Annotated in this window: 121 protein-coding genes and 1 riboswitch (2 of these 122 running past the window's edge); of the genes, 48 read left to right on the top strand and 73 right to left on the bottom strand. The window is 65.1% G+C overall.

The genetic code is table 11. The annotated features are described in order from the left end of the window. The 3 genes from AB0366_RS09870 to AB0366_RS09860 all read right to left on the bottom strand — a co-directional run. Positions 1 to 839, bottom strand: partial view of a histidine kinase gene (locus AB0366_RS09870; RefSeq protein ID WP_366243693.1) — the 5' portion only. Its footprint begins 307 nt before the window's first position; 839 of the gene's 1,146 nt are visible here — the first part of the coding sequence; the start codon lies at positions 837 to 839; the stop codon falls past the left edge of the window. 72 nt (positions 840 to 911) lie between these two features. Continuing rightward, positions 912 to 1,709: an ABC transporter permease gene (locus AB0366_RS09865; RefSeq protein WP_366243692.1), complete on the bottom strand. Its 798-nt coding sequence runs from the start codon at positions 1,707 to 1,709 to the stop codon at positions 912 to 914. Positions 1,710 to 1,718: 9 nt separating this feature from the next. Then, positions 1,719 to 2,666: an ABC transporter ATP-binding protein gene (locus tag AB0366_RS09860; RefSeq protein WP_366243690.1), complete on the bottom strand. Its 948-nt coding sequence runs from the start codon at positions 2,664 to 2,666 to the stop codon at positions 1,719 to 1,721. Positions 2,667 to 2,945: 279 nt separating this feature from the next. Between AB0366_RS09860 and AB0366_RS09855 the strand changes: the two genes are divergently transcribed. Next, the gene (locus AB0366_RS09855) at positions 2,946 to 3,461 is read left to right on the top strand and encodes a GNAT family N-acetyltransferase (RefSeq protein ID WP_366243689.1); all 516 of its coding nucleotides are present in this window, start codon (positions 2,946 to 2,948) and stop codon (positions 3,459 to 3,461) included. On the opposite strand, the gene AB0366_RS09850 is transcribed toward AB0366_RS09855, so the two are convergent. Both AB0366_RS09850 and AB0366_RS09845 read right to left on the bottom strand, forming a co-directional pair. After that, positions 3,458 to 3,844, bottom strand: coding sequence for a hypothetical protein (locus AB0366_RS09850; RefSeq protein ID WP_366243688.1), 387 nt, complete (start codon positions 3,842 to 3,844; stop codon positions 3,458 to 3,460). The two genes, AB0366_RS09855 and AB0366_RS09850, sit on opposite strands and share 4 nt — an antisense overlap. Before the next feature lie 29 nt (positions 3,845 to 3,873). Continuing rightward, the gene (locus tag AB0366_RS09845) at positions 3,874 to 4,434 is read right to left on the bottom strand and encodes a DUF3558 domain-containing protein (protein ID WP_366243686.1); all 561 of its coding nucleotides are present in this window, start codon (positions 4,432 to 4,434) and stop codon (positions 3,874 to 3,876) included. Positions 4,435 to 4,716: 282 nt separating this feature from the next. Here AB0366_RS09845 and AB0366_RS09840 point away from each other — a divergent pair, with 282 nt between their 5' ends. Together AB0366_RS09840 and AB0366_RS09835 are read left to right on the top strand one after the other, a co-directional pair. Next, on the top strand, positions 4,717 to 5,469 hold the full coding sequence (locus tag AB0366_RS09840) for an ABC transporter ATP-binding protein (protein ID WP_366243685.1): 753 nt from the start codon (positions 4,717 to 4,719) through the stop codon (positions 5,467 to 5,469). After that, positions 5,469 to 7,865, top strand: a complete 2,397-nt coding sequence (locus tag AB0366_RS09835) for an ABC transporter permease (RefSeq protein ID WP_366243684.1) — start codon at positions 5,469 to 5,471, stop codon at positions 7,863 to 7,865. Before AB0366_RS09840 ends, AB0366_RS09835 begins: the two co-directional genes overlap by 1 nt. 28 nt (positions 7,866 to 7,893) lie before the next feature. Here the strand turns inward: AB0366_RS09835 and AB0366_RS09830 are convergent, their stop codons facing one another. Together AB0366_RS09830 and AB0366_RS09825 are read right to left on the bottom strand one after the other, a co-directional pair. Next, positions 7,894 to 8,280, bottom strand: coding sequence for a hypothetical protein (locus AB0366_RS09830; protein ID WP_366243683.1), 387 nt, complete (start codon positions 8,278 to 8,280; stop codon positions 7,894 to 7,896). A 29-nt stretch (positions 8,281 to 8,309) separates the two neighbouring features. Next, positions 8,310 to 8,870, bottom strand: a complete 561-nt coding sequence (locus tag AB0366_RS09825; protein WP_366243682.1) for a DUF3558 family protein — start codon at positions 8,868 to 8,870, stop codon at positions 8,310 to 8,312. A gap of 112 nt (positions 8,871 to 8,982) precedes the next feature. On the opposite strand from AB0366_RS09825, the gene AB0366_RS09820 reads away from it, so the two are divergent. Beyond that, positions 8,983 to 9,561, top strand: coding sequence for a hypothetical protein (locus AB0366_RS09820; RefSeq protein WP_366243681.1), 579 nt, complete (start codon positions 8,983 to 8,985; stop codon positions 9,559 to 9,561). A 233-nt stretch (positions 9,562 to 9,794) separates the two neighbouring features. Beyond that, complete coding sequence (locus AB0366_RS09815) at positions 9,795 to 11,051, top strand: reverse transcriptase family protein (protein ID WP_366243680.1); 1,257 nt, start codon at positions 9,795 to 9,797, stop codon at positions 11,049 to 11,051. Between the two features lie 81 nt (positions 11,052 to 11,132). Here the strand turns inward: AB0366_RS09815 and AB0366_RS09810 are convergent, their stop codons facing one another. The 4 genes from AB0366_RS09810 to AB0366_RS09795 are packed head-to-tail and all read right to left on the bottom strand — an operon-like array spanning position 11,133 to position 16,444. Next, positions 11,133 to 13,265, bottom strand: a complete 2,133-nt coding sequence (locus AB0366_RS09810) for an alpha-galactosidase (protein WP_366243679.1) — start codon at positions 13,263 to 13,265, stop codon at positions 11,133 to 11,135. Continuing rightward, the gene (locus AB0366_RS09805; RefSeq protein ID WP_366243678.1) at positions 13,262 to 14,191 is read right to left on the bottom strand and encodes a carbohydrate ABC transporter permease; all 930 of its coding nucleotides are present in this window, start codon (positions 14,189 to 14,191) and stop codon (positions 13,262 to 13,264) included. The genes AB0366_RS09810 and AB0366_RS09805 overlap by 4 nt, the downstream gene beginning before the upstream one ends. Further along, on the bottom strand, positions 14,191 to 15,090 hold the full coding sequence (locus AB0366_RS09800) for a sugar ABC transporter permease (RefSeq protein ID WP_366243677.1): 900 nt from the start codon (positions 15,088 to 15,090) through the stop codon (positions 14,191 to 14,193). The genes AB0366_RS09805 and AB0366_RS09800 overlap by 1 nt, the downstream gene beginning before the upstream one ends. Positions 15,091 to 15,148: 58 nt before the next feature. Next, a complete protein-coding gene (locus tag AB0366_RS09795; RefSeq protein WP_366243676.1) occupies positions 15,149 to 16,444 on the bottom strand; it encodes an ABC transporter substrate-binding protein in 1,296 nt (431 codons plus the stop codon). 212 nt (positions 16,445 to 16,656) lie between these two features. Here AB0366_RS09795 and AB0366_RS09790 point away from each other — a divergent pair, with 212 nt between their 5' ends. Genes AB0366_RS09790 through ugpC form a run of 5 tightly spaced genes read left to right on the top strand, consistent with a single transcriptional unit; the run spans position 16,657 to position 22,916 of the window. Then, on the top strand, positions 16,657 to 18,690 hold the full coding sequence (locus tag AB0366_RS09790; protein ID WP_366243674.1) for a beta-galactosidase: 2,034 nt from the start codon (positions 16,657 to 16,659) through the stop codon (positions 18,688 to 18,690). Next, entirely contained in the window at positions 18,690 to 19,508 is an 819-nt protein-coding gene (locus tag AB0366_RS09785; protein WP_366243673.1) for a DeoR/GlpR family DNA-binding transcription regulator, read from the top strand. Before AB0366_RS09790 ends, AB0366_RS09785 begins: the two co-directional genes overlap by 1 nt. A 16-nt stretch (positions 19,509 to 19,524) precedes the next feature. Next, on the top strand, positions 19,525 to 20,640 hold the full coding sequence (gene galT / locus AB0366_RS09780) for a galactose-1-phosphate uridylyltransferase (protein WP_366243872.1): 1,116 nt from the start codon (positions 19,525 to 19,527) through the stop codon (positions 20,638 to 20,640). Continuing rightward, on the top strand, positions 20,637 to 21,803 hold the full coding sequence (gene galK, locus AB0366_RS09775) for a galactokinase (RefSeq protein WP_366243672.1): 1,167 nt from the start codon (positions 20,637 to 20,639) through the stop codon (positions 21,801 to 21,803). Before galT ends, galK begins: the two co-directional genes overlap by 4 nt. Positions 21,804 to 21,824: 21 nt before the next feature. Then, entirely contained in the window at positions 21,825 to 22,916 is a 1,092-nt protein-coding gene (gene ugpC, locus AB0366_RS09770; protein ID WP_366243671.1) for a sn-glycerol-3-phosphate ABC transporter ATP-binding protein UgpC, read from the top strand. 7 nt (positions 22,917 to 22,923) lie between these two features. On the opposite strand, the gene AB0366_RS09765 is transcribed toward ugpC, so the two are convergent. After that, positions 22,924 to 23,574, bottom strand: a complete 651-nt coding sequence (locus AB0366_RS09765) for a cutinase family protein (protein ID WP_366243670.1) — start codon at positions 23,572 to 23,574, stop codon at positions 22,924 to 22,926. A gap of 185 nt (positions 23,575 to 23,759) precedes the next feature. Here AB0366_RS09765 and AB0366_RS09760 point away from each other — a divergent pair, with 185 nt between their 5' ends. From AB0366_RS09760 to AB0366_RS09750, 3 genes are all read left to right on the top strand, one after another. Then, positions 23,760 to 24,884 (top strand): hypothetical protein, encoded by a 1,125-nt coding sequence (locus tag AB0366_RS09760; protein ID WP_366243669.1) that lies wholly within the window; start codon positions 23,760 to 23,762, stop codon positions 24,882 to 24,884. 203 nt (positions 24,885 to 25,087) lie between these two features. After that, positions 25,088 to 25,564, top strand: coding sequence for a GNAT family N-acetyltransferase (locus tag AB0366_RS09755; RefSeq protein ID WP_366243667.1), 477 nt, complete (start codon positions 25,088 to 25,090; stop codon positions 25,562 to 25,564). Between the two features lie 97 nt (positions 25,565 to 25,661). Beyond that, positions 25,662 to 26,492 carry a MerR family transcriptional regulator gene (locus AB0366_RS09750; protein ID WP_366243666.1) on the top strand — a complete coding sequence of 277 codons (831 nt, stop codon included), beginning with the start codon at positions 25,662 to 25,664 and terminating at the stop codon, positions 26,490 to 26,492. Here AB0366_RS09750 and AB0366_RS09745 read toward each other — a convergent pair. Together AB0366_RS09745 and AB0366_RS09740 are read right to left on the bottom strand one after the other, a co-directional pair. Further along, positions 26,480 to 26,662: a hypothetical protein gene (locus tag AB0366_RS09745; protein WP_032381941.1), complete on the bottom strand. Its 183-nt coding sequence runs from the start codon at positions 26,660 to 26,662 to the stop codon at positions 26,480 to 26,482. The two genes, AB0366_RS09750 and AB0366_RS09745, sit on opposite strands and share 13 nt — an antisense overlap. Before the next feature lie 39 nt (positions 26,663 to 26,701). Continuing rightward, positions 26,702 to 27,334, bottom strand: a complete 633-nt coding sequence (locus AB0366_RS09740) for a hypothetical protein (RefSeq protein ID WP_366243664.1) — start codon at positions 27,332 to 27,334, stop codon at positions 26,702 to 26,704. A gap of 135 nt (positions 27,335 to 27,469) precedes the next feature. On the opposite strand from AB0366_RS09740, the gene AB0366_RS09735 reads away from it, so the two are divergent. Genes AB0366_RS09735 through AB0366_RS09725 form a run of 3 tightly spaced genes read left to right on the top strand, consistent with a single transcriptional unit; the run spans position 27,470 to position 30,161 of the window. Beyond that, on the top strand, positions 27,470 to 28,744 hold the full coding sequence (locus AB0366_RS09735) for a histidine kinase (protein ID WP_366243663.1): 1,275 nt from the start codon (positions 27,470 to 27,472) through the stop codon (positions 28,742 to 28,744). Next, the gene (locus AB0366_RS09730; RefSeq protein WP_094611272.1) at positions 28,735 to 29,391 is read left to right on the top strand and encodes a response regulator transcription factor; all 657 of its coding nucleotides are present in this window, start codon (positions 28,735 to 28,737) and stop codon (positions 29,389 to 29,391) included. The genes AB0366_RS09735 and AB0366_RS09730 overlap by 10 nt, the downstream gene beginning before the upstream one ends. Next, positions 29,388 to 30,161, top strand: coding sequence for a DUF4097 family beta strand repeat-containing protein (locus AB0366_RS09725; protein ID WP_366243662.1), 774 nt, complete (start codon positions 29,388 to 29,390; stop codon positions 30,159 to 30,161). Before AB0366_RS09730 ends, AB0366_RS09725 begins: the two co-directional genes overlap by 4 nt. 20 nt (positions 30,162 to 30,181) lie before the next feature. Here the strand turns inward: AB0366_RS09725 and AB0366_RS09720 are convergent, their stop codons facing one another. Both AB0366_RS09720 and AB0366_RS09715 read right to left on the bottom strand, forming a co-directional pair. Then, positions 30,182 to 31,402 (bottom strand): FAD-binding domain-containing protein, encoded by a 1,221-nt coding sequence (locus AB0366_RS09720; RefSeq protein ID WP_366243661.1) that lies wholly within the window; start codon positions 31,400 to 31,402, stop codon positions 30,182 to 30,184. 44 nt (positions 31,403 to 31,446) lie between these two features. Then, positions 31,447 to 31,674, bottom strand: coding sequence for a zinc ribbon domain-containing protein (locus AB0366_RS09715; RefSeq protein ID WP_366243870.1), 228 nt, complete (start codon positions 31,672 to 31,674; stop codon positions 31,447 to 31,449). A gap of 200 nt (positions 31,675 to 31,874) precedes the next feature. Between AB0366_RS09715 and fmdA the strand changes: the two genes are divergently transcribed. Then, the gene (gene fmdA / locus AB0366_RS09710; protein WP_314140849.1) at positions 31,875 to 33,128 is read left to right on the top strand and encodes a formamidase; all 1,254 of its coding nucleotides are present in this window, start codon (positions 31,875 to 31,877) and stop codon (positions 33,126 to 33,128) included. Between the two features lie 15 nt (positions 33,129 to 33,143). Further along, entirely contained in the window at positions 33,144 to 33,638 is a 495-nt protein-coding gene (locus tag AB0366_RS09705) for a hypothetical protein (RefSeq protein WP_366243660.1), read from the top strand. 5 nt (positions 33,639 to 33,643) lie between these two features. Here AB0366_RS09705 and AB0366_RS09700 read toward each other — a convergent pair whose 3' ends face one another. Together AB0366_RS09700 and AB0366_RS09695 are read right to left on the bottom strand one after the other, a co-directional pair. Continuing rightward, on the bottom strand, positions 33,644 to 33,790 hold the full coding sequence (locus AB0366_RS09700) for a hypothetical protein (RefSeq protein WP_366243659.1): 147 nt from the start codon (positions 33,788 to 33,790) through the stop codon (positions 33,644 to 33,646). Positions 33,791 to 34,147: 357 nt separating this feature from the next. Further along, complete coding sequence (locus tag AB0366_RS09695) at positions 34,148 to 35,014, bottom strand: aldo/keto reductase (protein WP_366243658.1); 867 nt, start codon at positions 35,012 to 35,014, stop codon at positions 34,148 to 34,150. Between the two features lie 200 nt (positions 35,015 to 35,214). On the opposite strand from AB0366_RS09695, the gene AB0366_RS09690 reads away from it, so the two are divergent. Together AB0366_RS09690 and AB0366_RS09685 are read left to right on the top strand one after the other, a co-directional pair. Then, entirely contained in the window at positions 35,215 to 37,068 is a 1,854-nt protein-coding gene (locus tag AB0366_RS09690) for a DUF222 domain-containing protein (RefSeq protein ID WP_366243656.1), read from the top strand. Positions 37,069 to 37,185: 117 nt separating this feature from the next. Then, positions 37,186 to 37,542, top strand: a complete 357-nt coding sequence (locus tag AB0366_RS09685) for a hypothetical protein (RefSeq protein WP_366243655.1) — start codon at positions 37,186 to 37,188, stop codon at positions 37,540 to 37,542. Between the two features lie 190 nt (positions 37,543 to 37,732). Here the strand turns inward: AB0366_RS09685 and AB0366_RS09680 are convergent, their stop codons facing one another. Continuing rightward, a complete protein-coding gene (locus AB0366_RS09680) occupies positions 37,733 to 37,993 on the bottom strand; it encodes a hypothetical protein (RefSeq protein WP_366243654.1) in 261 nt (86 codons plus the stop codon). A 142-nt stretch (positions 37,994 to 38,135) separates the two neighbouring features. Here AB0366_RS09680 and AB0366_RS09675 point away from each other — a divergent pair, with 142 nt between their 5' ends. Together AB0366_RS09675 and AB0366_RS09670 are read left to right on the top strand one after the other, a co-directional pair. Next, the gene (locus AB0366_RS09675) at positions 38,136 to 38,672 is read left to right on the top strand and encodes a DinB family protein (RefSeq protein WP_366243653.1); all 537 of its coding nucleotides are present in this window, start codon (positions 38,136 to 38,138) and stop codon (positions 38,670 to 38,672) included. A gap of 89 nt (positions 38,673 to 38,761) precedes the next feature. Continuing rightward, positions 38,762 to 39,004: a PLDc N-terminal domain-containing protein gene (locus AB0366_RS09670; RefSeq protein WP_366243652.1), complete on the top strand. Its 243-nt coding sequence runs from the start codon at positions 38,762 to 38,764 to the stop codon at positions 39,002 to 39,004. Here AB0366_RS09670 and AB0366_RS09665 read toward each other — a convergent pair. Further along, complete coding sequence (locus AB0366_RS09665; protein WP_366243651.1) at positions 38,986 to 39,369, bottom strand: GNAT family N-acetyltransferase; 384 nt, start codon at positions 39,367 to 39,369, stop codon at positions 38,986 to 38,988. The two genes, AB0366_RS09670 and AB0366_RS09665, sit on opposite strands and share 19 nt — an antisense overlap. A gap of 55 nt (positions 39,370 to 39,424) precedes the next feature. Next, complete coding sequence (locus AB0366_RS09660; protein WP_366243650.1) at positions 39,425 to 40,399, bottom strand: aldo/keto reductase; 975 nt, start codon at positions 40,397 to 40,399, stop codon at positions 39,425 to 39,427. A 64-nt stretch (positions 40,400 to 40,463) separates the two neighbouring features. Here AB0366_RS09660 and AB0366_RS09655 point away from each other — a divergent pair, with 64 nt between their 5' ends. Continuing rightward, positions 40,464 to 41,375: an aminotransferase class IV gene (locus AB0366_RS09655; RefSeq protein ID WP_366243649.1), complete on the top strand. Its 912-nt coding sequence runs from the start codon at positions 40,464 to 40,466 to the stop codon at positions 41,373 to 41,375. 3 nt (positions 41,376 to 41,378) lie between these two features. Here the strand turns inward: AB0366_RS09655 and AB0366_RS09650 are convergent, their stop codons facing one another. The 5 genes from AB0366_RS09650 to AB0366_RS09630 all read right to left on the bottom strand — a co-directional run bounded on the left by AB0366_RS09650 (position 41,379) and on the right by AB0366_RS09630 (position 45,083). Continuing rightward, positions 41,379 to 42,527: a serine hydrolase domain-containing protein gene (locus AB0366_RS09650; protein ID WP_366243648.1), complete on the bottom strand. Its 1,149-nt coding sequence runs from the start codon at positions 42,525 to 42,527 to the stop codon at positions 41,379 to 41,381. Between the two features lie 39 nt (positions 42,528 to 42,566). Next, complete coding sequence (locus tag AB0366_RS09645; RefSeq protein ID WP_366243868.1) at positions 42,567 to 42,989, bottom strand: His/Gly/Thr/Pro-type tRNA ligase C-terminal domain-containing protein; 423 nt, start codon at positions 42,987 to 42,989, stop codon at positions 42,567 to 42,569. 51 nt (positions 42,990 to 43,040) lie between these two features. Continuing rightward, positions 43,041 to 43,790: an aminoacyl--tRNA ligase-related protein gene (locus AB0366_RS09640; protein WP_366243647.1), complete on the bottom strand. Its 750-nt coding sequence runs from the start codon at positions 43,788 to 43,790 to the stop codon at positions 43,041 to 43,043. Between the two features lie 361 nt (positions 43,791 to 44,151). Beyond that, positions 44,152 to 44,520 carry a glyoxalase superfamily protein gene (locus AB0366_RS09635; protein WP_366243646.1) on the bottom strand — a complete coding sequence of 123 codons (369 nt, stop codon included), beginning with the start codon at positions 44,518 to 44,520 and terminating at the stop codon, positions 44,152 to 44,154. Further along, positions 44,517 to 45,083, bottom strand: a complete 567-nt coding sequence (locus tag AB0366_RS09630) for a TetR/AcrR family transcriptional regulator (protein WP_366243645.1) — start codon at positions 45,081 to 45,083, stop codon at positions 44,517 to 44,519. Before AB0366_RS09630 ends, AB0366_RS09635 begins: the two co-directional genes overlap by 4 nt. Positions 45,084 to 45,188: 105 nt before the next feature. Here AB0366_RS09630 and AB0366_RS09625 point away from each other — a divergent pair, with 105 nt between their 5' ends. Further along, positions 45,189 to 46,028: an alpha/beta hydrolase gene (locus tag AB0366_RS09625; protein ID WP_366243644.1), complete on the top strand. Its 840-nt coding sequence runs from the start codon at positions 45,189 to 45,191 to the stop codon at positions 46,026 to 46,028. A gap of 40 nt (positions 46,029 to 46,068) precedes the next feature. Here the strand turns inward: AB0366_RS09625 and rraA are convergent, their stop codons facing one another. Together rraA and AB0366_RS09615 are read right to left on the bottom strand one after the other, a co-directional pair. After that, positions 46,069 to 46,554: a ribonuclease E activity regulator RraA gene (rraA, locus tag AB0366_RS09620; protein WP_366243643.1), complete on the bottom strand. Its 486-nt coding sequence runs from the start codon at positions 46,552 to 46,554 to the stop codon at positions 46,069 to 46,071. A gap of 24 nt (positions 46,555 to 46,578) precedes the next feature. Continuing rightward, positions 46,579 to 46,962, bottom strand: a complete 384-nt coding sequence (locus AB0366_RS09615; RefSeq protein WP_366243642.1) for a DUF5313 family protein — start codon at positions 46,960 to 46,962, stop codon at positions 46,579 to 46,581. A 106-nt stretch (positions 46,963 to 47,068) separates the two neighbouring features. On the opposite strand from AB0366_RS09615, the gene AB0366_RS09610 reads away from it, so the two are divergent. After that, on the top strand, positions 47,069 to 48,109 hold the full coding sequence (locus AB0366_RS09610) for an amidohydrolase family protein (RefSeq protein ID WP_366243641.1): 1,041 nt from the start codon (positions 47,069 to 47,071) through the stop codon (positions 48,107 to 48,109). 23 nt (positions 48,110 to 48,132) lie between these two features. Next, entirely contained in the window at positions 48,133 to 48,426 is a 294-nt protein-coding gene (locus tag AB0366_RS09605; protein WP_121871755.1) for a WhiB family transcriptional regulator, read from the top strand. On the opposite strand, the gene AB0366_RS09600 is transcribed toward AB0366_RS09605, so the two are convergent. Together AB0366_RS09600 and AB0366_RS09595 are read right to left on the bottom strand one after the other, a co-directional pair. Further along, complete coding sequence (locus AB0366_RS09600) at positions 48,395 to 49,147, bottom strand: MerR family transcriptional regulator (protein WP_366243866.1); 753 nt, start codon at positions 49,145 to 49,147, stop codon at positions 48,395 to 48,397. The genes AB0366_RS09605 and AB0366_RS09600 overlap by 32 nt on opposite strands. A 75-nt stretch (positions 49,148 to 49,222) precedes the next feature. Next, positions 49,223 to 50,428 (bottom strand): lipase family protein, encoded by a 1,206-nt coding sequence (locus tag AB0366_RS09595; protein WP_366243639.1) that lies wholly within the window; start codon positions 50,426 to 50,428, stop codon positions 49,223 to 49,225. A gap of 154 nt (positions 50,429 to 50,582) precedes the next feature. Here AB0366_RS09595 and AB0366_RS09590 point away from each other — a divergent pair, with 154 nt between their 5' ends. Then, a complete protein-coding gene (locus tag AB0366_RS09590) occupies positions 50,583 to 52,136 on the top strand; it encodes a succinic semialdehyde dehydrogenase (RefSeq protein WP_366243638.1) in 1,554 nt (517 codons plus the stop codon). Positions 52,137 to 52,162: 26 nt separating this feature from the next. Here the strand turns inward: AB0366_RS09590 and AB0366_RS09585 are convergent, their stop codons facing one another. The 6 genes from AB0366_RS09585 to AB0366_RS09560 all read right to left on the bottom strand — a co-directional run bounded on the left by AB0366_RS09585 (position 52,163) and on the right by AB0366_RS09560 (position 60,073). Continuing rightward, complete coding sequence (locus AB0366_RS09585) at positions 52,163 to 53,557, bottom strand: PQQ-binding-like beta-propeller repeat protein (RefSeq protein WP_366243637.1); 1,395 nt, start codon at positions 53,555 to 53,557, stop codon at positions 52,163 to 52,165. A gap of 119 nt (positions 53,558 to 53,676) precedes the next feature. Then, a complete protein-coding gene (locus tag AB0366_RS09580; protein WP_366243636.1) occupies positions 53,677 to 55,680 on the bottom strand; it encodes an MFS transporter in 2,004 nt (667 codons plus the stop codon). Positions 55,681 to 55,683: 3 nt separating this feature from the next. Next, positions 55,684 to 56,169, bottom strand: coding sequence for a MarR family transcriptional regulator (locus tag AB0366_RS09575; protein ID WP_366243635.1), 486 nt, complete (start codon positions 56,167 to 56,169; stop codon positions 55,684 to 55,686). Positions 56,170 to 56,387: 218 nt separating this feature from the next. Next, a complete protein-coding gene (locus tag AB0366_RS09570; RefSeq protein WP_366243633.1) occupies positions 56,388 to 57,404 on the bottom strand; it encodes an ABC transporter ATP-binding protein in 1,017 nt (338 codons plus the stop codon). Between the two features lie 25 nt (positions 57,405 to 57,429). Next, positions 57,430 to 59,046, bottom strand: coding sequence for an iron ABC transporter permease (locus tag AB0366_RS09565; protein WP_366243632.1), 1,617 nt, complete (start codon positions 59,044 to 59,046; stop codon positions 57,430 to 57,432). Continuing rightward, positions 59,039 to 60,073 (bottom strand): ABC transporter substrate-binding protein, encoded by a 1,035-nt coding sequence (locus AB0366_RS09560; RefSeq protein ID WP_366243864.1) that lies wholly within the window; start codon positions 60,071 to 60,073, stop codon positions 59,039 to 59,041. Before AB0366_RS09560 ends, AB0366_RS09565 begins: the two co-directional genes overlap by 8 nt. Before the next feature lie 163 nt (positions 60,074 to 60,236). Here AB0366_RS09560 and AB0366_RS09555 point away from each other — a divergent pair, with 163 nt between their 5' ends. Further along, on the top strand, positions 60,237 to 60,587 hold the full coding sequence (locus AB0366_RS09555) for a VOC family protein (protein WP_366243631.1): 351 nt from the start codon (positions 60,237 to 60,239) through the stop codon (positions 60,585 to 60,587). Here AB0366_RS09555 and AB0366_RS09550 read toward each other — a convergent pair. Together AB0366_RS09550 and AB0366_RS09545 are read right to left on the bottom strand one after the other, a co-directional pair. Next, positions 60,578 to 61,687, bottom strand: a complete 1,110-nt coding sequence (locus tag AB0366_RS09550) for a TDT family transporter (protein WP_366243630.1) — start codon at positions 61,685 to 61,687, stop codon at positions 60,578 to 60,580. The genes AB0366_RS09555 and AB0366_RS09550 overlap by 10 nt on opposite strands. Positions 61,688 to 61,761: 74 nt before the next feature. Then, positions 61,762 to 62,670: a LysR family transcriptional regulator gene (locus AB0366_RS09545; protein ID WP_366243629.1), complete on the bottom strand. Its 909-nt coding sequence runs from the start codon at positions 62,668 to 62,670 to the stop codon at positions 61,762 to 61,764. 425 nt (positions 62,671 to 63,095) lie between these two features. On the opposite strand from AB0366_RS09545, the gene AB0366_RS09540 reads away from it, so the two are divergent. Beyond that, positions 63,096 to 63,590: a TetR/AcrR family transcriptional regulator gene (locus AB0366_RS09540; protein ID WP_366243628.1), complete on the top strand. Its 495-nt coding sequence runs from the start codon at positions 63,096 to 63,098 to the stop codon at positions 63,588 to 63,590. On the opposite strand, the gene AB0366_RS09535 is transcribed toward AB0366_RS09540, so the two are convergent. The 7 genes from AB0366_RS09535 to AB0366_RS09505 are packed head-to-tail and all read right to left on the bottom strand — an operon-like array spanning position 63,583 to position 69,053. Further along, a complete protein-coding gene (locus AB0366_RS09535; protein WP_366243626.1) occupies positions 63,583 to 64,419 on the bottom strand; it encodes a GIY-YIG nuclease family protein in 837 nt (278 codons plus the stop codon). The genes AB0366_RS09540 and AB0366_RS09535 overlap by 8 nt on opposite strands. Then, complete coding sequence (locus AB0366_RS09530) at positions 64,403 to 65,587, bottom strand: DNA cytosine methyltransferase (RefSeq protein ID WP_366243625.1); 1,185 nt, start codon at positions 65,585 to 65,587, stop codon at positions 64,403 to 64,405. The genes AB0366_RS09535 and AB0366_RS09530 overlap by 17 nt, the downstream gene beginning before the upstream one ends. Before the next feature lie 48 nt (positions 65,588 to 65,635). After that, on the bottom strand, positions 65,636 to 66,580 hold the full coding sequence (locus AB0366_RS09525) for a CopD family protein (RefSeq protein ID WP_366243624.1): 945 nt from the start codon (positions 66,578 to 66,580) through the stop codon (positions 65,636 to 65,638). Between the two features lie 16 nt (positions 66,581 to 66,596). After that, complete coding sequence (locus AB0366_RS09520) at positions 66,597 to 67,103, bottom strand: copper resistance CopC family protein (RefSeq protein ID WP_366243862.1); 507 nt, start codon at positions 67,101 to 67,103, stop codon at positions 66,597 to 66,599. Between the two features lie 53 nt (positions 67,104 to 67,156). Further along, positions 67,157 to 67,819 (bottom strand): YcnI family protein, encoded by a 663-nt coding sequence (locus AB0366_RS09515; protein ID WP_366243622.1) that lies wholly within the window; start codon positions 67,817 to 67,819, stop codon positions 67,157 to 67,159. A gap of 46 nt (positions 67,820 to 67,865) precedes the next feature. After that, positions 67,866 to 68,387: a hypothetical protein gene (locus AB0366_RS09510; protein ID WP_366243621.1), complete on the bottom strand. Its 522-nt coding sequence runs from the start codon at positions 68,385 to 68,387 to the stop codon at positions 67,866 to 67,868. A 15-nt stretch (positions 68,388 to 68,402) separates the two neighbouring features. Beyond that, the gene (locus AB0366_RS09505) at positions 68,403 to 69,053 is read right to left on the bottom strand and encodes a DUF6474 family protein (RefSeq protein ID WP_121871768.1); all 651 of its coding nucleotides are present in this window, start codon (positions 69,051 to 69,053) and stop codon (positions 68,403 to 68,405) included. Between the two features lie 137 nt (positions 69,054 to 69,190). Here AB0366_RS09505 and AB0366_RS09500 point away from each other — a divergent pair, with 137 nt between their 5' ends. Further along, positions 69,191 to 70,759 carry a TM0106 family RecB-like putative nuclease gene (locus AB0366_RS09500; RefSeq protein ID WP_366243860.1) on the top strand — a complete coding sequence of 523 codons (1,569 nt, stop codon included), beginning with the start codon at positions 69,191 to 69,193 and terminating at the stop codon, positions 70,757 to 70,759. 40 nt (positions 70,760 to 70,799) lie between these two features. Here AB0366_RS09500 and AB0366_RS09495 read toward each other — a convergent pair whose 3' ends face one another. From AB0366_RS09495 to AB0366_RS09475, 5 genes are all read right to left on the bottom strand, one after another. Further along, positions 70,800 to 71,567, bottom strand: a complete 768-nt coding sequence (locus AB0366_RS09495; RefSeq protein WP_032397116.1) for an SDR family NAD(P)-dependent oxidoreductase — start codon at positions 71,565 to 71,567, stop codon at positions 70,800 to 70,802. A 115-nt stretch (positions 71,568 to 71,682) separates the two neighbouring features. Then, positions 71,683 to 72,699, bottom strand: a complete 1,017-nt coding sequence (locus tag AB0366_RS09490; RefSeq protein WP_366243620.1) for a hypothetical protein — start codon at positions 72,697 to 72,699, stop codon at positions 71,683 to 71,685. Further along, complete coding sequence (locus AB0366_RS09485; protein ID WP_366243619.1) at positions 72,696 to 73,880, bottom strand: ATP-binding protein; 1,185 nt, start codon at positions 73,878 to 73,880, stop codon at positions 72,696 to 72,698. The genes AB0366_RS09490 and AB0366_RS09485 overlap by 4 nt, the downstream gene beginning before the upstream one ends. Positions 73,881 to 73,913: 33 nt before the next feature. Beyond that, positions 73,914 to 74,618, bottom strand: a complete 705-nt coding sequence (locus tag AB0366_RS09480; RefSeq protein WP_366243617.1) for a TMEM165/GDT1 family protein — start codon at positions 74,616 to 74,618, stop codon at positions 73,914 to 73,916. A 207-nt stretch (positions 74,619 to 74,825) separates the two neighbouring features. Next, positions 74,826 to 75,353, bottom strand: a complete 528-nt coding sequence (locus AB0366_RS09475) for a peptidase (RefSeq protein ID WP_121871773.1) — start codon at positions 75,351 to 75,353, stop codon at positions 74,826 to 74,828. A gap of 158 nt (positions 75,354 to 75,511) precedes the next feature. Here AB0366_RS09475 and AB0366_RS09470 point away from each other — a divergent pair, with 158 nt between their 5' ends. Together AB0366_RS09470 and AB0366_RS09465 are read left to right on the top strand one after the other, a co-directional pair. Continuing rightward, entirely contained in the window at positions 75,512 to 76,459 is a 948-nt protein-coding gene (locus tag AB0366_RS09470; RefSeq protein ID WP_366243616.1) for an ABC transporter substrate-binding protein, read from the top strand. A 1-nt stretch (position 76,460) separates the two neighbouring features. Beyond that, positions 76,461 to 77,381: a sucrase ferredoxin gene (locus AB0366_RS09465; RefSeq protein WP_366243614.1), complete on the top strand. Its 921-nt coding sequence runs from the start codon at positions 76,461 to 76,463 to the stop codon at positions 77,379 to 77,381. Between the two features lie 79 nt (positions 77,382 to 77,460). On the opposite strand, the gene AB0366_RS09460 is transcribed toward AB0366_RS09465, so the two are convergent. Further along, complete coding sequence (locus AB0366_RS09460; protein WP_094614729.1) at positions 77,461 to 78,084, bottom strand: superoxide dismutase; 624 nt, start codon at positions 78,082 to 78,084, stop codon at positions 77,461 to 77,463. Between the two features lie 338 nt (positions 78,085 to 78,422). On the opposite strand from AB0366_RS09460, the gene AB0366_RS09455 reads away from it, so the two are divergent. Then, positions 78,423 to 79,484 carry an acyltransferase gene (locus AB0366_RS09455; RefSeq protein ID WP_121871776.1) on the top strand — a complete coding sequence of 354 codons (1,062 nt, stop codon included), beginning with the start codon at positions 78,423 to 78,425 and terminating at the stop codon, positions 79,482 to 79,484. Between the two features lie 93 nt (positions 79,485 to 79,577). Here AB0366_RS09455 and AB0366_RS09450 read toward each other — a convergent pair whose 3' ends face one another. Further along, positions 79,578 to 80,504, bottom strand: a complete 927-nt coding sequence (locus tag AB0366_RS09450) for an LLM class F420-dependent oxidoreductase (RefSeq protein ID WP_366243855.1) — start codon at positions 80,502 to 80,504, stop codon at positions 79,578 to 79,580. Positions 80,505 to 80,838: 334 nt separating this feature from the next. Here AB0366_RS09450 and AB0366_RS09445 point away from each other — a divergent pair, with 334 nt between their 5' ends. From AB0366_RS09445 to AB0366_RS09430, 4 genes are read left to right on the top strand one after another with little or no spacing between them, the layout of a single operon-like run. Beyond that, the gene (locus tag AB0366_RS09445) at positions 80,839 to 81,141 is read left to right on the top strand and encodes a rhodanese-like domain-containing protein (RefSeq protein WP_366243853.1); all 303 of its coding nucleotides are present in this window, start codon (positions 80,839 to 80,841) and stop codon (positions 81,139 to 81,141) included. Continuing rightward, positions 81,142 to 82,188 (top strand): DUF4328 domain-containing protein, encoded by a 1,047-nt coding sequence (locus tag AB0366_RS09440; protein ID WP_366243613.1) that lies wholly within the window; start codon positions 81,142 to 81,144, stop codon positions 82,186 to 82,188. Next, the gene (locus AB0366_RS09435) at positions 82,185 to 82,958 is read left to right on the top strand and encodes a glycerophosphodiester phosphodiesterase (RefSeq protein ID WP_121871780.1); all 774 of its coding nucleotides are present in this window, start codon (positions 82,185 to 82,187) and stop codon (positions 82,956 to 82,958) included. The genes AB0366_RS09440 and AB0366_RS09435 overlap by 4 nt, the downstream gene beginning before the upstream one ends. 10 nt (positions 82,959 to 82,968) lie before the next feature. Continuing rightward, a complete protein-coding gene (locus AB0366_RS09430; RefSeq protein ID WP_366243612.1) occupies positions 82,969 to 83,880 on the top strand; it encodes a DUF5926 family protein in 912 nt (303 codons plus the stop codon). Between the two features lie 102 nt (positions 83,881 to 83,982). On the opposite strand, the gene AB0366_RS09425 is transcribed toward AB0366_RS09430, so the two are convergent. From AB0366_RS09425 to AB0366_RS09405, 5 genes are all read right to left on the bottom strand, one after another. After that, positions 83,983 to 84,537 carry a ferritin gene (locus AB0366_RS09425; RefSeq protein WP_121871782.1) on the bottom strand — a complete coding sequence of 185 codons (555 nt, stop codon included), beginning with the start codon at positions 84,535 to 84,537 and terminating at the stop codon, positions 83,983 to 83,985. Between the two features lie 112 nt (positions 84,538 to 84,649). Continuing rightward, on the bottom strand, positions 84,650 to 85,210 hold the full coding sequence (locus AB0366_RS09420) for a ferritin (RefSeq protein WP_366243611.1): 561 nt from the start codon (positions 85,208 to 85,210) through the stop codon (positions 84,650 to 84,652). A gap of 30 nt (positions 85,211 to 85,240) precedes the next feature. Further along, positions 85,241 to 86,527, bottom strand: coding sequence for an LCP family protein (locus AB0366_RS09415; RefSeq protein ID WP_366243851.1), 1,287 nt, complete (start codon positions 86,525 to 86,527; stop codon positions 85,241 to 85,243). A gap of 358 nt (positions 86,528 to 86,885) precedes the next feature. Beyond that, the gene (locus tag AB0366_RS09410) at positions 86,886 to 87,674 is read right to left on the bottom strand and encodes a type II CAAX endopeptidase family protein (RefSeq protein ID WP_230596888.1); all 789 of its coding nucleotides are present in this window, start codon (positions 87,672 to 87,674) and stop codon (positions 86,886 to 86,888) included. A 55-nt stretch (positions 87,675 to 87,729) separates the two neighbouring features. Next, a complete protein-coding gene (locus AB0366_RS09405) occupies positions 87,730 to 88,500 on the bottom strand; it encodes a DUF2470 domain-containing protein (protein WP_366243610.1) in 771 nt (256 codons plus the stop codon). Between the two features lie 197 nt (positions 88,501 to 88,697). Between AB0366_RS09405 and AB0366_RS09400 the strand changes: the two genes are divergently transcribed. The 3 genes from AB0366_RS09400 to AB0366_RS09390 are packed head-to-tail and all read left to right on the top strand — an operon-like array spanning position 88,698 to position 91,024. Next, on the top strand, positions 88,698 to 89,420 hold the full coding sequence (locus AB0366_RS09400) for a hypothetical protein (RefSeq protein WP_366243609.1): 723 nt from the start codon (positions 88,698 to 88,700) through the stop codon (positions 89,418 to 89,420). 9 nt (positions 89,421 to 89,429) lie between these two features. After that, a complete protein-coding gene (gene pheA, locus AB0366_RS09395) occupies positions 89,430 to 90,362 on the top strand; it encodes a prephenate dehydratase (RefSeq protein ID WP_366243608.1) in 933 nt (310 codons plus the stop codon). Then, positions 90,359 to 91,024, top strand: a complete 666-nt coding sequence (locus tag AB0366_RS09390; RefSeq protein WP_366243607.1) for a histidine phosphatase family protein — start codon at positions 90,359 to 90,361, stop codon at positions 91,022 to 91,024. Before pheA ends, AB0366_RS09390 begins: the two co-directional genes overlap by 4 nt. Here the strand turns inward: AB0366_RS09390 and AB0366_RS09385 are convergent. The 4 genes from AB0366_RS09385 to AB0366_RS09370 all read right to left on the bottom strand — a co-directional run bounded on the left by AB0366_RS09385 (position 91,021) and on the right by AB0366_RS09370 (position 94,056). Beyond that, positions 91,021 to 91,845: an ESX secretion-associated protein EspG gene (locus tag AB0366_RS09385; protein WP_366243606.1), complete on the bottom strand. Its 825-nt coding sequence runs from the start codon at positions 91,843 to 91,845 to the stop codon at positions 91,021 to 91,023. The two genes, AB0366_RS09390 and AB0366_RS09385, sit on opposite strands and share 4 nt — an antisense overlap. Further along, positions 91,842 to 93,026, bottom strand: a complete 1,185-nt coding sequence (locus AB0366_RS09380) for a PPE domain-containing protein (protein ID WP_366243605.1) — start codon at positions 93,024 to 93,026, stop codon at positions 91,842 to 91,844. Before AB0366_RS09380 ends, AB0366_RS09385 begins: the two co-directional genes overlap by 4 nt. Before the next feature lie 63 nt (positions 93,027 to 93,089). After that, on the bottom strand, positions 93,090 to 93,401 hold the full coding sequence (locus AB0366_RS09375; RefSeq protein WP_037186570.1) for a PE family protein: 312 nt from the start codon (positions 93,399 to 93,401) through the stop codon (positions 93,090 to 93,092). Positions 93,402 to 93,489: 88 nt separating this feature from the next. Next, on the bottom strand, positions 93,490 to 94,056 hold the full coding sequence (locus tag AB0366_RS09370) for a histidine phosphatase family protein (protein ID WP_366243604.1): 567 nt from the start codon (positions 94,054 to 94,056) through the stop codon (positions 93,490 to 93,492). 100 nt (positions 94,057 to 94,156) lie between these two features. Next, positions 94,157 to 94,232: riboswitch (cobalamin riboswitch) on the top strand. Positions 94,233 to 94,301: 69 nt separating this feature from the next. On the opposite strand from AB0366_RS09370, the gene AB0366_RS09365 reads away from it, so the two are divergent. Both AB0366_RS09365 and AB0366_RS09360 read left to right on the top strand, forming a co-directional pair. Beyond that, on the top strand, positions 94,302 to 94,496 hold the full coding sequence (locus tag AB0366_RS09365; protein WP_032396459.1) for a CbtB domain-containing protein: 195 nt from the start codon (positions 94,302 to 94,304) through the stop codon (positions 94,494 to 94,496). Further along, positions 94,487 to 95,287, top strand: a complete 801-nt coding sequence (locus AB0366_RS09360; protein ID WP_366243603.1) for a CbtA family protein — start codon at positions 94,487 to 94,489, stop codon at positions 95,285 to 95,287. The genes AB0366_RS09365 and AB0366_RS09360 overlap by 10 nt, the downstream gene beginning before the upstream one ends. Positions 95,288 to 95,457: 170 nt before the next feature. Here AB0366_RS09360 and AB0366_RS09355 read toward each other — a convergent pair whose 3' ends face one another. Together AB0366_RS09355 and AB0366_RS09350 are read right to left on the bottom strand one after the other, a co-directional pair. Continuing rightward, complete coding sequence (locus AB0366_RS09355) at positions 95,458 to 95,790, bottom strand: metallopeptidase family protein (protein ID WP_082073870.1); 333 nt, start codon at positions 95,788 to 95,790, stop codon at positions 95,458 to 95,460. 13 nt (positions 95,791 to 95,803) lie between these two features. Next, positions 95,804 to 96,889 carry a septum formation family protein gene (locus AB0366_RS09350; RefSeq protein WP_366243602.1) on the bottom strand — a complete coding sequence of 362 codons (1,086 nt, stop codon included), beginning with the start codon at positions 96,887 to 96,889 and terminating at the stop codon, positions 95,804 to 95,806. A 34-nt stretch (positions 96,890 to 96,923) separates the two neighbouring features. Between AB0366_RS09350 and AB0366_RS09345 the strand changes: the two genes are divergently transcribed. Continuing rightward, the gene (locus AB0366_RS09345) at positions 96,924 to 97,316 is read left to right on the top strand and encodes an ankyrin repeat domain-containing protein (protein ID WP_121871792.1); all 393 of its coding nucleotides are present in this window, start codon (positions 96,924 to 96,926) and stop codon (positions 97,314 to 97,316) included. Between the two features lie 11 nt (positions 97,317 to 97,327). Continuing rightward, positions 97,328 to 98,581 (top strand): serine--tRNA ligase, encoded by a 1,254-nt coding sequence (gene serS, locus AB0366_RS09340; RefSeq protein ID WP_121871793.1) that lies wholly within the window; start codon positions 97,328 to 97,330, stop codon positions 98,579 to 98,581. Between the two features lie 10 nt (positions 98,582 to 98,591). On the opposite strand, the gene AB0366_RS09335 is transcribed toward serS, so the two are convergent. After that, positions 98,592 to 99,461: a hypothetical protein gene (locus AB0366_RS09335; RefSeq protein ID WP_366243601.1), complete on the bottom strand. Its 870-nt coding sequence runs from the start codon at positions 99,459 to 99,461 to the stop codon at positions 98,592 to 98,594. Between the two features lie 86 nt (positions 99,462 to 99,547). On the opposite strand from AB0366_RS09335, the gene AB0366_RS09330 reads away from it, so the two are divergent. Together AB0366_RS09330 and AB0366_RS09325 are read left to right on the top strand one after the other, a co-directional pair. Beyond that, positions 99,548 to 100,288, top strand: coding sequence for a lysophospholipid acyltransferase family protein (locus AB0366_RS09330; protein ID WP_366243600.1), 741 nt, complete (start codon positions 99,548 to 99,550; stop codon positions 100,286 to 100,288). A gap of 9 nt (positions 100,289 to 100,297) precedes the next feature. After that, a complete protein-coding gene (locus AB0366_RS09325; protein ID WP_366243599.1) occupies positions 100,298 to 100,783 on the top strand; it encodes a GNAT family protein in 486 nt (161 codons plus the stop codon). Here the strand turns inward: AB0366_RS09325 and AB0366_RS09320 are convergent, their stop codons facing one another. After that, positions 100,784 to 102,235, bottom strand: coding sequence for a HAMP domain-containing sensor histidine kinase (locus AB0366_RS09320; RefSeq protein WP_366243598.1), 1,452 nt, complete (start codon positions 102,233 to 102,235; stop codon positions 100,784 to 100,786). It lies immediately after the preceding gene. Then, positions 102,232 to 102,915, bottom strand: a complete 684-nt coding sequence (locus AB0366_RS09315; RefSeq protein ID WP_366243597.1) for a response regulator transcription factor — start codon at positions 102,913 to 102,915, stop codon at positions 102,232 to 102,234. Before AB0366_RS09315 ends, AB0366_RS09320 begins: the two co-directional genes overlap by 4 nt. 129 nt (positions 102,916 to 103,044) lie before the next feature. Here AB0366_RS09315 and AB0366_RS09310 point away from each other — a divergent pair, with 129 nt between their 5' ends. After that, the gene (locus tag AB0366_RS09310) at positions 103,045 to 103,623 is read left to right on the top strand and encodes a hypothetical protein (protein ID WP_366243596.1); all 579 of its coding nucleotides are present in this window, start codon (positions 103,045 to 103,047) and stop codon (positions 103,621 to 103,623) included. A gap of 57 nt (positions 103,624 to 103,680) precedes the next feature. On the opposite strand, the gene AB0366_RS09305 is transcribed toward AB0366_RS09310, so the two are convergent. The 6 genes from AB0366_RS09305 to AB0366_RS09280 form a co-directional block, all read right to left on the bottom strand. Then, entirely contained in the window at positions 103,681 to 105,000 is a 1,320-nt protein-coding gene (locus tag AB0366_RS09305) for a DUF222 domain-containing protein (RefSeq protein ID WP_366243594.1), read from the bottom strand. A gap of 369 nt (positions 105,001 to 105,369) precedes the next feature. Next, positions 105,370 to 105,945, bottom strand: coding sequence for a DinB family protein (locus tag AB0366_RS09300; RefSeq protein WP_366243592.1), 576 nt, complete (start codon positions 105,943 to 105,945; stop codon positions 105,370 to 105,372). A 5-nt stretch (positions 105,946 to 105,950) separates the two neighbouring features. After that, positions 105,951 to 106,694: a CPBP family intramembrane glutamic endopeptidase gene (locus AB0366_RS09295; RefSeq protein ID WP_366243591.1), complete on the bottom strand. Its 744-nt coding sequence runs from the start codon at positions 106,692 to 106,694 to the stop codon at positions 105,951 to 105,953. A gap of 19 nt (positions 106,695 to 106,713) precedes the next feature. After that, positions 106,714 to 107,985 carry a DUF3533 domain-containing protein gene (locus AB0366_RS09290; RefSeq protein WP_366243849.1) on the bottom strand — a complete coding sequence of 424 codons (1,272 nt, stop codon included), beginning with the start codon at positions 107,983 to 107,985 and terminating at the stop codon, positions 106,714 to 106,716. A gap of 130 nt (positions 107,986 to 108,115) precedes the next feature. After that, positions 108,116 to 108,628 carry a peptide-methionine (S)-S-oxide reductase MsrA gene (msrA, locus tag AB0366_RS09285; RefSeq protein ID WP_366243590.1) on the bottom strand — a complete coding sequence of 171 codons (513 nt, stop codon included), beginning with the start codon at positions 108,626 to 108,628 and terminating at the stop codon, positions 108,116 to 108,118. 57 nt (positions 108,629 to 108,685) lie between these two features. Next, a complete protein-coding gene (locus tag AB0366_RS09280; protein WP_366243589.1) occupies positions 108,686 to 109,717 on the bottom strand; it encodes an NADP-dependent oxidoreductase in 1,032 nt (343 codons plus the stop codon). A 75-nt stretch (positions 109,718 to 109,792) separates the two neighbouring features. On the opposite strand from AB0366_RS09280, the gene AB0366_RS09275 reads away from it, so the two are divergent. Next, positions 109,793 to 110,629 (top strand): HAD family hydrolase, encoded by an 837-nt coding sequence (locus AB0366_RS09275; protein ID WP_366243588.1) that lies wholly within the window; start codon positions 109,793 to 109,795, stop codon positions 110,627 to 110,629. Between the two features lie 74 nt (positions 110,630 to 110,703). Here the strand turns inward: AB0366_RS09275 and AB0366_RS09270 are convergent, their stop codons facing one another. Continuing rightward, a protein-coding gene (locus AB0366_RS09270) for an N-acetylmuramoyl-L-alanine amidase (protein ID WP_366243587.1) crosses the window boundary here: on the bottom strand, positions 110,704 to 111,513 show its final stretch. It continues 1,407 nt past the right edge of the window; only the last 810 of its 2,217 coding nucleotides appear in the window; its start codon lies beyond the right edge, outside the window; its stop codon occupies positions 110,704 to 110,706.

Below are 111,513 nucleotides of genomic sequence, written 5' to 3'. Positions count from 1 at the left end.
GCTTCCACCGAGGTGAGGCAGTCGATGCCCAGCCGGGCACACATCGCTTCGACGGCTGCCAGCTCCGACACGAAGTCGTCCAGAATGGGTCCGCTGGTAATCCTCCGCAGATCGGCCTGACCACTGTTGAGAACGTCGTGCACGTGCCCGAGCTGCTCGCGCGCCTTCTCCGGCTGGTTCTCGAACATCTGCAATGCGGCCTGGTTGCGTAGCTGCGCGGTCACGAGGGTCCGGCCGATTACATCGTGCAGATCCCGTGAAATGCGTTGTCGCTCAGCGTCTACAAGCAGTAAGGCAACCTGTTCACGAGACGCCCGCAATGCATCGAGTGCTCTTGCGAGCTCGGTGAGTGCCGTCAGCACCGCGGACACAGCGGTGGTGAACAATGTGATTTCGAACGCCTGTAGTGGATCGCCGCGGTCCACGCCGACCGTGACAGCCGTCGCAACGACGAACACACCGCCGACGACGGCTGGTGCCCAACGTCCACGTACCAAGGTCGACGAGATCGCCACCGACATCGCGCACATCTCCCACACCTCGGAGATCGGGACCACGACCATGCCCAACGGAATCGCAGTCCAGGCTGCGACAGTCAGCCGCGGATCGACGCGACCGTAAACGAACATCCGCTGCGCCAGGATCATGACCACCGCGACGAAAACGACGATCGCTGCCGACAGTGTGGCAAGACCGAACCCGATGATCTCCCGATGGTTGAACACGGTGGTGAGAGCGATGAATGTGAACAACGTGACGACGAACCAACTTGCAACGAACGCGACCAACGCGCTGGGGAACCGCTCGTCGCGTCGGGCATCGGTTTTCTGCGTTGTCACTGCGTCACTTTCTCCGGTGAGGAACCCACACTATGAACGACGCCCAGGCGCTGGGCAACCGTGACCTGTATGTCATTGGCGGCCGGTCGCCCCAGCGAATCGGCGGATCGCGGCGAAGGAGAATCCGGCGAACCAGGCTGCGACGTTGATGAGGGCACCTGCCAGTGAGGCGTGGGATCCGTCGAGGTTGTAGCCGTCGGTCAGTGCGTAGCGGGCGAGTGTCGCGACGCCGTACAGGGGAGTCACCTGTGCGACGGCGAGCATGCCGCCCGAGAGCGGGATGAAGATGTTGCCCAGGAAGGCAAGTCCGGTCATGACGACGCCGGGAACGTGGGTGACCACCTCGGGTGGAAGGAGCATCCCCAGGACAAGACCTAGCGCGGAGAAGATGGCCGACCCGAGCCAGGCCACGACGAGACCGGTGATCCAGACGGTTGCGTCGGCTCGGGCCCCGGTGAGTGCGCCGAGGATCCCGACGACGATGACCGGAATGGCTGCGTACACCTGGCACGCGATGATGCGCGATGCGACGTAGCCGCCGGCGCCCAAGGGCGACAGGCGAATTGTCCGCAGCCAGCCGTTGGCCTTCTCGTTCGAGATTCCCGCGGCCCGCGAGATGGTGCCGATGGACGCGCCGTAGACGGCGATGCCGATCATCATCCAGGCTTGAAAGTTGCCGTGCGGCAGGCCCACTCCCGCGCTGGGTTCGACGACGCGGAACAGGGCGAGGTAGAGCACGGCGGGAAGCGCGACGGTGAAGACGAGGTTCTGTGGAGTGATCTGTCGGCGGACGTCGTGCAGTACGAACGTGGGGTGCAGCCCGCGGCGGGGACGCAGGCTGGGGCTGACGGGTGTGGAGGTGGTGGTCATCGGATGTCCTCAGTTCTGGTCGGCGCGGTCGGTCAGCGCGGCGAAGGCTTCGTCGAGCGAGGCCGACACGATCGCGATGTCGGTGGCGGAGGTCGACGTGCTCAACGCGCGCACCACAGGATCGGTGTCGGTGCATACGAAGCGGAACCGGCCGTTGGCGAGTTCCTGTAGCCGCGAGCCGGTCTGTGCGGCAACGGCTTCGGCCTGAGCCCGCGGCAGGTTTGCGTCGACGGTTCGGTTGGAGACCGTTGCCTCGATCTGAGCAACCGTTCCGTCGGCGACGAGCGCTCCGTCGACGATGACGACGATGCGATCGGCGAAGTTCTGCGCCTCCTCGAGGTAGTGGGTCGCGAACATCACCGTGGTGCCGTTCGCTGCCTGGGCGCGCATCGCCTGCCAGAAATGCTTGCGGGCAGTGACATCCATGCCTGCAGTCGGCTCGTCGAGAAGCAGCAGTTCGGGGCTCGACAGGAGCGCGAGGGCGAAACGTACCTTCTGCTGTTCGCCGCCCGAGCACTTCGAGACGCGCCGATTCACCAGGTCTCCGAGCCCGGCGCGGGTGATCGCCGCAGCGGGGTCGGCACCGATGTACAGCGAGCCCATCATCTCGACGAGCGCACCGACAGTGACGTCGGGCAGGAGACCGCCGGACTGCAACACTGCTGCGCTGCGTCCCGTCGACGCTGCCGTGAGCGGATCGTTGCCGAGCACCTCGATGGTGCCGCCGTCCGGCTCGGTGAGTCCGAGGATCATGTCGATCGTCGTGCTCTTGCCTGCGCCGTTCGGGCCGAGGAATGCCACGATCTGCCCGCGGGGAATCGAGAGGTTCAACTCGCGAACCGCGCGGAACTTCGAACCCGTGGAGTCGCTGAACGACTTGTGGACACCGGTGGCGTGCACCGCTAGTGCTGTCTGTGTGCCCACCGCCTCGGCGCGAGTTGAACTCTGCGTGATCATCTGTGATTCCCTTCGCTCTTCGTCATCGGATCTTCAGCCGTGTTCCTCGGCGACACATCAGACTCTTCACCCGGGCAAAAGGCCAGGTCAACGCGAAACGGCACGTCGTTTCGGTCGTCACGACGAATTGTTGACAACTGTCATGTGCAACTACGGACCAGGTGTCACGTAAGTGCCCCGATGCAGGGACTCACGCCCCTCGTGGAGATCCACACCGCGTCGAGCGGGTGTGCATGACGACGGAGGGCGTGGATCGAGCGGTGGACCTATCGTGGCGGAATGGAAATCGGATTCGACGTGGGTTCGTATGCAGTCCGGGAGGTCGAGGGCAGCGATGATCCTGAGGACTTCCTGGCGGTGTTCAACAGCAACCCCGAGTTCCTCGACGCGAGTACGTTGCACACCGGTGTCACCGCATTCACCACGGAGGATGTCGAGAAGTTCTTGTGGCACAACACGGTCATGGAGAATTCGCATTGTTTGGCGATTCGTGTCGCAGAACAAATCGTGGGAGTGGTGACGTTGCTGGTTCCGCATCCCCGCGAAGGTCAACCGTGGGTGGGGAGTCTGATCGTCGACGGGGAACTCGAGCATGAGCGTGTGGCGAATCAGGTGCTGGCGGAGCTCGAGCGCATTCCTGCGGCACAGGGGTGGACCCATGTGTTCGTGGGTCCGATGGTCAGCATGGTCGAGAGCATCGGATGGTGGCGTTCATTCGGCTATCTGCCGGTCGAACGGCGTCTGGACAACGACAAACGCGAAGTCGAGGTCCATCGAAAACTGTTGCGGTGCTAGCTTCCCGGGGTGAGGGCGGTGACGTTCGCAGCTGTCTGGGTGTCGGTAGCCTCGGTCTCGTCGAAGTAGCGACGGAAGAGCATCCGCATGGATTCGATGACGTCGATGTGCTGCTGAAGAATGATGTCGAGAGAGCGATCGGTGCCGGTGGCTTTCGCGAGGAACTTGTCACGCAAAGCTTGTGCCGACGGTAAGTCGCCCCAATCTTTGGCTTCTGCCAACGCGAGCGCGTCGATCTGCATTTTCTCTAGGTGTGCGAGGTAAGTGACACATGCCGCGTCGCACTTGGCAGCGACGTCGGCGGGAATGGCCACGGTGCCTTCGTCGGCTTGGGCATTGAGGTCCCGCCAGTACGTGAGGAGGTCCGGTTGGGAATCGGCCACGAGTTCGACGCCTTTCGTATCGGTGCGGTCTAGGTGGGAAGTTCGGAATCGAGAGCGGCCACGACCGTGTTCAACTCGGTGCACGGGTCGTACGGCGGGTTGCCAACCTGTGTGCCCGTGATGATTGTCGCCATGACCAGTTCGGTCCCAGCAGTGAAGGCGACCCCGCAGTCGAGGGACGCGTCGGACGCGACCTGCTGAAATTGGGTAGCCGCACGTGCGCCTACCTGCACGGGTTCGAGCCGATCGAAACGACTCGTGTCGCTGATCCAGTCGATGGTGTGGAACCCCACGAAAATTCGCACGTAGTACTTGCTATCCGATGGCTGGCTCTCCCACCCACAGATCTTGAATCCGAATTGATCCCGCCCGAACACCCCCGATTCCTTGGTGTCCACGTTCAATCCTGCACGCTCGATGGCCTCGTCGCGGATGGTGCATGGGTCCCATGGCGTCGGTGCGGAGGCGGTCGTACTCATCGCCGCGCTCGACGTCGTTTCGGCAAGAGCGTCGCCGCCTGTTGTGTTCGCGCAGCCCGCGAGCAGCAGAAGTGTCGCGATCGTCGGGATCCATCGTCGTGCCCTGCCCATTGCTCTTGTCCGTTCCTCGACAACACCTAAGTCCTTGGACGCACGCCGGCGGTCATCGGTTCCCGTGACGGGCGAGGTGCCACTTACGCGCCTCGCGCTGGATTCGCGCCCTTCGTGGGGATCCACAGCCCGTCGACGGGGTGTTCTTGACGATCCTGGGCGTGGATCGCGGGGCCGGCCATCGTAGATACAGCGCACGCCGCAGTTGGTAGGGCTGACCCACGGATTTTTCGTAGTGCGTGCGTCACTGTGCTGCGTTGATGAAACCGATTCGATAAGAACATGATTCGACAGAATGAAGTTGCGGTTCGACTCGTCGGAGTTCGGAAGATTCATGGCGAGGGGCATCGTGCGGTTTCGGCTCTCGACGGCGTGTCGATGGACTTCGAGCGGGGGAGCTTCACTGCGATCATGGGGCCGTCGGGTTCCGGCAAGTCGACACTCCTACAGTGCGCAGCGGGCCTCGATCATCCAACCGAGGGCACCGTCACGATCGCAGGCTTCGACATCGCCGCCTTGGACGAGAAAGCGCGGACCGAGCTGCGGCGACGGCACGTGGGGTTCGTCTTCCAGGCGTTCAATCTCGTGGGCTCACTGACCGCGGCTCAAAACGTCGAGCTGCCGGTCCGATTCGCCGGTGATCGTGTTCCGCCGAACGAGGTGACGGCAGCACTGGCAGAAGTGGGGCTCGAAGATCGCACGTCGCATCGTCCTGCTGAGATGTCGGGCGGTCAGCAGCAACGGGTCGCCCTGGCGCGCGCTCTGATCACCCGTCCGGATGTGCTCTTCGCGGACGAACCGACCGGCGCATTGGACACTCGTACCTCGAAAGAGGTTCTGTCGTTGATGCGGAAGCTCGTCGACGATCGACACCAGACCACGGTGATGGTCACCCACGACCCGCTCGCCGCCTCGTACGCGGACAGGGTGATCTTCCTCGAGGACGGTCGCATCGTCGACTCGCTGCAGATCGGCCGCAGTCGCTCGGACAACGCTGCGGTGATCGCGGCTCGGATGGCTGGGTTGGAGAAGTGATGCTCGCTTGTGCCAACGTTCGCACGCACTGGCGAAGCTTTCTGGCCGCGTTGTTGGCCACGACATTCGGGGCAGCTTTGATCAGCGCCACACTCATCGTCTACGACTCCTCGCGCCCGGTAGTTCAGCCGCGATTGGAAGGCGCAGCCGTGCTGGCCTTGCCGGCACAGGCACAGAACGAGTTCGGTAGCAAAGCAGACTTCATTCCTTGGAGCGCAAGCCGAGCTGGGCAGATTGCCGACGATCTCAACTCGGTACCAGGAGCGGAAGCTGTGATCATCGACCGATCGTTCTATGCCCAGCCGTTCATCGACGGTGCGCCGATCGAGGACGAGGGAGCACAAGAAGCCGGACACGGCTGGTCCAGTGCGCAATTGAAGCCGTACCGGTTGATATCCGGTGTTGCACCGTCGAATTCCGCCGAGATTGTCGTCCCGAGTTCGGTGGGAGTTTCTCCTGGAGATCCGGTCTCGGTCAATCTCGCGTCGGGGATCGAGAGTTTCACGGTGTCCGGAACACTGGACGGCGAGGGGTTCTACTTTTCCGACAGCGTTGCAGCGCAACTCGATCCCGGAGTGCGCGCGATCGGGATCGTAGCGTCAACCGATTCGAGCATCGACGACATCGTGAGGGAGGCCGAGCAGCGACTGGGCGATCGAGGTCGGATTGCTACCGGCTCCGATCGCGCTGCTCTCGAGCCAGAGTTCGTTTCACACCGAAGAAACCTCGGCACTCAGCTGGTGACCGCGATGTCCGCATTGGGCTTGTTCGCGACCGTCTTCGTCGTCGGATCGACACTCGCTCTCGCCGTGTCCGGACGCCGGCGGGAGATCGGCCTGCTCAGGTCTGTCGGTGCGTCGCCGGGACAAGTCCGGCGCATGGTGCTCGGTGAGGCTGCGGCAATCGGCTTCGTCGGCGGTCTCGTCGGTGCCGCGTTCGGGGTTGCTGCAGCTCCGGCGCTTCGGATCCTGCTGTTGAACCTCGACGTCCAACCACCGGATTTCGAGCTGCGTATCTCGTTGTGGCCCTTGCTCCTGACCGTCGGGATTGGAGTCCTGGTTGCGGTGGTCGGTGCCTGGACAGTCGCTCGATCCGCTACCAGGGTTGATCCGATCGAGGCGCTGCTCGCCGCTGCAGTGGAACGACGTCCGATGACGAGGCCGCGGTGGGTCGCCGGACTTGTCGCGCTCATCGGCGGAGTGGGTGCGACAGTGTTGACAGCGACAACCGGATCCGACAGCAGAATCAACACCGCCATCGGTGCCGCCATGCTGTTGATCGTTGCTGCATCGCTGCTTGCACCGGTGGTGATCGGACCGATCGCACGCATCGTGACGTGGCCGCTCGAGCGCGGATCCCGTTCGGCAGCAATGATGCTCGTCAGAGCGGAACTGACCACGAGTACCCGACGGGCAGCTGCTACCGCTGCCCCTGTAATTGCTGCAGTCGGCTTTGCGGTGCTACTGAGCGGAATGGTGCAGACGATGGCCGCGGCATATCCGGCGGAACAGGCCGAGCAACTGCGTGGTCTGGCGCTCGTGACATCCGATGGAACAGCAGGGCTGAGTGATGAGGTCGTGGCCGAAACAGGTGCCGGCCCGGTCGGAACGCGAGCCGGTCTGCCGACTCGGGTGTTCGTTTCGAGAGCTGCGAACGACGTTGTGGTCATCGACGCAGTGGGCAGCCTCGACGAGCGGTATGCCGCCCCGGGACAGGCGGTGCTCGACGAGCCGACTGCGACGTTGCTCGGTGTCGAAGCCGGTGCGTCGCTGTCGGTGCAGTTCGTGGACGGGAACTACGAGAACGTTGTGGTGTCGCAGGTGCTTCCACTCGATCCGGCCCGCGGGTCGTTCGTGCTACCTCGTGACTTGGTGCGTAGTCATGATCCGTCAGCGTTGACCGATATCGTGTTCCTGCCGGAAGATCAGGCACCGACAGACCTGACCTCCGGTGCAAAGGTCGAGGACGCCTACAGTTTTGCGCTGCAGGACTACATGGTCGACGCGCGTCTCACCAGTTGGCTTGCGACGGTGTTGATGGCAATGACGGTGGGATACAGCGGGCTTGCGATTGCGAACAGTCTGGCAATGTCGGCGTATCGTCGCGGGCCCGATACTGCTGTTCTGAAAGCCTCCGGAGGCACTGCCCGCCAGCTGCTGTCGATGGCAGTCGGGGAGACCGTGATCGTCGTGGCGATCGGTTCCCTGCTGGGCGTACTCGTCACTGCGCCGCCGCTGTTCGGCATGGCGGCCGGCCTGTCGCAGGTGACGGGAACCGAGGTCGGTCTGCACGTCGATTGGCCGTCCGTGGTGTGGGTGGTCGCGGGATGTTCGGCTCTTGCGCTGGTGGCCACCGTGACAGTGACCCGACGGGTGCTTCGGGTGCGGGCGGGATAGCGGTGCCGGCGAAAGGTGCTGTGCGGCCTCAGTTCGGCGGTGTCAGAGCGGTGATGTTCGCAGCTGTCTGGGTGTCGGTAGCTTCGGTCTCGTCGAAGTAGCGACGAAAGAGCATCCGCATGGATTCGATGACGTCTATGTGCTGCTGAAGAATCTTGTCGAGAGAGCGATCGGTGCCGGTGGCTTTCCGGAGGAATCTATCGCGCAGGTCTTGGGCGGACTTCAAGTCGCCCCAGTCTTTGGCTTCTGCCAACGCGAGCGCGTCGATCTGCATCTTCTCGAGGTGCGCGAGGTAAGTGACACATGCCGCGTCGCACTTGGCAGCGACGTCGGCGGGAATGGCCACGGTGCCTTCGTCGGCTTGGGCATTGAGGTCCCGCCAGTACGTGAGCAGGTCCGGTTGGGAATCGGCCACGAGTTCGACGCCTTTCGTATCGGGGTGGTCTAGGTGGGAAGTTCGGAATCGAGAGCGGCCACGACCGTGTTCAACTCGGTGCACGGGTCGTACGGCGGGTTGCCAACCTGTGTGCCCGTGATGATTGTCGCTCTGATCAATTCAGCACCTGCGACGAAGGCGACACCGCAGTTCAGAGCTGCATCGGCCGCAAGTTGTTGGTACTGCGTGGCGTCGCGTGTGCCCACCCGGACAGGTTGAAGTCGATTGAAGTAGCTCGGATCGTCGACAAAGTCCAAGGTCTCGAAACCGACGAAAACACGCACGTAATATTTGCTACTCGGCGGCCGGCTTTCCCATCCGCAGATCTTGAATCCGTTCTGGTCCCGCCCAAACACCCCCGATTCCTTGGTGTCCACGTTCAATCCCGCACGCTCGATGGCCTCGTCGGGGATGGTGCACGGATCCCATGGCGTCGGCGCGGAGGTCGTCGTAGCAGCCGCCCCACTCGATGTCGCGTCGGCGACGGCGTCACCATCGGCGGTGCTCGAGCAGCCTGCGGCGATCAGCAGCACCGCCATCGCCGGTATCCATCGTCGTGCCCTGCGCATTGCCTCACCCATTTCTCACGAACGTCTACGTCCTTGGACGCAGCGCGACCCCTGTCGGTTCCCGAACCTGGGCCGATTCCAGACGATCAGGATCTATGACAGGGTGGCGCAGATGCAGGATTGCGACGATGACTCCGCGGACTTCACCGCTGCAGTGGTCGAGACAGGCATCTACGGGGAAGCGGACCTGACGTATCGGGACGAAAGAATCTGCGGTTCGTATCGCGAGGGTGTACCCATGACCGTCACGATTTCTCGCACGGGGCCTCGGACCTCGGACAAGGTGCCGATCGGAACGCGCACCGCCGCGAACCTGAGGGCCGGCATCGACGGCCGAGACATCGTTCTCGACCCCGGCCGCGCGAGGCTCTTCAAACGGTCCTACCGCGTCGGTATCCAGTACGGCGGGCGCACTCTGACGCTGCGGGCGAAGAACCTCGAAGACAGTGCGCTGCTGGACGGACCATCCGATCGGGGCGACAACGAGTTCGGGGTGTTGACGCGCGTTTTCGGTGGGGGCGTCGAGGTGTTGTGGTCGCTTCCGTTCACGATGGTGAACAGGACGATTGAACCGCCGACACCGTCACGTGAGGATGCTCTGATCGGCATCGTCGTCGCTGCGGCGTTCGGAACCGGCGGGCTGTCGTTGACGACGATCGTCATGGGCGCAGTCGAATCGATTCTTCCGTGACGGTCCTGCGGGCAACGCGCTGACAGATCTGCCTCCCTTTGGCATGGTGGAGGGATGCAGCGGCGCGTGGGCGAGAGTTGGTCCGCGGGACCGGTCTCAGGGGTAACCCCTGGGTACATCACGAGAATCGAGCACTGCGTCCGAAGCAGCTCTGCACGCTCCGCGTGCTTGCCCGCTCCGAGGACGAAAGATTTCGGTCGCCCCGCGCCGTTGCACCTGATCGGCAATCGCCCGTGACCGAGCGGGAGTTCACTCCGCGAGCAGCGGCGACTCTGGCGCGCCTGGCTGCCGACGCCGAATGGACGCGGTCCGGACTCGAGGAGGCGTTCGAGCCACTCGTCCCGGCCAAGGCGTCGTGGTTGGCGGATCGGGTCATCAATCTGTATCCGAGTCCGCCGTTCGACGAAGCATCGATTTTCGTTCTGCTGCGCGACCTTCCGTTCATTCCGGAGCCGTCGGTGTCGTCACAGAGACCGACGCGTCACAGTGACAAGCCCTGGCGATTCGAGGTACCGCGGTACGAGACCACCGGTCAGCTCGCACGGTCGCTGGATTTGACGATCTCGGAGATCGAATGGTTCGCCGATCTGCAGGGCAGGCTACGCACCGCACCGTTCCCGCTGCAGCACTATCGATCTGCACGGCTCGACAAGCGTCAGGGCATCCGATTGCTCGAGGTGCCGAAGCCACGTCTACGGGAGATTCAACGAAAGATACTGCGCCGCATACTCGATCGAATCCCCGCCCACCCAGCCGCGCACGGGTTTCGCAAGGCGCGAAGTCCCAGGACATTCGCAATGCCGCATTCCGAACGCGACGTGGTGGTCTCGACGGATCTCCGACGCTTCTTCCCGTCCATCGGTTTCGATCGAGTGGTCGCGATCTTCGAGGCCGTGGGCTATCCGCGAACGGTCGCAGCCACTCTCGCGGCACTGTGCACGACGGTCACCCCGGCGTCCGAATTGACCGGTATGGACCGGCCCACTGCGGCGAGGCTACGCACCACACATCTGCCGCAGGGTGCTCCCACATCGCCCGCCTTGGCGAATCTCGCGGCGCGACAACTGGATATCCGCGCCTCGGGCCTGGCGCGGTCGATGGGTGCCCGCTACAGCCGCTACGCGGACGATCTCGCGTTCTCCGGCGGCGCAGGTCTCGAAGTCGACACCCTCCTCTGGGTGGTCTCGCAGATCGCCCACGACGAGGGCTTCACGATTCATCCAGACAAGACTCGGATCAGGCGCGCTCATCAGCGACAACAGTTGACCGGGCTCGTCGTCAACTCGTGGCCGGCAGTGCCCCGAGAGGAGTACGACACCCTCAGGGCACTGCTGCACAATTGCATCGCCACGGGAGCAGCTGCTCAGAATCGTAACGATCACAATGACTTTCGAGCACACGTCTACGGACGCATCGCCCGAATCGGCGAGACGAACGAAACGCGTCGAGCAAAGCTACTGAACATGGCGTCCCGGGTGAATTGGGACTGAAGCGGCGAATTGGCTCCTCGGATTCGGATTCCATCCTCTGATCGCAGTCGGAAATCCAGAACTGAGGAGCCGATTCACAGTTCAGAGGGCCCGCACCCTGAGCAACACCCCGGTCTGTGGGAACAACACCGGTAGTGCCACGCCCGCCCGAGCCAACATCGAACCCGACAGCTCGACCACTCCGCCGTCGGCTATCCACGGCGGCAGTGCGATTCCGTTGCCCAGATCGCTGAGTTCCCGCACGAATTCGACCCGATACCGAACGGCCGGATCGAGACCGGGAAGCCGAACCCGATCGGTGCGATCCTCGGGCGAGGTGTCCATCCGCACCACCGCATACGCGGCCTCCGAGAAGTCCGCTGCCACGACGCCGTGCACCCAGACACTCGGGTCGGGATGGTCGGCGCGTATCACGTCGCCGGTGTGAAGCAGCTCGCGCAATTCCTTGTACAGCGAAGTCCACGACCGGAGGTACTCGTGATCATCCGCCGCCAGCTCGGTGACGTCCATCTCCAGTCCGGCATGACCGAACAGTGATGTCAAGCAACGGAACTGAAGAGTCGACCATCGACCGGACGTGTGCGCGATCTGCGGACCGACATGCGATCCGATCAGCTCCGGCGGCAGCAACTGCGTCGTCCATCGTTGCAGGCGTTGACGTTCGAGTGGATCGTTGGTGTCCGACGCCCACACCCGGTCGGTGTGTTCGAGAACCTCGAGGTCGATGCGGGCGCCGCCGGATGCGCAGGACTCGAATTCGATGCGGGGATGCCGGGAACGCAACGCGTCCAACAACCGATAGAACGCCGAGGTCTGGGCATGCACCGCCGCTCGCCCGTCGGAGTCGACCGCCAGCATCAAGTCCCGGTTGTGGTCCCACTTCACATAATCCGGTCGCTCGTTCGTCAGCACCGTATCGATCGCAGAGAGGAGGTACTGGAACACCTCCGGACGGGTCAGATCCAGCACGTGCTGATGACGCCATTCCAGCGGGATCCGCCCAGGTGCCGCGAGCAGCCAATCCGGATGGGCCCGAGCGATATCGGAATCCAGGTTGACCATCTCGGGTTCGAACCACAGACCTGGGCTCATACCGAGGGCGCGAACGTGATCGAACAGCGGGGCCAGACCGTCGGGCCAGACGCCCTCGTCCACCTGCCAGTCGCCGAGGCCGGCCCGGTCGTCGCGTCGGTGCCGGAACCAGCCGTCGTCGAGCACGAATCGTTCGACGCCCACGTGCGCGGCGACGTCGGCGATCCTGCGGAGTCGGGTGAGATCGTGATCGAAGTAGACGCCTTCCCAGACGTTCAACACAACTGGCCGTGGCGAGGTGGGATGCGTGGGTCGGGATCGCATCCACCGGTGCAACGATTGCGCAGAACCGTCCAGTCCAGCAGCGGAATAGACGAAATGCACCCACGGGGTCGTGTAGGTGTCGCCGCTCTGCAGTACCACCTCGCCGGGCGCGAGCAGCTCGCCGCCACCCAGAACCCCCGAGGCCTGTCCGGCCCGCTCGGGCAGACGCTCGGCCAGATGCAGGTGATCACCGCTCCAAGCGACATGCGCACCCCACACCTCGCCGTCGCGGAAGCCGAAGCCCTCGCTCCCGGCAGTGAGGACCAGGGTGGCGTCGTGCCCGGTTCTTCCGCGTCGTGAGGCACGCACGGTCGAGCCGTGATCGAACCGTCGCCGCTGCGGGGTACGTTCGCGGCAATGCCGTCCCGTCAGGTCGAGCAACTCGGTTGCACTGTCCGGCAACGGCATCAGTGTCACGACGCCGTCGACGGTCAACGGGCCGCCGGAGATGTTGCGCACGTTCTGACGCACACGGAGCGAACCGCCGACCTCGAGTGACAACTCGATCGACCACGCAATTCCCAACTCGGAGTCGGACGCCTCCACCGCACAATGGAATTCACCGGAACGAACGGTGACGTCGGCCCACCGCGGATATTGCACGGTGCCGGAGCGGTGCAATGCCAGAGCCGGTGTTCCCTGCCAGGCGTCGTCGCCGCCGGGTGCGAGAGTGAGCCACCGCGGAACGTCGACGCTCGAATGTGGGACAGCGGGGATCGCGGCCCTGCGCAGCTCGGTGAGGTCGTTCTCGGACAGCTCGCCCAGGTCGGTACCCCAGTGCAGCACAGCCGGAACGGCGGTGGACGACGGGCCGAGGATCACCATGACACCGTCACGGCGAAGGACGGAAAAACTCACTTGTTCGCACCCATCGTCAGACCGGACACGAAATGGCGTTGCAGCGCAACGAATACGAGCACTGTCGGTAGAGCCACCAGCACCGAGCCCGCGGCGAGCAGATTGGTGTCGGTGAAGAAGCTACCCTGCAGATTCTGCAGCGCCGTCGTCACCGGGAGCTTGTCTCCGCTGACCATCAGGGCCAGCGCCCAGAAGAAGTCGTTGTAGATCCACGTCACCATCAGCGTGGCGAGTGCAGCCAAGGCAGGCCGGCACAGTGGCATCACCACCTGCCAGTACTGACGGAACAGACTCGCTCCGTCGACGGTGGCGGCCTCGAGCAGTTCGTGCGGCACGGTTTTCATGTAATTGCTCAGCACGAACACGCAGAACCCGGTCTGGAACGCGACGTGCACGATGATCAGACCCCAGTAGCTGTCGTACAGCGATCCCGACGAACTCATCCAGTAGGGAACGGGAATTGCGTTGTACAGACGGAAGAGTGGCGTGAGCAGCGTCTGCTGGGGCAGCAGGTTGCCGGCGATGAACACCGCGAGCATGAAGATGTTGAACTTCCAGCTGAAGCGGGCCAGGATGAACGCCGCCATCGAGCCGAAGAACAGGATTAGCAGTACCGACGGCACGGTGATGATCAGCGAGTTGAAGAAGTAGTGCGGGATACCGCCGATCTGCCACGAGTCGATGTAGTTCCTGAACGTATAGCCGCCGACGGACAGGTATCCGTTGAGCAACACGTAGTCGTAGTCGCGGAACGAGTTGTAGACCGCCCACACGAGCGGGAACATCCAGACGAGCGCCATGACGGTCAGCAGCACGTACATCGCGATCTGGGCTGTGCCTGCGCGCCGACGGTTGGCGACGGCGGCGCGGTTGCGGGTCAGCGGATCGCGCTCGGGAGGCGCTGTGCGGGTGAGTGAAGTGGTCATCAGTCTTTGCTCCGAAGAACGATGGCGAGGTACAGGGCGATGAAGACGAGAGAGATGAGAAGCATGACGGTCGCTAGGGCCGAGCCGAAGCCGATGCGGCCTGCTTCACCGACGACGTTGGCGGTGACCAACGCCGATATCAGTTCCAATCCGTTTCTGCCCCTGTTGATCACCCAGACCAGGTCGAAGGCGCGCAGTGCCTCGATGACGGTGATGACGACGATGAGCAGATTGGTGTTCTTCATCAGCGGGAAGATGACGCTGAAGAACGTGCGGATCGGCCCCGCGCCGTCCATCACCGCGGCTTCGCGAACGGACGGATCGATGGCCTTGAGGCCGGCCAAGTACAACAGCATGATGTAGCCGGTATGACGCCACCCGGCCGCGACCATCACGGCCCAGATGTTGATGTCCGGGTCGCCGAGCCAGTCGACGTCGGTACCCAGCAGGCTGTTGAGGACGCCGCCCTCGGTGGAGTAGATGAGCTGCCAGATGAAGCCGATGAGGGCCATCGACAGCACCACGGGAATGTAGAAGATGCTCTGGTACAGCCGAGATCCCTTGAGGTTCTTGTCCAGAAGGATCGCCAGCAGGATACCGATGACGGTGGGGACGAGGAACAGGAAGACGAGCCAGAGCACGTTGTTGTGCAGGGCCTGTTGGAACGGCGGGTAGGCCTGCACCGCGTCGACGTAGTTCTGGGTGCCGATCCACTCGATGCTCGACGTGCCGCCGATGCCGTCCCAGCGGGCGAACGACAGGATCACCGTGAAGATCGTCGGAATCCAGACGAGGCCGATGACGATCAGCGCGGGAAGCCCGAGCATGAGAGCGATGGTCCACTTCTCGCGGACACTGCGCCGAACCTTCGGCGACTTGACCCGTTCGGGTGCGGTCATGGCATTACCTGATCTCGATGTCGAGTGGATGATGGGCGTCGAATCACACTGCGCACGATCATGTTCCGAACACCGCTGACTTCTGGCGTTCGATACTGCGTACCAGGCCGTCGACATCGTCGGGGTTACCGATGAACTGCTGCAGGGCCGGGATCATGACGATCGACGCGAAATCAGGACGGGTATCGCGATCGAAGAACTGGGTGATCTCCTCGGCGTTCTGCACCAGGTCCGCCGATTTGCGTACCAGCGCAGGGAAACTCGACAGGTCGGCATCACGATGAGCGGGAATGGCCTGCGGATCCTGCTTCGCGTAGGCGACGGCAGGGTCGGCGCCGGTCATGTAGGTGAGGAAGTCCTCGGCTCCGGGCCGGTTGCGCGGGTCGGTGCGCATCATGAACCCATCCATCGGTGCCTCGACCGTGGATGTTCCGACGGCGGAGTCGAGTTCAGGGAAGGTGAAGAAATCCAGATCGTCGCGCTCGGCACCGGCGGGGAAGCTCTGGGCGACGAACATGCCGGCGACGAGCGACCCGACGCTCTTGTTCAGCAGTGCCATCTGCGCGTCGGCGATTTTGCGGCCCAGTGGCTGTGGCTGGTGGAACGGCAGTAGTTCCCGCCAGGTATCGAACACGGAGCGCACGCGATTGTCGGTCCAGCTCACGTCGCCTGCGAGCAGGGTTCGGTGGAACTCGACGCCGTTGAGCCGCAGATTCAGATAGTCGAACGTTCCGAACGGTGGCCATCCGTCGCGGGCACCGAAGCCGATCGGGGTGAGGCCGTCGGCCTGCATCTGCTTGCTCAACGCCACCCACTGGTCGTACGTCGCCGGGGGCTCGTACCCACGCTCGGCCCACAGGCTCGGCCGGTAGAACACTGCCCACGGGTAGTAGAAGAACGGGATCAGGTACTGCTTGCCGTCCATGCCGGTCGAGTTCTCGCGGAAGCTCTCGTTGAAGCCGCCGCCGTGGTTCGCCCAGATCGGCGACAGGTCCTCCACCAGACCCTTCTCGGCGAAGTACTTCACCCGGTAACCACCCATCCAGGTGACGACATCGTCGGGCGTGCCCTGGAGGTAGTTGTTGACGTTTTCCTGGAACGACGTGGAGTCGACGGTGTTGACGGCGAGCTGCCGCCCGGTCTGCTGTCGGTACATCGCGACGAAGTCCTCGACACCCAGCTTGGAGTTGGGGTCGGACAAGCGTGACCCGAGCGTGGTGACATTCGGGTCGACGCTGTTCGAGCACGACGACAGTGCGCCACCGGCGGTGATCGCACCCGCGGCGACGAGCGCTGACCGCAGGAAGTCGCGTCGGGACGGCTGCCACGTGCGCGGCCACTCGTGTGGGTTCATGGAAGTCCTTCGACGAGAAGTATCGATAACGATCAGAAGTGAACATCTCCGCTGTGCGTTCCGCGGCGCTCGCCTGACCGTTCGGGGTGATGCAGGTTACAGAAACACGACGCTACGGCGTCTGTCAAGCTCTTCGAGGCCCGTTCACCTGCATCAGTACGAAAATGTTCATTCATGTTGACATCTGAGAATGCCTCGTTCATATTGTGAGCATGGACACAGCACGACGCAGCACCTGGCCGACCCAGGGAATCTCTTTCGGCGGCGACTACAACCCCGAGCAGTGGCCCGAGGACGTCTGGCGACGCGACGTCGAGCTGATGCACGAGGCCGGCGTCGACTTCGTGACCGTCGGAGTCTTCTCCTGGGCGCGCCTGCAGCCGACCGCGTCGACATGGGACTTCGAATGGCTCGATCGCGTCATGGATCTGATGCACGAGGGCGGCATTCGCGTCGACCTGGCCACGGCCACCGCGTCGCCCCCGCCGTGGTTGGCCACTGCGTACCCGCAGATGCGCCCGGTGGACGAGCGAGGCTACCGCTACGCCATCGGCAGTCGACAGACGTGGAGCCCCAGTTCTGCTGTGTATCGAGAACATTCACTCGTGCTGGTCGAGAAGATGGCGCTGCGCTACGGCGAGCATCCCGCGCTGGCCATGTGGCACGTGTCCAACGAACTCGGCTGTCACAACGCACTGTGCTACTCCGACGACAGCGCGCATGCCTTCCGAGAGTGGCTCAGCGCCAGGTACATCGACCTCGAGACCCTCAATACGGCCTGGGGCACGGACTTCTGGAGCCAGCGCTACAGCGACTGGGACGAGATCGTTCCGCCCTCGGTGAGCACCACGTTCGGCAACCCCACGCACCAGCTCGACTGGCGCCGATTCTGCTCCGACGCCCTCCTCGAGCAGTACCGCGCCGAGAAGGCCGTGCTGAACCGGATCACCCCGGACGTCCCGGTCACCACGAACTTCATGGTGGGCATGGGCCAGGGCCCCGCGCTCGCAGGCAACATGGACTACGCGTCCTGGGCCCCCGAGCAGGACATCGTCTCCACCGACCACTACCTCGTCGGCCCCGAAACAGGCGACGCCGCAGCGCATCACAAGCTCTCGTTCTCGGCCGACCTCACCCGTGGCGTTGCCGGCCGTCGACCCTGGTTGTTGATGGAGCATTCCACCAGCGCCGTCAATTGGCAGCACATCAACCGCGCCAAGGTCCCGGGCGAGATGATGCGAAACTCGCTGGCGCACATGGCTCGCGGAGCGGACGGCATCGCCTACTTCCAGTTCCGCGCATCCAAGGCCGGGGCAGAGAAGTTCCACTCCGCACTGGTACCGCACGCAGGCGAGGACTCCGCCCGCTGGCGTGAGGTCGTCGAGCTCGGCGCGGCTCTGCGGCGCATGGCTCCGGTGGCAGGAAGCACCGTCGATGCTCGGGTTGCCGTGCTCTTCGACTGGGCATCGCAGTGGGCGTGCGAGCAGGAGGGCCATCCGTCGATGGCCATGCAGCCCATGGAGATTGCCCGACGCGCCCATCACGGATTCACCTCCGCAGGCGTGACCTGCGACATCGTTCCATCGTCGACGGACCTCAGTGGCTACGACGTCGTCGTCGTGCCTGCTCTGTACCTGTGCAGCGACGAGACCGCCGCGCGGATAGCCGACACGGCCGATGCCGGCGCGCAGGTACTCGTCACCGCATTCTCCGGAATCGCCGACGAGGACGACCACGTGCGACTCGGCGGCTACCCGGGTGCATTTCGGGAGCTGCTCGGCGTCCGAGTGGAGGAGTTCTTCCCGCTCGCCGACGGCGAGACCCTGACTCTGGACGACGAGACCGTCGGCGAAATCTGGAGCGAATATCTCACCGCGGCGGAGGACGTCGACGTGCTGGCGCGGCACACCCGTGGCCATCTGCGGGGCGTCCCCGCATTGACCAAGCGCACCGTCGGCAGCGGGGCTGCCTGGTACGCGGCCACCGTTCCCGACGCGGCAGGCTGGGCCTCACTGACCGACAAGCTTTGCGCTGCAGCCGAAATCGACACCCGGCGCGACCTCGGATCGGACGTGGAAATCGTCCGACGGTCGGCAGGGGAGCAGTCCTGGCTCTTCGTGCTCAACCACGGAACCGACAAGGTCAGCGTGCCTGCCTCGGGTGTCGATCTGGTCGGCGGCGCACAGATCGACGGCGAACTCATCCTGGCCGCGGGCGGCAGTGCTGTGATCGCCGAGAACCGCTGATGCTCGCCCACCAGCGTCAGCAGAAGATCCTGGACCAGGTGACGGCCGAGGGTGCGGTCAAGGTCGCAGATCTCGGTGCTGCACTGTCGGTGTCGGACATGACCATTCGACGCGACGTCAACGAGCTCGTCGCCCGCGGTCTGGTCGAGCGGGTGCACGGCGGCGTGACGCTGCCGCGATCGGCCAGCGTGTTCGAGCCGGGGTTCTCGGCCAAGTCCGAACTCGATCGCGATGCCAAGGCCGCCATCGCCCGTGCCGCTGCACGATTCGTGCGGCCCGGGACATCCATCGGCATCTCCGGTGGCACCACGACGCACGCACTCGCGCAAGAACTGCTCGACGTCCCGGACATCACCGTCGTCACCAACTCCCTGCCCGTCGCCGATGTCTTCCACACCGGTGGCCGGTCGGATCAGACGGTGCTGCTCACCGGCGGACAGCGCACACCGTCCTACGCGCTGGTCGGACCGCTGACGGTCAGCGCCCTGCAGAGTATCCACCTGGACATGCTGTTTCTCGGAACACACGGTGTGGACATCGAATCCGGGCTCACCTGCCCCAATCTCATGGAAGCACAGACCAATCAGGCACTTGTCGCCTCGTCTCGACGCGTCATCGTGCTCGCCGACCACACCAAGTGGGGTGTTCGCGCGCTGGCCAACACCATCCCGCTCTCGCGCGTCGACGTATTCGTCACCGATGCCGGACTCGACCCCGGCGTCCACGAGGCGTTGTCCGAGACGGTCGACGACGTGGTGATCGCCGGAGAGCAATCCCCCGACACGAACGAGGAACGAGCACTCGATGACCGCGCATGACGCCACGACGCACTCGATGCGCAAGACGTCGACCACTCTGGCCGACGGCCGTGAGCTGATCTACTACGACGACACCGAGCCCTACGTCTCGGGCGGCGCCACCCGCGATCTGGTCGATACGCGAGCCCTCTCGCCGTCGATGTCGCAGTCGCAGATGCGATTCGACGTACTCACCGGTGAATGGATCGTCATCGCCGCACAGCGGATGGACCGCACGTTCCTGCCGCCGGCGGACGCGTCGCCGTTGGCACCGAGCCGACCGGACCGACCGGCCACCGAGATTCCGGCGGCCGACTACGACGTGGTGGTGTTCGAGAACCGCTTCCCGTCCCTGTCCGAAACCGCAGCGCAGCAATCGCTTCCGACCGAGGTGGACGGCGAAGCGCTGTGGCCGCTGGCCCCCGGCACCGGGCGGTGCGAGGTGATCTGCTTCGCCAGTGACCCCGATACATCCTTCGTGGCGCTGGAGCTCTCTCGCGTCCGCACCATCATCGACGTCTGGGCCGATCGCACCACTGCCCTGTCCGCTATCCCCGGCGTTGCCCAGGTCTTCTGCTTCGAGAACCGCGGCAAGGAAATCGGCGTCACCCTGACCCACCCGCACGGTCAGATCTACGCCTACCCCTACCTCCCGCCGCGCACCGATGCGCTGATTCGACAGTCTCGCACACACTTCGAGCGAACCGGCCGAGTCCTGCTGGCCGACGTGCTTGCCGCCGAGCTCCGTTCGGGTCGCCGCATCGTCGTCGATGCGGAGCACTGGGTTGCGTACGTGCCTGCAGCATCGCGGTGGCCGGTCGAGGTGCATCTCGCTCCGCGTCGCGACGTTGCAGATCTCGCCGAGTTGAGCGGTGCCGAGCGGGACGAGCTGGCCGTGGTCTATCGGGATCTGTTGCGCGGAGTCGACGCATTCTTCGAGGGCGTCGACGAGGTGCCGTACATCGCGGCGTGGCACCAGGCACCCGTCGGAGCAGATCGCGAACTGGGACGCCTGCATCTGCAACTGTTTTCGATGATGCGCTCACCCGGTCGGATGAAGTTCCTCGCCGGATCCGAATCGGCGATGGGGGCCTGGATCAACGACACCACGCCCGAGCGGATCGCCGATCGGCTGCGCGAGGTACTGGCGTGAACTGGCTCGATGTGATCGCCGAGGAGGATCTCGCCGACGGTACAGCCGAGTTGTTCCGCAGTGCATTCGGCGGTGATCCCGACGGCGTCTGGATCGCTCCGGGTCGAGTCAATCTCATCGGTGAACACATCGATTACGCAGGCGGACTGGTGTTGCCGTTCGCGCTGCCGTATGCGACTGCGGTCGCTGTGCGTCGCCGCGAGGACACGGGCATGCGGGCCGTATCGACGCACACCGACGAGTCGTGGACCGGTGAGCTCGGCGAGGTCGGTCCGGGTACCCCGTCGGGTTGGGCGGCCTACGTGGCCGGGGTGTCCTGGGCGCTCGGTGAGCATGGAGTCGGCGGAGTAGATGTGGCCGTGCACTCCTCGGTGCCGGTGGGTTCGGGGCTGTCGAGCTCGGCGGCCCTGGAATGCTCGTTCGCCCTCGCGCTCGATGACCTCTTCGATCTTCGGCTCGAACGAAAGATACTGATCGAGGCCTGTATTCGTGCCGAGAACGAGATCGCAGGCGCATCGACAGGCGGCATGGATCAGAACATCGCGATGTCGGCCGAGTCGGGGCACGCGTTGCTGCTGGACTGCCTCGACGGGTCGACGCGTCAGATTCCCCTCGATCTGGCCACGTCGGGAACTCGCTTGCTGGTGATCGACACCAATGCGCCGCACCGGCTGGTCGACGGTCAGTACGGAGCCCGCCGCGCTGCCCTGGATACGGCGTACGCCGAACTGGGGGTGGCGACCTTGCGCGGACTCGACCCCGAGCAGGCGACGGCTGCGCTCGACGACGAGACGCTGATCGCACGAGTTCGTCATGTCATCAGCGAGATTCGACGCGTCGAGGCGGCCGCGGCCCTCTTGGATCGCGGGGCCGCAGGTGCCGAGCTCGGTGCGCTGATGACGGCGTCGCACCTGTCGTTGCGAGACGACTACGAGGTCAGCTCACCTGAACTCGACAGCGCTGTCGACTCGGCCCTGCGGGCTGGCGCATACGGAGCGCGGATGACCGGCGGCGGTTTCGGCGGATCTGCCATCGCTCTGGTGCCGTCGGATCTCGTCGAGGCCGTAGCAGACGACATCGCCTCCAGTGCAGTGCGATCCGGGTTGCCGGAACCCACCTTCCTCACCGCCGAGCCTGCCGGCTCCGCACATCGATTCTTCTAACCCATACAAAGGAGCACTCCCATGGCACAGGTCACGTACGAAGGAGCCACCAAGCTCTACCCGGGATCGGACGTCGCGGCAGTCGAATCGTTGGACCTCGCCATCGAGGACGGCGAATTCCTGGTACTCGTCGGGCCTTCCGGCTGCGGCAAGTCCACCTCGCTGCGGATGCTCGCCGGTCTCGAGGACGTCGACTACGGTGCCATCAAGATCGGCGACCGGGATGTCACCTCACTGGCACCCAAGGAACGCGACATCGCGATGGTGTTTCAGAACTACGCGCTATACCCGCACATGACCGTCGCCAAGAACATGGGCTTCGCACTGCAGATCTCCGGAATGGACAAGGCCGAGGTGGGCCGACGCGTCGAGGAGGCCGCGAAGATCCTGGACCTCACCGACTATCTGGGCCGTAAACCCAAGGCGCTCTCGGGAGGTCAGCGTCAGCGCGTGGCGATGGGACGCGCCATCGTGCGAAACCCGCAGGTGTTCCTCATGGACGAGCCACTGTCCAACCTCGATGCCAAGCTCCGCGTGCAGACTCGCACGCAGATCTCGCTGCTCCAGCGCAGGCTCGGCACCACCACCGTCTACGTCACCCACGACCAGGTGGAGGCGATGACGATGGGGGATCGCGTGGCGATCATGAAAGCCGGTGTGCTGCAGCAGTGCGCGAGCCCCAAGGATCTGTACGAGCGCCCGGTCAACGCCTTCGTCGCAGGCTTCATCGGCTCACCGGCCATGAACCTGTTCGACGTGGACGTCGTGGCAGGCAATGCAAAACTCGGATCGCTGTCGGTGCCCATCGAGCGTTCGATCGCCGACCGTATCGACGGCAGCCGAGTGACGATGGGCGTGCGACCGGAAGCGTGGACGCTCTCCGATTCCGGTACCGACATCGTCGTCGACGTCGTCGAGGAACTCGGTGCGGACGCCTACATCTACGGCCGCACCGCCGAGGACGCGTCGAATCTGGGAACCGTCGGGGCGCAGATCATCGCTCGTATTCCTGATATCGCGACTCCGTCTCAGGGCGATGTCATCCGAATCGCCCCGCGCGCCGAGACCGTGCACTACTTCTCGACCACGACGGGATTGAACCTGCGCCCCTGAGATTCGGTCAGCTACGGACCTGCGTCGCGGCGAACTGGGCACCCTCGGTGGTGGACCCGTTGGTCCCGTACTGAACGTGCGCGAAAGCGTTGAAGCCGCCGATCTGGCACACCGGATCGCCGAAGTTGCAGAAGCTCCGGGTGCGCGGGCCGTACGTGGCGCTGGCCGTCTCGATCTTGCTGCCGCGGAGCCCGAGCGGGTTGCCGAACACCACTACTGCGTCGATGCGATCGGCGAGATCGGCCGGAATGACGGCTCCGGTGATGCTGCTGGTGGTTCGCACGCCCACAGCGTTGGTCACCACCGTGGCCCCTTGCGAGTAGCCCGCGATCACGAACGTCGTCGACGGGCACGACGCTGCGACGGACGTGAGGTGTGCGACGAGGTCACGTGATCCCGGGCCGGCGCTGGCCTGAGTGAAGTCGGCCGCGTAGTTCACCGCGTACGTACTGACCGAGCGGTCCGACAGCTCCGACTTCAGCCGATCGACGAACGGCCTGCCGGTGATACCGAGGCCGGGGAATTCCCCGGTTCCGCGGGCGAACGACACGTCGACGTCCGAGCAGGGGGCAGCGTTCGCGACACTGGAAGGTTGTGCCACGAAGAACGCGGAAACAGCCAGTGCTGCAACTGAATAAGAGGCCAGACGCTTGTTCATGGAACTACTCCTCGGTCGGTGACTGTGCAGGTCGAACCATAGCCGTGTCGTACCGACAGGTACGAGATTTCTGTCCGATGCGATCTCCCCAACTCTCGCTTCTCAACGCCTGTTGCGCTAGTCTCCTCGGCGGGGTGAGTCCGATCTGCACCAATTGCGGATCCATATTTTCCGGGGGATACGAAGTGTCGAAGAAGTGGTTGCGCGGCGTCGTGGTGTCTGCAGTGGCGGTCGCGTTGTGTCCGATTGCCACGGCCTCGGCGGATCCTGCGCCGAGCCCGGCACCCGCGACCATCATGGGGTCGATCGACGACGGGCCGGGTAGCTTCAGCGTCTTCCGTACCGTCGACAGCGGTCAGCGTCCCACCGCGGAGGACAACGCTGCGTGCAACGACTACTTCGGCTCCCCGCGTTCGTTGACCGTGGTCGAGCGTCTCGACGCGCGGATGTACACCTTCACCAACGACCCGTCGACGGGCTTCCTGCAGAACCCGACGGCTCAGAACGTCGGACCGATCTACGTGTGCGCCGGGCCGATCATCGACGGCCAGGCCTTCCTCGACCAGTGGGGCGCACTGACGGCTCCCGGTCTGGGCGAGCTCTCGATGAACGGGCCATGCGGTCTCGAGTTCATGATCGGCTCGCCCGGACGCGCGGCCGTCGATTGTGTTCTGCGAGTGAACCCCAACGATTCCGGGGTGATCGACGGTGTCGCGACCAGCAACTCGATCGCCAACCCGCTTCGCCTGCCGGACGGACGCACCGGCTCGCTGTGGACCCTCTACACACTCGGTGAAGGCACTGCTCCCGTGCCGGAACCCGTCGCAGGAACCCCGCAACCGACCGGTTCGGTGAAGTACAGCGTCGGGCGCGAGGTGAACTCGGTCTCGACCGGAAGCACTCCCGCGTGCCCGGGTGGCGTGCGCACCACCGAGATTCACGCCGTGTCCGTGGACGCCGCCACCGGCGCGGCATCGACCGAGCCCTCCGCGGACGTCGCGGCCACCGCGTCGATCTGCTACCAGAACCCGTCGTCCCCGGACTTCGGCGCATCGCTGAGCATCACGAGCTACGGCGTCACGCCGGCGCTCACAGCCACGTCCACCGGGCAGTGCCGTCGTATGGATCTGCCCATCGAGCCGGGCACCGTGCAGCAGTCCTGTGGATTCACCTTGCCGCCGCAGCCCGCTCTCGGCCTGACGGGCGGCCAGGTGACGCTCAACGGTCTGGTTCCGACGAACGATGCTGCAGGATCGGTCAATTCCGCCATCTGGACCACCTCGTTCCTCGGTTCCATCACCCCTCGATGAACGGACGTCGGATCGGGGTTCTCGTTCTGACGTCGATTGCAAGCTGCATCTCGGGCGCGGTCGTGACCGCGCCCGGGGCGGTGGCGGGGCAGCCGAGATCTGTTATCAGAATCCGAATTCGCCTCGAACTCGGTGTCGAAGAGACGGAATTACCGCTGCACTATCCGTTGGGAGTTGCCTGAGGCCGGTGCTACCGTCTGCCGGTGGACCTCGTCGTTCCCTCCGATGATCTCGTCGCTGCCTGGCGTGATGCGCACGCCGAGTGGGGGCCGGGGTTTCACGAGGACGGTTTCGGGTTGACGGCCGATGATGATGTCGAGTCCGCACAGGGCTTTTCGGACTGGGTCGAGCGGCTCCGGGACGACGTCGAGTGCACGTACCGCTGGATCATGGAGGGCGAACGAGTGTTGGGCGGCGTCGCACTCAGACACGACAGCCACGAGTTCTCCGCCCGTCTCGGGCACATCGGCTACGGGGTTCGTCCGTCCGAACGAGGTCGGGGAGTCGCATCTTGGGCCGTACGCGAGGTGCTGACGCTCGCCTCTTACATGGGCATGCCCCGGGTAACGGCAGTCTGCGAGGTGGAGAATGCGGCCTCGATAGCGACCCTGGCGAGAGTCGGAGGCGAGCAAGTCGGCCGTCTGGGGTCGGCGGTTCGCTTCAGGATTCCCGTGCCGTGAAGAATCGGGTGCAGTCGACCGCGCTCAGCGCGGTTCAGTGCACCCGATTTTCTGCGCTTGACCCTCACACTGTGTGAGACGAGAACCTCGGAGGGTCATGTTCAGCATTGGAGAGTTCGCATCGATCGGCCGGGTGTCGGTTCGCATGCTTCGGCATTACGACGAGATCGGGTTGTTGACGCCGGCACGGGTGGATCCGTTCACGGGCTATCGCTCATACGACGGTTCGCAGTTCGAGGTTCTGGGACGCATTCTCATGTTCAAGGACCTCGGGTTCAGGCTCGACGAGGTGACGCAGATCGTGCACGGCCAGGTCGATGGTGATCGGCTACGCGAGATGCTCGCCGCCAAGCGCACCGATGTCGCCCGTCGGCTCGATCTCGACGCCGCTCGTCTGCGTCGCATCGATGCGCGGCTCTCCCACACCGAAGGGATTTCGATGATCACCGTGGACACCAAATCGTTGCCACCCACCCGTATCGCTCTTGTCACCGAGACAGCCGCAGGGTTCGGGCCCGAGAACATCGGCCCGGTCATCGGCCCGATGTACGCCCGACTCGCCCAGACCCTCGCTGGGCACGGCGTGACGTTCGGGCCATCGTCCATTGCCATGTACGAGGCCGTCGACGACGGGGACGGCACCGGCATCACCGTGCACGCCGCATTCGAGGTGGGGCCCCAGGTCGTGGCCGGTGAGGGCTACGAGGTTCGCGAGCTACCGCCCGTCGAGCTCGCGGTGACGACAGTCCACCACGGTTCGATGGCAACGATCGGCGAGACCTGGGAGCAGTTCACGGCCTGGATCGAGGCCAACGGCTACGAACTCTCCGGCATCTGCCGTGAGTACTACCTGGTGTCGGAGCCGCAGCCGCAGGAGAATTGGGTGACCGAACTGCAGCAGCCGGTGATTCGACGTCAGGACGCCTGAGCAAGCTCCACGAGGGCGGTGCACTGGCAACCGCCGGTGACCTCTTCGCATTCGAGCACCAGGAAGTGGCGAACGTACTCGAGATCCACGCAGTCCGGCTCCGTGCACTCCGCACCGCCGACCGCGTGGATCACGAGTGTGCCGTTGCAGGTATCGAAGCGTGCGGACATGCGAATCCCTTTCTGTCGTCTCTCTCTACATCCTTGATATCACCGGGCTCCGACAAGTTCGGGAGAAGACGAGCGTGTTCGACGCCTGAGCTGGGTAGCGGCCATCACCGTCAGAGCCGGAATCCAGGCGTATCCCAGGGCGGTCCTGATGACTGTCCGGTCGCCCAGCCAGGCTCCGGCCGATACCAGTACACCTGCCCACACGACTGCAGCCAGCAGGCTGAGCATCGCGTACTCGCGCTGCCGTAGTGAGGAGGTCGCCACGAGTCGCGGCGTGATGGTGCGGATACCCCCGATGAGATGTCCGGCGGTGGCGACAGCGCGTGGTCGGGATCGTGCCTGTGTGGTCAGCCCGAGGACGACCCTCATCACCGCGGCGGGCACCGCCGACTCCGCTCGCCCGAGACCCAACACTGTGTCGGTGCGGCGACTGTGCCAGAACGCCCACTGCGCGCCCATGCTCGACGCCACCGCCGCGGTCACGATGGCAGGCAGCCACGGCACGACACCGATCGACGTCAGCACCCCGAGTGTGATCGGGACGCTGTTTCCCGGTGTGAAGAGACCCAGCAACGACGCGGACTCGAACGCCAGCAGTACGAAGACGACGGCGAAGACGACCCACAGGGGCACGGACGACAGCCGGTCCACATCGAGGATGTTCAGGTTCATACCTGTCGAATCTCGTCGTCCTGGCCGCGGAACACACCACGATCGACCCACGGATCGACGGTAGGGCTGGCCCTACCTCGGGCCGTGGGTTCACAGTGCGGACAAGCCGACGACACCCGACTTAGGCTGATCCGCATGAACGAGGCACTACCGATTCCCCTGAATCCGCTCAGGGCATGGATATCGCCGCACTGGTGGTTGGCGGTGGCGTCGTTGCTGGCGTCGACTCTTGCCGGGCTGGGCGGCTGGATGATCCTGGGGCTGCTGGTACTGGCGGTGTGCGCATTGCCGTTTGCGCTCAGCGGTGTGCTCGTCTTCGCGCTGACAATTGTGGCGCTGCGGTGGATGGACCGTGCAGCGCGTGCCGGAATCGGTTTCACCGGTGGAACTCCCATCGATGGCCCCGACGTGACCGTGTACCCGACCAGTTGGCGCAAGTTCGTCTGGTGCCTCCGCGACATCGGGTTGTGGAAGTCGTTGTGCTATTGGCTCGTTCGCATTCCGGTCTCGGCCGTGCTGCTGTTCTTACTGCCGGCTCTCTTCGTGGCCCTGCCGGTTCTGGCGGCGGCACCGGTCGCATGGATAGTGACGAACCCGGTCGGCAATCAGCTCGAAATCGGCGATCGGGTGGGCTATCCGTTCGTCGCGTTGGTCGGCTTCGCCTCGCTGGTGACCTTCGTTGCGGGTGTGCCACTGCTGCTGACGGCCCTGGCGCGACTCGACTGGTGGAGTGCCGCAGCCCTTCTCGGCCGATCCGAATCCAGTAGGAGAGTGGACGAATTGACGGTCAGTCGTGCTCGCGTCGTCGACGCTGCGGATGCCGAACGCCGTCGCATCGAACGCGATCTGCACGACGGGGCCCAGCAGCGCCTGGTATCGGTGGCAATGTCACTGGGGCAGGCGAAGTCGCGCGTCGCGGCGACCGACGATGCGGTCCTGAAAGAGTTGCTCGACGACGCCCACCGGGAGGCCAAGAATGCGATCGGCGAGATCCGCACCCTCACCCGCGGTCTGCATCCGCCGATCCTGACCGACCGTGGTCTCGACGCCGCACTGTCGTCCGTCGCGGCGTTGTGTGCGGTACCGGTGGCTGTTCGGATCGACCCCGCCCTCTCCGGTGATCGACGTCCGGACGCCACCGTCGAATCGACCGTTTACTTCGTCGTCTCGGAGGCGCTGACCAACGTGAGCAAGCATGCGAAGGCCGACCACGTCCGAGTCGATGTCTCGAGAATGGAGTCCGCAGTGCGCGTGACGGTGGTCGACGACGGTTGTGGTGGAGCGCATCCGGCACCGGGGGGCGGACTGGCCGGGCTCGAGGACAGGCTCAGCGGAATCGACGGAACCCTGCTCATCACGTCGCCGTCCGGCGGCCCGACGCGGCTCGAGGTGAGCATCCCGTGCGAGTGATCATCGCCGACGATTCGGTTCTGTTGCGAGAGGGCGTCGCTCGCCTGTTGATCGATACCGGAGCAGACGTGATCGGGAAGGTCGCCGATGCGTCGGAGCTGCTCGCGGCCATGAGCGCTGCCGATCCGCTTCCGGACGTCTGCGTGATCGACGTACGCATGCCGCCGACCTTCCTGGACGAAGGTCTGCGCGCAGCGCTGGTCATCCGCCAACGGTGGCCCGCCGTAGGTGTTCTCGTGCTCTCGCAGTACGTGGAGGAACGGTACGCAGCCGAGCTCATCCGGCAGAGCACGGACGGCGTGGGCTACCTGTTGAAAGACCGGGTGGCCGACGTGGACGAGTTCGCCGATGCCGTGCGGACCGTTGCCACCGGCGGAACCGTCATCGATCCCGAAGTGGTGCAGCAGATTCTGGCTCGGGCCCCACGATCGGATCCACTCGATTCGCTGACCCCGCGGGAGCGGGACGTGTTGACCGCCATGGCCGAAGGCAAGTCCAACGCCGGAATTGCCTCTGCATTGGTGGTCGGTCAAGCAGCCGTGGAGAAGCACATCGGAAACATCTTCGCCAAGCTCGGTCTACTCGGAGACAGTGCCGATCACCGCCGTGTCATGGCCGTCCTACGATATTTGGGAGCGATCCAATGAAGAAGTCGATGTGGCGCACTGTCGTTGCCGTTTCGATGGCTGCCGCGGTCATCGGCACCGCAGGAGCAGCCACGACGGCCACCCTCGCAGTCGGTTTCACCACACCGAAGATGCAGTCCTTCGACTACTCCGCCGATGCAGCGATCGTGGGGAAGAATCTCTCAGTCACAACCAGATTCGCCCATGTGTCGGTGTCCATGAGCGATGACTCGGAGCTGCACGTGCGGGCCGACGGTTCCTACCGGGGAGATACTCCGACGGTCGACATCAGTGACGACGGCTCGAAGATCGCTGTGGAATGTTCCTACCGAAAGCGTGGCAGCTGCGACATCGGTCTCGAACTACAGGTACCCGCCGGGTTGATGCTCGACATCGACGGTGCGGCGGCCGACGTCGTACTCACGGATGTGGACGCGCAGACATCGGTGTCCACTTCGGCGGGCTCCGTGATCGCCCGAGGACCTGCCGGAACTCTGGACATCACAACCAGATTCGGTGACATCGACATCACCGATGCGGCTGTGTCGGCAGTCGAGGTGGACACGACGTTCGGTCAGGTCGCACTGGATTCGAGAGTGCCACCGGATTCGGTACTCGTGCAGAACATGCAGGGCGACAGCATGATCGAACTCCCGGCGGCCGAGTTCTACGACGTCGAGGCGACGTCGGAGAAGGGAGACGTCGACATCGACGTTATCGACGATCCGAGTTCCCCGAGGTCGGTATCCGTCACCAGTGAAGAAGGCCAGATTTCGGTGCAGCGGAGATAGATCCGGTCAGTGACTGCTGTTCAATGACTCCGACGCCACGCGCTGAACGAACGGACCGAGGACGTGGTGGGACGCACCAGCCACGGCCACGGATGCAACTCGACCGGGGCTATGGCGTCGGCGATGCGGGAGAAGCCGGGAACGGGCGCCCAGGTGGTCGCCAAGGCGCGTCCGGAGAGTTCGTCGGGAACTCGCCCGCGGCGCACCTCCAACGGGCGGGTCGATGCGATCTCACCGAGCGTCTCGGCTAGAAAGACCAGCCTTTTGCCGGAGAGCCTCAGTTTGCGCAGGAGCGGCTCGTCGAAGACGAACACCGCGGGCCGGTCGGTCTCGGCGGCGAGTGCTGGGTCTGCGGTGCCGAGTGACTCTGCTGTGATCCACACCTGTTCTGCACCAGTGCCTTCCACGTGGGCTGGGCCGGCGGAAATCGGAGCCTTGTTCAGATCGGGACCGTCGACCGCTGGGCCGAGATCGTCGTCGGGCCAATTCTCGATGGGACACGCATCTTTCAGCGCGCAGTTGCGGCACAGGGACGGTGCCCGCTTGTTCACCTGCCACCGGCTGAATCCGTAGACCTTGCCGCTTCCGGTACCGACGGTCCACTGCCAGCCGAGGCGGTTGGCGGCGCGGGAGCCGTCGAGCAGATGGGCGAACATCTCGTCCTCGCCGTCGCGCCACGTCGCTCCGGCGCGGACTGCCCACTGGGAGGCGAGCCACATGCGAGTCTGGTTGACCAGCCAACCGTCCTCGTGCAATTCACCCACCACCGAGGACATGCAATTCATCTCCTCGGGCCACGGCTGCGCGGTCCAGCCCTGCGGTCGCGGCTGCTCACGGCGTAGCGAACGACCGAGATCCGATCCGGTGCGCGCATAGAGGTGGCGGGCGTACTCCTGCCACATCAGCTCGTCGCGATAGCGGGAACGGTCGCGTGGGGGAGCGTCGGATACCGCGTCCCAGACCTCTCGCAGCGTCAGCAGCCCGTGGCGGATGTACGGCGACATGCGGCTTGCGCCTCGGCGATTCACCGGAAGAACGGTGCTGCGATCGCGGGCATATCCGGTGATGTCGAGCCCGGCCAGCGCAGTATCGGCAGCGGACTGCCCGCCGCGAATGCCTCCCGCCGCGCTGCCATCCGGCCCCTCGCGCGTCAGATCGCCCAGATGCTCGGCAACCCAGTCGACGACGTCATCGGTGGTGGAGCCGTCGGCAATCGACGGGGGAGCTGGCAGCGTGGACATGCCGTCGGACTTCCCCGTCGGCACGAAAGGGAAACGCCGGGTCGTCAGGGGCGGGGCAGTCGGCGATGCAGTGGATTGGATGTGGTCCTTGTTGCCGATCTGCCGGCCGGTGGTAGGGACGAGACCACGGCAGGTGTGTCCGCGGTGGCGCGCGAGGCGTCGTGCGCCTTCATCGCAGCGCTGTTCCCACGTCCGAGAGCAGGCGAGGAAATCTGTCGTGGGGCCGCTTCTCCGCACTCCGGGCACGTCACCTCGGACGGCGCGTCGGCCATGGAGAATCTCTGCTCGACTGGGGTGCATCGTCGCGCGCAGCGAAAACTGTAGGTGGGCACGCATCCGAGGGTAGCCGGAGATGTCGTATCAGCAACGTTCCGGCACAACGTCATACAACTTTTACACGCCATATCCGACCGGATGGACCGCGACGGTGCAATGATCGAGGCAGGGGAATCCGCGCAACCGGAGGTGTCCAGTGCCCGAACTGCTGTTTCCGCTCGACTCGACGAAGAGTTTCACCGAGCAGGAGGTCGTCGGTCACAACCGATGGCATCCCGATATCCCGGCGGCGGTCACAGTCAAACCCGGCACGTCCTTCCGGGCCCACTGTCGCGAATGGTTCGACGGGGCCATCCACAACGACGATTCCGCCGAGGACATCCTGAATGCGCCGCTCAACAACGTGCACACGCTGTCCGGGCCTTTCCACATCGAGGGGGCCGAGCCAGGTGATCTGCTGATAGTCGACATCCTCGATGTCGGGCCGATACCGCAGGAGGATTCGGGTCCGCTGGCCGGTCAGGGTTGGGGCTACACGGGGATCTTCGCCAAGCAGAACGGCGGCGGGTTCCTCACCGATCGATTCCCCGACGCGTACAAGGCGATCTGGGATTTTTCCGGTCAGACCACCACATCTCGCCACGTGCCGCACGTGAAGTACACCGGTATCACCCATCCCGGGCTCATGGGGACCGCGCCCTCGGCAGAACTGTTGGCCAAGTGGAACGCCCGTGAAGGTGCGCTGATCGCCACCGATCCCAATCGGGTTCCGCCACTGGCTCTTGCACCCGAGCTCGACGGTGCGATCCTCGGTTCGTTGAGCGGTGACGAATTCAGCCGTGTCGCAGGCGAAGCCGCACGCACCGCACCGCCACGCGAGAACGGTGGCAACCAGGACATCAAGAACCTCACCAAGGGAACCCGCGTCTTCTACCCGGTGTTCGTCCCGGGCGCGAAGCTGTCCTTCGGTGATCTGCACTTCTCCCAGGGCGACGGGGAGATCACGTTCTGCGGTGCCATCGAAATGGGTGGCTTCATGGACCTGCACGTCGACCTGATCAAGGGCGGCATGGAAACGTACGGAGTGAGCGAAAACGCGATCTTCATGCCCGGCAACACCGCACCGCAGTACTCGGAATGGATTGCCTTCTCGGGTATTTCGGTGACCGTCGACGGCGAGCAGAAGTATCTGGACTCCGACCTGTCCTACCAGAACGCCTGCATGCATGCGATCGACTACCTCACCAAGTTCGGCTACAGCCCCGAGCAGGCGTACCTGCTACTGGGCTCGGCCCCGATCGAAGGACGCCTGTCCGGGGTGGTGGACATCCCGAACTCCTGTGCCACCGTGTACATCCCCACTGCGATCTTCGACTTCCCGATAGCGCCTTCTGCGAGCGGGCCGTTCCAAATCGACCCGGGAATGGGAGCGCCGAGGGCGCAGTTCTGACTGATTTCTCCTGATATGCCGCAACTGTGGATGCTCGAGGACATGGAGCCGTGGCCCGACGAACCTGCTGTAGGGGCGGTGTTCACACCGACGACGTACTGGGCGTCACCCGACCGCATGGACCTGCCCGCCGAGGTGTGCACCGACGTTCCCGCTCGGGTCGAGGCCGTGGATATCGATGGCAGAACGGAGTGGATCGCTCACCTCGGTGACGGCTTCACCACGATGATGTCCGGCAACATGGTCGGGGACGTGATGTTGCACGGCTGCTTGGTGTGGGACAGATACCTGTGGTTGGACTTCAGGACGAGACCGCGGGGAAGCGCTCGCGTGCTGGATCGCCCAGGATTCCTGGCACAGCACGAGGAACGAAGTCCGACGCCACACCCTGGCATGTTCAGCGTGACGCCGTACGGGCGGATGGAGTACTTCGAACACGGCGCATTACCAATGAGTTTCGGCGTGCAGTGGAAGGTACTTCTGGTCGAGACCGTTGCATCGAATGGTTGAGGATCTCAGTCGTTGTGCTGCCCGTAGTTCACGGTGATGATCTGGTCGACGCGAACCGGCGAGGATTCGATCTGGGTGAGCGCGAGAAGGTCCGCAACGGTATCCGTGCTGCCTCCGAGATATGCACACGGGAAGTCGAAGTGCTGAGCCACGCACCACGTGTGGTCGGCCGGCCACCACAGATTCGGCGAGAGTCCTCTGAGCGTGTCCGCTGCGCGTGAGACGGGACCTCTGAACAGGAAGTAGTTTTCGCCGGCGACAAGGGGTTCGGCGAGCCGTTACGAGCGGGATAATTGATGCGGGCATGGGCGTCGAACACAGTGGGGACCAGCTAGCCCACCGTGGTTTGGGCGACGACCTCGAGACTGTTGTTCACCCAGTGCGCCTCCGAGACATCCTGTTGCAGATCGTCGCCCGACCATTCCGCGCGATAAGAGCTCGACGCCACAGGCGTCAGACTACCGACATCCGGTGTGGCTGAGACAACCCGTTGTGCACGCGAGAAGCGGCTAGGGCACGATCTGTGAACCGGCATCCAATTGCTCGATTTCGGAGCTGTCGAGTACCAGCTGCGCCGCATCGATGTTCGCGCGCAGGTGGGAAATCGACGACGTCCCAGGTAGCGGAACAACAGTCGCCGCGGCGTCGTTGCCGCGATGATGAACCCAGGCCAACGCGATCTGACCGGTTGTCATACCTCTGTTCGACGCGATCCTCGCGAGACTATGGACAAGTGGCGTGTCGTCCGAGCCGGTCAGGCTGCCATGGCCGAGGGGGGAGTGCGCTATGAGTGCGATGTCGAGCTCTGCGAGAGTTGGCAGAAATGATTCTGCCTCTCGGTGGGCGAGCGACCACTGTTGTTGCACAACAGCAATGGGATGTATCGCGTGGGCGCGCCGGATGTCATCGACGGTGACGTTCGACAGACCCAGGTGGCGAATCTTGCCTGCCTGCTTCAGTTCTGCCATCGCAGCGACGGTCTCCTCTATCGGCGTCTCCTCGCTGCGATGATGCAGGTAGTAGACATCGAGGTGGTCGACGCCGAGTCGCTCCAGCGTGCCGTCGATTGCAGTGTGGACGGTGTGCGGATCTGCTCTCACCGACCAGCCGTCGAACCGACCCGACTCGCCCCAATAGACGCCGAACTTGCTGCACAGTGTCACCTGATCGCGATGCGAACCCAAGGCGCGCCCCACAAGTGCTTCGTTGCCATACATTTCGGCGGTATCGAGCAACGTCACTCCGGCGTCGACGGCAGTTCGGACCAAGACTGCAGGATCCCGGTCCGAATCTCCCCACCCATCGTCCTTCAGGCGCATCAATCCCAGACCCTGAATCGGTGGGATGTCCCTTGTCCACGGCGTCGCGTCGGTCATGAGCGATACCGTAGAACCTCGAGGGCAGTTGAGGTCAACTGATGTGCTCTTCGTCGGCGCACTCGGGCGCTCGCTACCGTCCGTAACTATCAAACACGCGTTCGAAAGTTTGTCGGTGGGTCGCGATAGATTCTGTTCATGCTTTCGGGGGACGGCGGATCAGGGGTGGACGGCATCGAGACGGTGCCGCCGCCCCTGAGGTGTCCGATCCCGACCTGTCTGTGCTGGTGGACGCGGTGGAATCCGCAGTCGCGGAGTTGGCCGATCAGGCGTCGGTGGCGTGGTCGAACGCGGACCGGCGTGCGGTGATCCAACGCATGGAAACGGCGACCAGGTCGCTGACCGCGTACTCGTACACCTGGCTCAACGAACTGATCACCCAACACGGCCTCGACATCTACCCGGGCTCGGTGCCGTCGTCGGTGGCATGGATGCTGCGGATCACCCCACGAACAGCAGGCGCACGAGTGCGTCTGGCTGCGGATTTGGGGGATCGCACCTCCTTCTCCGGTGAAGTACTGCCGCCGCTGCTGCCGCACACTGCCGAAGCACTGCGGGCCGGGTTGCTCGATGCCAAGCATGTCCAGATGATCCGCGAGTTCTTTCGGCACCTGCCCAAGGACGTCGATCCGCAGACCCGCGATCTCGCCGAACAGCAGTTGGTGGGCTTCGCATCGACCAGGCGGCCTGACGACTTCGCGCCGTTGGTGGCGAATCTGGACTCGATCCTCAACCCCGACGGCGACTACGACGAAGACGACCACGAGGACGAAGACGGGAAACCGCCGAAGCCGCCCAAGCGACGGGATGCGTTCTTCTACCTCGGCGAACAAGGTGCAGACGGCATGTCGGAAGGAGAATTCTGCGTCGACCCCGAGCTACGGGCCTACCTCGAAGCCTTGTTCTCCAAAGCCGCGAAACCGGGCATGTACAACCCCGCCGACGGAAAACCGATCGTCGACGACGAGAACGACAGCGACGAAGACGACCAGACCTCCGGCGACGATGCCGGCGCACGACCGGAGCCCGAGACCACGCCCCACGAAGCAGGGGCGAGCGATGCAGGATCGGGCAGTGACTCCCATTCCGAGACACCACCGCTACCAGAGCCGAAACACGGGTGGCGAGATGAAGCGGGACTCTGGGGCGACGGTCCATGTGACAGTGACGGCTCTTGCGGTGACGGCCAATGCGGTGACGGCCATTGCGGCGACGACGACTGCGGCGACGACTGCGGAGGTGGCCTCGAATGCGGTTGCGGCACAGGCTCTGACCACACCTCCTCGGACGGCCCTGCTGTCACTCGTACCGCTGGCGGGGATACCGCCGGGCAAGGTGAGAGTCGTGAGGCACGGGACGAGGCGGCGGCGCCCACGCGCGCGGCCGCAGCCCAGCGTGACATCCGCACCCAGAACGAACGCCGTCACGACGCCCTGAAACTGGCGCTCCGGCACACCCTCGCCTCCGGCACACTCGGCACCCACCGAGGCCTACCCGTCACCGCCATCGTCACCATGACCCTGCGCGATCTCGAAGCCGGCCGCGGATACGCCAAAACCGCCACCGGATCACGCATCTCCATCCGCGACGCCATCCGCATGGCCTCCCACGCCCACCACTACCTCACCCTCTTCGACGACCACGGCAGAGCCCTCTACCTCGGCCGATCCAAACGCATCGCCTCCGCCGACCAACGCATCGTGCTCATCGCCCGAGACCGCGGCTGCAGCTTCCCCTCCTGCACCCGCCCCGCAACCTGGTGCCAAGCCCACCACGTCACCGACTGGATCGACGGCGGAAACACCGACATCGACTCCCTCACCTTCGGCTGCGACATGCACCACGCACTCGTCGGCACCGGCCCCGGCAAATGGGCGACCACGAAAACCTCAGCAGGACATCGATACCCGGGCCGCACCCTCTGGCACCCACCCACCGGAATGGACCCACGCAGGCGTGGGCTGATCAATCACGCACACCACCCCGAAGAAGTGCTCTACCCACCCGACAACCCCGGAGATGCCGGGGACGAGGAACCACGACAACCCGCATGACGGCCCGAACCAGTTTCCGGGCACAGCTCTGTCTGTCGTCGGTACATGGCAGCCGCCGCACCGGGCGCGAGCGAAAACTAGTAGGCTCTCTAGTAGGCACCTGCGTACGGTAAGTGGATGATGGTTCTCGCGAGCAGGACGGCAGTACTGTCGCCGCCGGTCCGCTTCGTATGGAAGGCGCTCATGCGACCCGACGTGCATCCGTGCAATCGCGGGTTTGCCTGGCCGGTGATGTTCGAGGACGCGACGCTGCCACGGGTCGTCGAGAGCAGCGAGTTCGACCGTGTTGTGTGGAGTTCGCCGTGGCCAACGGTTCCGGATGTGCTGGTGCAGTTCGATCTACGACCGGAGACTCGTCTCCGATGGACGCTGCTGGCTCATGCACCGGCACCGAGTGAGCGGGCCATCGAATGGTTGCGCGAGCAGGTCAGCCATCTGGTGAACGTCGATCTGCGACAGGCGCTGGGCTACTAGCGTGAGAGCTATCTGTTGCCGCCGCTCGGTCCGTAGGGATAGCGCTTGCCGACTACGAACCACAGGATCGGCCCGATGATCGGCAGTATCACCACAACGATCGCCCATAAACAGCTTCGCCCAATAGCCCATGGTGCGGTCACAGGCGATCGACAGTAACGCCATCAATGACAGCAGAACGGTGACGGCATTACCGGCAGAAGCCATACCCGAGACGGTAGCTCAGCCAGCGCTGAGAACAATCTCGGTCCGTCTCGTCGCGCGACTGGCTCCGGTGATCGATCGGGATCTTGTCCCCGTTGATGGCGTGCACCCAGGACTCCGGATCCTCGACGAGCCATGCCGCGGAGTCCGTCACCGATCCCGTCCGAAACTGGACGCGGGGCAGGATGCGGCCGACAGTCTTGGCGGCATGCAATCCGGTGACGTCCGCACCGTTGATGTCCTGCAACGGTATTCGAAGCGGAGTGGAGTTGCCGATGCGACGGAACCACAGTTCGCTCTCGGTCAGGGCATCGGGGAATCGTAGCGAGCTGGGTTGGTAGTCACGTCCAAATCCGACAACTCTCGACAGAGGAATCTAGGGTGTACCGGTGACCGAACCTCCTGATCGACTGGACCTTCTCCGATGGCAGTTCGATCTGACGTGGTCTCTGTTCGAGCTTCATCTCGATCAGCTCACTTTCGAGTTGCTTGTGTGGGAGCCCGTCCCTGTGAACTGGAACGTGAGGCAGGACGCCGATCGAAGGTGGGTCCCGGACTGGGAGGACGAGGAGCTGGACCCGATCCCCGTTCCGACGATCGGTTGGATTACGTGGCACATCGGTTGGTGGTGGACGTCGGCGATAGACCAAGCGCACGGGCTGCGGCCGCGTGACCGCACCGACGTCGTATGGCCGGGGAGCCTTGATGAGGTCCTGGCTTGGCTACGTGGACTCCGATTGGAATGGATGTCAATCCTGAACGGCTACAAAGAGTCTGACCTGGACGCTTCCGCAACTTACCCGTGGGGCGATGATTCTGGAATGACCGTCGCCCACACCGTCGCGTGGGTGAACGCGGAGCTGATGAAGAACGTGTCCGAGATCGGTCAACTTCGACTGCTGTGGGCAGCTTCCCCGAACCGGTAGTGTTCCAGACCTGCTCGGTTCTGCTCGAATCCGAGCACACCGGTCGTCGGACAACGCTAGGCCGGCCTTGGAGGCGAAGGGAGTTGGCGATGAACAGTGACAGCAATCCCACTCTGCCGTTGGCGTTCGATCTCGCGTGGACGGCTGCGATCGTGGTGTGGCTGCTGCTCGTCGGTGTTGCGTGGGTATCGATCCTGCGTACTTCCCATCGCCGGCGCGGGGCCGCATTCTGGTGGTGCCTGCTCGTATTGCTCATGCCGATCACCGGTGCGCTGATCTGGTTCTTAGCTCGACCGAAAGCCGCTGTCCCCGATCAGCGGACGAGTTCGTAGCGGGCCAACCACAGCCCGGGCAGTACCTGTCGATCCTCGGTGTGCACGAAGCCGAAGGACTCGTACAACCTGCGTGCCGGTGTATTGTCTCGCCCGGTGGCCACGTGCACACGCTGTGCGACAATCGATTCCAACATCGCGTCGACCAATTCCCGTCCGATGCCTCGTCGATGAGCGTGTGGAGCCACCACCAGGCGGTCGATCTCCGCCTCGGACCACGCTGCAGCCCCGAGGATTTCGTCACCCTCCCGCGCGACGAGCCAGTGAACCTGTGCAGCACGCAGATCGTCCACCGACTCGTGCAGCAGCGGAATTCGGTCGTCGCCGATCAGTCTCGCTTCGACTGCATACGAACTCTTCTGCACCCCGAGGATCTGCTCGGCCAGGGGCCGATCTGCGACGGGGTCGACGCGAACGATCTCAATAACGGCCGCCAGCGGGAGCGGGCAGGGCGTCGAGTACAGCGAGGTGATCCGGACTCAAGGTGAGCGAGGCTGCACCCGCGTTCTCGTCCAGACGTGAGGTGCGTCGAGTACCCGGAATCGGCACCACGTGCTCACCCTGCGCCAACACCCAGGCCAAGGCCACCTGCGCCGGCGTCGCGCCGAGCTCGTCCGCCACACCCGCGATGGCGTCGACGATCACGAGGTTCGCATCGAGGTTGTCCTGACTGAAGCGTGGCAGGCGAGCGCGGAAATCGTCTGCGGCGGGTGCTGTTCCACGGAAGTTGCCGGTCAGGAAGCCGCGGCCCAATGGTGAGAACGGGACGAATGCCGCACCGTTGGCCTGCGTCCACTTCAGCGACGTAGAGAGGTGGTCGCGCGTCCACAGCGACAACTCCGACTGCACTGCCGAGATCGGATGCACCTGCTGGGCCCGATCCAGTTGCTCGACGCTGAACTCCGAGACGCCCAGTGCCCGAACCTTTCCCGCCTGCACGGCCTCGGCCATCGCGCCGATGCTGTCCTCCACGTTCACCTCGGGATCCGGGCGATGGAGGTAGTAGAGGTCGATATGGTCGACGCCCAATCGGCGCAGCGAATCGTCGATGGCCTGCCGAAGGTGATCGGGCTTGCCGTTGGGGCCCGAAATGACGGGTTCGCCGGCGTCGCCGATGTGAGAGACGAGACCGCCCTTGGTCGCGAGGATCACCTCGTCACGCCGGTTCCCGATGGCTTTGCCGACGACCTCTTCGTTGGTGAACGGGCCGTACACATCGGCCGTGTCGATGAAATTCACGCCCAGATCCAAGGCGTGCCCGATGACGCGATCGGGGCTCTCCGTCCTATCGTCGGCCTTGTACGCCCAGGTCATTCCCATGCAGCCCAGGCCTATGGCTCCGACTGTCGGGCCGTCGTTCCACAGGGTGCGGGTAGGTACGGCGCGTGTGGTCATGTACTCGACCATAGAGAAGTAAAAGCGTTGTCGCTCGGACTCACCGGGCGACTAGCATCGCCGAATGGCTCTTCCACACTCGAAGGTGTATTTCGGCGATCGTCTGGTCGAGGCGCAGGATGCGACGCTCGGAGTGGCAACTTCGGCCGTTCTGTACGGGCTCAGTGTCTACACGGTGTTCCCCGTGCAGGTGGACGGTGACCGGCGTACCGCGTTTCGGTTGCTCGATCACTACCAGCGGCTGGTCGAGTCGTGCAAGATCATCGGGATAGATACGTTCGCGTCGCAGTGGACGTTCGAGAGGTTCGTACAGGCAACGCGCGACGTCGTCGCCGCCAACGCTCCGACGACCGAGGTCTATGTTCGCGCCACTGTCCACGTGGACGAGTCGATCCCGGGAACTCGGGTACGTGGTCTGCACACCGCGGTCTCCATCTTCCTGTACGACGCGAACCCCATCGTTCCGCAGAACGGCATGCGTCTGAAAACGAGTGTGTGGCGGCGCATCCCGGACAATGCCATCCCCTCGCGTGCCAAGGTGAACGGAGCCTACGTCAATTCTGTTCTGGCCAAACAGGATGCGATCGACAGTGGCTTCGACGACTGCATCTTCCTCGACATCAACGGTCACGTCTGCGAACTCAGTGCCGCGAACATCTTTCTCGTCCGCAACGGCGTGCTCGTCACCCCTGACGTCACCAGCGACATTCTCGACGGCATCAACCGTCGGACCATTCTGACCCTGGCACGCGAAGAAGGGCTGACCGTCCAGGAGCGCACCGTCGATCTCACCGAGCTGTACATCGCCGACGAGGTCTTCGTCTGCGGCACCTCGGCGGGAGTTGCCCCGGTGTACGAAATCGACGGTCGCGCAATAGGAACGAAGGAGACCGGCCCGGTGACGCTCACCCTACGAAAGCGTCACCAGGCCGCGCTCACCAGCGACGAAGTGCATGGCTGGGTGAGCGTGCTGTGAGTGCTACGCCGGGCAGCTCGCTGCGAGTCCGGTGACCAGAGCATTTGTGGCGACCTGCTCGAGCGGATCCGCGGCTGGATTCGGCGCGGCGGTGGTCCAGGCCAGCGAGACCTGACGCTGTCCGTCCGGACTCGAGAATGCGAAGGTGCGGTAGCCGAAGCCGTTGCCGCGGTTGCCGAACACGAGCTCACCCGATCCCGGGTTGCACGCGTCCCCGCCCAGCAGCAGGCCGAGTCCGTACGTAGACGGCGTGACGACCTGCATCTCGTCGATCAGATTCTGCGGGATCAGCGTGCCGTCGAACAGTGCTCTGAAGAAGGCGTTCATGTCGCCGACGGTCGAGACCACTGCGGCTCCGGACGACCAGATGCTGGCGTCGTAATCGGTGACGTCGGTATAGGTTCCGTTCTCCAGGGTGTAGCCGTGCAAAGCGTCCTCGTCCAGAGTCGAATCGGTGGGGTACGTAGTGTCGCTCATCTCCAGCGGATCGAAGATCCTGTCCTGCAACGCTTGTCCGATGGACTTGCCGTCCAGTTCGGCGACGATCTGTCCGAGGAGGACGTAGTTGGTGTTCGCGTAGCTGAACTCCTGGCCCGGCTCGGTCGTCCAGGGCATGGCCAGGGCCTGAGAGATCAACTCGTCGTCGGTGACGGCATCGTTCGCACGGGCGGCAATCTGCTCCGCAGAGTCGAATCCGGTGAAGTAGTCCGGAACGCCACTGGTGTGATCGAGTAGTTGGCGAACGGTCACCGGCCTGGGCAGCAGGCCGGGAAGCAACTCGTCGACCTGCTGATCGAGCTCGAGCTTCCCCTCGTCCACGAGCTGCAGCACCACTGCAGCAACCATTGCCTTGGTGACGCTGGCGATACGGACCGGGTCGTCGGCGGACGCAGCCTCGGTGCCCCCGCGCTCGACGAGGCCTGCGGCTCCCGACCACGTATCGTCGCCGTCGCGTACCTGCGCGACAGCGGCCACGGACCCGGCGTCGACCATGGCGTCCAAGGCTGCCTGGACGTCGTCGGTCTTGATGCTCCCGCTCGAGGGCGCGGTGGTGGTCGGCTCGACGGCTGACGGCTCGTCCGTCGACGAGCACCCACTGACCAGCAGGGATGTCGACACTGTGAGGGCGGCGATGATTCGTAGCTTGCTCATGTCTTCGACGCTAACCCCGCCCTGCGAAGGATTTCAGTGTCAAATGTCAGTGATTTTCGATGAGGGGACGGTGGGAAGCGGAGCGCGAACGGCAATGTCGTGCTGCACCGCGGCGACGAACATGTCCACGTCGAGCGCGGCTCTCGAATTCAGCGCGGGGTAAGAGACCGCAACAGAATTGCTGTTGTGCTCTCGATCACCGATGACCGCGATGTACGAGTCGCGATGGATTCGAGCACTCCGAATCCGGGCACTGAGCGAACCTTCCTCGAGCACTTCGGCCCGAACCGATGCGCGGAGCAGTCGACCGGCCAGCGCCAGTGCTGACTGCGAGTGGGAAGCACCTACCGGAACTACGGCGACCTGCCGAGGGGCGAGCCACGGTGGCATTCGACCTTGGTGTTGCTCGATGAGCATTGCAGTCAATCGCTCCATGGAGCCGAGCACGCCGCGATGGATCATCACGGGGCGGTGCCTCTCTCCGTCGGACCCGGTGTACTCGAGCCCGAACCGTTACGGTTGGTTGAAGTCGATCTGAACAGTCGACACAGTGTCTGGAGAACCGATGACCTGCACATCGATCTTCGGACCGTAGAAGGCAGCATCACCTTCGCCGACGGTGAACTCACGACTACCCAGCGCGTCACGTAGCTGATGCTCGGCGGTATCCCATTGCACCGAGTCACCCAGATAGTGTCCGCTCCCGCCCCGAACCGACAGCCTGAACGACGCAACGAGTCCCAATACTCCATAACACCGTTCGATCGAGTCGAGGGCCCGTCCAACTTCTTCCCGGACTTGACCGGGGGTGCAGAACACATGTGCGTCGTCGAGTGAGATCTGCCGTACACGGGTCAATCCACCCAGCACACCCGACAGTTCGCTTCGGAACATCGACCCCAGCTCCGACACTCGGAATGGAAGCTCACGAAAGCTGCGCCCACGTGCAGCGAAGATCTGGGTGTGATGCGGGCAATTAGCAGGCCGCAGAACGTATTCCTCGCCCCCGATGCGCATCGGAGGAAACATATCGGCCGAGAACTTGTCCCAGTGCCCGGACCTCTCGAACAGAGAGCGCTTGGCCAGGACTGGAGTGTAGACGCCGAGACATCCCGATCGAGCCGATTCCTCGGCGGCCAGCTTCTCCAACTCCGCACGAATGATTGCGCCGTCGGGCAGCAACATCGGTAATCCGGCACCGATGGCCGGGCTGGTTGCAAACAGATCCAACTCGCGACCGAGTCGGTTGTGATCGGAATTCACGGGTACTCCACTTCTGTTGTGGCCCAGAAGAAGTGCCCAGATATGCAAGAACCCCGGGGCAACAACTCCCGGGGTTGGTCGATTCAGGTCGGTGCAGGCCTACATCGGACGCCGGAAGAAAACCGGCGTCGTCGTCAATGGCTGCGGGTGCATCATGGCATCGACGGTACAACGCTGGTGCGACGGCTGGCAAGAGATATCAGCGCCCGACTCCGGAGCCTGTTGCGTCGTCGCATGTTACGAGTTGCCTGCTCCGGGAAGTTCCGTCCGGAGGGGATGGGCGCACCGGATTGTTCAGAAGTGAGTCTGGGACGCGGAAAGCCGCGTGTCGCGCACGGTTGTGAACGGTGAGGTGCGCTGGTCAGCGATCGACCTGGCAGAAGCGGAGGTTGTTGGAGAACGGATCGGTGATCGTCATGGTCGGTCCGCCCGGTGCGTCGTGGTCGATTCCCGGTCGGCTGCGAGGGTTGTTCTTCTGCAGCAGTTCGGCATTGAAGGAAGTGACGTCCGGGATCGGTATCCACACCGATGTGCCCGGTGTGCCGTCGCCGTAGTGCTGGGAAAGATCCAGGACACACTTCCCGCGCGAAATACGCACGTACAGCGGCAGATCCGGCTCGAAGCGATGCTCCCACTCGACAGTGAATCCCAGGTAGTCCACGTAGAACGCACGCGCCTCGGCGTCGTCGAAGATGCGGAGAATCGGAACTGCCGGGCCGAATGCCTTCATGACGTCGAGTGTGGCATGCCCAGCAGAACTTTCACCGCAGCTTGTGCCGCAGCCGCAGATTCGGGTGACTCCGTGATGGCCGCGGTGGTTTGCGCACCTTCGGCGAGGAGGGCGATCTGCAGGCCGACGGTCGGCTCACATCCGGCCTCGACGGCCAATTCGGTGACGTAGTCGATGAAGTTCCTCTTGTGCTGCTGCGCGGCTTCGGCGACCTCGGGCATCGTGGCCCCCAGTTCGCCGAACGAGTTGATGAAGGCACAGCCGCGAAAGTTGTCCTCGCGGAACCAGTGATCCAGGAAGTCGAAGATGGACAACAGCTTCTCGCGCGGTGACTCGTACGCAGCCGCTTCGGCGTGGATGCCGTCGTTCCATTGCTGGGTGCGACCGCGAAGAACCTCGGCGACGATGGCGGTCTTCGACGGGAACAGTGAGTACATGCGTTTGAGGGAGATGCCTGCTGCTGTGCGTAGTTCGTCCATGCCGACGGCTTGAATCCCGCGCGCATAGAACAATTCGTCCGCGGCGTTCACTACCTGTGCCCGTCCGATTTCCGTACTGGTCATCGCCTACCCCTTGCCGAGAGAACCAACGTTCTCTACAGTAGTCCACACGCGGTGAGAACGACCGTTCTCCCGCGTCGGACTTCACTCACGAAGGAAGGCGACACCATGGCGTACATCAAGGTCGACACCGAGAACTCCACCCCCGTCGAGGTCTACTACGAGGATCACGGCACCGGGCAGCCGGTCGTGCTCATCCACGGCTACCCACTCGACGGCAACTCCTGGGAACGTCAGTCACGGGCGCTACTCGACGCCGGCTATCGCGTCATCACCTACGATCGTCGCGGATTCGGCCAGTCCAGCAAGCCGACCGTCGGATACGACTACGACACCTTCGCCTCGGACCTGGACAAGGTGCTGACCGAGCTGGACCTGCGCGATGTCATCCTGGTCGGATTCTCCATGGGCACAGGTGAACTCGCGCGGTATGCGGCGAAGTACGGCACGGATCGCGTCGCGAAGTTCGCGTTTCTGGCCTCGCTCGAGCCGTTCCTGCTGCAGACCGACGACAATCCAACCGGCGTCCCGCAGTCGGTGTTCGATGGCATCGACAGTGCCGCGCGGGAGGATCGCTTCGCCTGGTTCGAGAACTTCTACAAGGACTTCTACAACCTCGACGAGAACCTCGGAACCCGCATCAGCGAGGCCGCAGTACGTGCGAGCTGGAACACCGCGACCGGTAGCGCTCCCGTGGCCGCCTACGCCGTCGTGCCCACCTGGCTCGAAGATTTCCGCGGCGATGTGGAGAAGGTGCGCGAATCGGGCAAGCCCACGCTGATCCTGCACGGCACGGCCGACAACATCCTGCCGATCGATTCCACCGGCCGTCAGTTCCACAAGGTGTTCCCGGAGGCCACGTACGTCGAGGTCGAGGGCGCTCCCCACGGACTGCTGTGGACGCACTTCCAGGAAGTGAACGACGCGCTGCTCGCGTTCGTGAAGTAGTGAATCGGGGCGGCAGGCATCAGGCCTGCCGCCCTGGCCCCTACAGCTGGACCGCGACGACTCCGTCATGGTCGCTGTAGACGATCTCGCCCGGGTTGAACGTCACGCCACCGAAGCTGACCGGCACGTTCTTCTCACCCGATCCGGTCTGCGTGCTCTTGCGTGGGTTGGTGCCCAGTGCCTTGACGCCGATGTCGAGGGTGCGCAGGATCGCCGAGTCGCGCACCGCGCCGTTGACGATGACGCCGGCCCAACCGTTGGTGACGCCGCGGCCCGCGATGATGTCGCCGACGAGTGCGGTGTGAACACTGGCGTCGCCGTCGACCACCAGAACGCCACCGTTGCCTGGTTCGCTCAGAGTCTGCTTCACCAGCAGGTTGTCCTGGAAGCAGCGGATGGTGGTGATGGGGCCCGCGAATTCGGTGTGCTTGCCGTACTGGATGAACTGGGTGTCGCAGCTGCGGATGTCGGGACCGATCTCGTCGGCCAGATCAGCTGTTGCCTTGAATTCCACCGGTGAAGTCATGCGGCACAGACTATCGTCCGAGCATCAACCGCGGCCGTGACGGCGTTCGTAGTCATCGCGCGTGCGGTCGGCTCGACTCTGCGCCTTGGCGTTGATCAACTGCGGATCGAGGCCGTGGATCAGCAGACGATGCCGGCGATAGACGTTCATCAGTGCAATTGCGAAGTAGACCAATGGAATGAACAGCAAGGCCATCATCGCCAGTGACATCCACAGCGGCCCCGGGATCAGCAGGAACAACAACAGCAGCGGGATGACGGGCACCGTGAACCGTGCGAGGTAGCGGACCTGCGCGCCGTTGCCCACCAGATCTTCGCGAACCCAGTCCTGCATGGACTCGGGCAGCGTGCGACCGAACGAATAGCCCAGAAACTGCAGCGGGCTCGGCGTCGTGCGTTCGGTGGTCATCGCGCAATGCTAGTCCGATACTTCTTGGTAGATCTCACCGTTGACTGCGGATTGTTTCATATGTGACGATAGCGTCAGTTAAGGCGATGAGAGAAGGACTTCAACAGTGATCGATCGCAGAACCCTGCTCGGCGCTCTGGGTGCCGCGACGATCTCCGGGGTTGCCCTCTCGGCGTTGCCGTCTGCGACGGCATCGGCATCGCCCGCTCCGGGCACCGGCGGGGTCATCGACGTGCACTCGCACATGGTTCCGGACTTCTACCTGCGGGAAGCCCTCGCGTCGGGCATCGTCTTTCCCGACGGCATGCCGAAGTGGCCGTCCTGGTCGGTCGGTGAACACCTCGCGATGATGGACGGCTGTGGCATCGAGGGTGCGATCCTGTCCGTCTCGTCGCCCGGGGTGCATTTCGGACACGACGGCAAGGCTGCCGATCTCGCGCGACGCGTCAACGATTTCGGGGCCGGGGTGGTGGCGAACCAGCCTCGACTGGGATTCTTCGCGTCGCTACCGCTGCCGAACGTCGTCGACTCGACGGTCGAGGCCATCCGTGCGCTCGATCAGCTGGGGGCCGACGGCGTGACGGTGATGTCGAACGCCGGCGGTATGTACCTGGGCAACGCCGTACTGACACCACTGCTGGCCGCGCTGGACGCGCGATCGGCGGTCGTGTTCGTACATCCCACGTCACCGCCGAATTCGAGCGCAGTATCGCTGGGGCGTCCGGCACCGATGATCGAATTCCTCTTCGACACAGCACGAACCGTCGTCGATCTGATTCTCCTGGGCGTGGTCGACCGATTCCCGAACATCCGCTGGGTGTTCACTCACGGCGGTGGAGTACTACCACTGCTGGCGGACCGGGTCGATTTCTTCCGAACGCAGGTTGGCCTCGGGACCCCGGCAACGCCGGATGTGCTGCAGCGCTTGTGGTTCGACCTCGCCGGAACTCCCCTCCCGCGGCAGCTGCCCGCGTTGCTGTCCACCGTAGGCCCCGATCGTCTGGTGTACGGCAGCGACTACTGCTTCACGCCGATCGCCGCGGTGCAGGAGCAACTGCGATCACTCGACGCCGGTGCCGCGAACGGCGGACTCGAGAACTGGCGCGCGAGAACATCCGGCAACGCCCGCCGACTGCTCGATCTCTGATCCGAAAGAGGTGGATACTGCCGATGAAAGCACAAGCACTGCAACCGATCTCCGAGCACTGGGATTGGCAGATGAATGCCGCCTGCCGCTCGATGCCGGTCTCGATGTTCTACCCGCCCCTGGGGCTGCGGGGATACTCGCTGAGAAACCTCGAGCGACAGGCGAAGCTCGTGTGCGATCGATGCCCCGTGATCGCGCGCTGCCTGCAACACGCACTCGACTCGGACGAAAAGCACGGAGTCTGGGGTGGATCGACCGCACACGAGCGGTCCGCGATGACGCGGGTCAACCCTGACGAGCGGCGTTCGCGACAATGACATCGCGAAGGTACTGCGCCAAGCCGTCGGCAATATCGTTGTAGTGCTTGGCGAATCGCTCGTCGGCGATGTACATCTCCGCGAGGTTCACCTGCATCTCGTAGCCGCAGTCGTAGTACCGCTCGATCGATGCCCGGTGCCGCTCGGCCAGTTCCCCGGCCTCGGTGGAATCCGGTGACACACCCCGCTGCATCGCGGCAGCGAGATCCGCTTCCAGTAGGTCCGTCTCCACTTTGACGGCCTTCCAATCGTCCTTGGTGAACGACGCCGTCCGCTGCTGCGACTGCTTCCACTCGTCGGTCTCGCCCCAGCGTTGCTCGGCTTCCTCGGCGTACTCCTCGCCGGGCCAGTTGTCGCCGAAAATCTCGCGCTGCTCCTCGGGAGTCAGTTGCATACCCATCTTCTTCGCCTCCATCATCTTGTCCACGGCCGCAGCCATTGCGTGCAAGTGATCGATCCGCTCGTTCAACAACTCTCGCTGCCGACGCAGATGCGCCATGGCATCGACCGCCGGGTCGTCGAGCAACGCCGCAATGGCGTCGAGCGGGAACCCGAGTTCGCGGTAGGTCAGAACCTGATGCAGCCGTTCGACATCGGCGGACGAGTACGTCCGATAGCCCTTCGGCGTTCTGCCCGACGGCACCACCAACGCGATCTCGTCGTAGTGATGCAGCGTTCTGACGCTGACACCCACCAACTTCGAGACTGCGCCGACCTGCATGCCGGCCGAATCGTTCGCGGAAGAATCACTCACGAAAGACACTGTGCCGCCTCCCGTGACGTGAGGGTCAAGCGCTTACCGGATGACGCGTTCGCAACCGGAGGTGGATTCTCCGGCGAGTCGCTGCCCGAGCCAGTCGTACGCACCGGGACGGCCGTTGGTCTGCGCCAGTGAGTGATCCCCGGGAATCTCTTCGAGCCGGACCGACGCCCCGGCAGCGCACCACTGGTCCTGCACCGCCTCGGCACCCTCCTTGGGAATGAGGAAGTCCTGCAGGCCCTGGTAGATGTAGATCGGTGCGTCGGGCTTCGTCTGGCCCATGCGGTTTTCCTCGACGACGGCCTTGGTGACCGGGTGGTCGAAGACATCGGGCACGCTGGAGAGGTTTCGTTGGTCCAGCAGCAACAGTCCCGAATACGACAACACATCGACGCATTGATCCTTCTGCGCCAAAGCCAGTCGCTTTCCGTTGTCGTTGGCGAGCTCCCGCATCTCCGGGTACTCCCTGGACAACCCGATCGTCGCCGCAGTGAACAGGCCCGATCCGATCTGGCCGTTCAGCGAGGTCTGCAGAATCTTGTAGTCGGTGGGCGGGCCACCGAACGCGACGCCGGCAATGTTCAATTCAGGCGCGTACTCGGGAGCCAACTGCGCGGCCCAACCCGAGGCGATGGCACCGCCGGAGTAACCGGTGATGCCGATCGGTGCGTCCGCAGCCACCCCTGCACTCTGCGATGCGCGCACGCCGTCGAGCACGGTGTGTCCGGATACGAGACCGGCCGAATAGGCCTGCCGAGGACCCTGGTAGTCGGTGACGACCACCGTGTAGCCGCGGCCGAGCAGAATCCGGACCTGATCGATTTCCTTGTTGTTGCCCCGCGGCAGTGTGTACGACGGCGCGCACTGATTACCGAGCGAGTCCGTTGCCTCGTTGTACGCGACGACGGGACGATCCCCGGCTCCGGTCCACGGCGCGGTGGGCGTGAGGACGGTCGTCGCCGCTGCGATGGGTCGGTTCTTGGAGTCGGTCGAACGGAAGAGCAACTGAACGGACGTCGCCTCGGGCGTCACCGCGACATCCCGACGGTTCAGCACCGTGCCCGGCTGCAGGTTCTCGTACCCGGCCGGGGGATCGAACCACGGATCACCCAGGGAGGTCGGCAGGTAGGCGGCGGGGTCTGAAGGGGGAGCGACGAAGTCCTGAAGAGGATCGGCGTGAGCCGGCCCTGCCAACGACAGCATCAATGCTGCGGCTCCGGCCAGAACGAATGCCTTGCGCATGTATTTCCCACCCTGTAGCTCCGTACGCCCCGACGTCCGGTAGACCATGGACCATCGTGCCATACGGTGGCGCAATTTCGGGTCTGTGAACTGAGCCAGCAAGCGGGTAGGTTGTCTGTTACTCCGAACACTACTCACCAGTAGGGATCCGTCCATGCCAGCACCGTCAGCTGCGACCTTCACCCGGCTCGCCGATCTCATCGCCATCCCCGACGCCGAATCGCGGCCGACGAAAACCATCACCGAGGTGTTCACCGGCAAGGAGCTGGCGACCATCCCGGTCGGCACCGCCGCCGACGCGACCGCCGCGATCGCGCGTGTTCGCTCAGCTCAGGTGGCATGGGCCAAGCGCCCCGTGTCCGAGCGCGCCGAGATCTTCCACCGCTACCGCGACCTGGTGCTCGCCCACCGCGACGAGCTGATGGACATGGCGCAGGCCGAGACCGGCAAGTCCCGCGCCGCTGCCCTCGAAGAGGTTCTGGACATCTCGATGACCGCGCGGCACTACGCGCGCACCGCCGCGAAGCTGCTGGCTCCGAAGAAGGTCACCGGCATGCTGCCCGTGCTGACCAAGACTCGGGTCCGCTACCAGCCGAAGGGCGTCGTCGGAATCATCTCCCCGTGGAACTACCCGATGACCCTCGCGGTGTCCGACGCCATCCCGGCACTGCTGGCAGGCAACGGCGTCGTGCTCAAGCCCGACAGCCAGACGCCGTACTGTGCGCTCGCCTGCGTCGAACTGCTCTACAAGGCCGGTCTGCCCCGTGACCTGTTCGCCGTGGTTCCCGGCCCGGGTTCGGTGGTGGGAACCGCCATCGTCGAGAACACCGAGTACGTCATGTTCACCGGCTCCACCGCCACCGGCCAGCTCCTGGCCGAGCAGGCCGGGCGTCGACTCATCGGATTCTCGGCCGAGCTCGGTGGCAAGAACGCGATGATCGTCGCCAAGGGTGCCAACCTCAGGGAAGTGTCCGACGCGGCCGTGCGGGCCTGCTTCTCCAACTCCGGCCAGCTCTGCATCTCCATCGAACGCATCTACGTCGAGAAGTCGATCGCCGCGGAGTTCACCGAGAAGTTCGGTCAGCGGGTGCGCAACATGAGCCTCGGAGCCGACTACGAATTCGGCATCGAGATGGGCAGCCTCATCTCCGAGGACCAGATCAAGACCGTCTCGGCCCACGTCGACGACGCCAAGGTCAAGGGCGCGACCGTCGTCGCAGGCGGCAAGGCCCGCCCCGACATCGGCCCGCTGTTCTACGAGCCGACGCTGCTGACGAACGTCACCGAGGACATGGAATGCGCGGCAACCGAGACCTTCGGGCCGCTGGTGTCGATCTACCCCGTCGTCGACGTCGACGAGGCCATCGAGAAGGCCAACGACACCGAGTACGGACTCAACGCCAGCGTGTGGGCCAAGACCAAGGCACAGGGCGAAGCCATTGCGGCGCGGCTGCATTCGGGCACCGTCAACGTCGACGAGGGCTACGCACCGACGTGGGGCACCACAGGCGCTCCGATGGGCGGAATGGGCGTGTCCGGTGTGGGACGCAGGCACGGTACCGAGGGCCTGCTCAAGTACACGGAGTCGCAGACCATCGCGACGACGCGTCTGCTCAATCTCGGTGGGCCGCGCGGACTTCCGCCGAAGCTGTGGGCAAAGATCATGCCGCCCTTCGTCAAGGCGCTCAAGTACATTCCGGGTCGGTAGCACAGGGCTCAGCGACGAGGGACGGTCTAGGTCGCGCGTAGGACCGAGATGCTCAGGGCCCTGCTGTAGATCGAGTCGTTCTCGACTCGATCGAACATCGGCCATGACTGTCGATCGATTCCCTCGTCGTCGAACGTCGCCACGGGGATGTCCCACACTGTCGATCCGGTTCTGACGTCGATTCCACGCAGCACTTCCGGTCCGAACAGGGTGGCGACGTCACCGTCGAGCGCGCCGACCTCCGCGAAGGTTCCCGATTCGCGACTCCACAGCGTGTTCCCGGTGTCGAGGTCGAGTGCGGATTCGGTGGCGGTGTCGTTGTTGCGCAGCAGCGCAACCGAACCCGTGACGGCGTATGCCAGTCCGTTCGTGGACAGGAACGCCGCGGCGGGGCCGGTGATGTCCGGCGGAACAGCCCAGACCAGACTTTCGTCGGTCCATACGGGATCGGGATTCGACGGCCGATAGCCGCCCGTCCCGAGCAGTAGCGGGCTCTCCTCGGAGGGTGCGTCGAACGTCGGTTGCTGCAGGGTCACGGAATCCGTTGCAGCGAGCACGGTTCCGTCGGTGTCGACGATCTCCGAACCCACGATCGTATTGGGATCCGAGCAGTCGGTCCGCACCACCCGCACTGCGCCGTCGCGCGAGGCGATACCCGACCGTGCGCAGTCGGGAACCGTTCTGGACCACAGGTTGTCGCCGGTGTCGAGGTCGAAGGCGAACACTCCTCGGCCGTCGTCGAACAGCCCGATTCCGTGCTCGGTGTGCAGCGTGGACGCGAACTGTGCGTCCGGCGAGGACGTGGAATCGAACTGCACCGACCAGTCCGCGTCGAGGGCGTCCGCAGTGCCGCGAGACACCGTTGGCCTGGCACCTTCGCGCACCGCATGGGAGGCGTACACGTGGCCGTCTGCGGTGGTCAGACTCGTGATCGGAAAGGCTGCGTCCCGAGTGGTCGATTCCCCGGATTCGGCGTCGACAGTGACGATTTCGGATGTAGTGCCGGCGGTGCCGCGGTAGCAGACGACCTGCCCGTCGACGAATTCCTCACCGCAGCCCACGAAATTCTCCGCGGGGGTACGCCATCGCACCGAGCCGTCGGTGATGTCCAATCCCACCAGGGTGGCATCGACGAACTCTCTGCCGTCGAGACTGCCGGCGAGCGTGACGACCGTCGACCCGTCGGAGATCGAACCGGATTCCATCGAATCGGTGTCGCTACCCTGGACCGGATCGCGAAATTGACCGCCTTCGATACCCACATCAGACGGAGTGAGAGACCATCCCAGACCGGGAGCAGATCCTGTTGCACCGTCGACGGGGGTGCCGGCCGTCGGCTGCCGCTCCTCGGTTGCGCACGACGCGCAGACAAGCGCTGTTACCAGGACCGCCGCGGCGGAGGTCTGGAGACGACGTGTCATGAAAGATTCTCCCGACTGTGCAGAACCGAAAGAAGGTGGTCGGTCCGTTCTCCGAGCATAGAGAACGAAAATTCCCCGCACTCCCGGTGGGGGTGCGGGGAACTGCCGTGAGGCTGGACCTAGTTGACGCTGTGTCCGTTCAATCCGGCGTGTGCGTAGTGATTGTGACTATCGGGAATGTGGTTGTCTCCCAACACCCGAGCAATCTGCTGCTCACTGAGTCCGAGACGACGAAGCCTCTCGCACACTGCATCGAAATCGAGCATCTTCGCGTCGAGTTCCTGCTGCAGTGCAATCACTTCGGCGCGGATGGTCTCGGCCTCGTCCAGTGCGGCCAACGTGTCCTTAGGCTCGGGGAGCAGCAGGGCGAGCAGTCGATCACGTGCGTCGGTACTCAGACCCTCGAAGGGGCGCTGCCCCGGCTGAGCCTCGTGCCGGCCCTCGTTGCGTTGAGTATCGGCGCGACGATCGGTGTCGTACTCGGCGGAGACGTAATCCTGGGTGGCACCGAAGGACGGAATCTCGGCGAGCTGGTCCTGCGGCTCGTCCTTGGGTCCCTGCGCAGGGGCCGACGCGATGTCGATCGTCTGGCGCAGTGGACGATTCGGGATGAAGACGACTGCGATCAGCGTGACGATCGCGACGAAGCCGGCGATCATGAAGATGCGACCGGTCGCATCACCGTATGCGGTGCGGACGACTTCGAGGACGGGTGCGGGCAGTGACGTGAGATCGAGTGATCCACCGCCGCCCGACGAGCTGTCGACGCCGAGCTGGGCCAGGCCGGCTGCGGACTTGTCTGCCACCCGGGTGGCGAGCAGCGAACCGAGAACCGAGACGCCGATCGCGCCGCCGAAGGTACGGAAGAACGCAACCGTCGACGATGCCGCTCCGACGTTCTGCACACTGACCGTGTTCTGTACTGCGAGAACGAGATTCTGCATCAGCATGCCGGTACCGAGGCCGACGATGGTGATGAAGATGCCGACCGTCACCAGGCTGGTGGCGTGGTCGATGGTGCCCAGGAGCAGGAATCCGACGACCAGCAGGACGGAACCGGTGACGATGAACGGCTTCCACTTTCCGAACTTGGTGATGAGCTGACCCGAGCCGACGGAGGCGACGAGCATGCCGAACACCAGTGGGATGGAGAGCAATCCGGCTTCGGTGGGGGTGTAGCCGCGAGCGGTCTGGAAGTACTGGCCGAGGAAGGTGGTGGCTCCGAAGAGGCCGACGCCGACGGCGATCGACGCGATGATGGCGAGGCCGGTGGTGCGCTCGGTGACGATCTTGAGCGGGATGATCGGCGACTTGTGCCGTGCCTCGACGATGATCGTGAGGATCAGCAGCAGAACTCCGCCGCCCACCAGGTAGGCAGTCTCGCGGGAGATCCAGGCGTAGTAGTCGGCCTTGCCTGCGAACGACACCCACACCAGCAGAACGGAAACGCCTGCGGTGAGCAGGAGTGCGCCGAGCCAGTCGATGGAGACGTTGTCCTTGCGGACGGTCTTGATGTGCAGGGTCTTCTGCAGCAGTCCGAGAGCGACAACCGCCAGCGGCACGCAGACGAAGAAGCACCAGCGCCAACCGAGGGGGCTGTCGACGATGACACCACCGAGGATGGGGCCACCGGACATCGACACGGCCATGACGGCACCGGTGTAGCCGGAGTAGCGGCCGCGATCACGCGGCGAGACGATGGTGCCGATGATGGCGATGACGAGAGCCGTCAGGCCACCCATGCCGATGCCCTGCACCACGCGTGCGGCCAGCAGGACCGGCACGTTGTGTGCGAAGCCGGCGATCAGCGAGCCCGCGACGAAGATGACGATCGCGCTCTGGACCAGCACCTTCTTGTTGAACAGGTCGGCGAGCTTGCCCCAGATGGGAGTGGACGCGGCATTGGCCAGCAGGGCCGTGGTGATGACCCAGGCGTACGCGGTCTGCGAGCCTTTGAGGTCACCGATGATGGTGGGCAGTGCCGTCGAGACGATGGTGGTGCTCAGCAGCGCGGTGAACAGCGCAGCGAGCAGGCCGGTGAGGGCTTCGAGGATCTGGCGATGCGACATCGCGTCGGGATCGACGACTGCCTGATTGGGCGGAGTTTCCGCGGAAGTTGTCATGTCTTATCTCGCAATCGATTCAATGCGGACCACGTCCTGATGCTGGGCGTGGGCGTCTTCGGTGAAGGTGTCGTTCAGTTTGCGGATCGAGTCGAGTGCATCGAGTGCCTCGGACTCGCTCCAGCCGCTCAACATCTCGGCCAGGCGACGTGCGCGTCTGTCCCAAATTTGTTTCAGTCGAACCTGGCCCACGTCCGACACACAGACCCGAGACGCACGTCTGTCGTCGGGATCCGGATGCCGATCGATGTAGCCGAGGTCGACGAGGTCTGCGATCTGCCGGCTGAGGGCGGACTGACTGACGCAGAGCCTGCTGGCCAGGTCGGTCTGTCTGCATTCGCCCTCGGTCGCCAGGATGGACAGAACTCCGGTCAGGGCCTGCGGCAGGGGTGAATCCTCGACTCCGGTGGTCACGGCCCGCTTCAGCGTGCGCCCGAAGAGAAAGACCTCTTCGACCAACGACTCCGCTGTCGTGGATTGAACTGCCATGAGTGCTCCAACGTCGATTCCTATTTACTTGCTGTCTGCAACCATATATATACATACATGCGCTAAGCAAACATTATTCCTGTCTGGTGGGTCACAGGTTCGGTGCTGCTGGGGCCAGGGTGGATCCGTCTAGGGGATCGGCTCCCCGGATATGGATTCCTGCCTCCGATCGCAGTCGGAAATCCGAAACTGGGGAGCCGATCCGCGGCCGAGGGTGGCTAGCGAGGGTAGAAGAACGACCGCCGGACGCTCAGCGCAACGGTCTCGCCCACCTGCGGCCGCGGCCCGCGCACCGAGCATCGGAAGTCCACATCGCCGGAGCGAACCAGCACATCGCTGGCATCACGTCCGAACAGTGAGGAGGTCACGGTGCCGCTGACGTCGCCGTCGGGCACGATCTCGATGTCGGTCGGCAGGATTGCGAGCGTCCCGGGTCCGGAGCCCTCCGCGGCGAGTGTGAGGGAGCCGGAGGTGAAGGTGCCGTCTGCGACGGTCCCGTCCACGAGGGTGGCGTCGGAGAGGAATTTGGCGACGAACGCCGATGCCGGAGCGCGCACCACGTCCTCGGGCGTACCTGTCTGCGCGATGGCGCCCTGATCGAGGACGACCACCCGGTCGGCGAGGGCAAGGGCCTCGGTGCGGTCGTGGGTCACGTGCAGGACGGTCAGGTTCGCGGCCCGCGTCAGCGCGCGCAGTTCGAGACGAAGACGATCACGCAGGGGCTCGTCCAGCGCAGACAGCGCCTCGTCGAGCAGCAGCGCCCGCGGCGACGAGACGAGGGCGCGCGCGAGTGCGACGCGTTGTCGCTGGCCACCGGACAACGTCGACGGATCCCGCTTCTCGAGCCCGGGCAGCCCGACGAGTTCGAGCACGTCGGCGACCTTCTTCTCGCGTTCGGTCTTGGTGACCTTGGCCAGTTCGAGTGGGTACGAGACGTTCCGCCCGACGCTGCGGTGCGGCCACAGCGCGTGCTGCTGAAACACCATGCCGAGCTTGCGCGACTCGGGAGGCGTCGAGAGGTGCTCGCTTGCAACCACATCGGGGCCGATGGCGATCGAACCGGCGGTCGGCGTCAGGAAGCCGGCGACGGTACGCAGCAGTGTGGTCTTGCCGGAGCCCGACGGTCCGACGAGCGCAACGAACTCGCCGTCGGCGATCTCCAGGTCGATGCCCTCCAAACCGATTGTGCCGTCGGGGTATCGGAGGCCGAGCTGCTCGATCGTGATGGCGGACATCGATTCCTTCTTCTCGGCGTCGGAGCTACGTGCGTCCGGCTCGAGTGGATGCGACGAGGCCGAGGCCTGCGAATCCCACGAGCGCGACGAGTAGGGACAGGGCGGATGCGGCGTTGTAGTCGCCGGCTTGCTGCAGGTTGAAGATGGATACGCCGAGGGTCTGTGTGCCCGGGGCGACGAGGAGCACCGACATGGTCAGCTCGCGCACCGCAGTGAGGGCGACGAGTACCGCGCCGGTGATCGCAGCCGGGATGGCCATCTTCCACGGCACGTCCCACAGTGATCGAAGGTGCGACGCGCCGGAGGATCTGGCGACCTCTTCGAGGGCTGTCGGAGTGGAACTCAAGGGTGCGCGGACAGCTTGGACGACGATCGCAAGGAACGCCATCACGTAGGCGCACAGGATGACCCACTTCGTGTCGAACAGGCCGGTGTACCGGCCGATGATCAACCAGCCGACCGCGATGACGAGGCCGGGAATCGCCTGCGGCAGCATCGCTGCCAGATCCAGGCCGACGTTGTCGCGGGAACGAGTGCGGGTGGTGAGCACGCCGATGGCCAAGCCGAGGAATCCGCACACCACAGCGGCCCCGAGAGCCAGGGTCACCGAGTTCTGGATACCGACCAGCGTTCCCGGTGCGGTGACCGCGCTCTCGATGCTCTGCAGGGTCAGGTTGCTCCAGGTGAGTGGTACGCCGGGAGCCGGCAGCAACGCCTGCGTGGCCAACGCCAGGATCGGCAACACCGTCAGAGCCAGCCCGATGAGCCAGGCAACGATTCCTGCGGGAATTCGACTGCGACCCAGCGGAAGTAGCTGCGGGGCAGTGACCGCGCTGTCCAGTTGAATCGATCGGCGGCCGAGAATGCGATCGATCGCTACTGCGACCACGGCGAGTGCGAGGAGTCCGATGCCGATGGTCGAGACCACCTCGAGGGGGCGATCGACGGTGCCCGACTGAATGTATCGGTACACCATGGTCGAGAGCGTGACGTAGCGCTCGGGCAATCCGATCAGAGCCGGTATGCCGAAGTCTGCGAGATTGGATACGGCCGTCAACGTCAGTGACGCCAGCAGGGCCGGACGCAGCAGCGGCAGCGTCACGTCGCGCATGGCCCGGAACGGAGATGCTCCGGCAATGCGGGCCGCCTGTTCCAGGTCGCCCGGTACGCGTCGGAGCGCCGCCGAAATGATCAGGTACGCAAGCGGGTACGAGTGGACCGTGAGCAAGAAGATCACCCCGTCGCCGCCGTAGATGTTCCACAGCGGACCGCCGCCGAACGTCTCGTTCCAGAACGAGTTGATGATTCCGCTCGGGCCCAGCAGACCCGTCCAGGCGATTGCGCCGACGAACGGCGGAATAAGCAAGGGGCTGAGCAGAATCAGGCGCAGCACCGACCGGCCCGGCAGGTCGGTGCGATCGAGAACGAGGGCCATGACGGTCGAGATGGCCACCGCCGCGGCCGCGGACAGGCCTGCCGACACGATGCTGTTGGCCGCAGCCGACGCGATTCCGCCGTCGAGCAGCTCCTGTATGTGGTTGCCGCCCAATCCGATCGAGACCACGGCGGCCAGCGGTGCACCGATCAGGGCCAGTACGGCCGGCCACAGGCCCGCGCGTACCCAGGTGACGCGGTCAGCCAAGAAGATCGTTGAACGTGGCGACGGCATCGGGCTGTGAGGCAGTGATGGTGGCGAGATCCGGGTTCAGCAGTTCGATCTCGTCGAGCGGGGGTGTGCCCTCCGGCGTGCCGACATCGGACCGGACGGGCAGGTACTGCTGCTCCACAGCGATTTCCTGACCGCGCTTGCTGACCAGAAAGTCCACGTACTTCTGGGCCGCTCCGGGATTGGCGGAATCCGCGAAGATCCCGGCGGGCTGGGAGATGTACGGAACGCCGTCGGTGGGGTACGACGCGGCGATGGGCGAGCCCTTGTCGGCCAGCTCGCGCACCAGGTAGTCGACGACGATGCCGACGGGCTGAGTACCGGCGGCGACGGCCTGCGCGACGGGGCCGTTGCTCTCGGCGACCACGGGTTCGTTGGCGACGAGGTCGGTGAGCCACGGCAGGCCGAGGTCGTCCTGGCCCAGCCAGACGGCGGTGTTGAAGGCGGCCGCGCCGGACACATCGGGATTGGGCAGCGTGATCCGGCCCTTGTACTGGGGATCGGCCAGTTCCTTCCACGACGTCGGGGGCGCCGACACCGTGCCGGTGTTGTACGCGATGACCGTCGGGATGATGCGGGTACCGACGTAGTAGCCGTCGGGATCGACGACGTTGGGATCGAGCGCGTCGACGTCGGCAGGGGTGTACTGCAGGAGGAGGTCGTCGGCCTTGTACTTCTCGAACGTGGGGGCGTCCGCAGCGAGCAGAACGTCCGCACCGATGGAACCGGTCTGCCGCTCCGACGCGATGCGCGCGTTGAGATCGCCGGTGCCCGCGCGGAACACCTGTACGTCGATGCCGGGGTTCTCCGCGGTGAACTCGGCATTGAGAGCGTCGATCTTCGCCTGCGGCTCCGAGGTGTACACCGTGAGAGTGCCGCTGGCCCCGTCGCCGTTTCCACCGGCCTCGGGAGCCGCGGGCTCTGAGCAGGACGCAAGGGCGAGGGCGGCGAGACCGAGGATTCCACCGGTGGCAACGCGACGAACAGTGTTCACTTGGTACATCTCCTGGAGGCATCGAGCACGGAAGTTGCTCATGCTTCCGACCCGAATCGACCGGCAGGCAGGTGTTGCGGGAACTGCACATGTCGTCGGGGTGAACGACTCAGTCGGTCGGTGCGGAGAACGAACGTCCCCGCGGGGACGTTTTCGGCGATACAGTCCGGGCATGGACGTTGTGCGCGCGATGCCATTGCTCACGGTCACCGATCTCGATGCGGCGCTGGACAAGTACGTCCAGGTCACCGGCATGGAGGTGGTGATGAATCACGGTTGGATCGCCACGCTCGCGCCGTCGGGTGACAGTGCGGCGCAGCTCAGCCTGATCACCACCGATCCCACCGGACCGGTCAATCCATCCGCGTCGATCGAGGTGGACGACGTGGACGCGGCGTACCGGGCAGCGATGGACGCCGAACTCGAGATCGTCTACGAGATCACCAACGAAGAGTGGGGCGTGCGCCGATTCTTCTTTCGCGACTCCGGCGGCAACGTGGTGAACGTTCTTTCTCACCTGTGACCCGGATACAGCAACTCTCCGCGCCGGACGCCGCGAAGAGTGCGGGTGGCCACGGTGAACCAGGCGGCGAGCAGTAGGACGTACAGGGCAACGGCCAGAGCCTGCACCGCACCGAAGTTCAGTGCCTGCCCCAGCGCAGTCGCTCCGGTGACACAGGTGCCGACGGGAAAGGTGAACGACCACCACGTCAGCGAGAACCCCAGGTTCCTGCGCGCCGCGTGCACGGTGAGAGCCGTTGCGAGCGCGAACATCAACATTCCGAAGCCGCCCATGATCAACCCGTAGCCGATGCCGACAACGTGGAGTCCGACGGCGATCGACGACTGTGCACCGGTGAACACCATCGATGCATCGGTGCCGAGCAAGTTCGCCGCCGTGATCGACTGACCGATGAGTCCCAGCATGATCCACACGGTCGGAGCCGCGTCGACGGGCGGTAGACCGCCGTGCAGCAGACGCCCGTAGATCAGAGTCAGCGTGATCATCCCGACGATCAGCGACAGACCGAACATCGCGTAGCAGGCGCACAGCAACGCCAGCCGCCACTGGCCCTCGGGTAGGTGCGGAAGCAGCAAAGCCCCGGTCGAGGCCGAGACCATCGGCGGCACCACGGGCATCAGCCACGCGGGCAGAGCGGCAACCTCGCGATGATCGGACGCGGTGATCATTCGATACGGAACGACGACGCTGGTGAGCAGACCGGTGATCGTCCCGGTGATCCACAGGCCGGCGAACAGCGTTGTGGCCGCAGTGGATCCGAGCAGGTCCGCTCCGAGGAGACCTGCACCCGCGCCGACGGTGAGCATCGCCATGGGCGGAGCCCCGTAGAACTGCACCATCACCGGGTGCCGGGCATAGGCGACGGCTCGGTCGCGATGCCCGATCCAGTGCCGCGCGAAGGCCGCACCGATCACGATCAGCGCGGTAGCTGCGATCACCCACACCGCAACGGCGAAGACATGCAGTGCGGGAAACTGCACCGGCAACGTGGCGGCCGCGGTGGCCACGATGCCGGTCCCCATCACCGCAGCGAACCAGTTGGGGGTGATGTGCTCGAAGGGCTGGTGGCGCACCACGCGGGTAGGAGCTGTCACGGTCATGTGTTCAGCCTGCGCGGTGCCGTGCCCCCTCGGTAGGCAGCAGTTCGCCCACCAGCCATAACCCAGGGCTATGGCTACGGGTGAGTCTTCGCCGCCACGGTGAGCAACTCCGCGGCCGGACCACTCGGCGCGCGGCCGGACGGCCAGATCGCCCGCAGTTCACGGCGCAGGGTCAGTCCGGGGATCGGTACGCGGACCAGAGTGCCGGCGGCCAATTCGGGGGCGACGGCCAGTGAGCTCAGAACGGCTCCGCCGATTCCTGCCCCGACCGCGGACTTGATCGCCGTCGTCGAGGAGACCTCGAGGAGCGGCGACATCGGTTGCCCGAGACCCGCTGCAGCCAAGGCGCTTTCGTAGGCCGAGCGCGTCCCCGACCCGGCCTCCCGCGTCACCAGTGCGGTGGCGACGATCTCGGCGGCCGACGGCGCGGTGACGGCCCAGGAGTGGTCCGGTGCCACCACGAGCAGAAGTTCGTCGGTGGCAACGGTCCGGTGGTCCAGAGCTGCAGGGATACTGGGACTTTCGATGAAACCGAGGTCGGCGGCACCGGCAAGCACCTTCTCGGCGACCACCTTCGAATTGCCCGAACTCAGCGTCGGAACGATGTGGGGGAGAAGTGTGTGCAGCGTGACCAGCCATCGCGGTAGAAGATACTCTGCGACAGTCTGACTCGCGGCAATCTGCACATGGCCGATGCGTTCGGCGTGCAACGTGGCGACGGCCGTCGCCAAGTCCTCGGCGGACCGAACGACCGGCGCGGCCCAACTTGCGACGAGCTCACCGAGTTCGGTCAGCACCGTTCCGCGTGCGCCCCGTGTCAGCAACGGCGCGCCGACGCGTCTTTCCAACGCACGAATACGTGCACTGGCCGCTGGCTGCGACATGCCGTGGGCTCTACCCGCTCGCCCGATGCTGCCGAGCTCGGCCACCGACAGCAGCAAGTCGATGCTGGTGAGATCGGCAACGTGAGGGGGAAGCGGCACGAGGCGAGCCTACTTTCGTCAGTAATCGCTGAACAGGTCCAGCTCGCCGTCGTCCTCGGGCTCGTCCTCGGGTGCGTTGTCGGGACCGTCGTCACTGCGCTCGTGCAGCACCGAACCCGCTCACCAATGAGGTGTGGGCGTACGCCGGTTCCTCTTTCGCAATTCGCGCGGCAGCGTGGAGAACGTGCTGCGTATAGCTCCCGAGTGCCGTGCATGTTGTGGAGCTCTCGTGAGAGTGGGGTCGCGGCCGACCGTCCAACTACTCGTCAGATGTGAGTCGATGGACGACGTACACCGCGAACCACGCTGTGAGCCCAACGCACAGCACGAGTAAGACGTCGAAGACTATGACCACGCGGGCCTCCTATTCCGGACGAATCCCGACTTCTCCGCATGGAGAAGTTCACTTACGGTAGCTTCTCCTTGTGGAGAAGTCGACCCGCAATGCCTTACTCGACGCTGGGCTGGAGTTGCTCGGACGTGTCGGGTTTCGAGGTTGGTCAATGCGTGGGGTAGAGGACGAAGCCGAAGTGCCTCATGGCAGCGCTCGCCACCATTTCGTCAACCAGCGTGGCCTGGTGTTGGCCATGGTTCGTCATTTGCTCGAGAGTGACCTCCCTCAGCGCGACGAAACACTGGACGAGCAGATTGCACGCTGGTTGGGGCATGAGTTGGGCCGCACTCGCGCGCGCTACGAACTCATGGTCGCGTCCTTTCACGACGACGAGCTTGCGATAGAACTTGTCCGTGGCCGCGAGATATTGATCGTTGCGCTTGCCGAACAAGGTCTTACGTCAGACGACGCTGCAGAACTCGGAACGGCACTCGATGGCTTCGTATTGGACAACCTCCTACGACGCACGTCTGCGGAGGATGGCGACGTGAGACGAGTGCTCCGTCGATACCTCGGGTCTAGCTGAAGAGGTCGAGTTCTTCTTCCGTGTCGTGCGCGCCGTCGGAATCAGCGCCGGAGTCGCGCTCGTGCAGCACCGAACCCACCAGTGCGGTGACGTCGATCGCGGCGGGATCGGGGATGGGATGTCCTTCGACGAAGGCGAGTCGCTCGGCCGACAGGTAGGCCAGGCGCACGGCCTGGACCACCAGGACGCGTCGTAGACCCTCGGAGACCTCGCCGCGTTCGCGAGTCACTGCAGCCAGCCGCGAGATGGTTTCGGCGCGGCGGGCGATGCGAATGTCGGGATGGCCGCGCTCGCGGCGGGTCTGCTCGGAGATCAGGGACCGACGCAGCGATGCGGGAAGTGCGATGGACTCCGAGACCGGTGGGATCTTCTCGTTCAGGATCGCCTTGTGCCGCGACTTGTCGATGGCCTTGAGGTACGCCGTGTACTCGTGCGCATTCAGATCACGCTCGGCTGCGCGGAATTGTTCTGCGCCGTCGGACTTCTTGAGATCCTCGTACTGCCACAGCGGCCAGATCTCGATCTCCGCGACCTCGAAGACGTCGAGCACCCGCATCGCGACGGCGTCGGTTCGCTGGTTCGTCAGGTGACGCTGCACCCGAACGCTGAGCTTCTCCTTGGTCTGCCCCACGTAGATCGGCTCACCGTCGTAGTCGTAGAACGCGTACACGCCCCACTTGGCCGCTGACCACACCCTGCCTTGATCGTCCCTCTCGCTCAGCACTTCTCGCAGAGCCGTGCGAAAGGACTGCACATCGTCCGCGGGAAGTGTGCTCTTGCGCGGCGCGATGGCAGACGACCGTAGCGAGGACTTACCGTGACTTGACATGCGCCGCAGCCGTATTCGATGAGTTCAGCGTCCCGGTGACCAGTGGCATCAGGTAGTGCTCGGCCAACCAGGCGACCACGGGAACGCATACCGCATCCCCGAACCCGAAGAGCGCCTGGTTGTTTCGCAGACCGTCGAGTGTGTACTCGCCCGCACCCATCAGGCGAGCGTATTCGAGTGGCGTCATCCAGCGCACCTGCAACCGGCCGTTGCCCATCTTGACCACCGCCTGCTTCGACGAACCGCCGCGGGCGGTGCGGAGGCAACCGGAGATGTCGTCGGGGCGAGCCTCCCAGACGGCGACGCCGTTGCGGGTGCGACGGTATGCGGTGCGGTAGCTGACCTTGCGGGCCTTCTTCAGAATCTCGATGCGCTGCAACTGAATCGGCGACAACGACTGCACGAACGCCGCAGTGCGGGCTGTATCCCACCACCGCTCGTCACGGTAGTCCATGCGCTCGACCAGATCTCCCAGACCGCTGGTCAACGGAATCGGCGGACTCGGCAGCGGAGCCCGGTGGGTCAGCAACGTCGAATCGCCGTACACCGCCTGCAACCAATCCGGCCGAAGCTCACTGTTGGGATCGCGCGCATCCTCGGGGGGATTCTGCGCACCGATCAAGAACAGACGCGGACGCGACTGCGGAACGAAGCGTCGAGCATCGATGGTGAGGACATCCACCGAATAGCCGAGCTCGTTGAGTTCCCGGACCGCTGCGGCCAGATCGTCGCCGCCGTGACTGGTCGCCAGCCCGACGACGTTCTCCAGCGCCACCACCTCGGGTCGGGCATCACCGAGCTCGCTCAACACCCGCGTGAAATGCCGGAACGTCGAGGAATTCTTGCCCGCCAGACCAGCGCGGCCGCCGGCCAACGACAAGTCGGTGCACGGAAACGACGCCCACGCCAACGACAAACCGTCGGGCAGGTCGTCTCCCCGGGTGCGGGCAACATCGCCGAGTTGAAAATGGCCGGCATCGTCACCGAAGTGCTGGCGATACATATGGTGCTTGTCGCGCTCGATGTCGTTGGCCCACGAGACCTCGAAGCCGGCCTGCTCCAGGCCCATTCGCACCAAGCCGATACCGGCGAAGAACTCCGCGACAGTATGGATGCGACCGAGCGCAGGTGCCGAAGAACCACCCGGCACCACAGTCAACTTCGGCATGTACTCAGGCTAGTACAGCGCTCCGACAAGGTTGTGCCTGCTGCCGACTCAGGCAGTGGTCGCCAGCGCCGCGGCCAAGCCGAATGCCACCGCCAGCAGGCAGACGTGCGCAGCCGCTCGCCCCACCGAGTGCTCCACCGTGGATCGGTGTGCGGCGACGGTCGGCAACCACGTCCCACGGATCCGGTGGGCCGACGCGATCAGGATCACCGTGGCGAGAACCTTGGCGAGAACGATTCGGCCGTAACCGGTCTCGACCACCGCCGTGAGGCTGTCGAGCTTCAGGACCGCGTCCAACACCCCGGTGATGGCAACCCCGACGACGCACCAGAACGCGACTCGCGAATAGACCGGCAACAGCGTCGCCCACGCCGATCTGCTCCGCAGACTCAACGCCATCGCACCCAGTACACCGAGCCACACCGACGCGCACAGCACGTGCACGGCAACGGCAAAGGAGCCGAACGCGAACTGCGACATGTGCCCGGTGATCGGCCGAGCGACCAGTGCAAGGGACGCCAGCACGATCACCGGAGTCGGAGACCAGCTGGCCCCCGACCGATACCCGGCCACCCCGATGGCGCAGAGGGTGAGCGCCAGGATCACCGTCGCCGTCCCCAGACGACCCACGGAGATGGAGGTGGCGAATGTGGCGAAAGCACTCGGCGACAACGTCAGTGGCGTACGCCCGGCAGAATCGGCCGCCGCAGCGGCCAACAGAACGAACTCGGCCACCGCCCACAGTCCTGCCAGATAACCGATCGCGCGCCACATCACCAGCGAGTCGACGGCCGGACGTCGGGAATTGGAATTGCCGTCCAGGACAGCGAGAACCCCGAACCCCAACACCACCGAGCCCGACGCCACCGCGATCACCCGTAGCCACGACGACCCACCGGGAAAGGTGGGGTACGCCAGCGCGAACGCCGCCGCGACCCCCAGTAACGCCGCAGCTGCGGCGGCGAGTACCAGCCGAACGCTTCTCTCGCCCACCGCAGCCACGTCGGTACTACTTCTGGTTCTTCGGCTTGCGCAGTTCTTTCGGCTTACGCAGGGCGAATGCCAATGCCCCGGCGAAAGCCAGAACCGCCACTGCGATCAGCGCGATCCGACCGTAGCCGCCGAGGAACGAGTTCTCGGACTCCTCGGAGCTGCTCGACGCGTCCGCCGGTGCCCCGGGAGTTCCCGAACCCTCCTGCGTCAGCGTGAACGTCGCAGTGCCGCTCACGGGGTGGCCGTCGGCCGAGGTGATGCGATACGCGAGGGTGTACTCGCCGATCGGTCCCAGTTCACCGACGTCGACGACGACGCTCTGGCCTTCGATGCGTGCATCGCCCTCGGACCAGATGTTGCCGTCGGGCCCGACGACGTTGAGCGTGGCGAACTGCGACTGCGGTACCTCGTTGAACGTCACCGACGCCGTCGCCGGAGACGAGTCCAGGGACGAGCCGTCGGCCGGGCTGTACCCGGTGACCTGCGAATGCGCCGAGGCGATCGGTGCGGCGAGCAACAGCATCAGCAGTGCGAGGGCCGAGACGACCACTGCCTTCGTGGAAACGACGAGCGACCTCACGAGCGCCGCGCCCGGATCGTCGCGCCGATGCCCAGACCTGCTCCGACGGCACCGAGCACGAGCCCGACGCCGGCGAGCCAGCGGGCGGTGTTGTCCTCCGACGACGTCTGCGACGCCTCGGCCGTTGCGGTGGTCTCGGTGTGGGCGCTGCCGTGCGCATCACTGCTCGCTGCGGCGAGAGTCAGAGTGGGAGCGGGCAGTTCGGGCTCGCTACCGTCCTCGGTCATCGGCTCGTCCCAGTTCACGACCTCACCGTCGGTGTAGGTCTGGGTGGCCGGGAACGAGACGCTCTCCTGCTCGGGCAGCGGGCCCGCGGAGAGCAGGAACTGCTGGAACTGGCCCGGCCCGACCTCGGAACCGGGGTTCGCCGTCCACGTCACCGACACCGCGAGATCGGCTGAGTCCTTCTCGACGGTGGAGGTCCAGCCCGGAACGGGCTGCGTACGAGCCGAATTGAGGCCGGGGAGGGTCACCTTGACCGAGCTGGTCGAGGCGGTGTCGGACTCGGTGGGAACGCGGAACGTCAGCACCGAGTAGCCGCCCTGTGCGGCGTCGGGAGCGGAGACGACGACGTGTGCGGACGCTGCGCCTGCGCCGATCAGCAACGCGCCGACGGTGGCTCCTGAGACGAACAGGGCACGGGAAAGAGAGCTCTTCATGGGTTGGGTCATTTCTGTGCAGAGATGTGCGGGAAAAGGATGTCGGTCAGAACCGAGACACCGGGGGCCCGCGGCGAGAGATGACCCAGTTCAGCGCAGTGCCGTCCACCGACGGAACTGCGACGGACATGGACACGCGACCGACGGCGGAACCGTCGGGCAGGGGAGTGAGGAGCGCGAGAACCGCTCGGACGATGGACGTGATCGGGCCGTAGAGGCGCTCGGCTGCGGCGATCGTGAGTCCGGCGACGACCGAGGCGGCCGCGTGGAAGGCGATCATCGCGGTGCTGGGCAACAGTGAGTGGTTGTGCATCTCTGCGGTGCCGCCGAGGCTCAGCGCGATGTGGGCGACGAGTTGGCCGGCCAGCAGAGCCGGGAGCAGCAGAACGGTCGAACGCTTGGGTAGCGCCGTCATGGCACCGATTCCGATGCTGACGACGATCAGCAGTGCGAGTGCGGAACCGTCGGCCCAGCCGCCGCCGGCCATGCCGTGTGCGGCCACCGCGAGCGTCGCGGTGACGATACCGACAGCTCCGCCGCGAAGCGGGGCGGCAGAGCTGTCGGTCATCGGTTGTTCAGAGGGTCAGCGCACGCCGAGACGGGCGAGCAGATCGGCCTCGATGCCGTCCAGCTCTGCGGAGATGGCGGCGTGTGCGGTCTTGCGGCGAGCGGGCGGCATCTGCTCGGATGCGCGGACAGCGGTGGTCAGATCGTCCAGACGCTCGCTGATTGCGGCACCGAAGCTCTTGGTCTCTGGATCGGAGTGGCGCGCACCGATGGTGCTCAGCGACTTCTCGGCTCCGGCAATGCGGGCGCTGAGCTTGCCGCCGTGGCCGGTGTACTCGCTGAGCTGATCGGGAGCGACACCGAGCTGCTGCGCCTTGCGGCTGTCGAGCTGCGCGCGAACGACGGTCGCACCGCGGTAGAGGATGGGGGCCAACACCGGAATCAGCAGCCGAGCGATGCCGAGGTACTTGCGGATCTGAGCCACGCTCAGCGTTCCCTGCACGGCAGCCTTCTGCTGGGCCTTCAGAGCAGAAACCTGGGCCTTCTCGACGTTCTTCTGGGACTTCGCTTCCACTGCGCTGAGCTTGCGCTGCGCCTTGGCGATCGACTTCAACTGCTTGCGCTCGTTCTTCGCGCCCAGCTTCGCTTCGAGTGTTGCCTTGTGCTTGAGCGCCTTGGCCTCTGCCTTGCGAGTGGCTCGACCCTTACGCTTGCGGAACAAACCCATCGAAAAGGCTCCTGACGTGTGCTGCTAGGCGGGAACAGTGCGTTACCCCCACCCTAAGGCAGTCGACGGTCGCGGGCTGTCGGAGGGCTGACCTAGTGTCTAGCAGTGTGAACGGTCAACGAGAAGCAGCGCCCGTGTTGCTCGACGCCGGATCGTTGACGCGGTGCAGGCATCGGCTCTATCTCGATACCGCGTACGGATCGTTGCTACGCGGTGAACCCGAGAACCCAGGGGTACGGCAGCGCCGAGAAGCAGCTCAGGCTCACCGCGAGAACGTCCGCGCGCAGTTGGCCGTGGACGATCCGACGCTGTGGACCGAGATCGACGAACCCACTGCCCGAGACGCAGCCGACGCCACCGTCGCCGCCTGTCGGGCCGGAGTGGAACGCATCTGGAACGCGGTACTGCCCCTCGAACGCGATACCGGCCGACGCGGTCGCAGCGAGCTACTCGTCCGCGACGCGGCGGGCGGGTACATCCCGGTGATCGTGGTCAACCACAAGGTCACCGACCCCGGCCGCGGCGCGCGCACCTCCCCACTCGACCACTGGTCACCGGCGATCGACGAGACCCGCAAGGTGCGCAGTCAGCTACGCGACCAGCTCCGTCTCGCCCACCTGTATCGCATGCTGGCGCACGAGGGCCTGGCCACGGCAACACCCGTCGGCGGCGCAGTGGGCTACAAAGGCGAATGCATGCTGGTGCACGATCTCACCACGGTCCTCGATGAATACGACACCCGCTTCGCAGACCGGCTCTCGGTTGCCCAGGGCGCCGCGTTCACCGTTCCATCCCAGGTCAGTGAATGTCGTTCGTGTTCGTGGTGGTTCGACTGTAAGCCGCAACTCGAGGCCGTTCATGACGTCTCGCTGGTCGCGTCGGGCTCTCGCGCCGATGTGCTGCGCAGTGCCGGTGTACGAACCATCGACGAGTTGGCGCAGTGGACCGGCCCGGCTCCCGAGGAATGGCCCTTCGGAAACTTCGACGACGCCGTGTCCGCGGCGCTGGCCTGGCGAGCCGACGTGCCGTTGCTGCGGCGCTCGGAGACCGTCACGGTGCACCGCGCCGACGTCGAGGTGGACGTGGACATGGAGAGCTACCAGGAACACGGCGCATACCTGTGGGGCACGCTGCTCACCGAGGCAGGCGGGCCGCCGCCGACGTATCGCGGTTTCGTCACCTGGGACCCACTGCCGACCGTGGACGAGGGCCGCTCGTTCGCCGTGTTCTGGAACTGGTTGATGGACACCAGGGCCGATGCCGCCGCGCGCGGCAAAACCTTTGCCGCGTACTGCTATTCGCGTCAAGCGGAAGACAAGTGGCTGCTCGACTCGGCTCGTCGATTCGCGGACGTCCCCGGAGTTCCCACCGAGGCGCAGATTCGCGAGTTCATCGACAGCGAGCAGTGGGTGGACATCTACCAGGCGGTGAGCGATCAGTTCATCTGCCCGAACGGCAAGGGACTGAAGAAGATTGCGCCCGTCGCGGGATTCGCGTGGCGTGACGACGAGGCCGGCGGCGAGGCGTCGATGGGGTGGTATCGGGAAGCCGTCGGATACGACGCGGAGCCCGACCACACGCAGCGCGAGCGACTGCTCGTCTACAACGAGGACGATGTTCTGGCGACGAAAGTGTTGCGCGAGTGGATGTCCGACCGCGCGGAGAAGGAGATCCCAACGGTGGCGGACCTGCGCGCTCGCGCGTGACCCCGCCTCGATCGGCGGGGCCACTCGGAGTGGTCAGTGGTTAACGCGGTGCCATGCGGATCGCGCCGTCCATGCGGATGGTTTCGCCGTTGAGGTAGTCGTGCTCGGCGATCATCTGGACCAACTGCGCGTACTCGGTGGGCTGCGCGAGACGCGAGGGGAACGGTACCGAGGCCTCGAGGCCCTGACGGTATTCCTCGGTGACGCCGGCCAGCATCGGGGTGTCGACGATGCCGGGCGCGATCGTATTGACGCGGATGCCGACCTGGGCCAGGTCGCGAGCTGCGGTGATGGTCATCGCGTGCACGCCGCCCTTGGAGGCGGTGTACGCGATCTGGCCGATCTGGCCCTCGAAGGCCGCGACCGACGCGGTGTTGATGACGACGCCGCGCTGGCCCGCATCGTCGACGGTGGACTGCGACTGCATCCGGTTCGCGGCCAGCCGCATCACGTTGAACGTGCCGAGCAGGTTGATGGTGATGACGGTGCGGAACAGCTCGAGATCGTGCGGTCCCTTCTTGGACAGGATGCGGCCCGCCCAGCCCACGCCTGCGCAGTTGACGACGATGCGCAGGGGCACACCGGATGCGACGATGGTGTCCAGCGCGGCCTCGACCTCGGCTTCGCTGGTGACGTCCGCGGGGAGCAGTGTCACCCCGGCCGGGACGCTGTCTCCGGCACGCTCGATGGACTGCGGCAGATCGAGCCCGAACACGGTGACGCCCGCGGCGGCCAGACGCGCTGCCGTAGCGGCTCCGAGGCCCGATGCCCCGCCGGTGACAAGTGCTGCTGTTCCTGAAATCTCCACGTCGTACTATCCCCTTCGCTCACAGTGACGGGCCGCGGCACAGGCAGCGACCTCGTGGTCGTTCTGCACCATAACCGGCGGGGGACCTCATGTGCCGTCGGGCACCGAAGATCCATCACCGCCGGATGTGACCGGAGTGGTCGTACTCGACTCGGTGCGCACCCTCGCCCAGGTCGTCGAGCAGAATCGTCGCCGCCACGGGGCGGCCAGGAGGCAGGAGCCGGACCGTCACCGCGCCCGCTTCGGCGGCATCGAGCGCACTCGACGCAGCGGTCACGATGCGTTCTCGGACGACGTCGTCCAATGCGTTCGGGGATCGGTCGTCGAGCATCATCACCTCCACCCCGCGGGCCCGCGCAGACCTGGCGGCGCGAGCGAGGTCGGGCCGAACCAGACCGCGGGCGCGCAGGGTGTCGCGAAGTTCGGCTTCGAGCAGCCGACACGCGAGGACTTCCTCGTCGGTGGGATCGGGACCGTCGGCGATCCGCTGCAGCAACGGACGGGCCAACGCGTCGAGACTGGCCAGGCGAGCGTCGCGTTCCTCGAGCACGGCCGCCGCAGCGGCCCGAGACGCGATACGCACCGTCGACTGGGTGCGCAGCGCGAAAATGGCTGCGGCCAGCGGACGGATGGTGAACGCGAAGAACGTCGACATCAACAGCGGCGCGATGTTGATGGCGCTGAACGAGAGCCCGTACAGAAATCCTTGACCCGTCATCGCCGCCCACCCGATGGCCACGGACATGGTCAGTGCCAGCCCGAGCCACGCGGCCAGGGTGCGACCGCGCACGCACATGAAGGTGTAGATCACCACCGACATTCCCAGGGGCCAGGTCTGCAGGCTTCCGGTCAGTGGAACCGGCAGCACGGCGAAGACGGCCGATGCGGCGACCGGACCCGATACGGTCAGCAGAGCTGTTGCGCGTGTCCCCAGCGGATCACCTGGGGCACCGAGCAACACGACGACGGCTCCGGCGAACACGAGAACCGCTGCATACGGTGGCCATACCGCCGACACCCCGTCCAGCGTCGCCGTGGCGCACACCGCACACGCGAGGACATAGAACACGGCGACGGCATAGGCGGCCGTCGACTTCATCGACAGCAGATCGCGGATGTCCTGGCCGTTCATCGCTTCCAGCCCAATCGCACGACGGTGCCTGCGGCGGAGGATTCGATCTCGGCCGATCCGCCGTCGAGCTGACGCATCCGGCCCTCGATGCTGACGGCGACGCCGAGTCGATGGGGCGGCACCGAACGTCGATCGAAACCGATGCCGTCGTCCTGCACGGTGATGTGCATCGACGACGGGGCCAGCTCCACGACAACCGAACGGTGCGATGCCCTGGCGTGAATTCGACTGTTGCGGAGCGCTTCTGCCAGTGCGGCAGCGATGGCTCGTACCGTGTCGGCCGGATAGGCCTCCGTGAACTCGGGCGCGCCCTCGTTCACGGTGAATTCGATCGACTCGTCGACCGTTGTTGCGGCAGAACGAAGCTGAGCCAGAGCCTCGTCGGCCGAGAACGTCTCGAAGACGGTGCCTGTGGTCAGCTCGTCCAGATGCGTCAGAGCCGAGCGGGCCTGACGGGCCAGGCTCGGCGTGCGGCCATGGCGGGCAACGGCGAGCAGCGACGACATGACCTCGTCGTGGATCAGCGCATCGAACCGTTCGCGTTCGACCTCACGCGCGGTGGCCGCGGCCGCCCGGGCTGCGTCGTCGTGTGTGGTCGAGATCGTGGCGTCGAGAATGCGTCCGGTACGTACCGCGGCGAGTGTCGCGGCGACGAACACCGTGCAGAACATCATTGCGAAGAAGATCTCCGCAACGATGTTGCTGCGGGGGAAGGGTTCTCGGACAGCGTGATTGGTGAGCTGCACGAGAACGACGCTGACGGTCATGTGGACGAACGCCGGGACGGGGTGCCACACCGTGGCGGCCGCGAGTGCCGCAAGGCCGGGAAACACCGAGAGAAAGGTCCCGGCCTGGTCGAAAGTGGTTCCGTCCCAGGCCACCCACCACAGCAGAGCCATGATCGGGAACGTCGATGCTGCGATCGAGCCGGCGATCCTGATGGCGGCGATACTCGGATGAAAAGTCATGGCCCCGAACGCGAAACCACTGCCGAATACGACCGCAACAGTGACCGGAGTCCACCAACCGGGAACCACCTCGCTGCTCCGTGCGATGTTCGGGATCAGCAGAAGCAGATAGATGAGATAGCCGGTACCGACGAAACGGCCGAAGATTCTGATCAACCGATCGGTCGAATGGTGCGCCGCGTCGGTCTTGCTCACCTGCTGGTCGTTGTCCATGCACCCCTCCCGGGAGAGGAGTGTAAACCAAGGTCAGGCGCGTTCGGTGGTGGTCTGCTTCTCCGATTCCCGCGCTGCCCTGGAGCGGGAGCGCCGAACGAACACGGCGACGACCACGGCGGAGATCACGACGACCGCCCCGGCAGCGATGTACGGGGCAGCGGTGCCGGGCATCAGGCCCTCGAAGAACAGGACGGCACCGAAGACGAAGAACAGAATGGCCGCGCCGTACTGGATCATGCGCTCCGGCAGGTGCTTTCCGAGTACCGCGCCGACCACGATGGCGAGTGCATCGGCTGCGACCATGCCGATCGTCGAGCCGATCCACACACCCACCCAGTCGTTGTCGGCGGCGAGAGTGACGGTGGCCAGCATCGTCTTGTCACCGAGCTCGGCAAGGAAGAACGCCGACGCGATCGCAAGGAACGCGGATTTGGTGACCCGGGAGGCTTTCGCGCCTTCGTCGTCGGACAGGGAGTCGCCGCGCAGCGTCCAGAGTCCGAAGATGACGAACGCGATGCCGCCGACGATGGAGATCAGCTCGGTGGGGATCGACACCCCGAGGAAGTGGCCGACGGCGACCGAGACCAGGTGCACGATGGTGGTGGCAACGGTGATGCCGCCGATGACGACGTACCACTTGTAACGCAGGGCGAACGTCATGGCCATGAGCTGGGACTTGTCACCCAGCTCGGCGACGAAAATGACAGCGAAACTCAACAGTAATGCGGACAGCACAGCGGACTCCTCGGTCGTCGAACGGACCGAAGGTCTCGCCCACCGAATCTCTCCGGTTCACCGTGCCGGGCAGCAGAAGCGGCCAGTATGTCGACACGATGATTGGGGGCTACTCCCCTTCGCTGCACACGACTGTAGGGGCCTCGACACGAAATGTCCAATGCGCCAATAAGTTTGGGTTCCCGAAAAATCGTGTGTGGACAGCGGTCAGGATGCGAGGAGCATCGCCAAAACTGCGGTATCGGGATCGCTGATGGGATCGAGACCCACCCGACTGACCATCGAGGTCACCGTGCCGTCGGACTCGGCCTCGACCCAGGCCGCCCGATGGTCGAGCCCGAGGTGCGGAAGGCCGGGGAGCAGAACGCATCCGGACGCCGCACCCGCACACTCCGGGAGCGACGGCGTCGTCTCCGACGGCGGATGCAGCATCAGCAATGCGGCCGGTTGATGCGCGGCGAACCGTCCGGGAGCCAACGCGAAATCGCCTATCACCGGCCCCTCGGCGACGACCAACCCGACCGTCCCAGGCGCGGGGTCGTCGGGCAATTCCTCACGCACCCCGAACACCGTCGACGTCGCCAACAGGCCCGGCATCGAGGCCACCCGCACGGCGAGGGCCAGAAATTGCGCCCATTCCTTGGTGGTGTCCGGCCAACGGCCGGAGATCACGAATCCGCGCAGCAGACCGGCGGCATGAAACGGTGAAACACCGATGAGATCTCGCTCGTCCATCTCGATCGTTCCTCCCAGACAGGTACAGGGCTCGAAGCCGGGTACACGACGTTGGGTAGGAAGAGGATGACGCGAAAACGGCTGGCACACAAGATGGGGAGAGTGCCAGCCGAAACGTAGCCGCCCCGCGGTGGATCGCCGCCGGATACTCTTCTTCGATGAAATTCGGAGAAAGAGGTGGGCGGCTCGGCGTCGCGGTCGCGTCCTGCATCGTGGCTTTCGCGGTGACCGCGTGCAGCGCGGACGCGTCGAGCACGCAGGAGAACCCAGGTGACGTCCGCACCGTGCAACATGCCTTCGGTGAGACGAGCATTCCGGTGGATCCGCAGCGTGTCGCCGTGCTCGACGGAGATCGCACGCTGGAAGCGGTCGTGGCTCTGGGAGTGCAGCCGGTCGCGGCAGTGAAGCCGCCGCTGACCGGTGACTATGCGCCCGTCGTGCGTGCCCGACTCGCCGACGAACCGGTGGACATCGGATCCGCCGACTCCGATATCGACATCGAGGCGCTGACGGCGGCCGAACCGGACCTGATCGTGATGCGAACGGAGGGTGAGGACAGTCGCGAGTTGTTCGATCGCGTCGCCCCGATCGCACCGACCGTCGTCGTGGACTACACGCCTGCGTCGTGGCAGAGAACCCTCGAACAGGTGGCGGATGTTTTCGACCAGCGCGACGAGGCCGAGAACCTACTGGCGGACTATCGGCGCACGGTGGACCAATCGCAAGCTCGGGCACCGCGGGAGGGCAGCACCTTGACGATCGCCAGGGTGCGAGCCGACTCCCTTCGGTACATGACGCAGGACGGCTCGTTTCCCTACTCGGTGCTCGCCGATCTGGGCTACCGGGCCCCTGCGCAGCAAGACCGCGGATCGGACGAGGTGCAGACCGTCGACGTCAGTCCCGAGCTGATCGACGTGCTCGACGCCGACGACATCGTTCTGCTGACCGACGCGGGTACGGAGGACGCCGTGGCGCAACTGCGGCAGAACCCGCTCTTCACCGGCCTCGATGCCCGGGTGACCGAACTGCCGTCCAAGGACTACCTCTTCGGCAACGTACTCACCGCACAGGCGTTGGTGGAGACCGCCTCCGAACTCGGTGGGTGAGGTGACGACATCCGAACGCTGGGGCGGCTGCGCTGCGGTTGCCCGAGAGCGAGACGAATCGTTGCGCGGAACGGCAGCACGGGCCGACGGCTGGGTGCTGATCGAACATCGAGGCCCCTGGGGCCCGGAACCGTGGGGCCCGGACGGGCCGCTGGGTCGAATCGGCGTCGAACTTGCACGTCGCTGTGCGGCGGCCTCGGTACGTCCCCAGCTGGTACGTGACACTCGGCGGCGACGGGATTCGACCGACGTGCGGCGCGTCTTCCTCGTTCATTCGGGCCGTTCGGGCCCGTGGGCGGAGCAGTACACGGTCGACGCGGTCGACCGGGTGCTCGATCTGCCGCTGGAAGCCGCTGCGACCGATACCCCGCCCGGCCTGGGGATATCTGTCGACCATCCGCTGTACCTGGTGTGCACGCACGGGAAGAAGGATCCGTGCTGCGCGGTGTTCGGTAGGCCCGTCGCGGCTGCCCTGAATCGACCGGAGGGGCGGGTATGGGAATCGACGCACCTCGGCGGCGACCGGTTCGCAGCCGGAATGGTGGCACTGCCGGAGGGCAGCTACTACGGCAACCTCACACCCGCGAATGCCCAGGCAGTGGTGGACCGCCACGACCGCGGACAGCTGTCACTGCAGAACTACCGCGGCCGGTGCACGGACGACACCGCAGGTCAGATCGCCGAACACGCCGTGCGCACCGAATACGACATGACCGGAATCAACGACGTACGTCCGAGTGCGGCCACATCCTCGGACGGCGGCGCGGACGTCGTCGTCGCAACGACAACGGGCTCTGTGCACGTGCACGTGACTCCGAGTCCCGAGGCCCCGCGCAGAACGACCTGCCGCTCCGAGGCCTTCGCGACGCCCGACCACGGAATCACCTCGATTCGGCCGATCCCAGCAGCCGACCTGGCCTGAATTCGAAACGAGACAGGGCCACCGCATTCGTTGCGGTGGCCCTGTCTGCGATTGCTCGACTTGTCGGCAATCTCTTCGGTTACGGGAAGATCAGACCCGGGGTCTTCGACGTTGCGGCCTCGAAACGAGCCTGGACGTCGGCCCAGTTGACGACGTTCCAGAACGCCTTCACGTAATCGGCCTTGACGTTCTTGTACTGCAGGTAGAAGGCGTGCTCCCACATATCGACCTGGAGCAGCGGGATGATGCCCAGCGGCACGTTGGCCTGCTGATCGTAGAGCTGGAAGGTGAGCAGCTTCTTGCCCAGCGAGTCGTAGCCCAGAACTGCCCAGCCGGAGCCCTGCAGGCCGTTGGCGGCAGCGGTGAACTGTGCGCGGAACTTGTCGAACGAACCGAACTGGTCGTCGATCGCAGCAGCGAGCTCACCCTCGGGCTTGTCGCCACCGTTGGGCGAGAGGTTCTTCCACCAGATGGAGTGGTTGACGTGGCCACCGAGGTGGAACGCGAGGTTCTTCTCCAGCAGGAAAATGGCTGCATGATCTTCGTTGTCACGCGCTGCGGCGAGCTTTTCGACCGCGGTGTTCGCGCCTGCGACATAGGTGGCGTGGTGCTTGGAATGGTGAAGCTCGTTGATCTCGCCCGAGATGTGCGGCTCGAGGGCGGAGTAATCGAAATCAAGGTCGGGCAAGGTGTACTCGGACACGTGGTTCCCTTCTCTAACGACGCCGTACCCATCATGTGATGCGGGCACGTTCGTCCTACTGCGGATCTTTCGTAGGGTTCAACCCAATCTCATTCCTACCCCCAGTGCAACAGTTGTAACCGAGATGCTTTTCTCGGAATAAATTCGTGTGAACGAGACAGTCGAATTGTTCGGCTGTGAATCCGCTCCGAATATCACGAAACAGTTGCGGAGTGGCTGCGGATTGGTCCAATACATGAACGGAACCTAAACTCGCGGGTGTGAATGGGGACCGACCGAGCCAGAACACGGTCGACGAGTCCGCCGCCACCCAGCCCGTCGATGCGCCCCGAGTCCAGATGGACGGTGCCGACCTCCTCCGCGTCATCGCCGTCCTCGCGGTGTTGTACTCCCACATCTCGTTCTATCTGCTCGACGACATCGGCGGCGGCTGGTGGATGATCGACGTCGTCAACACCGTTCTCGTCGACGGTGCCGGCCTCACCCTGCACCTGTCGTTCGTCGGCGTCAGCATCTTCATGCTGCTCACCGGCCTGCTGATCACCCGATCCGCGATGCGGCAATCGCGTCGGGACTTCATGGTCGCACGCCTCGCCCGTCTCGTCCCGGCCCTCTGGTTCGCCGTCGCGATGGCCGTCATCCTCGTCAAGCTCGGACTCAACGGGATGTTCAGCGGCCAACCCGGCATCACCAACGGCGAGGCGTTTCTCAGCTTCTTCCTCGGCGGCTTCTTCCTCCGCCCCGAAGTCGCCGTACTCGGTGTCACCTGGACCCTCGTCGTGCAGATCGCGTTCTACCTCTACTGCGTCTCGATGCGCGGAACGCTGCGCACCAGGCCCATCGTCGTACCGCTGGTCGGAGCCGCACTGTGCGCGCTGGTGATCGTCTACAACCTCTACCTACCGCAGCCCTACACGGTTCCGTTTCTGACCAAGGTCGCAGGAGTGCTCCCCACCCTGTTCCTCGGACAGATCGCCTACCTCGCATGGGCACGACTCGTCACCTGGCGATGGGTCGTCGTCGGCGTCATCGCGCAGATCGAAGTGATTCGACTCGCCATCGAAGTCCACACCTTCTGGATGGATGGCACCTACCTCTGGACCCTGCTGGTCGTCACCGCCACCGTCCTGATCCTCGCCCGATACGACGGACCCATCACCCGCTGGCCCATCGTCCGATGGATCGGCACCCGCAGCTACGCGATCTACCTGATCCACACCCTCGTGCTCTACCGCATCTACGCAACCGTCGAACCGCACCTGGGCCCCAGCGCCGCCGTCCTGGCATTCCTGGCCGGAACCGCCGCACTCGCCGAAATCACGTACCGATGGATCGAACTACCCGCCGCACGACACATCAGCGCGCACTACGCACGCCTACGCGCCCGATCCGCCGCCTGACCGAGGCCCCTGGGTACTCAATGTGACGTTCAGTGGACTTTTGGGCACTCAATGTCACGTTGAGTGGACTTTGGGCGGCGCGATTCGGTGGGGTTACAGCTGCGGGAGAACCTCGGATGCGACGAGTTCTAGGTGATCGAGATCGGTGAGGTCCATGGTCTGCAGGTACACGCGTGTCGCGCCGATTGCTCCGAAGCTGCCGATTTTGTCGACGAGTTCGGCGGGGCTTCCTGCGGCACCGTTCTCGCGTAGTTCGGATACCTCGCGGCCGATGGCGGCGGCGCGTCGTGCAATTTCTTCTTCGGTGCGGCCGCAGCAGAGGACGAGGGCGTTGGAGTAGACGAGGGAGTCGGGGTCGCGATCGGCGGCTGTGCAGGCTGCGCGGACTCGACCGAACTGGGTCTCGGTGTCGGCCAGGGAGGCGAAGGGGATGTTGAATTCGTCGGCGTACTTCGCGGCGAGTGCCGGGGTGCGCTTCTTGCCTCCGCCGCCGATGACGATCGGCGGGTGGGGTGTCTGCACCGGCTTGGGGAGCGCAGGGGAGTCGGTGACGGGGTAGTGCGTGCCTGCGTGCGAGAAGGTCTCGCCGACGGGTGTGTTCCACAGTCCGGTGACGACGGCCAGTTGTTCCTCGAGTCGGTCGAAGCGTTCGCCGAGCGGCGGGAACGGAATGCCGTAGGCCTTGTGCTCGTCTTCGAACCAGCCGGCTCCGAGGCCGAGGTCCACGCGACCACCGCTCATGGCGTCGACCTGGGCGACGCTGATGGCGAGCGGCCCCGGGTAGCGGAAGGTCGCTGAGGTGACGAGGGTGCCGAGTCGAATGGTCGAGGTTTCGCGGGCGAGCCCGGCCAGGGTGATCCACGCGTCGGTGGGGCCGGGGCCGCCGTCGCCGCTCATCGCGAGGTAGTGGTCGGATCGGAAGAACGCGCCGTAGCCGAATTTCTCGGCGGCTTTCGCGACGCGGAGCAGTTCGTCGTACGTGGCACCCTGTTGCGGCTCGGTGAAGACGCGTAGCTCGATGGAAGTCATGTTCGTCAGCCTAAACAGCGGATTCACGGGACCGCTGACGGCGGCTGTGTCAAATCACCATCGATCCACAGCCCGAGTTGGTATTCGGTACACCGCGAGACCGACCCGAAGCTTTGACCTGTGGATAGAAACCGGCACAGGCCCCGATTCTGTGGATCGATCTGTGGATACTGTGGATAACTTCTGTGACTGCAGTGACGTAGGTCATAGCGAGGCGACGCTTCGGTCGCGAGGACACGGGTGGCAGGCCCGCGCGGACGCGTGACAAGATCGAGGTGTGTCTCATCCCGAGCAGTCGCCTGCCGTCACCGTCGATCGTCTCCCGGTGCCGTTCCCGACGGCGGCCATCCTGCTCGACGTACGCGAGGACGACGAGTGGCAGGCCGGACACGCACCCGACGCCGTTCACATCCCGATGGGCGACATTCCGTCCCGCGCCGGTGAGATCGACAACCAATCCGAGGTGTACGTCGTCTGCAAAGCGGGTGGTCGCTCGGCTCGCGTCGTCGAATACCTCAATCGCGTGGGCTACGACGCGATCAACGTCGACGGTGGGATGCTCGCCTGGCAGGCCGCTGGTCGACCGATCCAGCGCGACGACGACGCCCACGAAGCGAGAATCATCTAGATGTCGGCACCGCAGGGACGCGCTCAGGCGTTCCAGGTCTGTGCCCGCTGCAGCACCCGCTGGGCTGTCGGCGCACGGCCGGGCACCTGGTGCCCCCGCTGCCACGGCGTGCTGCTCTCGCCGGTGTCGACCAGAGCGCCCGCGCAGGGCACCCGAAACTTCCGATGGGTGGCCCGCCCGGCGACCTCGTCGAGGAAAGCCGAGCGTCGCAGCCGATCGGCATCCCCGACTCCGACGCCGCACTACACCTCGACGCCCACCTGGGGGTTGCGCGACATCCCGCGCGATCCGGAGGCCGATCGCCGCGTCGGTCGCGTCGAGCGGTATGCCGCCAATGCTCAGAACCTGGTCCTCGTCACCGCGATGTTGCTGGGCCTCGCCGCGTTCGCCGAAGTGTTCCGTTACGGCATCCTGCTGCACAACCGCGTGCGACTGATTTCGCCGATCACCCTGGCCGTGTCCGACGCACTGGTGTATTTCGCCCAGGTCGGTGCACTCCTCATCGGTCTGGCGGCTCTGGTCACGTCGTCCTGCTGGCTGATCGACCAGCGCAGACGTACCTTCGCTGCCGCCGGCTCCACCGATCCGCGATCGGTGCGCACGATGTTGCTGTTGTCGACGCTGCCGCTGGTCCGCATCGTGATGCCAGGGGTCTACCTCACCGAGGTCGTCCGTCTCCGCGGCGGTGCCGATGCCGACGTGCACCGCGAACTGAGACTGGTACGCATCTGGTGGGCCGTCTGGGCAGCGAGCAATGCGCTGGTCGTCGTCCAATTGCTGTGGAACCTGCGCGATTCCCTCCAGGCCCGCGCCGACGGAGTTCTGTTGTCTGCATTCGTGGCACTGGTGGCCACGGTCTCGGCCGTGCTGACCCTGGCCGTGATGCGCCGACTCGAAGGCCGCACGCTGCGCGGCTCCGCCATGTCGCGACCGACCCGCTGGGTGATCGCCACCGGCACCGAACAGAAGCCGAAGCAGCAGCCCGAACAGAAGCAGCCCGAACAGAATGAACCCGAGCACGAACCCGAGGCGGTGACGGCGTCGTGAGTCCCGATCGGCGTGGGCCACTGGTCGTCGCGCATCGAGGTGCGTCCGCGGCCAAGAAGGAACACACTCTCGCCGCCTACGACCTCGCACTGCGCGAAGGAGCGGACGGCGTCGAATGCGACGTGCGGCTCACCAAGGACGGGCACATCGTGTGCGTGCACGATCGCCGCGTCGATCGAACCTCGAACGGCACCGGCATCGTCAGCGAGATGGACTTCGCCGATCTCGCCCGACTGAACTACGGCGACGCCGACGAACCCGCCGAACTTCTGACGCTGCACGACCTCATCTCGCTCGTCCTGGACTGGACCAGCAAGCCGGTCAAACTCTTCATCGAAACCAAGCACCCCGTGCGGTACGGCTCGCTGATCGAGAGCAAGGTCCTCGCCGAGCTGCACACGTTCGGCATCGGTGCGCCCGCGTCGGCCGACCACTCGCGCGCGGTCATCATGTCGTTCGCACCGTCGGCCGTCTGGCGCGTCCGGCGGTCGGCTCCGATGCTTCCGACGGTGCTCCTCGGCGACAGCTCGCACTATCTCGGTGGGGGAGCGGCGACGACCGTCGGGGCCACCGCCGTCGGCCCGTCGATACGAGCGCTGCGTGAGCACCCGGCCATCATCGACCGCGCAGCAGCGTCCGGCCGGGCCAGCTACGTGTGGACCGTCGACGAGAAAGAGGACGTGGACCTGTGCCGCGAGCTCGGCGTCGGGTGGATCGCCACCAATCACCCCGGCCGAACGCGAGCCTGGCTCGAATCGAAGAACGTGTAGGTTTTCGGGCGTGGGTAAGAGCAAAAGAAACAGTGGACCGAAGCAGGACAGCAACCGAGCAGCGAAGCTGGCGCAGCGAGAAGCAGAACGCGCGAGCATCGAATCGGCGTCGACTCGCCCGTTCGAAGGCCTTGCTGCCGAATGCGACCTCGTAGCACTGCGTGAGTTCGTCCCGTCGGCAACGGCAACCGCGCCGATCACCGTCGACGGTCGCACGATCACGCTGGCAACGGTGCTGCCCGGTGCCGTCGCGGCCTTGGTGCGCGAAGACGCGGATACCGTCGAAGGATTCGTCGGCCTTCAGGTGCAGAACCAGTCGAAAGACGTTGCAGCAGATATCAGTAGCGCGCTCGGATGGGCGTCCACCGCATCCGCGGGCGAGTCTCTCGAAGCCGCGAACATCACCGACAGCACCCCCGCGTTGACCGATGTGCTCGACGCGTCCACGCTGCTCGAGATCACCGTCCACCAGGACTTCAACTGGTGGATCCCCGAAAATGCCACTCCCGCAGCCGATGTGACTGCCACCGTGGAGCGCGCGAACCAGGCGATCATGCCCTCGGCGCGGATCGAGGCCGACGGCGTCGTCGCGGCCTGGTGGGTGGATGCAGGCGACAAGGCGCACATCCGGTGGGTTCGTCCGGAGAGCGAGGACGACGTGATGCTCGCCCTCGCGCGTCTGCACGCTGCGGGTGATCTCAACTTGGGTGAGGGCTCGCGCTACGCCGGTTCGTTCCGCACGCACGGGCTGCTGGTGCCGGTGTTCGATCTCGATCCCGAGATGCACCCCACCGAATGGGCCGCGCCCACAAAGGAATTCGGCGAGAAGCTCGGCGAGGCTCTGGCTGTCGATGCTCCGCTCACGGCGGCGCAGTTGCGCTCGCGCGACGGCCTACGCGGACGTCAGGTCACTCTGCGCTAGAACGCGAGCGAAGGTGGCCGCCGAACAAGGACTGCTTGTTCGGGCGGCCACCCGTATGAGCGCGAGGGTTCGCGCGTTACTCGTGCTGCGTTGCGGTGTCGATCAGAGCGATCCGCCGGCGACGGTGGGTGCGCCCGAGTCGGCGGTCACGCTGGTGTTCATCTCGCGGGCGACGAACTGCTCGAGATCGAACAGGTTGTGGCCCGCGCGATCGGCGATGTTGAGCAGCGTCTTCATGCTGGCAACTTCCTCGACCTGCTCCTTGAGGAACCACTGCATGAACTGCTCGCCGAGGTAGTCGCCCTCTTCGCGTGCGGTGCTCGCCAGCGCGATGATCTGCTCGGTGACGGTCTCCTCCTGCGCCAGCGCCAGGGCGATGGCCTCACGCGGATCGGTGAAGACGGACTTCGACGCGTCGACGCCGGTCAGCTCGACCGTGATGTCGCGATCGAGGAAGTACTGCACGATCATCATCGCGTGGTTGCGCTCTTCGACGGACTGCGCGTAGAAGTGCTTCGCCAACTGCGGCAGGTCGACATTCGCGAAGTAGACCGCGGTGGCGATGTACTGCTGCGAGGCGTTGAACTCGTTGCGAATCTGGTCGCGGAGAAGTGCGTGGAACTTGGTGTGGCTGGTTTCCTTGATGTCTGCGCTCATGCACAGGACAATATGCCTGGTCAGAGGGCATTGTCATCCAAGTCGAGCCTTATTGAGGCGAACGTGGCCTAATACAGTCGATCCTAAATGTCTGCCCTGAGCAGGGCGCAAACTACGCCCTTCCGGCTTCTTTCGGGGCATTGGTGGCGCGGATCACCGTGGAGCCGATCTCGCGAGCGACGTACTGCTCGATGTCGAACAGGTTGGATCCGGCCCGGCGAACGATGTTGAGCAGACTCTGCATCGCCGCCACCTCCTCGACCTGCTCGGTGAGGAACCAGTGGGTGAACTGCTCGCCGATGTAGTCGCCCTCGGCCCGGGCAGCGCGCGCCAACGCGGTGATCTGCTCGGTCACCGTCGACTCTTGAGCCAGCGCCAATTCCACCGGTTCGACGACCGACTGGAATGCCGTCACCACGTCGTCGATGCCCGACGCGTCGACCTCGAGCCGATTGTCGATGAGAAAACGGATCATCATCATGGCGTGCCGACGTTCCTCGGCGGACTGAGCGTAGAAACGCGTGGCCAGCTGCGGCAGATCGTTGCGGTCGAACCACACCGCGATGGCGACGTACTGCTGCGATGCGGTGAACTCGTGCCGCACCTGAGCGCGTAGAAGATCGTGGAACGACGTGCCGGGTGTGGCGGCGGGCGGGGCAGACGGCGATGTCATGGTCCACAACCTACCGTTGTGCTGTGGCCCTCAGGGGCCGCCGGTCAGCAGTTCCGGCGGGATCTCGCGATCCTGCGCGATGGCGTCGAAGAATGCCGGAGCGCGAGTGTCGTCCCACAGCAGCACGTTTCCGACGTCGGAGTCCTGGAATCCGCCGACGGGCACCGTTGTGGTCACCGGACCGCTGCGCATCGCCCAGGCCAACGCGGCGAGGTTCCAGATGTGATCTCCCTCGTCGACGCTCAACGACGACGCGGTGTCGGACACCAGCGGCCACAACCGCAGTGGGTTGAGGAAAGTCGAAGCGCTGGTTGCCTTTTCCAGGAGGGCAGACATGAACGCGCGTTGGTTGTTCATGCGGTCGATGTCGGCCAGTGCCGTCGCGCGGGATCGCACGAATCCGAGCGCCTCGGCTCCGGTGAGATCCTGGCAGCCGGCGGCGATGTTGATGCCCGCCAACGGATCGTCGATCGCATTCTGCACGCACACGTTGACTCCGCCGACCGCGTCGACGATCCCGGCGAAGCCGCCGAATCCGATCTCGGCGTAATGATCGATGTGCACACCGGTTGCACCCTCGACCGTCTGTACCAGCAGTGGTGGCCCGCCGAATGCGAAGGCCGCGTTGAGCTTGTCCTGGCCGTTGCCCGGAATCGACACGTACGAGTCGCGCGGCAGGCTGACCATTGTGGGCGCACCGCTGCCCTCGGGGATGTGGATCAGGATGATCGTGTCGGTGCGGCTCGGGCCCACCTCGCCGCCGGTCGCGAGCGAGGCTTCCTGCTCCGGCGTCAGGCCGGCTCGCGAATCCGACCCGACGAGAAGCCAGTTGGTGCCGGGGGTGTCGCCGATGCGCCCGGGGTACGAGGTGAGGGCGTCCACGCGCGTCAACGAGCTGTCGACGTAGTAGACGACACCGCCGATGCCCAGCACGAGAACGAGCAACACGATCAGGAAGCGTCGCCCCCAGCGTCTGCGCTTGCGTGGCTTCGCGACCTTCGCCGGCCGAGAATCACGTTGTGGCCGAGCAGGTTCGGGGCGGCGCAGGGCTCGCTGTGCGGGTGCCGCCGGTTGCCTGCGCTCCTCGGTGAACGGCTCCGGCTGCTGACGCGGCGCATACCCGGTGCGACCCGGTGGATCGTCCTGGGAACGTGAGTACTGACGCGTCGAATTCGGAGGATCCGACTGTGCTGGATACGACTGTGCCGATCGGGGTTCGGGTGCCTGCGACCAGGCCTGCTGAGGGCTGTGCCGCGGGAGTGGTGCCGGCCGAGGTGGCCCCTCCGGCCTGGGTGTGGGGCGGCCGTCGCGTCGGATGAACTCGGTGCCCTCCGGTGGCGGCTGGCCCGGACGATACACACGTGGGGGCGGCTGTTGGCCGGGCGGCGGGCGGTTGGGCCGCGGCGGGGGCGGCTGGTGACCGGGTGGCTGCTGACGGGGCCGTGGTGGACCCGGTGGCTGCTGCGGGGATGGACCTGCGGCGCGACCGGGTTGGGGCCGGGGCGCGGGATCGGGACGACCGTGCCGGCCGGGTGGCGTGCGGTCCGGAGGCGGCGTTCGACCGGGAGGCGGCGTGCGCCGGTCCGGCGCGCCGTGCCGTCCGTAGCGATCGTCGTCGTTCACGGATCGACTGTAACCGTCGTCGCGGAAACAGCGGTCTTCCTCGACGTCCGATTCACGGGAGCCACGACAGATGTTCGCGCAGGAGGGCGTAACCGACGAAGGCGACGATGTCGATCAGAGCGTGCGCGATCAGCAGTGGCCACAGTCTGCCGGTGCGCTGCCAGTAGCGGCCGAACACCAGACCCATGAGGAAGTTTCCGACTCCACCGCCCACGCCTTGATAGAAGTGATAGCTGCCGCGCAGCAGCGACGAGCACAGCAGGGAGGCGTTCTCGCTCAGACCGAGTCTGCGCAGGCGAGAGATCAGGTACGCCACGACGATGATCTCCTCGGCACCGGAGTTGGCCAGCGCGTACAGAATCAATGCCGGGACGCGCCACCAGTGGTCGTCGAGGGCGCTGGGAACGACGTTCAGATTGAATCCGAGAGCATTGCCCACCAGATACAGCGCCAGGCCGGGCAGCCCGATCAGTGCGGCCAGTCCGACGCCGTGACCGAGGTCGATCTTCAGTCGCGGCCGGGCCAGCCCGATCGCTCGGGGTGCCAGATCGGCTCGCCACAGCAGATACAACCCCAGGGCACCCCAGGCGCACAGGCGCAGAATGCTCAGCAGCTGGAACAGCAGATCGATCAGGCTGAAGCTCGATCGCGACGAGTTCAGCGCCACGGTCTGATCGGACAGGGCAGCGGTCTGCAGCGCGTCCTCGACGAGCGAGAGGATGCTGCTCATACCGCTCAGGCCGAACGTCACCAGCAGGACGATCGCGATCTCGACCTTGATGGTGGTGCGTTCGCGGGCATCGGGCGGGGGAGCTGTGCTCGCGGGCGGCGGTGGCGTCAACCAGCTCTTGAAGTCGATCACCGCACGAGTCTGCCCTGTTTCGTGAGATCGGGGGTCAGCCGCGGGCGCGTAGTCCGTTCAGAAACGGGCAGCCGGCGAGAACGCGCAGCGCGCGACTGAGTGAGAGGACGTCCTCGACGGGCTCGGCGAATCCGAGCCGGACGTCGTTGTCGCCGCACTCGCCTTCGATTCGCAGCCGAATTCCGTAGCGATCGATGCCGAGCGGCCGGATTCGGCCCTGCCGCAGCGACGGCGGGAGGCGTCGGGCCAATTGGGCGAGCAGGTCCGGGTGGTCGGAGTCGAGGTGCTCGAGCCAGCTGGTCTCCATCTCCCAGAAGGGATCGGGTTCGGCGGCCAGCAGCGTGTCGATGTCGACCGGCTCCGCTCCGGTGCTGTCGGCGACCACGGCGGAGGTGACGATCAGCCGCATCAGCGAGGTGGTGTGGCCGACGTCGAGCAGAGCCGGATGCGGATGTTCGGCGGCTACCGCTCCGGCCATGGGCCGCATCAGCGATTCCGGGACCGGTCGCAGATCGCCGCGAAGCCACACCAACGATCGCACCGGTTCACGTAGGGCGAGCGGCGCGTGATCGGTGAGTTCGAGGACGGCGGGCGTTCCGGCACGGGAGGACTGCCAGGCGACCGCGCTGTGGAGGGAGTCGGTGGGGACGGCGATGATCATCTCCCCGTTGGGTCGCAGGTGGTGCAGGGATGTGATCACCGGGTCGCTGCCGTCGATGGCCAGGGCGGCGCCCTCGGCGCGCATGCAGGCACTGCGCACGCGTTCGGCAGTGGTCGGTCCGGTGGTGGTGGTTGCGCCGAGCATGGGTTCCTCCGATGCGATCGGTCAGACGAGTAGGTGAGGCAAACCTAAGTTAGCGCGGTGTGGCGAGGATCGCAAGGCCGTGCACAGGAGTGGAGCCCGCGGAACGACCCAGGCCACGGGAGTGGAGCCCGCGGAACGACGCAGACCACAGGAGTGGAGCCCGCGGAACGACCCAGGTTCGGGTCTACCGTGAAGGCGTGCCGATTCCGCTGACCCTCGGTGTGCCACACCGACCCGACCCGAACGCGCTCGTCCACGGACTGCTGCAGCCGATATGTGCCGACGCCCACTCGCTGGCCGTAGCCCCGCGTGGAGCCGAGTACGGACCGCCCGTCGTCCCGGCGTCGACCCTGCTCGCACTGTCCGAATCGGATGACCTCGGGCGCATCGTGGTGCACCTCGACATCGACCCCGACGAGCTCCGGGCAGGTCGGACCGGCGGCTACGAGGCCGTCCGGTTCGACGTCGATGCCCCGGCCGAGCACCTCGCCGATGCGCTCACGCTGCGGTTGCCCTCACCGCTGGTCGTCTTCCCGATGTTCGACGCGATCGACGTGGCAGAGACCGCGGAGGCCGTCGTCCTCGCCCACCGGACCCCGGGCATCAGCGTCGGCGACACCCCGCGGCGCATCGCCGACGTACTCGCGGTGGTCTCGCACGCCGATGTGGGCCTCGTCGCCCGCGCCGACTCCGGCGACGAGGTGCTTGCGATCCTTGCCGCGACGGTGGCGTCGCTGCGCGGAGACGACATCGCTGCGGCCCTCGCTGCTCCGAACGTTGCCGCATTGCGGGCCCTCATCCCCGAGGCCGCCGAGGCGGTGCGCGAGGTGCTGCTCGGAATCGAGATCGTCGACGCCGCCGGCGCCCGCGCCCGGCTCGTCGACGTCGGTTTGATCGCTTCGGGGACGTCGACAACGTAACCTCGAGGCGTGCCTCGCATCGCTTACTTCGGCCCATCGGGAACGTTCACGGAGATGGCGCTCGCGCAGTTCGAGAGGCTCGGAACCTTCGGCGCAGTCGGTCTCGACGGGGCGGTCGAGCGGGTGTCGGCGTCGAACCCGCCTGCAGCGCTCGAGGCGGTGCGATCGGGTGCGGCCGATGCGGCCGTGGTCCCCATCGAAAGCTCCATCGAGGGAGCAGTTCCGCCGACGCTCGACGCGTTGTCGGAGGGCCGCCGATTGCAGATCGTCGCCGAGACCGAGATCGAGGTGGCCTTCACCATTCTCGGTGGTCCCGGTGTCACCCTCGACTCGGCCCGCACGATCAGCGCTTATCCGATCGCGCTCAATCAGGTGCGCCAGTGGCTGCAGACCGCCATGCCCGACGCCGTGGTGCAGTCGGCGTCGTCCAATGCCGGTGCAGCAGAAGACGTTGCGGCCGGAATGGTCGATGCTGCGGTGTCGACCCGGCTCGCCGGTGAGCGCCTGAAGTTGCCACAGTTGGCCGACGGGATCATCGACGTGGAGGGCGCGCGGACTCGCTTCGTGCTGGTGACCGCGCCGCAATCGGTGCCTGCGCGCACCGGAGCCGACCGCACCTCGGTGGTACTCGAGCCGCCGAACGATCCAGGCACGTTGCCGGCGGCGCTGGCCGAGTTCGGAATTCGCAACATCGACCTGACCTTCATCGAATCACGTCCCACCCGTTCACGATTCGGAACGTACAGGTTCTTCATCGACTGCGCCGGGCACATCGACGACCCGCTCGTCGCGGAGATGCTGGCCGCATTCCACCGCAAGATGCCTCTGCGGTTCCTCGGATCCTGGCCCACCGCAACAGGAACGGGTGGTTCGGTGCCGCCGCCGATCGACGAGCACGTGCAGTGGGTCGCAGACGTTCGTGCCGGACGCGGTGATCTGTGATGGGCAAACTGATACTGGTCCGGCACGGCCAGACGACAGCCAACGTCGCGAAGATACTGGACACCTCACCGCCGGGAGCCGAGCTCACCGAGCTGGGGCACCAGCAGGCCGAGGCCTATGCGCAGACCTGGATCGGACGCCCGCCCGCGGTGCTGGTGTCCTCGATTGCGTTGCGCGCCAAGCAGACTGCCGGCTACATCGAGCGAGCGGCCGGGGTTCCCCTGCTGGTCACCGAAGGGATTCACGAGACCTTCGCAGGAGATCTGGAGGACCGCGACGACCCGGATGCGCACCGCGAGTTCACCGAGATCTTCAGCCGCTGGCACGCCGGAGATCTGGCGGCGACCGTACCCGGAGGCGATAGCGGACATTCGGTGTTGGAGCGCTACGTCCCGGTGCTCGACAGTCTCCGTACGCAGTACCTGGGTGACGACACCGCAGGCGACGTCGTGGTCGTCAGTCACGGTGCCGCAATCCGACTGGTGGCGGCGGTACTGGCCGGCGTCGAGGGCACGTTCGCGGCCGACAACCACCTCGACAACACCCACACCGTCGAGCTGCTGCCGCTATCCGACGGAGGATGGTCCTGCGTCAAATGGGGCACGTTCCTGCCACCGTTCGAGGGCAAGGGCAGCAAGAAGGCCGACAACCCGATCAGCTAGCGGAGATGCTGACCGGCCGATGCGATCAGCTCGGCCAGGGCAGCAGTCACTCTGCGATCCGTTGCGCCCGTCAGTGAGCTCCACGACGTGCCGTCGGCGGCGAGGGTGGAGGTGGCGACGATGCGTCCGGCTCGGGTGTCGAACAGCGCGACGGGTCTGCCGGCCACGTGGCGGGTGCCGTGCCTGCGGGCGACGGCCGTGATCTCGGTTCTGCCGGCGCAGGTGGCCATCGCCGACGCCACAGCCGCAGCGCGGTCGTCCGCTATGCCGATGCCGCGGAGCCGAGATGCGGTTGCTCCGACGTCGGTCGGTGCCGCATCGAGTGCTTCGGCCAGCAGATCGGTTGGCGCATTGATGCTGCCCGGGTCGAACGACGCGGCCGAGCCGATCGACACCGCGAGGTCTCGCGCCGGATCACCGTCGACGGCGCGGACGGTGATCACGTCGTCCCGCCGCACCGCGGACACCGTCAACCGATCGTCGGATGCGACGCAGATCCGAGTTGCCGGAACGGGCTCGGCGCTCTCGACGTCGAATACGCGGACCGAGACGTACCAGTGCGGTTGTTCGAGCACTCGCAGCCACTGACGAAGATCCTCGTGGACGCCGCCGTCGGACAACAGCCCGGCCGACTCGAGGGCGCGGCGGCCACGTTCCAGCGCGGAATCCCGTGCAGCAGCGTCGTCGAAGCGCGGGAACACATTCATGACGACGGGCAGCTCGGCGATCGACAGCTCGTCGACCAGGAAGTCCATCTCGTCCACACCGAGTGAGGCGATCGGCAATGTGTGGCCCACCGGCGCGGTTCCCAAGTCGATCAACGGCCGTTCCCGCTGGTGTCCGGCTGCGTGGTGTGGGGCAGGGTCGGATCCGCGCCGATCACGGACGGCGCAACGGTGCGGCCGTCCGCGAAGTGCTCGAACTGCTTGAGGTAGTCCGGGGTCTCGTGTTCGTCGTCCTCGGCCTGCCCGCGCGTGCCGGAGGCCGGAGCACCGGCCGCGCCCGTCCCTCGCTGAGCGACGCCGCCATCGGCCGAGGCGGGTGCGCCGAACGCGGTCGGACCGCTCTGGCCTGCACCGGCCGGCATCGAGCCACCACCTGCGGGACCCAACGCGGAACCGGGCATTCCGACGCCACCGCCGAGCCCGCCTGCTCCACCTGACCCGCCGCCGAACGACACCGGACGCGTGGATGCCGGACCGACGGCGGGGGATGCCGAACCTCCGGGTGCGAATCCACCACCGGTGCCGACGCCACCGGACAGTGCACTCGACCCGATGTTGGACGCAGCGGTGGCGACGGTCGAGACGCCCGTACTGGCAATCGAGGTGGCGGCACTACCGATCTGACCTGCCGCCGCAGCGACGCCGGGGTTCTGGGTTGCGGCCATCAAACCGCCGATCGCGGCCTGAACCGGAGATGTCATCAGCGCGCCGTTCGCGAATTTGCCGAGGCCGCTCCCGGAATCGGAGACGATGGCCGGCGGCTGATCGAACGTGGTCTTGACGATGCGGTGCGAGGAGACCAGCTCGAAGCCCTCCATCACCATCGCGGCGCGGATGTCGAGCAGTCGGTCGGCCACCTCGGCTGCCTCGTAGCTGCCGTTCATCACGCCACCGGTCGAGGCTGCGGCGACCTTGGCGGCCTGCACGGCTCCGATTTCGACGAGCGAGGGCATGGTCGCCAACGCGACACCGTAGGAGGTTCCTGCGGCGGGGGCCTCGACCGAGAGCGCCGCCGCCTTGACTGCCGTGGCGGCGGTCCAGGTCGCGAAACGGCCCAGCGCAGCCTGAGCGAGCAGCGCCGACTCTCCTTCCCAGCCTGCGGTCAGAGCCGCGGTGACGGCGGCGATACTCGCCGATGCCTCGGTGAACGCCGCGGCGACCGACCCCCACGCCCCACCGGCGACGTGCAACGGCACCGGTCCTGGCCCGAGCAATCGCGTCGAGTTTCCCGTCGCCGTGCGTGGCAGCCACACCACACCTGTCACTCCGAGCGTCATCCTCAAGCCCCCATGATGTTCGAGCGTTGTGTCGATTTTTCTGCTGCGGTCGAGTTCGGTGCGTCAGATGCCGGGTAGGCCAGGTAGGCCCCCGGCCGTGTCGTCATCGGTGGCCACATAGTCCGCGGCCTGTTTCCGCAGTTCCTCGGCCGCCCGGTGCAACTCCGAAATACCCTGCGCTGCAGCAGGTCCGAAGGTCTCGGCCGCGGTACCGAAGAATCGCTCGGTCAGCAGCGACACCTCGTCGGTGCCGGGCGGCAGTGGTCGCACGGGAATTGCCGTCGCAGTGACGGCCGCCTGCAAGCGAGCGGCGACCGCATCGAGCTCCGAAGCAGCCAGCTGCAGTGCCACCGGATCCACCTTGATGACGGTCATGAGCCACGCCCCCTGATCGAAGAACTTTGCGCTGTCGGTAGGTAGGACGCCGCCGTGTTCGGTTTGGTTCCCTCGACGCGAGAAAAATTCAGACGAACTTCTGCGCCACCGAGCCGACGGTCCACACGCCGCCGCGACGGCTGACTGCCGTGCGCGTGAGCGGGGAGACGTCGATGCGCCAGAACGAGGACACCGGGGCCGCCAACACCAGTACCACCGCGGCTCGGACGACGGCCGGAGAGGTCACCGCCAGCGTGCGGCCGGGCGTGGATCCGACAGTGCTCAGCCACGTCTCGACGCGGGAGAACAACGCGTCGAGGGATTCGCCACCCGGTGGAACGAACGCCGGATCGCCAAGCCAGGCCAGCGCGTCGGCGTCGGGCAGATCGGTCATCTCGAGGCCGGACCACCGGCCGTAATCGATGTCGGCCAACCCGGGTTCGACCGAGATATCCGAGCCGAAGATGCGGGCAGTGGATATCGAGCGGGTTTCCGGGCCGGACAGGACGCGGTCGACGCGGGGAATGTCGGTCACCGCAGCAAGGTCCTGCAGCCCCGCGTCGTCGAGTGGTTCGTCTTCGGGGAATCGGCCGGTGCGCATCGCGGCGGTTCTGGCGTGGCTCACCAGGATCAGTCGGGTCACGGGCGCAGACACCGTGCCATTGTGGCACCGAGCTGCGGGAGGTCAGGACAGCGATTGACACAGCGTCGCGTTCGGTGCCACAGTTCGCAGGTTAGACGCGATGTACGCAGGTAATCCGGTGAAAATCCGGAGCGGTTGCGCCACTGTGATCGACGTCGGGCAGATGTCCGAATTCGAGAGTCAGAAAACTCGTTCATCGCATGGCCGTCCCCGTTTTTCGAGCGGGGACTACGGGACGCATATCCCAGGAGGACACCATGGCAATCATTCACGCACCCAGTAATACGACGGAGTCGGCTGCCCTTGCCGTCATCGTCGCCGCAACGATCCTGCTCGCCTTCGTCGTGCTCTACCTGGTCGGCTTCGATCAGGGCGCGATCTCCCGCAGTGGCATGTACATGCACGAACTGATGCACGACGGCCGCCACCTGCTGGGCCTGCCATGCCACTGACCGATACCCACGGCCCGACGCTGCAGGGCACCTTCGTCCAACTACTGGTGCGAGGTCTGCTCGCCGGACTCGTCGCCGGGCTGCTCGCCGGAGCCGTCGCCTTCGTCGTCGGTGAGCCGCACATCGATTCGGCCATCGCCATCGAAGAAGCAGCCGGAGCCGATCACGCTGGAGCCGATCACACCGAGGCCACCCCTGCCGCGCATTCGCACGGAGACGAGGCGCTCGTCAGTCGGGACGGACAACGCGTCGGACTGTTCCTCGCCACCGGCCTCGCAGGCCTGGCACTCGGTGCGATCTTAGCCTCGGCACTGCACTACGGGCGACGCTTCAGCTCGCTCCCCGGATCGGTACTCGCCCTCGTCGGGGCCGGTGCCGGATGGTTGGCCATCGAAGTGGTGCCCTTCTTCAAGTACCCGGCCAATCCACCGGCCGTCGGAGATCCGGAGACCATCACCGAGCGCACGTGGCTGTGGTTGGCGTCGGTGATTCTGGGTCTGCTGGCCGTCGCAGTGGGAATCTATGTGGCGAAGGTGGTGGCATCGCACACCTCGGTGGCGATTCGCGTCGGCGCGCCGCTGCTGGCGTTCCTGCTTGTGGTCGGCATCGGTTACGCGCTGCTGCCCACCGTGAACGAGGTGGGCGTGGACTTCCCGGCAACCCTGCTCTGGGAATTCCGACTGTCGTCCCTGGCCACCCAGGCGACGCTGTGGCTTGCCCTGGGATTGGGATTCGCATTCCTCACCGACCGCGCAGTGCGCCCGATCCGCCGGGACCGCGTCGCGGCGTAGTCCGATTCTGCGTCAATGGACCATTGCACTGCCGAGACGTGTGCAAAGCGCCATCGACGCGGTATGGCCGCTCCGGCCGGTGCGGGTGGATGGACCATTGCACTGCCGAGACGTATGCAATGGTCCATTCACGCGTCCGGGGGGGGTGAGCGGGGGACGAGCGGGTGCGCTCAGCCGAATCCGAGTTGATGCAGTCGCTCGTCGTCGATGCCGAAGTGATGTCCGATTTCGTGGGCGACGGTGATCGCAATTTCCCGTCGAGCCTCGTTTTCGTCGTCGACCATCTCGAGGATCGGTTTGCGGTAGATGGTGATGACGTCCGGTAGGTGCCCGCTGTACTCGTAGCGTTCGGTGAGCGCGATGCCCTCGTACAACCCGAGGATGTCCTCGGTGGGGTGTTCCTCCTCGACGAGAACGACCACGTTGTTCATGAAGTCGGTGAGCTCACGCGGCAGGGTGTCGAGGGCGTCGGACACGGCTTCTTCGAAGTCGACGCGGGTCATGTGGGTGGGAATGTCACCCTCCGGTGGTGATCGGTGCGGCACCGGGCAGCGGTGTCGGCAGGGCGCGGCCGTCGGGTGCGGAGGGCGGCGGGACGGGAGCTGCACCGTTGATGAGGATGTCGCCCTTGGCGGTGCCGACGATGGTCGCGAAACCGCCGGAATCGAGTTCGGCACCCACCGAGCACGTCACCTGGCGACTTCCGGCGAGCCAGCTCGCGACGTCGATGGTGTCCCAGAACAGGGTGAGCGTCTTGTCTCGCAGTGCGGTGTCCGAGCCGAGGTAGCCGTTGACGGCGTCGGTGCACGTGCCTTCCAGATATGCGTCCTGATCGCCCTCGGACGGGTGTCCGCCGGGGAACTGCTGCGTCAGGTTGATCACCGACGCCACCTCGTACGCGTGCGGTGCCGAGCAGTCCACCGGATCGGCCGGCACGTTCTGGTTGATGCCGACGCAGGTGCCGGTGGGCCAGACCTTCGACTGGTCCTGGTCGAGAATCGAGCCGGTCATCTCCATCAGTGCGCCGGTGTTCGACGGCATCTGCACCCCGCAGCGCAGCGTCCGCTCACCCTTGGCCCACCCGGCCTGGCTGGGGAACATCAGCCCGACGCCGAACCGCCCGTTGGGATCGAACTTGGCTCCGACGTAGTCGTCGACGGCCGCCGCGCAGTGTTCGTCGCGCAATTCGCTGAACCGAATGGATCCGGGATACGGCGAGCCCGGTCCGAATTCGACGCCGGGGTAGACGCTCATGTCGATGTCGCGAGCCACCTCGAAGCGGTGGGGATCGGCGCACGATACTTCGGCGAGATCCTGTCGGTCCGTCTCCGGATCGTCGGTGGGCGTCCACTGCAGGCATGCGCCCGGATCGGCCGCACCGAAGGAGGACGCCGAAACTGGCCCATCGGTCGCGGGCCCACTGGCCGTCGCATGGGTGGTGATCTTCTCGGGCGTCGAGAACCCGTCGGAGAGAAAAACCGTCGCCCCCGCGGCCAGCACCGCACCGACCGCAACCATGGCGAGCCCACGTCGAGCTGTGGTTGCAGACAGTGTTCGCCGAGACTTCTCGCTCGGCGGGGAGTCTGTTTCGTATCCGGACATCGCCCTCCATCATGCCCGAGTATGTTCGGTCCTCATGAGCGACCCAACAGGTGACGACGACCTCAGCGAGCTCGCCGGCCGACTGTTCGCGATGGCCCGCACCGGTGACGCGGCCGCTCTGGCGAGTTACGTCGACGCCGGTGTTCCGGTGAATCTGCACAACGAATCGGGCGACACGCTGGTCATGCTCGCCGCCTACCACGGGCACGCCGACGCGGTGCGGGTGCTGGTCGAGCGCGGTGCCGATGTGAACAAGCCCAACGACAAAGGGCAGACCCCACTCGCGGGCGCGGTCTTCAAAGGTGAGGACGACGTGGTGCGCGTGCTCGTCGACGGTGGAGCCGATCCGCACGGCGGCCACCCGTCGGCAATCGATGCCGCCACGATGTTCGGACGCGAGGACTACCTGGGGTTGCTCGGCAAGTAAGGTTCCCTCTCGTGATCGACCTGAAATTCCTTCGCGAGAATCCCGATGCAGTGCGCGCCTCGCAGCGCACCCGAGGCGAGGACCCCGCTCTCGTCGACGCACTTCTCGATGCCGACGCATCCCGCCGGGCCGCGGTTCTGGCCGGCGATCAGCTGCGTGCCGAGCAGAAGGCGTTGGGAAAGCAGGTCGGCAAGGCTTCCGCCGAGGACCGTCCGGGTCTGCTCGCCGGAGCATCGGAGCTGGCTGCCAAAGTGAAGGCGGCCCAGGCTGCCGAAGCCGAGGCCGACGCGGCTCTCGACACCGCCCACCGCGCGATCTCCAACATCGTTCAGGACGGCACGCCCGCAGGCGGCGAGGACGATTTCGTGCTGCTCGAGACCGTCGGGCAGATCCCGGAGTTCGATTTCGAGCCCAAGGATCATCTCGAGCTCGGTGAGTCGCTGAATCTGATCGACATGGAACGCGGAGCCAAGGTCTCGGGTTCGCGCTTCTATTTCATGACCGGCTACGGCGCATTGCTGCAGCAGGGATTGCTGCAGCTCGCCGCGCAGAAGGCCGTCAAGAACGGGTTCACCATGATGATCCCGCCGGTGCTGGTGCGGCCGGAGATCATGTCGGGAACCGGATTCCTCGGCGCACACGCAGACGAGATCTACCGCCTCGAAGCCGACGATCTCTACCTCGTCGGAACCTCGGAAGTTGCCCTCGCGGGCTACCACTCGGGCGAGATCATCGACCTCGCCGACGGCCCCAAGCGGTACGCCGGATGGTCATCGTGCTTCCGCCGCGAAGCGGGCAGCTACGGCAAGGACACCCGCGGCATCATCCGAGTGCACCAGTTCGACAAGATCGAGATGTTTTCCTACATCAAGCCCGAGGACGCAGCCGCCGAACACCAGAAGCTGCTCGAGTACGAGAAGGAGATGCTCGCAGCCGTCGAGTTGCCCTACCGCGTCATCGACACCGCAGGCGGCGACCTCGGCTCCTCGGCCGCTCGCAAATTCGATTGCGAGGCATGGGTTCCCACCCAGCAGGCCTACCGCGAGCTGACCTCGACCTCGAACTGCACGACCTTCCAGGCCCGACGCCTCGGCGTGCGCTACCGCGACGAGAACGGCAAGCCGCAGACCGCAGCGACCCTCAACGGAACCCTCGCCACCACCCGCTGGATCGTCGCGATCCTCGAAAACCACCAGCAGGCCGACGGCACCGTCCGCGTCCCCGAGGCGCTGGTGCCCTTCGTCGGGACGGATGTTCTGCGCTAGTTGGGTCGGCTCAGGCGATGTCTCCGATGCAGTAACCCTCGCCGCCGATGGTCAGCACGAACGTTCGGTTCTGGTACACCCCGGCTGCGTCGATGATGTCTGCGTTGACCTGGGTGTAGATGCCGTTCTGCCCGGTGACGAACACGCTGTCGGGATCGAACGAGGTGATGCCGGGCAGGATGTTCGGATTCTCCACCAACGGCGGGACAGTGGGAACGCCGGTGCCGATGGCATCCCAGGTCTGACGGCCGTCACACACCAGTGGGTACGCCTCTTCCACATCGCTGGGGTTGACCGGAATTCCGGCGAGACGCCCCAGGTAGCGATCGACGGTGTAGACCGCGTCCGCCGCGTCGAACACGGGGGCGGTGCCGGTGGGGTAGACGGTAGGGCACGCGTAACCGGAGGCGATCTCACTGCGCTTCACGCTGACCGTCGCGGTGGGCCCGGTCCACGTCACCGCGTACTGGCCGTCGACGCCGGGGGCGGCAACGGCAGCGAGGATGGCCTCGGGGTCGACGTACATGGTCGGAATGTCGGTGGGCGGAACCGTCCAGCACCGCGCCGTGACGACGCCGATTCCGCCGCCGGTGAGGTCGCCCACGAACGGTCGCAGCGCCATCGCGGCATCGGGGTTACCGGGAACCTCGCCGACGGGTGGGCCGGGCGGAATCGGTGGGGGCGTGGTGGTGGTCGCGGGGGCCGTGGTCGGAGTCGTCGTCGACGTCGTTGCCTCGGGGGTGTTGCTCGTCGCCCCGGATTGTTCGGACGGCAGTCCGACTGCGGAATCGCAGGCCCCCACCAGGGTGAGCGTTGCGATCAGCGGCAGCGCGGTTCGGACGACCCTGGTCCGCCGTGGTGATGCCGCACTGTTCTTCACTTCGTTTCTCCCCCGTTGCTTTCGACCGGACCTGTCATCTCCCGGACCTTTTCTCCGGCATCGTCCACCGACTACGCTAACGGACTGTGGAACCCGTCTACCGATCAGTCATCGGCATCGCTCGTGCAGTGTTCGCGTTCGAGGGCCTGAAATTCGACGTCGAGGGCGAGGAACACATCCCTGCCACCGGCGGAGCCGTCATCGCCGTCAACCACACCGGATACATGGACTTCACCTACGCCGGGCTACCGCCGCGACGGGTGAAGCGCTACATCCGGTTCATGGCGAAGAAGGAAGTCTTCGACAACAAGATCTCCGGCCCGATCATGCGTGCGCTGCGGCACATCCCCGTCGATCGTGGAGCAGGCGCTGAGTCGTACAAGTCGGCCGTGGAGAGCCTGCGCAACGGCGAGCTCGTGGGCGTGTACCCGGAGGCGACCATCAGCCGCAGCTTCGAGATCAAGGAATTCAAGTCCGGCGCAGCGCGCATGGCCATCGAGGCAGGCGTGCCGATCATCCCGACGGTCATCTGGGGTGCGCAGCGCGTGTGGACGAAGGGATACCCGAAACGGTTGGGCCGCACCAACACTCCCATCTCGATCGCGGTCGGTGAGCCGTTGCCGCCGGTCGGTCCGCCGAACGAGCTGACCGAGAAACTGCGGACAGTGATGCAGAAGATGCTGCTGGAACTGCAGGAGAGCTACCACCACGAGCCGGGCGCGTACTGGGTTCCGGCACGATTGGGCGGCAGCGCACCGACCCTCGAAGAAGCAGACAAGCTCGACGCCCAGGACCTCGCGGCACGTGCGGCCAAGCGGGCCGAGTAGAGCACGGCGATGAACCTCCGCGGTGAACGGGTCGTGTTGCGGCCCGTCACCGCCGAGGATGTGCCGCAGCTACGCCGAATACTGCACACCCCCGAGGTGTACGCGCGGTGGGGCGACGAGGACGCCGACGAGAACTGGCCGTTCGACAACCCCGACGAGAAGCGTCTGGTCGTCGAATTGGACGACGCAACAGTGGGATTGATCCAGTACGGCGAAGAGACCGATCCGATGTACCGGCATGCGTCGATCGACATCTTCTTGGACCCGGCAGTGCACGGCCGCGGCGTCGGAAAGGACGCCGTCGGCACGCTGGTGCGATACCTGACAGTCGACCTGGGGCATCATCGGTTGGTGATCGACCCCGCTGCCGACAACGCTGTGGCCATAGCCTGTTACAGCGCAGTCGGTTTCGAGCCCGTCGGAATCATGCGCAAATACGAGAAGGGTCCAGGCGGCTGGCACGACAGCCTCTTGATGGACCTGATCGTCGAATAGCTATCGGTGGTTCGCCGGAGTGGAGCCTGCGGAACGACCGGTAGGGCTAGGAAGTGTCAGTCGGAATCGCGCGCCGGTAGGCCCTGCGGCACAGACGAGTTCGCCGCCGTGAGCGCGCGCCAGCGTGCGCGCGATCGACAGCCCCAGCCCGACGCCGCCGGAAGAACGGTCCCGTGCGGAGTTCAGCCGGACCAGCCGCTCGAAGATGCGCTCGCGATCGGCTTCTGTGACGCCGGGACCGTCGTCGTCGACGGTGACGAACGCCTGTGAATCGGCCCCTGTAGTCACTCGGACGGTACCGCCGGGCGGCGTGAAGCGAGCAGCGTTGTCGAGGACGTTCGAGATAATCTGCTCGACGCGGCCCACGTCCACCCTGACCGGCACCGGTTGCGCGCCGTCCACCTCGAACCGGACCTGCGGGGACAGCAGGGCCGCGCGATCGACGGTGCGTCGAACCACGTCGGCGAGGTCCGTGTGGGTCAGCTCCAGCTCCGAAGTGTTCTCTGCACGAACGGAATCGAGCATATCGCCCACCAGGCGCGACGCCCTGGCAGATTCGCCGACCAACAGCTCGCTCCATCTCCCGACCCGATCGGGGCGGTGCTCGGCGTCGCGCTGCAACGACTGAGCCAGCGCCGAGATCCCGGCTACCGGCGTACGCAATTCGTGTGCCGCGTCGGCCAGGAACCGTCGCATGTCCTCCTCTGCTCGACGCGCCGACTGCGCTGCGGCAGCCTCCTTGCGCTCGGCGTCCTCGAGGGCGTCGAGCATCTCGTCGACGGCCGATGCTGTGCGGCCCAGGTCTGTCTTCGGCTTCGAAGGCAGTAGCCGGCGGCCCCTGTCGCCGTTGGTGATTCGGCGCGCGACCGACGTCATCGAGTCCAGGGGCGACAGCGCGCGCCGCACCGCGTAGATCAGCGCGGCGGCGGCCAGTAACAGAGTGACTGCACCCGCACCCACCATCAGAATGCGCAACTGTTGGCGAACATCGGCGATCGCGGTGGTGTCGCCCAGCAGTGACAGCGTCGAGCCATCGGGCAGCGGCTCGGTGATCTCCAACGAATCCGACGGCGGGGCAGGGGGATCGGGTGGACCGGGAGGGTTGGGATCCTTCGACTGTCCGGCGGGCGGAGCCGGGGTTGCTGGCCTGATATCCGGCCCGGGCGGTGCGTTGCCGGGAACGCCGTAGACCGTGCCGTCCGCAGCGGTGACGCGAACGCGGATGGCGTCGCCCTGGAGAGACTGCACCAGATCGCTGGATTCGACGCCGCTCTCCACGAGCTCGATCGCACGGGATGCTCTGTCGGTCAACCGCGCTTCCAGATCGCGCCGAAGCTGTTGACCCAGAACGACATCCACCGATGCTCCGACGATCACCAGAAGTACCGCGAACAGGACGACGACAGTGGCGACCACTCGCGTACGCAACGACGGCGTCTGTGTGCGGTTCACTGCGGGGCCCGCAGAGCGTAACCGAGGCCCCGGACGGTGTGAATCAACCGCGGTCCGTGGGCTTCCATCTTGCGACGTAACGCACTGACATGCACTTCCACCAGGTTGGCGTCGTACGCGCCGTAGCCCCAAACCGATTCGAGGATGGACGTTTTCGAGACAGTACGACCGCGCTGCGCGACGAGGAAGGTTGCCAACCGGAGTTCGGTGGCCGTCAGATCGAGGACCTGGCCGGCGCGGGTGACTACTCCCGCGGATTCGTCCACCATTAGATCGCCCACCTGGATTGCGTCCGAGGATCTGCCGCGTCTACGCAGCACCGATTTCGCTCGCGCGACCACCTCGTCGAGCTGAAACGGCTTGACCACGTAGTCGTCTGCGCCGTCGCTCAATCCGCGCAGGCGGTCTTCCAGCCGATCCTTCGCGGTGACCATGATGATTCCCGCGTCGCTGCTCTGGCGGACGATGTCGATGAGCGCGAACCCGTCCCGCGCGCCGGGCAGCATGACGTCGAGAATCACGACATCGGGGCGGAAGCCTGCCATCGTGGTCTCGAAGTCGTCGCCGTCGGGCAAGGACGCTGCGGTGAACCCCGCGTCCTCGAACGCGGCCATCAGCGCTTCTCGGATGGGTAGCGAGTCCTCCACCACCATCACCCGGGGAGCGGAACTGTATGTCATGCCTCGATTGTCACCCACCAGCTGAAGTGATCCTGAAGATGCGCGCGGCTTCAGGGTGACTTCAGCTAGCGGCGGCAGGGTCGATGACAGACCGAAACGAACGACACAGACCCCGACGAAGGAGTGAACGTGAACGATCAGACGCAGCCGATCCCCGCCGCCTCGAACCCGGAGCCAGTCCCCGGCGACGCGGTTCGAGAGACCAATCCGAAGCGGTGGAAGGGACGGGTACCGCTGGTGGCGACGGCGGCAGCGGGACTCGCAGTCGGTGCGCTGGTGGCCTCGGCAGTCTTCGCTGCGACTGGGCCGGACGCCTCGCCCGGAGTGTCCACGGTGGCGTCGTCTTCGACACTCGGGCAGCGAACCGACGGCGGTGGCGGGTCGGATGTACCTGCGGTGCCGGCAGCTCCGGATTCCGGTGACGGAGCTACGGTTCCCGCTGTTCCGACACCACCGGGATCTGCGGACGGTGCTACTCCTGCGGCACCGGGGGATGAGGCAACTCCGCCTACTCCGCCCGCCGGTGGTCCGGGTAGGGGCGGGCCGAGTGGACAAGGTGAGGGTGGTCCTGGCAAGGGTGGACCGGCTTCACTGTGCGCCCCGGCTGACGGCGCGACGCCGCCTGCGCCGGCCGATGGTGCGCCGCCGCCTGCTCCGGCCGATGGCGCGACGCCTCCCACTCCTCCAGCAGCCCCGTCCGGTTCCTGATCCAACTTCTTCCAGCCCCGCACCGTGTTCTCGGTGCGGGGCTGGTGTCGCTTTGCCTCAGGCTATGTAGGGGCCTGCTCGGGCGTGGGATGGTCTGGGTTGTCGGTAGGGGTCGACGGTTGCCGGTGGGATGAACCAGGGGTGGTTGTCGGTGCCGATGAACACTTCCCAGTCACTGTGGTGCATGAGTCGGTGGTGGAATCCGCAGAGTAGGACGAGGTTGTTCATGTCGGTGGGCCCACCGTCGGCCCAATGCCAAATATGGTGTGCCTCTGTCCAGGATGCGGGTTTGCCGCAGCCGGGGAAGGCGCAGGTGTGATCTCTCGCGATGAGGGCTTTGCGTTGTTTGGCGGTGACGGTGCGTGCGGTGCGGGCGAGGTTGATCGGTGAGCCATTCTCGTCCATGACGATGGCGGTGAGGACACAGTCGCACGCCAACTGTCGAGAAGTATTGCGGGAGAGTGGTCCCATCCAGGGCAGCCACCCAACAGTGGTGCCGTCGCCGAACAAGTCCCCGTATGCGCCACGATCTGAGGCAGGGTGGCCGCCGTCATCGGATTCGTTTGCGGTGCGGGTGTTCTCGTCGTCGGTGATGTCGTCGGTGTCTGCACTGTCGCGGAGGTCGGTGAGGTCGCGCAGGCTGATGTGCAGGTTCAGGTGCGGGCGTTCACCGCCCTCGATGGGCCGGCTACTGGAGGCCAGGTACTGGTCGAGGATGTGTCCGAAGGCGTCGGCTCTGCGCCTGGCGGGGCTTCGATCGTCTTGGGTGCCGTCGGCTGCGGGTTGGGGTTCGGTCAACGGTGAGAGTGCGGTGAGGAGTTTTTCTCCGGTGATCGCATCGAAGTCTCCTTTGAGTACCAGCCGCCCGTTCAAGGTCTTGGAGGCGAAGAGTTCGTTGCGGTCGGTGTTCTCGGGTGGTGGTGTCTTGCCGCCGAACTCGTCCTCGAGCTTGGTGATCGCTGCTCGGATCCGGCCGGTGCGTGCTTCGGGCCCGGTCGCGGCGGCGATCATCGCGGTGCGGGCCATAACGCGACCCTCTTCCGGGAGGTCCTTCGGTGGTGTTTCGGCGAAGGTGAGGATCAGCGCGGCGTGGTCGACGGACATGACGCCGGTGTTCACGGCGTCTGCGATGTCGGGGAAGTTCTTCAGGCCGCGGGCGAGGGCGACGATCTTGGTGGCCTTGGCCGGCGAGAGAAGGGTGGTGGAGGTCAGCCAGCCGGCGGGTCCCGGGAAGCCGAGCTTCTCCCGTGAGACGCGGGTGTCGATCTCTGCGACGAGGGCGATGCGTCGGGCTTCGAGCAGTTGGATTCGGTGGGAGACCTCGGCGGATTCAGCGAGGAGTTCGCTCTCGCTCAGTTGCCAGATCTCCGTGGTCATGGAAGCAAGTGTATCGAACGCGCGTTCGACTGGCAACCATTGTGCAATCGAAAACTATTGCCACGCTTAACTATTCGCTATCCAGAACCTGTCGGTGGCGTGTGGTATCAGACCGCCACGCCGTCGTGCGCGTGCGATCTGCCGCCCTTGCGGCTTACCCGTACGCCCTCGGGCAGTCGATCACCGACGCTTGAGTCGTCGAACGGTCCGCTCCAGATGTCGGACTCTGCCGCATCACGCACTACCCATCTATAGACGGGAGTCGCCGGCAGAAGATGTCCGCGTCGATTCCTCGGTACGACTGGAATCCGTGGGGTGCGTATCTCGAACGAACTGGTATTTCAGTCCGTCATGTCTTCGGATGAACTATCAATCAAATTCTCGCGCAACGGTTTCCAGTTCGTCTCGATATGCCGCCCACCATGCTGCGTCGCCGTCGGCCATGTTTTCGTTGCCCAATCGGAGTCCGACGGAATCGTCGATGAGTTCTCGCACGATGTCCGCATGCCCAGCGTGTCGGTTGGTTTCGGCGACAAGGTGCACGAGCACGCGGTGCAGAGTTATTTCCTGCCTCTCGACGGGCCAGTGCAGGACGCGTCCGACGGTGTCGAGGTCGTTCGATTCGATGGTCTTGTCGGCGTGCAACCAGGCCTCGCGGTACAGGTCGACGATGAACTCCGAGGATTCGTCGGCAGCGGCCCACATATCGGAGTTCAGTCGCGCCTCGGCTGATTTCACCAAATCCGCGAATGGGGCGGGGAACTCGCGGCCGAAGGTGATGCCGAAATAGCCGTACTCGACGATCGACAGGTGCTTGATCAGCCCCAAGAGATTCGTCCCCGTGGGCGTCATCGGTCGTCGTTTCTGGTACTCGGTGAGGCCGTCGAGCTTCCACAGCATGTTTTCGCGCGCGATCCGCAGGTACTGGTGCAGCTCGTCTTTCATGTCTTTCAGCTCACCGACGCGTGCCAGACCAGCGCGGCAGCCAGCGCGCCGAGTCCATTCAACGACCAGTGCAGGGCGATGGGCGCGATCAAACTTCCGCTGCGGCTGCGCAGCCACGTGAACACCACACCCGCTGCGGCAGTGGCCACCACGGCCAGCGCGATACCGACGACCTGCCCGAACAGCCCGCCACCGAGAAATCCGCTCAGCCCCACGTTGCCGGCCGTCAGTCCCAGCGAGGACGCGATGTGCCAGAGACCGAACAGCAGAGATCCGGCGGCGAACACACCCCGAGCTCCGTAGATGCGACCCAGCGTGCCGTGCAGCACCCCGCGGAACGCGAGTTCTTCCGGGATGACGGTCTGCAGGGGGATGACGATCATCGATGCGACGATGGCGGCGGAGACGGTTGCGTACCGGTCGGCCATGAAGAACGGCCGAGTCAGTGGCAGCAACGCACCGATCGCGACGACGGTCAGGACGACCCCGACGGCTCCGAGTGCGTACAGAGATCCGGCCTTCCACTGCTTCGGAGACAGTCCCAGTTCGGCCCACCCCAGACCGCGACGGTTCGCCAGGACGACCAACAGAACCGCGGCGATCGGAACCGTCGCGATACTGGCCCACACCGTGGTGAAGTGCGCGATGAGGTTGGTACCCACGAGTACGAGGACGACGATCGCGACGTCGAGGTAAGCGTGGAAGGCGCGTCGGGGTACCACGCTCCCGGCCGTATTCACAGCAAGCATTGGATCGAGTGTACTGGCGTCAGCTGAGAGCGCCGGTCGAATCGAGGCTCCGGTCGAGGCCTTTGCCGTCGTAGATGCGGGTGAACACCACGCCGAACACGAGCCCGATGAGCAGTCCGAGAGACGTCATACCCACCGAGTGCAGCAGCCCTGCGTCGAGTGAGGCGTTGAAGTACAGGATCGAGCGGGTGCCGAGGAAGATCTGGTGCATCGGCTCGAACTGCGCCAGCCAGGTGAACAGCCGCGGGCTGGCTTCGAGGGGGATGGTGCCGCCCGAGGACGGCAACGCCAGGATGATGAACACGATCAGATTGATCAGCAGTCCTGCCGTGCCGAATGCGGACATCACCGCCAGTGCCGTGATGCCGACCGCGGCGATCGCGTACGCGCCGTACATCCACAGAGTCCAGGCATGGGTGATCGGCATACCGAGCAGATGGCTGATCAGCAGATAGAGGGCAGACACCAGCATGGCCAGGACGATCATCACGAGCCATTTCACGAGCAGCGTCTGGAAGCGGTTGATCTGGGTCGGTCCCCGATGGATGTACTTGGGGCCGATCTCTGTGGGCGTGAATCCGAGTAGGCCGTCGACGAGGGCGCTGACGATGGTCGCACCGGTGAAGCCCGCCAGGACGAGCAAGAGCGCGTAGTAGAAGGCGGACAGGCCACCGCCGGTGCCGTCGGGCAGAGGATCGTATTGGGCAACGATCACATCGATCGGCTGCGCGAGGGTGAGTGCGCTTGCACCGGCGAGCTGAGTCTCACCGAGCTGCCCACGCACCTGCTCGGTGATCTGCTGTCCCACAGTCTGATTGACCGCCTCGAAGGCCGGTGTCGCCACTCCGGTCACGAGTGACATCCCGAAACTGCCGGCACGTGGGTTGGTGTAGACCGTGATGATCGGCTTCTCGACGTCCCCGGGAATCACGCTCGCCTGGGCGAGAATTCCCATCCTCTTGGTGAAATCGCTCGGGATGACGATGGAACCGTAGGCCTCGGCCGTCGACAGCAATGATTGCGCCTGCGCCGGACCGACTTCCCGAAAATCGACCTTCTCCGGATCGACGTTCTGCAGCAGACCGTCGACGATGTCGTTGCCGATGTTGCGTTGCTCGCCCGCGAGGGTGTCGCCCTCGTCCTGGTTGACGATCGCGATGGGTAGGTCGTGCAGATTGCCCCTGGGGTCGAGCACACCGCCCAGATACAGCGCGGCGAGAAACGACATCAGCGCTGAGACCACCAGGATCGGCGCAAGCCAGAAACGAGGCGAACGAAGGACGTCGGCCATCGACCGAGGGGTTCTGTCGGAGGTCACCGGATCAGTGTCGCAAAATTGTTGTGCAACTTCTGCTCCACTCGACGCCGCAACTGGCGGGATCCCGCCAGCGGAAGCGAGGAGTGGAGCAGAAATCAGAAAGTCAGGCGTTCGCTCGCCGCGGCAGCTTCCACTCCGGACGCACCCAGTGGCAGGTGTAGCCCTCGGGGTACTTCTGCAGGTAGTCCTGGTGCTCGGGCTCGGCTTCCCAGAAATCTCCGGCCGCGGTCACCTCGGTGACGACCTTGCCCGGCCACAAACCGGAGGCGTCGACGTCGGCGATCGTGTCCTCGGCGACGCGCTTCTGCTCGTCACTGAGGTAGAAGATTGCCGAGCGGTAGCTGGCACCGATGTCGTTGCCCTGACGGTTCTTGGTGGTGGGGTCGTGGATCTGGAAGAAGAACTCGAGCAGATCGCGGTACGTCGTCTGGGTGGGGTCGTAGACGACCTCGAGTCCCTCGGCGTGATTGCCGTGATTGCGGTACGTCGCGTTGGGGACCTCGCCTCCGGTGTATCCGACGCGGGTCGAGATCACTCCCGGGAGCTTGCGAACGAGCTCTTCGGCTCCCCAGAAGCATCCTCCGGCGAGAATGGCGGTTTCGGTGGCTGCAGACATCGTTGCTCTCCTAGCTCATTATCGGTCGATACGTGGGGTTCAACGAACGAGACGCCGTCATAATTCCGAGTCGTGGGTGCGTTCGCCGACCTCGAGCACCAGCTTGCCGGTGTTGGCACCGTCGAACAGCAGGTTCAGTGTCGATCCGAAGGCGGTGACGCCGCCGATCTCGATCTGCTCGCGTGCCGTCATTCTGCCGCTGGTGAGCAGTTCGGACAGTGCATCGATGCCTTCCTGGTAGCGATCGAGGTAGTCGAAGATGATGAAACCCGTCATCGATGCCCGATTGATCAACAAGGACAGGTAGTGCGCCGGGCCGGGCTGTGGATCGGTGGCGTTGTAGCCGGAGATGGCTCCGCACAACACCACTCGCGCTCCCTTGCGTAGCCGGGAGAGGGCCGCGTCGAGGATTTCACCGCCGACGTTGTCGAAGTACACGTCGATGCCCTTGGGCGCAGCCGCCTTCAGGCCCTTGTACACCGACTCGTTCTTGTAGTCGATCGCCGCGTCGAAGCCCAGTTCTTCGGTGAGCCACGCGCACTTCTCGGGTCCACCGGCAATGCCGATCACAGTGGCTCCCTTGGCTTTCGCGATCTGACCCGCGATGCTGCCCACGGCTCCGGCGGCTCCGGAGATCACCACGGTGTCGCCCTCGGTGAGCTTGCCGACGTCCATCAGGCCGAAGTACGCCGTCAGCCCGGGGAACCCGAGCGCTCCGAGCCACGTGGGTGCCGGTGCGATGGATTCGTCGACCTTCTGCACGCCTGTCCCGTCCGACAATGCGTGCTCGGTGACGCCGAACGACCCCGAAACTATCTCTCCGACAGCATAATCGGGATGATGGGATTCCAGCACCCGTCCCACGGCGTGCGCCCGCATCACCTCGCCGATCCCGACGGGCGGTACGTACGAGCGCGCATCGTTGAGCCAGCCGCGCATCGCCGGGTCGAGTGAGACGTAGTCGACGGTGACGACGAACTCGCCGTCGCCCGGCGTGGGAATCGGTTCCTCGGTGAGGTTCCACGTCGACTCGTCGGGACGTCCCACCGGGCGCTGAGCCAATCGGATCTGACGGTTCACAGATGTCATCTACCGTTCCTTCCACATCGAAGACGTGCATGTCGAAAACAGGGTGCCTCGACACTAGGGCAGAATGACGTCACGATGACCAACGCGCCGAACACCACCCGCCTCGCCCCCCGCCTCGTTGCCAGCGACGTCGACGGCACCCTGCTCGACCAGCACGAACGCGTTACCGAACGTACTCGGCGCGCCGTTTCGGCCGTCGTGGCCGACGGAGTTCCCTTCGTCCTGTCCACCGGCCGGCCGCCGCGGTGGATCCACCCCGTCGTCGATCAGCTGGGATACGCGCCGATGTCGGTGTGCGCCAACGGCGCGGTGATCTACGACGCCGCCAACGATCGCGTGCTCAGCGCCGAGACGCTCTCGGTGCAGACACTGCAGTGGTTGGCCGACGTCGCCTACCGCGCGTTGCCCGGCTGCGGTCTGGCCGCCGAGCGAGTGGGCCGGACGGCACACGACTCGGCCACGCCGCAGTTCGTCAGCTCCCCAGGCTACGAGCACGCCTGGCTGAACCCGGACAACGTCGAGATGACCGAGGACGACGTGGTAGACGTTCCGGCCGTCAAGCTGCTGATCCGGTTGTCCGGTTCCACCAGCGGACACATGGCCGACATCCTGTCCCCGCTGATCTCCGGTCGAGCCGACCTGACGTTCTCCACCGACAACGGACTCATCGAGCTCTCGGCACCGGGCATCACCAAGGCGTCGGGCCTGGCCAAGGTCGCCGAGACGCTGTCGGTGGACGTGAAGGACATCGTGGCCTTCGGCGACATGCCCAACGACGTGCCGATGCTCTCGATGGTGGGACTGGGCGTCGCGATGGGTAACGCGCATCCCGCTGCCGTCGCGGCGGCGAACGAACAGACCGTCACCAACGCAGAAGACGGAGTGGCGCACGTCCTCGAACGCTGGTGGTGACGCGTCGGTCCTGGGGCGTTTCGAACGAGAGAAGGGCCGAGTCACCACGGTGACTCGGCCCTTCTGTTGTTAGCTCAGCCCGCGGGTGCGGGCTCCGGCGCGGGAGCAGGCTCGGGTGCAGGAGCCGGCTCCAACGGTGCTGCGACGGGGTTCTGCATCTCCGCGTTGTAGGTGTCGTTGTACGTCTTGATCACCGTGGTGACGATTCCGGTGAGCTCGTTGAAGATCAGCGAACCGTTCTCGAAGTCGGTCCGGAAGCCTTCCGGCACCCGGAACTCGTCGGTGAGCGGCAGACCCAGGATGCCGTCGACGCCACCCTGCTGCACGTACTGCTGGAAGATCTTGCCGATGACGGCCACGGCCTGACCGGCCATGTTGGTGATGATCTCGCCGTTGGCGAACTGCGCCTTCTCACGGCCGCCGCTCACCTGCACCAGACCGCTCACCGGAACGCCGAGCGAGCCGGTTTCTCCGCCGGACGCCAACCACTTCTGTGCGACCGGACTGGTCGCCGCCAGTCGCTGCAGCTCGGCGACCAGGGCCGGGATGTTCTCGCCCAGAGTGGAACTGACGTCAGTGCCCGGACGTGACGGGGTCGAATCGGTGACCGCAGAATCCGGAGTGGTGTCGGGCGCATCGGGCGATGCCGGAGTGGCGTCTCCGCCGCCGAGGTTCGCCGCAGCGATGTCGCGGATCTCCCCGAGTCGTGCGTATCCGGCGTCACCGGGGCATTCGGTGTTGCCGACGTCGCGGTGACCGAAGATCACCGGCAGGTCGACGCTCTGGCCGCGGCCGACGAACGTGAAATCCGTTCCCTCAGAGGTCATCGTGGTGGTGCCCTCGGGGTCGAGGCCGGCCTTGCCGAGTCGCCATCCGAGGAACTT

Source organism: Rhodococcus sp. NPDC076796 (genome assembly GCF_040702765.1).
In the GTDB taxonomy this organism is placed as follows: domain Bacteria; phylum Actinomycetota; class Actinomycetes; order Mycobacteriales; family Mycobacteriaceae; genus Rhodococcoides.
This window is presented reverse-complemented; position numbering and strand designations above follow the sequence as displayed.

Bases quoted from the DNA above. Each gene is read 5' to 3' on its own strand.
- AB0366_RS09865 (WP_366243692.1), bottom strand. From the start codon at position 1,709: ATGACCACCACCTCCACACCCGTCAGCCCCAGCCTGCGTCCCCGCCGC.
- AB0366_RS09860 (WP_366243690.1), bottom strand. From the start codon at position 2,666: ATGATCACGCAGAGTTCAACTCGCGCCGAGGCGGTGGGCACACAGACA.
- AB0366_RS09855 (WP_366243689.1), top strand. From the start codon at position 2,946: ATGGAAATCGGATTCGACGTGGGTTCGTATGCAGTCCGGGAGGTCGAG.
- AB0366_RS09845 (WP_366243686.1), bottom strand. From the start codon at position 4,434: ATGGGCAGGGCACGACGATGGATCCCGACGATCGCGACACTTCTGCTG.
- AB0366_RS09840 (WP_366243685.1), top strand. From the start codon at position 4,717: ATGATTCGACAGAATGAAGTTGCGGTTCGACTCGTCGGAGTTCGGAAG.
- AB0366_RS09835 (WP_366243684.1), top strand. From the start codon at position 5,469: ATGCTCGCTTGTGCCAACGTTCGCACGCACTGGCGAAGCTTTCTGGCC.
- AB0366_RS09825 (WP_366243682.1), bottom strand. From the start codon at position 8,870: ATGCGCAGGGCACGACGATGGATACCGGCGATGGCGGTGCTGCTGATC.
- AB0366_RS09820 (WP_366243681.1), top strand. From the start codon at position 8,983: ATGCAGGATTGCGACGATGACTCCGCGGACTTCACCGCTGCAGTGGTC.
- AB0366_RS09805 (WP_366243678.1), bottom strand. From the start codon at position 14,191: ATGACCACTTCACTCACCCGCACAGCGCCTCCCGAGCGCGATCCGCTG.
- AB0366_RS09800 (WP_366243677.1), bottom strand. From the start codon at position 15,090: ATGACCGCACCCGAACGGGTCAAGTCGCCGAAGGTTCGGCGCAGTGTC.
- AB0366_RS09795 (WP_366243676.1), bottom strand. From the start codon at position 16,444: ATGAACCCACACGAGTGGCCGCGCACGTGGCAGCCGTCCCGACGCGAC.
- AB0366_RS09790 (WP_366243674.1), top strand. From the start codon at position 16,657: ATGGACACAGCACGACGCAGCACCTGGCCGACCCAGGGAATCTCTTTC.
- AB0366_RS09785 (WP_366243673.1), top strand. From the start codon at position 18,690: ATGCTCGCCCACCAGCGTCAGCAGAAGATCCTGGACCAGGTGACGGCC.
- galT (WP_366243872.1), top strand. From the start codon at position 19,525: ATGCGCAAGACGTCGACCACTCTGGCCGACGGCCGTGAGCTGATCTAC.
- ugpC (WP_366243671.1), top strand. From the start codon at position 21,825: ATGGCACAGGTCACGTACGAAGGAGCCACCAAGCTCTACCCGGGATCG.
- AB0366_RS09765 (WP_366243670.1), bottom strand. From the start codon at position 23,574: ATGAACAAGCGTCTGGCCTCTTATTCAGTTGCAGCACTGGCTGTTTCC.
- AB0366_RS09750 (WP_366243666.1), top strand. From the start codon at position 25,662: ATGTTCAGCATTGGAGAGTTCGCATCGATCGGCCGGGTGTCGGTTCGC.
- AB0366_RS09745 (WP_032381941.1), bottom strand. From the start codon at position 26,662: ATGTCCGCACGCTTCGATACCTGCAACGGCACACTCGTGATCCACGCG.
- AB0366_RS09740 (WP_366243664.1), bottom strand. From the start codon at position 27,334: ATGAACCTGAACATCCTCGATGTGGACCGGCTGTCGTCCGTGCCCCTG.
- AB0366_RS09735 (WP_366243663.1), top strand. From the start codon at position 27,470: ATGAACGAGGCACTACCGATTCCCCTGAATCCGCTCAGGGCATGGATA.
- AB0366_RS09725 (WP_366243662.1), top strand. From the start codon at position 29,388: ATGAAGAAGTCGATGTGGCGCACTGTCGTTGCCGTTTCGATGGCTGCC.
- AB0366_RS09720 (WP_366243661.1), bottom strand. From the start codon at position 31,402: ATGTCCACGCTGCCAGCTCCCCCGTCGATTGCCGACGGCTCCACCACC.
- AB0366_RS09715 (WP_366243870.1), bottom strand. From the start codon at position 31,674: ATGGCCGACGCGCCGTCCGAGGTGACGTGCCCGGAGTGCGGAGAAGCG.
- AB0366_RS09705 (WP_366243660.1), top strand. From the start codon at position 33,144: ATGCCGCAACTGTGGATGCTCGAGGACATGGAGCCGTGGCCCGACGAA.
- AB0366_RS09695 (WP_366243658.1), bottom strand. From the start codon at position 35,014: ATGACCGACGCGACGCCGTGGACAAGGGACATCCCACCGATTCAGGGT.
- AB0366_RS09685 (WP_366243655.1), top strand. From the start codon at position 37,186: ATGATGGTTCTCGCGAGCAGGACGGCAGTACTGTCGCCGCCGGTCCGC.
- AB0366_RS09670 (WP_366243652.1), top strand. From the start codon at position 38,762: ATGAACAGTGACAGCAATCCCACTCTGCCGTTGGCGTTCGATCTCGCG.
- AB0366_RS09660 (WP_366243650.1), bottom strand. From the start codon at position 40,399: ATGACCACACGCGCCGTACCTACCCGCACCCTGTGGAACGACGGCCCG.
- AB0366_RS09655 (WP_366243649.1), top strand. From the start codon at position 40,464: ATGGCTCTTCCACACTCGAAGGTGTATTTCGGCGATCGTCTGGTCGAG.
- AB0366_RS09650 (WP_366243648.1), bottom strand. From the start codon at position 42,527: ATGAGCAAGCTACGAATCATCGCCGCCCTCACAGTGTCGACATCCCTG.
- AB0366_RS09645 (WP_366243868.1), bottom strand. From the start codon at position 42,989: ATGATCCATCGCGGCGTGCTCGGCTCCATGGAGCGATTGACTGCAATG.
- AB0366_RS09635 (WP_366243646.1), bottom strand. From the start codon at position 44,520: ATGAAGGCATTCGGCCCGGCAGTTCCGATTCTCCGCATCTTCGACGAC.
- AB0366_RS09630 (WP_366243645.1), bottom strand. From the start codon at position 45,083: ATGACCAGTACGGAAATCGGACGGGCACAGGTAGTGAACGCCGCGGAC.
- AB0366_RS09625 (WP_366243644.1), top strand. From the start codon at position 45,189: ATGGCGTACATCAAGGTCGACACCGAGAACTCCACCCCCGTCGAGGTC.
- rraA (WP_366243643.1), bottom strand. From the start codon at position 46,554: ATGACTTCACCGGTGGAATTCAAGGCAACAGCTGATCTGGCCGACGAG.
- AB0366_RS09615 (WP_366243642.1), bottom strand. From the start codon at position 46,962: ATGACCACCGAACGCACGACGCCGAGCCCGCTGCAGTTTCTGGGCTAT.
- AB0366_RS09605 (WP_121871755.1), top strand. From the start codon at position 48,133: ATGAAAGCACAAGCACTGCAACCGATCTCCGAGCACTGGGATTGGCAG.
- AB0366_RS09600 (WP_366243866.1), bottom strand. From the start codon at position 49,147: ATGCAGGTCGGCGCAGTCTCGAAGTTGGTGGGTGTCAGCGTCAGAACG.
- AB0366_RS09595 (WP_366243639.1), bottom strand. From the start codon at position 50,428: ATGCGCAAGGCATTCGTTCTGGCCGGAGCCGCAGCATTGATGCTGTCG.
- AB0366_RS09590 (WP_366243638.1), top strand. From the start codon at position 50,583: ATGCCAGCACCGTCAGCTGCGACCTTCACCCGGCTCGCCGATCTCATC.
- AB0366_RS09585 (WP_366243637.1), bottom strand. From the start codon at position 53,557: ATGACACGTCGTCTCCAGACCTCCGCCGCGGCGGTCCTGGTAACAGCG.
- AB0366_RS09580 (WP_366243636.1), bottom strand. From the start codon at position 55,680: ATGACAACTTCCGCGGAAACTCCGCCCAATCAGGCAGTCGTCGATCCC.
- AB0366_RS09575 (WP_366243635.1), bottom strand. From the start codon at position 56,169: ATGGCAGTTCAATCCACGACAGCGGAGTCGTTGGTCGAAGAGGTCTTT.
- AB0366_RS09570 (WP_366243633.1), bottom strand. From the start codon at position 57,404: ATGTCCGCCATCACGATCGAGCAGCTCGGCCTCCGATACCCCGACGGC.
- AB0366_RS09560 (WP_366243864.1), bottom strand. From the start codon at position 60,073: ATGTACCAAGTGAACACTGTTCGTCGCGTTGCCACCGGTGGAATCCTC.
- AB0366_RS09555 (WP_366243631.1), top strand. From the start codon at position 60,237: ATGGACGTTGTGCGCGCGATGCCATTGCTCACGGTCACCGATCTCGAT.
- AB0366_RS09550 (WP_366243630.1), bottom strand. From the start codon at position 61,687: ATGACCGTGACAGCTCCTACCCGCGTGGTGCGCCACCAGCCCTTCGAG.
- AB0366_RS09535 (WP_366243626.1), bottom strand. From the start codon at position 64,419: ATGTCAAGTCACGGTAAGTCCTCGCTACGGTCGTCTGCCATCGCGCCG.
- AB0366_RS09530 (WP_366243625.1), bottom strand. From the start codon at position 65,587: ATGCCGAAGTTGACTGTGGTGCCGGGTGGTTCTTCGGCACCTGCGCTC.
- AB0366_RS09520 (WP_366243862.1), bottom strand. From the start codon at position 67,103: ATGCTGTTGCTCGCCGCACCGATCGCCTCGGCGCATTCGCAGGTCACC.
- AB0366_RS09515 (WP_366243622.1), bottom strand. From the start codon at position 67,819: ATGAAGAGCTCTCTTTCCCGTGCCCTGTTCGTCTCAGGAGCCACCGTC.
- AB0366_RS09510 (WP_366243621.1), bottom strand. From the start codon at position 68,387: ATGACCGACAGCTCTGCCGCCCCGCTTCGCGGCGGAGCTGTCGGTATC.
- AB0366_RS09505 (WP_121871768.1), bottom strand. From the start codon at position 69,053: ATGGGTTTGTTCCGCAAGCGTAAGGGTCGAGCCACTCGCAAGGCAGAG.
- AB0366_RS09490 (WP_366243620.1), bottom strand. From the start codon at position 72,699: ATGAACGGCCAGGACATCCGCGATCTGCTGTCGATGAAGTCGACGGCC.
- AB0366_RS09485 (WP_366243619.1), bottom strand. From the start codon at position 73,880: ATGGACAACGACCAGCAGGTGAGCAAGACCGACGCGGCGCACCATTCG.
- AB0366_RS09475 (WP_121871773.1), bottom strand. From the start codon at position 75,353: ATGGACGAGCGAGATCTCATCGGTGTTTCACCGTTTCATGCCGCCGGT.
- AB0366_RS09470 (WP_366243616.1), top strand. From the start codon at position 75,512: ATGAAATTCGGAGAAAGAGGTGGGCGGCTCGGCGTCGCGGTCGCGTCC.
- AB0366_RS09455 (WP_121871776.1), top strand. From the start codon at position 78,423: ATGGACGGTGCCGACCTCCTCCGCGTCATCGCCGTCCTCGCGGTGTTG.
- AB0366_RS09440 (WP_366243613.1), top strand. From the start codon at position 81,142: ATGTCGGCACCGCAGGGACGCGCTCAGGCGTTCCAGGTCTGTGCCCGC.
- AB0366_RS09425 (WP_121871782.1), bottom strand. From the start codon at position 84,537: ATGAGCGCAGACATCAAGGAAACCAGCCACACCAAGTTCCACGCACTT.
- AB0366_RS09420 (WP_366243611.1), bottom strand. From the start codon at position 85,210: ATGACATCGCCGTCTGCCCCGCCCGCCGCCACACCCGGCACGTCGTTC.
- AB0366_RS09405 (WP_366243610.1), bottom strand. From the start codon at position 88,500: ATGCTCGGCGCAACCACCACCACCGGACCGACCACTGCCGAACGCGTG.
- AB0366_RS09380 (WP_366243605.1), bottom strand. From the start codon at position 93,026: ATGACGCTCGGAGTGACAGGTGTGGTGTGGCTGCCACGCACGGCGACG.
- AB0366_RS09375 (WP_037186570.1), bottom strand. From the start codon at position 93,401: ATGACCGTCATCAAGGTGGATCCGGTGGCACTGCAGCTGGCTGCTTCG.
- AB0366_RS09365 (WP_032396459.1), top strand. From the start codon at position 94,302: ATGGCAATCATTCACGCACCCAGTAATACGACGGAGTCGGCTGCCCTT.
- AB0366_RS09360 (WP_366243603.1), top strand. From the start codon at position 94,487: ATGCCACTGACCGATACCCACGGCCCGACGCTGCAGGGCACCTTCGTC.
- AB0366_RS09355 (WP_082073870.1), bottom strand. From the start codon at position 95,790: ATGACCCGCGTCGACTTCGAAGAAGCCGTGTCCGACGCCCTCGACACC.
- AB0366_RS09350 (WP_366243602.1), bottom strand. From the start codon at position 96,889: ATGTCCGGATACGAAACAGACTCCCCGCCGAGCGAGAAGTCTCGGCGA.
- AB0366_RS09345 (WP_121871792.1), top strand. From the start codon at position 96,924: ATGAGCGACCCAACAGGTGACGACGACCTCAGCGAGCTCGCCGGCCGA.
- AB0366_RS09325 (WP_366243599.1), top strand. From the start codon at position 100,298: ATGAACCTCCGCGGTGAACGGGTCGTGTTGCGGCCCGTCACCGCCGAG.
- AB0366_RS09315 (WP_366243597.1), bottom strand. From the start codon at position 102,915: ATGACATACAGTTCCGCTCCCCGGGTGATGGTGGTGGAGGACTCGCTA.
- AB0366_RS09305 (WP_366243594.1), bottom strand. From the start codon at position 105,000: ATGACCACGGAGATCTGGCAACTGAGCGAGAGCGAACTCCTCGCTGAA.
- AB0366_RS09300 (WP_366243592.1), bottom strand. From the start codon at position 105,945: ATGAAAGACGAGCTGCACCAGTACCTGCGGATCGCGCGCGAAAACATG.
- AB0366_RS09295 (WP_366243591.1), bottom strand. From the start codon at position 106,694: ATGCTTGCTGTGAATACGGCCGGGAGCGTGGTACCCCGACGCGCCTTC.
- AB0366_RS09290 (WP_366243849.1), bottom strand. From the start codon at position 107,985: ATGGCCGACGTCCTTCGTTCGCCTCGTTTCTGGCTTGCGCCGATCCTG.
- msrA (WP_366243590.1), bottom strand. From the start codon at position 108,628: ATGTCTGCAGCCACCGAAACCGCCATTCTCGCCGGAGGATGCTTCTGG.
- AB0366_RS09280 (WP_366243589.1), bottom strand. From the start codon at position 109,717: ATGACATCTGTGAACCGTCAGATCCGATTGGCTCAGCGCCCGGTGGGA.
- AB0366_RS09275 (WP_366243588.1), top strand. From the start codon at position 109,793: ATGACCAACGCGCCGAACACCACCCGCCTCGCCCCCCGCCTCGTTGCC.